Annotated in this window: 96 protein-coding genes and 2 pseudogenes (2 of these 98 cut by a window edge); 40 read left to right on the top strand and 58 right to left on the bottom strand. The window is 60.2% G+C overall.

The features are described from left to right. Window positions 1-452: pseudogene (locus ALP40_RS24435) on the top strand (REP-associated tyrosine transposase); it begins 6 nt to the left of the window's first position. 192 nt (window positions 453-644) lie between these two features. On the opposite strand, the gene ALP40_RS24430 reads toward ALP40_RS24435, so the two are convergent. From ALP40_RS24430 to ALP40_RS24420, 3 genes are all read right to left on the bottom strand, one after another. Next, the gene (locus ALP40_RS24430; protein ID WP_122210696.1) at window positions 645-1,160 is read right to left on the bottom strand and encodes a dermonecrotic toxin domain-containing protein; all 516 of its coding nucleotides are present in this window, start codon (window positions 1,158-1,160) and stop codon (window positions 645-647) included. 218 nt (window positions 1,161-1,378) lie between these two features. Beyond that, on the bottom strand, window positions 1,379-2,575 hold the full coding sequence (locus tag ALP40_RS24425; protein WP_122210695.1) for a class I SAM-dependent rRNA methyltransferase: 1,197 nt from the start codon (window positions 2,573-2,575) through the stop codon (window positions 1,379-1,381). A gap of 81 nt (window positions 2,576-2,656) precedes the next feature. Further along, complete coding sequence (locus tag ALP40_RS24420; RefSeq protein WP_122210694.1) at window positions 2,657-3,196, bottom strand: type 1 glutamine amidotransferase domain-containing protein; 540 nt, start codon at window positions 3,194-3,196, stop codon at window positions 2,657-2,659. A gap of 237 nt (window positions 3,197-3,433) precedes the next feature. Between ALP40_RS24420 and ALP40_RS24415 the strand changes: the two genes are divergently transcribed. The 3 genes from ALP40_RS24415 to ALP40_RS24405 all read left to right on the top strand — a co-directional run bounded on the left by ALP40_RS24415 (window position 3,434) and on the right by ALP40_RS24405 (window position 5,549). Continuing rightward, a complete protein-coding gene (locus ALP40_RS24415) occupies window positions 3,434-4,246 on the top strand; it encodes an HDOD domain-containing protein (RefSeq protein ID WP_181114588.1) in 813 nt (270 codons plus the stop codon). 45 nt (window positions 4,247-4,291) lie between these two features. Beyond that, a complete protein-coding gene (gene mutM, locus ALP40_RS24410) occupies window positions 4,292-5,104 on the top strand; it encodes a bifunctional DNA-formamidopyrimidine glycosylase/DNA-(apurinic or apyrimidinic site) lyase (protein ID WP_122210693.1) in 813 nt (270 codons plus the stop codon). Window positions 5,105-5,210: 106 nt separating this feature from the next. Beyond that, window positions 5,211-5,549 carry a multidrug transporter gene (locus ALP40_RS24405; RefSeq protein WP_122210692.1) on the top strand — a complete coding sequence of 113 codons (339 nt, stop codon included), beginning with the start codon at window positions 5,211-5,213 and terminating at the stop codon, window positions 5,547-5,549. 11 nt (window positions 5,550-5,560) lie between these two features. Here the strand turns inward: ALP40_RS24405 and ALP40_RS24400 are convergent, their stop codons facing one another. The 3 genes from ALP40_RS24400 to ALP40_RS24390 all read right to left on the bottom strand — a co-directional run bounded on the left by ALP40_RS24400 (window position 5,561) and on the right by ALP40_RS24390 (window position 7,989). Next, the gene (locus ALP40_RS24400; RefSeq protein WP_003316325.1) at window positions 5,561-5,812 is read right to left on the bottom strand and encodes a YfhL family 4Fe-4S dicluster ferredoxin; all 252 of its coding nucleotides are present in this window, start codon (window positions 5,810-5,812) and stop codon (window positions 5,561-5,563) included. 101 nt (window positions 5,813-5,913) lie between these two features. Next, window positions 5,914-6,393, bottom strand: coding sequence for a pantetheine-phosphate adenylyltransferase (gene coaD, locus ALP40_RS24395; RefSeq protein ID WP_003348749.1), 480 nt, complete (start codon window positions 6,391-6,393; stop codon window positions 5,914-5,916). A 168-nt stretch (window positions 6,394-6,561) separates the two neighbouring features. Beyond that, window positions 6,562-7,989: a coniferyl aldehyde dehydrogenase gene (locus ALP40_RS24390; protein ID WP_122210691.1), complete on the bottom strand. Its 1,428-nt coding sequence runs from the start codon at window positions 7,987-7,989 to the stop codon at window positions 6,562-6,564. A gap of 164 nt (window positions 7,990-8,153) precedes the next feature. On the opposite strand from ALP40_RS24390, the gene ALP40_RS24385 reads away from it, so the two are divergent. Both ALP40_RS24385 and ALP40_RS24380 read left to right on the top strand, forming a co-directional pair. After that, window positions 8,154-8,816 carry a TetR/AcrR family transcriptional regulator gene (locus tag ALP40_RS24385; protein WP_122210765.1) on the top strand — a complete coding sequence of 221 codons (663 nt, stop codon included), beginning with the start codon at window positions 8,154-8,156 and terminating at the stop codon, window positions 8,814-8,816. A 50-nt stretch (window positions 8,817-8,866) separates the two neighbouring features. Next, the gene (locus ALP40_RS24380) at window positions 8,867-9,724 is read left to right on the top strand and encodes a sulfurtransferase (RefSeq protein WP_122210690.1); all 858 of its coding nucleotides are present in this window, start codon (window positions 8,867-8,869) and stop codon (window positions 9,722-9,724) included. A 7-nt stretch (window positions 9,725-9,731) separates the two neighbouring features. Here ALP40_RS24380 and ALP40_RS24375 read toward each other — a convergent pair whose 3' ends face one another. The 4 genes from ALP40_RS24375 to ALP40_RS24360 all read right to left on the bottom strand — a co-directional run bounded on the left by ALP40_RS24375 (window position 9,732) and on the right by ALP40_RS24360 (window position 14,633). Continuing rightward, window positions 9,732-10,766, bottom strand: a complete 1,035-nt coding sequence (locus ALP40_RS24375) for a hydrolase (protein ID WP_122210689.1) — start codon at window positions 10,764-10,766, stop codon at window positions 9,732-9,734. A gap of 443 nt (window positions 10,767-11,209) precedes the next feature. After that, window positions 11,210-11,821 (bottom strand): 16S rRNA (guanine(966)-N(2))-methyltransferase RsmD, encoded by a 612-nt coding sequence (gene rsmD, locus ALP40_RS24370; protein WP_122210688.1) that lies wholly within the window; start codon window positions 11,819-11,821, stop codon window positions 11,210-11,212. Beyond that, window positions 11,821-13,284, bottom strand: a complete 1,464-nt coding sequence (locus tag ALP40_RS24365) for a pitrilysin family protein (RefSeq protein WP_122210687.1) — start codon at window positions 13,282-13,284, stop codon at window positions 11,821-11,823. Before ALP40_RS24365 ends, rsmD begins: the two co-directional genes overlap by 1 nt. After that, window positions 13,281-14,633 carry a pitrilysin family protein gene (locus ALP40_RS24360; protein WP_122210686.1) on the bottom strand — a complete coding sequence of 451 codons (1,353 nt, stop codon included), beginning with the start codon at window positions 14,631-14,633 and terminating at the stop codon, window positions 13,281-13,283. The genes ALP40_RS24365 and ALP40_RS24360 overlap by 4 nt, the downstream gene beginning before the upstream one ends. Before the next feature lie 256 nt (window positions 14,634-14,889). On the opposite strand from ALP40_RS24360, the gene ftsY reads away from it, so the two are divergent. From ftsY to rpoH, 4 genes are all read left to right on the top strand, one after another. Then, on the top strand, window positions 14,890-16,443 hold the full coding sequence (gene ftsY / locus ALP40_RS24355) for a signal recognition particle-docking protein FtsY (protein WP_122210685.1): 1,554 nt from the start codon (window positions 14,890-14,892) through the stop codon (window positions 16,441-16,443). Then, window positions 16,440-17,111 (top strand): cell division ATP-binding protein FtsE, encoded by a 672-nt coding sequence (gene ftsE / locus ALP40_RS24350; RefSeq protein WP_003411930.1) that lies wholly within the window; start codon window positions 16,440-16,442, stop codon window positions 17,109-17,111. Before ftsY ends, ftsE begins: the two co-directional genes overlap by 4 nt. Beyond that, window positions 17,108-18,142, top strand: coding sequence for a permease-like cell division protein FtsX (ftsX, locus tag ALP40_RS24345; protein ID WP_122210684.1), 1,035 nt, complete (start codon window positions 17,108-17,110; stop codon window positions 18,140-18,142). The genes ftsE and ftsX overlap by 4 nt, the downstream gene beginning before the upstream one ends. A 114-nt stretch (window positions 18,143-18,256) precedes the next feature. Next, window positions 18,257-19,111, top strand: coding sequence for an RNA polymerase sigma factor RpoH (rpoH, locus tag ALP40_RS24340; protein ID WP_004884403.1), 855 nt, complete (start codon window positions 18,257-18,259; stop codon window positions 19,109-19,111). Window positions 19,112-19,348: 237 nt separating this feature from the next. Here rpoH and mtgA read toward each other — a convergent pair whose 3' ends face one another. Then, window positions 19,349-20,059, bottom strand: a complete 711-nt coding sequence (mtgA, locus tag ALP40_RS24335) for a monofunctional biosynthetic peptidoglycan transglycosylase (protein ID WP_122210683.1) — start codon at window positions 20,057-20,059, stop codon at window positions 19,349-19,351. 81 nt (window positions 20,060-20,140) lie between these two features. On the opposite strand from mtgA, the gene ALP40_RS24330 reads away from it, so the two are divergent. The 4 genes from ALP40_RS24330 (at window position 20,141) to trmB (ending at window position 22,426) form a co-directional block, all read left to right on the top strand. After that, window positions 20,141-20,521 carry a DUF423 domain-containing protein gene (locus tag ALP40_RS24330; protein ID WP_122210682.1) on the top strand — a complete coding sequence of 127 codons (381 nt, stop codon included), beginning with the start codon at window positions 20,141-20,143 and terminating at the stop codon, window positions 20,519-20,521. 109 nt (window positions 20,522-20,630) lie between these two features. Beyond that, window positions 20,631-20,831, top strand: coding sequence for a sulfur carrier protein ThiS (gene thiS / locus ALP40_RS24325; RefSeq protein ID WP_024686366.1), 201 nt, complete (start codon window positions 20,631-20,633; stop codon window positions 20,829-20,831). A 55-nt stretch (window positions 20,832-20,886) separates the two neighbouring features. After that, complete coding sequence (locus tag ALP40_RS24320) at window positions 20,887-21,681, top strand: thiazole synthase (protein WP_024686365.1); 795 nt, start codon at window positions 20,887-20,889, stop codon at window positions 21,679-21,681. Between the two features lie 97 nt (window positions 21,682-21,778). After that, complete coding sequence (gene trmB / locus ALP40_RS24315) at window positions 21,779-22,426, top strand: tRNA (guanosine(46)-N7)-methyltransferase TrmB (RefSeq protein ID WP_219853759.1); 648 nt, start codon at window positions 21,779-21,781, stop codon at window positions 22,424-22,426. A 163-nt stretch (window positions 22,427-22,589) separates the two neighbouring features. On the opposite strand, the gene ALP40_RS24310 is transcribed toward trmB, so the two are convergent. From ALP40_RS24310 to ALP40_RS24270, 9 genes are all read right to left on the bottom strand, one after another. After that, window positions 22,590-22,913 carry a DUF3392 domain-containing protein gene (locus tag ALP40_RS24310; RefSeq protein ID WP_122210680.1) on the bottom strand — a complete coding sequence of 108 codons (324 nt, stop codon included), beginning with the start codon at window positions 22,911-22,913 and terminating at the stop codon, window positions 22,590-22,592. A 9-nt stretch (window positions 22,914-22,922) separates the two neighbouring features. Then, entirely contained in the window at window positions 22,923-24,137 is a 1,215-nt protein-coding gene (gene hemW / locus ALP40_RS24305; RefSeq protein WP_122210679.1) for a radical SAM family heme chaperone HemW, read from the bottom strand. Further along, window positions 24,134-24,730 (bottom strand): RdgB/HAM1 family non-canonical purine NTP pyrophosphatase, encoded by a 597-nt coding sequence (rdgB, locus tag ALP40_RS24300; RefSeq protein ID WP_183136083.1) that lies wholly within the window; start codon window positions 24,728-24,730, stop codon window positions 24,134-24,136. Before rdgB ends, hemW begins: the two co-directional genes overlap by 4 nt. Then, the gene (locus tag ALP40_RS24295; protein ID WP_122210678.1) at window positions 24,727-25,161 is read right to left on the bottom strand and encodes a DUF4426 domain-containing protein; all 435 of its coding nucleotides are present in this window, start codon (window positions 25,159-25,161) and stop codon (window positions 24,727-24,729) included. The genes rdgB and ALP40_RS24295 overlap by 4 nt, the downstream gene beginning before the upstream one ends. A gap of 24 nt (window positions 25,162-25,185) precedes the next feature. Then, a complete protein-coding gene (gene metW / locus ALP40_RS24290) occupies window positions 25,186-25,806 on the bottom strand; it encodes a methionine biosynthesis protein MetW (RefSeq protein ID WP_122210677.1) in 621 nt (206 codons plus the stop codon). 7 nt (window positions 25,807-25,813) lie between these two features. Further along, entirely contained in the window at window positions 25,814-26,953 is a 1,140-nt protein-coding gene (locus tag ALP40_RS24285) for a homoserine O-acetyltransferase (protein ID WP_122210676.1), read from the bottom strand. A gap of 238 nt (window positions 26,954-27,191) precedes the next feature. Then, entirely contained in the window at window positions 27,192-27,782 is a 591-nt protein-coding gene (locus tag ALP40_RS24280; protein ID WP_122210675.1) for a YggT family protein, read from the bottom strand. A 27-nt stretch (window positions 27,783-27,809) separates the two neighbouring features. Then, window positions 27,810-28,628, bottom strand: coding sequence for a pyrroline-5-carboxylate reductase (gene proC, locus ALP40_RS24275; protein ID WP_122210674.1), 819 nt, complete (start codon window positions 28,626-28,628; stop codon window positions 27,810-27,812). Window positions 28,629-28,650: 22 nt separating this feature from the next. Further along, window positions 28,651-29,337: a YggS family pyridoxal phosphate-dependent enzyme gene (locus ALP40_RS24270; RefSeq protein WP_122210673.1), complete on the bottom strand. Its 687-nt coding sequence runs from the start codon at window positions 29,335-29,337 to the stop codon at window positions 28,651-28,653. A 55-nt stretch (window positions 29,338-29,392) separates the two neighbouring features. Here ALP40_RS24270 and ALP40_RS24265 point away from each other — a divergent pair, with 55 nt between their 5' ends. Further along, complete coding sequence (locus tag ALP40_RS24265; RefSeq protein WP_122210672.1) at window positions 29,393-30,427, top strand: type IV pilus twitching motility protein PilT; 1,035 nt, start codon at window positions 29,393-29,395, stop codon at window positions 30,425-30,427. A gap of 67 nt (window positions 30,428-30,494) precedes the next feature. On the opposite strand, the gene ALP40_RS24260 is transcribed toward ALP40_RS24265, so the two are convergent. Beyond that, window positions 30,495-31,178: a C40 family peptidase gene (locus ALP40_RS24260; protein ID WP_122210671.1), complete on the bottom strand. Its 684-nt coding sequence runs from the start codon at window positions 31,176-31,178 to the stop codon at window positions 30,495-30,497. Window positions 31,179-31,428: 250 nt separating this feature from the next. Between ALP40_RS24260 and ALP40_RS24255 the strand changes: the two genes are divergently transcribed. After that, entirely contained in the window at window positions 31,429-31,833 is a 405-nt protein-coding gene (locus tag ALP40_RS24255; protein ID WP_122210670.1) for a TM2 domain-containing protein, read from the top strand. Between the two features lie 81 nt (window positions 31,834-31,914). Here the strand turns inward: ALP40_RS24255 and ALP40_RS24250 are convergent, their stop codons facing one another. The 7 genes from ALP40_RS24250 to gshB form a co-directional block, all read right to left on the bottom strand. Continuing rightward, window positions 31,915-33,186: a dihydroorotase gene (locus ALP40_RS24250; protein ID WP_122210669.1), complete on the bottom strand. Its 1,272-nt coding sequence runs from the start codon at window positions 33,184-33,186 to the stop codon at window positions 31,915-31,917. Next, a complete protein-coding gene (locus tag ALP40_RS24245; protein WP_122210668.1) occupies window positions 33,183-34,187 on the bottom strand; it encodes an aspartate carbamoyltransferase catalytic subunit in 1,005 nt (334 codons plus the stop codon). The genes ALP40_RS24250 and ALP40_RS24245 overlap by 4 nt, the downstream gene beginning before the upstream one ends. Window positions 34,188-34,199: 12 nt before the next feature. Beyond that, the gene (gene pyrR, locus ALP40_RS24240; RefSeq protein WP_122210667.1) at window positions 34,200-34,712 is read right to left on the bottom strand and encodes a bifunctional pyr operon transcriptional regulator/uracil phosphoribosyltransferase PyrR; all 513 of its coding nucleotides are present in this window, start codon (window positions 34,710-34,712) and stop codon (window positions 34,200-34,202) included. Window positions 34,713-34,809: 97 nt separating this feature from the next. Next, entirely contained in the window at window positions 34,810-35,250 is a 441-nt protein-coding gene (gene ruvX, locus ALP40_RS24235) for a Holliday junction resolvase RuvX (RefSeq protein ID WP_122210666.1), read from the bottom strand. Next, on the bottom strand, window positions 35,250-35,819 hold the full coding sequence (locus ALP40_RS24230) for a YqgE/AlgH family protein (protein WP_122210665.1): 570 nt from the start codon (window positions 35,817-35,819) through the stop codon (window positions 35,250-35,252). The genes ruvX and ALP40_RS24230 overlap by 1 nt, the downstream gene beginning before the upstream one ends. Before the next feature lie 76 nt (window positions 35,820-35,895). Next, window positions 35,896-36,798, bottom strand: a complete 903-nt coding sequence (locus tag ALP40_RS24225; RefSeq protein ID WP_122210664.1) for an energy transducer TonB — start codon at window positions 36,796-36,798, stop codon at window positions 35,896-35,898. 384 nt (window positions 36,799-37,182) lie between these two features. Then, the gene (gshB, locus tag ALP40_RS24220) at window positions 37,183-38,142 is read right to left on the bottom strand and encodes a glutathione synthase (RefSeq protein ID WP_122210663.1); all 960 of its coding nucleotides are present in this window, start codon (window positions 38,140-38,142) and stop codon (window positions 37,183-37,185) included. Window positions 38,143-38,386: 244 nt separating this feature from the next. On the opposite strand from gshB, the gene pilG reads away from it, so the two are divergent. The 6 genes from pilG to ALP40_RS24190 all read left to right on the top strand — a co-directional run bounded on the left by pilG (window position 38,387) and on the right by ALP40_RS24190 (window position 48,381). Continuing rightward, window positions 38,387-38,797 (top strand): twitching motility response regulator PilG, encoded by a 411-nt coding sequence (pilG, locus tag ALP40_RS24215; protein ID WP_122210662.1) that lies wholly within the window; start codon window positions 38,387-38,389, stop codon window positions 38,795-38,797. A 47-nt stretch (window positions 38,798-38,844) separates the two neighbouring features. Continuing rightward, window positions 38,845-39,210 carry a twitching motility response regulator PilH gene (gene pilH / locus ALP40_RS24210; RefSeq protein ID WP_004884368.1) on the top strand — a complete coding sequence of 122 codons (366 nt, stop codon included), beginning with the start codon at window positions 38,845-38,847 and terminating at the stop codon, window positions 39,208-39,210. A gap of 15 nt (window positions 39,211-39,225) precedes the next feature. Beyond that, window positions 39,226-39,765, top strand: coding sequence for a chemotaxis protein CheW (locus ALP40_RS24205; RefSeq protein WP_122210661.1), 540 nt, complete (start codon window positions 39,226-39,228; stop codon window positions 39,763-39,765). A 78-nt stretch (window positions 39,766-39,843) separates the two neighbouring features. Beyond that, window positions 39,844-41,886, top strand: a complete 2,043-nt coding sequence (locus tag ALP40_RS24200; protein WP_122210660.1) for a methyl-accepting chemotaxis protein — start codon at window positions 39,844-39,846, stop codon at window positions 41,884-41,886. A 47-nt stretch (window positions 41,887-41,933) separates the two neighbouring features. Further along, window positions 41,934-47,900 (top strand): Hpt domain-containing protein, encoded by a 5,967-nt coding sequence (locus tag ALP40_RS24195; RefSeq protein WP_122210659.1) that lies wholly within the window; start codon window positions 41,934-41,936, stop codon window positions 47,898-47,900. Continuing rightward, the gene (locus tag ALP40_RS24190; RefSeq protein ID WP_122210658.1) at window positions 47,893-48,381 is read left to right on the top strand and encodes a chemotaxis protein CheW; all 489 of its coding nucleotides are present in this window, start codon (window positions 47,893-47,895) and stop codon (window positions 48,379-48,381) included. The genes ALP40_RS24195 and ALP40_RS24190 overlap by 8 nt, the downstream gene beginning before the upstream one ends. A 126-nt stretch (window positions 48,382-48,507) precedes the next feature. Here ALP40_RS24190 and selO read toward each other — a convergent pair whose 3' ends face one another. The 5 genes from selO to ALP40_RS24165 all read right to left on the bottom strand — a co-directional run bounded on the left by selO (window position 48,508) and on the right by ALP40_RS24165 (window position 58,039). Next, window positions 48,508-49,971 carry a protein adenylyltransferase SelO gene (selO, locus tag ALP40_RS24185; RefSeq protein WP_122210657.1) on the bottom strand — a complete coding sequence of 488 codons (1,464 nt, stop codon included), beginning with the start codon at window positions 49,969-49,971 and terminating at the stop codon, window positions 48,508-48,510. A gap of 48 nt (window positions 49,972-50,019) precedes the next feature. Further along, a complete protein-coding gene (mscK, locus tag ALP40_RS24180; protein ID WP_122210656.1) occupies window positions 50,020-53,406 on the bottom strand; it encodes a mechanosensitive channel MscK in 3,387 nt (1,128 codons plus the stop codon). Window positions 53,407-53,444: 38 nt separating this feature from the next. Next, complete coding sequence (locus ALP40_RS24175; protein WP_122210655.1) at window positions 53,445-55,187, bottom strand: potassium/proton antiporter; 1,743 nt, start codon at window positions 55,185-55,187, stop codon at window positions 53,445-53,447. A 259-nt stretch (window positions 55,188-55,446) separates the two neighbouring features. Beyond that, a complete protein-coding gene (locus ALP40_RS24170; protein WP_122210654.1) occupies window positions 55,447-57,249 on the bottom strand; it encodes an acyl-CoA dehydrogenase in 1,803 nt (600 codons plus the stop codon). A 187-nt stretch (window positions 57,250-57,436) separates the two neighbouring features. Further along, window positions 57,437-58,039 carry a flavodoxin family protein gene (locus ALP40_RS24165; protein ID WP_122210653.1) on the bottom strand — a complete coding sequence of 201 codons (603 nt, stop codon included), beginning with the start codon at window positions 58,037-58,039 and terminating at the stop codon, window positions 57,437-57,439. A gap of 183 nt (window positions 58,040-58,222) precedes the next feature. Here ALP40_RS24165 and ALP40_RS24160 point away from each other — a divergent pair, with 183 nt between their 5' ends. Beyond that, a complete protein-coding gene (locus tag ALP40_RS24160) occupies window positions 58,223-59,131 on the top strand; it encodes a LysR family transcriptional regulator (RefSeq protein WP_122210652.1) in 909 nt (302 codons plus the stop codon). A gap of 48 nt (window positions 59,132-59,179) precedes the next feature. On the opposite strand, the gene putA is transcribed toward ALP40_RS24160, so the two are convergent. Then, a complete protein-coding gene (gene putA, locus ALP40_RS24155) occupies window positions 59,180-63,133 on the bottom strand; it encodes a trifunctional transcriptional regulator/proline dehydrogenase/L-glutamate gamma-semialdehyde dehydrogenase (RefSeq protein WP_122210651.1) in 3,954 nt (1,317 codons plus the stop codon). 444 nt (window positions 63,134-63,577) lie between these two features. On the opposite strand from putA, the gene putP reads away from it, so the two are divergent. Continuing rightward, the gene (gene putP, locus ALP40_RS24145; protein ID WP_122210649.1) at window positions 63,578-65,065 is read left to right on the top strand and encodes a sodium/proline symporter PutP; all 1,488 of its coding nucleotides are present in this window, start codon (window positions 63,578-63,580) and stop codon (window positions 65,063-65,065) included. A gap of 86 nt (window positions 65,066-65,151) precedes the next feature. Here putP and ALP40_RS24140 read toward each other — a convergent pair whose 3' ends face one another. Further along, window positions 65,152-65,823, bottom strand: a complete 672-nt coding sequence (locus ALP40_RS24140) for a polysaccharide lyase family 7 protein (protein ID WP_122210648.1) — start codon at window positions 65,821-65,823, stop codon at window positions 65,152-65,154. Window positions 65,824-66,140: 317 nt separating this feature from the next. Here ALP40_RS24140 and ALP40_RS24135 point away from each other — a divergent pair, with 317 nt between their 5' ends. The 3 genes from ALP40_RS24135 to ALP40_RS24125 are packed head-to-tail and all read left to right on the top strand — an operon-like array spanning window position 66,141 to window position 69,156. Beyond that, window positions 66,141-68,270, top strand: coding sequence for an EAL domain-containing protein (locus ALP40_RS24135; protein ID WP_122210647.1), 2,130 nt, complete (start codon window positions 66,141-66,143; stop codon window positions 68,268-68,270). A 41-nt stretch (window positions 68,271-68,311) separates the two neighbouring features. Next, a complete protein-coding gene (locus tag ALP40_RS24130; protein ID WP_122210646.1) occupies window positions 68,312-68,836 on the top strand; it encodes a YgjP-like metallopeptidase domain-containing protein in 525 nt (174 codons plus the stop codon). Window positions 68,837-68,859: 23 nt separating this feature from the next. Then, a complete protein-coding gene (locus ALP40_RS24125) occupies window positions 68,860-69,156 on the top strand; it encodes a helix-turn-helix domain-containing protein (protein WP_122210645.1) in 297 nt (98 codons plus the stop codon). 79 nt (window positions 69,157-69,235) lie between these two features. Here ALP40_RS24125 and ALP40_RS24120 read toward each other — a convergent pair whose 3' ends face one another. Continuing rightward, the gene (locus ALP40_RS24120; RefSeq protein WP_122210644.1) at window positions 69,236-69,694 is read right to left on the bottom strand and encodes a GNAT family N-acetyltransferase; all 459 of its coding nucleotides are present in this window, start codon (window positions 69,692-69,694) and stop codon (window positions 69,236-69,238) included. Window positions 69,695-70,148: 454 nt separating this feature from the next. Between ALP40_RS24120 and ALP40_RS24115 the strand changes: the two genes are divergently transcribed. Next, a complete protein-coding gene (locus ALP40_RS24115) occupies window positions 70,149-70,886 on the top strand; it encodes an ABC transporter substrate-binding protein (protein ID WP_122210643.1) in 738 nt (245 codons plus the stop codon). Here the strand turns inward: ALP40_RS24115 and yccS are convergent. The 13 genes from yccS to ALP40_RS24050 all read right to left on the bottom strand — a co-directional run bounded on the left by yccS (window position 70,867) and on the right by ALP40_RS24050 (window position 88,606). Further along, the gene (gene yccS, locus ALP40_RS24110; RefSeq protein ID WP_122210642.1) at window positions 70,867-73,065 is read right to left on the bottom strand and encodes a YccS family putative transporter; all 2,199 of its coding nucleotides are present in this window, start codon (window positions 73,063-73,065) and stop codon (window positions 70,867-70,869) included. The genes ALP40_RS24115 and yccS overlap by 20 nt on opposite strands. A gap of 114 nt (window positions 73,066-73,179) precedes the next feature. Then, on the bottom strand, window positions 73,180-74,358 hold the full coding sequence (locus ALP40_RS24105) for an NAD(P)/FAD-dependent oxidoreductase (protein ID WP_122210763.1): 1,179 nt from the start codon (window positions 74,356-74,358) through the stop codon (window positions 73,180-73,182). 116 nt (window positions 74,359-74,474) lie between these two features. Beyond that, window positions 74,475-75,854 (bottom strand): ATP-dependent RNA helicase DbpA, encoded by a 1,380-nt coding sequence (gene dbpA, locus ALP40_RS24100; RefSeq protein WP_122210641.1) that lies wholly within the window; start codon window positions 75,852-75,854, stop codon window positions 74,475-74,477. A 164-nt stretch (window positions 75,855-76,018) separates the two neighbouring features. Further along, entirely contained in the window at window positions 76,019-77,431 is a 1,413-nt protein-coding gene (mdtD, locus tag ALP40_RS24095) for a multidrug transporter subunit MdtD (RefSeq protein WP_122210640.1), read from the bottom strand. A gap of 10 nt (window positions 77,432-77,441) precedes the next feature. Continuing rightward, entirely contained in the window at window positions 77,442-78,767 is a 1,326-nt protein-coding gene (locus tag ALP40_RS24090) for a TldD/PmbA family protein (RefSeq protein WP_122210639.1), read from the bottom strand. After that, a complete protein-coding gene (locus ALP40_RS24085) occupies window positions 78,767-80,209 on the bottom strand; it encodes a TldD/PmbA family protein (RefSeq protein WP_122210638.1) in 1,443 nt (480 codons plus the stop codon). Before ALP40_RS24085 ends, ALP40_RS24090 begins: the two co-directional genes overlap by 1 nt. Window positions 80,210-80,692: 483 nt before the next feature. Continuing rightward, the gene (betA, locus tag ALP40_RS24080; RefSeq protein WP_122210637.1) at window positions 80,693-82,393 is read right to left on the bottom strand and encodes a choline dehydrogenase; all 1,701 of its coding nucleotides are present in this window, start codon (window positions 82,391-82,393) and stop codon (window positions 80,693-80,695) included. 169 nt (window positions 82,394-82,562) lie between these two features. Then, window positions 82,563-84,035: a betaine-aldehyde dehydrogenase gene (betB, locus tag ALP40_RS24075; RefSeq protein WP_122210636.1), complete on the bottom strand. Its 1,473-nt coding sequence runs from the start codon at window positions 84,033-84,035 to the stop codon at window positions 82,563-82,565. A 106-nt stretch (window positions 84,036-84,141) separates the two neighbouring features. After that, window positions 84,142-84,735, bottom strand: a complete 594-nt coding sequence (gene betI / locus ALP40_RS24070; RefSeq protein ID WP_122210635.1) for a transcriptional regulator BetI — start codon at window positions 84,733-84,735, stop codon at window positions 84,142-84,144. Between the two features lie 290 nt (window positions 84,736-85,025). Next, window positions 85,026-86,204 carry a choline ABC transporter ATP-binding protein gene (gene choV / locus ALP40_RS24065; RefSeq protein WP_122210634.1) on the bottom strand — a complete coding sequence of 393 codons (1,179 nt, stop codon included), beginning with the start codon at window positions 86,202-86,204 and terminating at the stop codon, window positions 85,026-85,028. Continuing rightward, a complete protein-coding gene (gene choW / locus ALP40_RS24060; protein ID WP_181114592.1) occupies window positions 86,201-87,049 on the bottom strand; it encodes a choline ABC transporter permease subunit in 849 nt (282 codons plus the stop codon). The genes choV and choW overlap by 4 nt, the downstream gene beginning before the upstream one ends. A gap of 64 nt (window positions 87,050-87,113) precedes the next feature. Beyond that, a complete protein-coding gene (locus tag ALP40_RS24055; RefSeq protein WP_122210632.1) occupies window positions 87,114-88,061 on the bottom strand; it encodes a choline ABC transporter substrate-binding protein in 948 nt (315 codons plus the stop codon). 215 nt (window positions 88,062-88,276) lie between these two features. Further along, window positions 88,277-88,606: a hypothetical protein gene (locus tag ALP40_RS24050; protein WP_122210631.1), complete on the bottom strand. Its 330-nt coding sequence runs from the start codon at window positions 88,604-88,606 to the stop codon at window positions 88,277-88,279. Window positions 88,607-88,972: 366 nt separating this feature from the next. On the opposite strand from ALP40_RS24050, the gene ALP40_RS24045 reads away from it, so the two are divergent. Next, a complete protein-coding gene (locus ALP40_RS24045; RefSeq protein WP_122210630.1) occupies window positions 88,973-90,076 on the top strand; it encodes a GlxA family transcriptional regulator in 1,104 nt (367 codons plus the stop codon). Window positions 90,077-90,220: 144 nt separating this feature from the next. Here ALP40_RS24045 and ALP40_RS26265 read toward each other — a convergent pair whose 3' ends face one another. Together ALP40_RS26265 and ALP40_RS26260 are read right to left on the bottom strand one after the other, a co-directional pair. Next, entirely contained in the window at window positions 90,221-91,084 is an 864-nt protein-coding gene (locus ALP40_RS26265; RefSeq protein ID WP_409077539.1) for a methyl-accepting chemotaxis protein, read from the bottom strand. After that, window positions 91,076-91,831: pseudogene (locus ALP40_RS26260) on the bottom strand (MCP four helix bundle domain-containing protein); the annotation flags it as partial. The gene ALP40_RS26265 and the pseudogene ALP40_RS26260, both read right to left, overlap by 9 nt. Before the next feature lie 433 nt (window positions 91,832-92,264). On the opposite strand from ALP40_RS26260, the gene ALP40_RS24035 reads away from it, so the two are divergent. Together ALP40_RS24035 and ALP40_RS24030 are read left to right on the top strand one after the other, a co-directional pair. After that, the gene (locus ALP40_RS24035) at window positions 92,265-92,498 is read left to right on the top strand and encodes a hypothetical protein (RefSeq protein WP_122210628.1); all 234 of its coding nucleotides are present in this window, start codon (window positions 92,265-92,267) and stop codon (window positions 92,496-92,498) included. After that, a complete protein-coding gene (locus ALP40_RS24030) occupies window positions 92,495-92,797 on the top strand; it encodes a cell division protein ZapA (protein WP_122210627.1) in 303 nt (100 codons plus the stop codon). Before ALP40_RS24035 ends, ALP40_RS24030 begins: the two co-directional genes overlap by 4 nt. A 173-nt stretch (window positions 92,798-92,970) precedes the next feature. Here the strand turns inward: ALP40_RS24030 and ALP40_RS24025 are convergent, their stop codons facing one another. Next, on the bottom strand, window positions 92,971-93,231 hold the full coding sequence (locus ALP40_RS24025; protein WP_122210626.1) for a hypothetical protein: 261 nt from the start codon (window positions 93,229-93,231) through the stop codon (window positions 92,971-92,973). Between the two features lie 106 nt (window positions 93,232-93,337). Beyond that, window positions 93,338-93,520, bottom strand: coding sequence for a DUF6124 family protein (locus tag ALP40_RS24020; RefSeq protein ID WP_236442890.1), 183 nt, complete (start codon window positions 93,518-93,520; stop codon window positions 93,338-93,340). Between the two features lie 427 nt (window positions 93,521-93,947). Here ALP40_RS24020 and ALP40_RS24015 point away from each other — a divergent pair, with 427 nt between their 5' ends. Further along, window positions 93,948-94,784: a 23S rRNA (adenine(2030)-N(6))-methyltransferase RlmJ gene (locus ALP40_RS24015; RefSeq protein ID WP_122210624.1), complete on the top strand. Its 837-nt coding sequence runs from the start codon at window positions 93,948-93,950 to the stop codon at window positions 94,782-94,784. Between the two features lie 239 nt (window positions 94,785-95,023). Here the strand turns inward: ALP40_RS24015 and msrA are convergent, their stop codons facing one another. From msrA to aceE, 4 genes are all read right to left on the bottom strand, one after another. Continuing rightward, window positions 95,024-95,671: a peptide-methionine (S)-S-oxide reductase MsrA gene (gene msrA / locus ALP40_RS24010; RefSeq protein ID WP_122210623.1), complete on the bottom strand. Its 648-nt coding sequence runs from the start codon at window positions 95,669-95,671 to the stop codon at window positions 95,024-95,026. 148 nt (window positions 95,672-95,819) lie between these two features. Then, on the bottom strand, window positions 95,820-98,513 hold the full coding sequence (locus ALP40_RS24005) for a GGDEF and EAL domain-containing protein (protein ID WP_122210622.1): 2,694 nt from the start codon (window positions 98,511-98,513) through the stop codon (window positions 95,820-95,822). A gap of 463 nt (window positions 98,514-98,976) precedes the next feature. Then, complete coding sequence (gene aceF / locus ALP40_RS24000; RefSeq protein ID WP_122210621.1) at window positions 98,977-100,620, bottom strand: dihydrolipoyllysine-residue acetyltransferase; 1,644 nt, start codon at window positions 100,618-100,620, stop codon at window positions 98,977-98,979. A 142-nt stretch (window positions 100,621-100,762) separates the two neighbouring features. Next, window positions 100,763-103,408, bottom strand: a complete 2,646-nt coding sequence (aceE, locus tag ALP40_RS23995; RefSeq protein WP_122210620.1) for a pyruvate dehydrogenase (acetyl-transferring), homodimeric type — start codon at window positions 103,406-103,408, stop codon at window positions 100,763-100,765. 383 nt (window positions 103,409-103,791) lie between these two features. On the opposite strand from aceE, the gene glnE reads away from it, so the two are divergent. The 8 genes from glnE to ALP40_RS23955 all read left to right on the top strand — a co-directional run bounded on the left by glnE (window position 103,792) and on the right by ALP40_RS23955 (window position 113,859). Next, on the top strand, window positions 103,792-106,746 hold the full coding sequence (gene glnE, locus ALP40_RS23990) for a bifunctional [glutamate--ammonia ligase]-adenylyl-L-tyrosine phosphorylase/[glutamate--ammonia-ligase] adenylyltransferase (RefSeq protein WP_122210619.1): 2,955 nt from the start codon (window positions 103,792-103,794) through the stop codon (window positions 106,744-106,746). 129 nt (window positions 106,747-106,875) lie between these two features. After that, on the top strand, window positions 106,876-107,910 hold the full coding sequence (gene waaF, locus ALP40_RS23985; protein ID WP_122210618.1) for a lipopolysaccharide heptosyltransferase II: 1,035 nt from the start codon (window positions 106,876-106,878) through the stop codon (window positions 107,908-107,910). Between the two features lie 2 nt (window positions 107,911-107,912). Continuing rightward, window positions 107,913-108,977, top strand: coding sequence for a lipopolysaccharide heptosyltransferase I (gene waaC, locus ALP40_RS23980; protein WP_122210617.1), 1,065 nt, complete (start codon window positions 107,913-107,915; stop codon window positions 108,975-108,977). Continuing rightward, window positions 108,977-110,098, top strand: coding sequence for a glycosyltransferase family 4 protein (locus ALP40_RS23975; protein WP_122210616.1), 1,122 nt, complete (start codon window positions 108,977-108,979; stop codon window positions 110,096-110,098). Before waaC ends, ALP40_RS23975 begins: the two co-directional genes overlap by 1 nt. Beyond that, complete coding sequence (gene rfaP, locus ALP40_RS23970; protein WP_122210615.1) at window positions 110,098-110,904, top strand: lipopolysaccharide core heptose(I) kinase RfaP; 807 nt, start codon at window positions 110,098-110,100, stop codon at window positions 110,902-110,904. Before ALP40_RS23975 ends, rfaP begins: the two co-directional genes overlap by 1 nt. Next, window positions 110,904-111,638, top strand: a complete 735-nt coding sequence (locus tag ALP40_RS23965) for a lipopolysaccharide kinase InaA family protein (protein ID WP_122210614.1) — start codon at window positions 110,904-110,906, stop codon at window positions 111,636-111,638. Before rfaP ends, ALP40_RS23965 begins: the two co-directional genes overlap by 1 nt. Then, entirely contained in the window at window positions 111,635-112,414 is a 780-nt protein-coding gene (locus ALP40_RS23960) for a lipopolysaccharide kinase InaA family protein (protein ID WP_122210613.1), read from the top strand. The genes ALP40_RS23965 and ALP40_RS23960 overlap by 4 nt, the downstream gene beginning before the upstream one ends. After that, window positions 112,414-113,859: a lipopolysaccharide kinase InaA family protein gene (locus ALP40_RS23955; protein WP_122210612.1), complete on the top strand. Its 1,446-nt coding sequence runs from the start codon at window positions 112,414-112,416 to the stop codon at window positions 113,857-113,859. The genes ALP40_RS23960 and ALP40_RS23955 overlap by 1 nt, the downstream gene beginning before the upstream one ends. Before the next feature lie 37 nt (window positions 113,860-113,896). Here the strand turns inward: ALP40_RS23955 and ALP40_RS23950 are convergent, their stop codons facing one another. Next, window positions 113,897-115,343, bottom strand: the 3' end of a protein-coding gene (locus ALP40_RS23950) for a membrane-targeted effector domain-containing toxin (protein WP_122210611.1). 4,616 nt of this gene lie beyond the right edge of the window; 1,447 of the gene's 6,063 nt are visible here — the last part of the coding sequence; its start codon lies off the right edge, out of view; the stop codon is at window positions 113,897-113,899.

The following is a 115,343-nucleotide window of genomic DNA, read 5'->3' as shown; positions in this document are numbered from 1 at the left end:
ACATCAGGCCGGAGTACGGATCTACGTAAAGGGCGTTTTTCAGAACGAGGACGGATTTATCTTTTGACCTCTGTCGTTCATGGGCGTCAGCCAATCTTTGTCGATTGGCAGTTGGGACGCCTGGTTGTTGCAGAGTTTCAACGAGCGGAACATGAGGCCTTGCGCATACGCTGGCCTGGGTTGTCATGCCAGATCATTTTCACTGGTTGATTGAGTTGAGGTCGGACAGCCTGGCAGTCTTGATGCGACGTGTTAAGGCGGGCAGCTCACGAGCGCTAATGGCGGCAGGAGGTGGTTCATCAAGGATTTGGCAGAAGGGATATCACGACAGAGCCATCAGGCGGGAGGAGGATGTATTGAAGGCTGCGCGATACATTGTGGCTAATCCACTTAGAGCAGGGCTGGTGGCTCAGGTGGGTGATTACCCGCTGTGGGACGCTATCTGGACTTAAGTTGGGTGTTAGAAGGTATTTCTGACACCGCGCGTTCATTCAGCAAACAGTGTAGGAGCGCGCTTGCCCTCGATACGTGCGTTCAGATAGCTCATCACTGGGCTGATTGACGCTATCGCGGGCAAGCGCGCTCCTACGGTTCTGTGTTTGCTGCGAAACAGTGCTTTTGTATCAGGCGTGTTGATGAGCAGATCAGCGGTTCACGATGGCCTGAATCTGATGCAGGTAGGTTTCGCCGGCAACTGGCTGAAGAACGAAGGCGTTGCTGCTCCAGGAGGAAGGCAGGCGGCTGATCTCTTCAAAGTAATCGGCAACGTATTCGCGTTGAACGTCGTTCACCAGATCAAGCATGTAGTCCAGACCACCCGGTTTGCCCAAGAACTCACCCAGCACCATACAGGTGCGATGCCAGTCGAAGTTCTCGTGGAAAATACGGTCCGTTGGCGCCTTGGGCTGCTCTGGCACATAAAGAATGTGCTGACCCTCGGGGCCACGGATGACGAACAGGCGGATGAGATTGACGCCGCCATGCAGCGGCATGACGAAACGGCCGACAGTGATGCCATCGTCATCGGAGGCGGCTGTTGCATTGGTGACGTGCTGGATCAAGTCTGCGCCTTCCGGGGACAGCAGGCCTTTGGACAGCTGGTCGGCAGCCATTTTATTGAGGTCGTTGCGAATGTAATCAACATCGTTGAAGTCAGTCATGATTTAAATCCATTTAAATTAAACAAAGTCCATTTTGAGTTGCTTGGGTCGTAATCCATTTACTGGCCAAGCGCTGACAAGGTATCAGTGGGCACAAACGAGAAGCGGTATGTATATATCGCGTGTGCGGGGAGCTGTATGGAAATGTTTACAGCGTCGATAGAGAGGGCGTTGAAAAAAGAGAGTCGGGCCGACGTGTTGCCGGCCCGATACGGTGATCAACTGTTCGGCAACAACCGGCAAGTGATGCTTTTGATGTAGCGTGTTTCGGCGATGGCCGGGTGTACCGGATGATCCGGGCCTTGGCCTCCACGCTCCAGCAATTGAATATTACGGTCCAAATGACGAGCACTGGTCAGCAGGATATTTTGCAGATCGTCTTCCGGCAGGTGCATCGAGCAGGATGCGCTGACCAGAATGCCGTCCTTGGAAAGCAGGCGCATGGCTTGCTCGTTCAGGCGGCGATAGGCACCTTCACCGTTTTTCATGTCCTTCTTGCGCTTGATGAATGCAGGCGGGTCGGCCACGATTACGTCGAAACGTTCTTCGCCAGCCTTCAATTCCTTGAGCGCTTCGAATACATCGCCTTCGATGCAGGTCATCTTCTCGGCAAAACCATTGAGCGCGGCGTTGCGCTCCACGCCGTCCAGAGCGAAGGACGAGGCGTCGACGCACGTCACATCACTTGCACCGAACGCCGCAGCCTGGATGCCCCAGCCGCCAATATAGCTGTACAGGTCCAGCACGCGTTTGCCTTTAACATACGGAGCCAGGCGCGCACGGTTCATGCGGTGGTCGTAGAACCAGCCAGTCTTCTGACCCGCCATGACCGGTGCCTCGAACTGCACGCCGTTTTCTTCGAGCGCGACCCATTCCGGAACGAGGCCGAACACGGTTTCAACGTAGCGGTTCAGACCTTCGGCATCGCGAGCGGCCGAGTCGTTCTTGAACAGGATGCCACTGGGCTTGAGCACCTGAACCAGCGCGGCGATAACGTCTTCTTTGTGGTGTTCCATTGTGGCCGAGGCCAGTTGCACCACGAGAATGTCACCGAAACGATCTACCACCAGGCCCGGCAGCAGGTCCGAATCGCCGTAGACCAGGCGATAGAACGGCTTGTCGAACAGGCGATCACGCAGCGACAGCGCCACGTTCAAGCGATGAACCAGCAGCGACTTATCCAGAGGCAGCTTGATGTCGCGCGACAGCAGGCGGGCGCAGATCAGGTTGTTCGGGCTCATGGCCACGATGCCTAGCGGTTTGCCGCCAGCGGCTTCCAGGATCGCCTGGTCGCCAGCTGCAAAGCCGTTGAGGGGGGTGGCGGCTACATCGATCTCGTTGCTGTAGACCCACAAGTGACCGGCGCGCAGGCGACGATCGGCGTTGGCTTTGAGGCGCAAGCTAGGCAGGGACATGACGTCGCTCCGGAAAAAAGAGCGGGATTATAGCGCGTCATCCCGGCTGCGCGCCGGGATGACGCGAATTAACACCACCGCTTACGCCGACAGTGCTTCGATCAACTTGCTATTGAAGGCCGGGATGTCGTCGGGCTGGCGGCTGCTGATCAGTTTGCCATCGGTGACCACTTCCTGATCGACCCAGTTTGCCCCAGCGTTGACCAGATCGTCTTTCAGGGTCTTGAAGCTGGTCATGGTCTTGCCTTTGACCAAGCCTGCGGAAATCAGCAACCAGCCACCGTGGCAGATGACCGCCAGCGGTTTGCCGGACGACGCGACATCCTTGACGATCTGCTGAGCATCGCTGTCCAGGCGGATCGTGTCAGAGTTCTGCACGCCGCCGGGCAGCACGACGCCGTCATAGTTGCTCGCGTTGGCGGATTTGAAGGTGCCGTCTACCCGGAAGTCGTCGGCAGGCTTGTCGTGATTCCAGCCTTTGACCTGGCCATCCTGGCTGGAAAGAATTTCTACGGTGGCGCCTGCTTGTTCCAATGCTTGCTTGGGGCCTGTCAATTCGACCTGCTCGAAACCATCGGTTACAAGAATTGCGATGCGTTTGCCATTCAGTGCGTTGGACATGGGGTCCTCCAGTCGTGTGCTCAACAGTGGCGCATTACTGGCCCTTGTGAGGCCGTGTATGCGGCGGTAACACAGAGTCCGAAGCTGGCTGTGCGGCAAAGTTCCGAGAAAATGAGCAACGAAGGTGATGGACCGTTGACCGATCAGGGGGCAGAATCTCGCTATGTCTTCGAGTACGTACCTATGCCTCCAGAGCTAACACCCGAGCAGATCCAGCAAGCGTTGCAAGGCATTAGCGTGCCTCCGCAGCCGCAGATCATGGTGGATCTGCAGATGGAGCAATACATGCCTGATCCCGATCTGGGCGCAATTGCGCGGCTGATCGCACAGGATCCGGGCCTGTCGGGCGCGCTGCTTAAAATCGTCAATTCGGCTCATTTCGGGCTCTCCAACAAGATCGCCTCGATCCAGAAGGCGGTGAACCTGCTGGGCAGCCGTACCGTCATCAACCTGATCAACGCGCAATCGATCAAGGGCGAGATGAGTGACGAAGCCATCGTCACGCTCAACCGCTTCTGGGACACCGCCCAGGACGTCGCCATGACCAGTCTGACGCTTGCCAAGCGAATTGGCTCGCAGGCGGTGGATGAGTCCTATGCGTTGGGCCTGTTCCACGACTGCGGTATTCCGCTCATGATCAAGCGTTTTCCGGACTACATGTCGGTGCTTGAGAGTGCGTACGCCAACGCAGGGCCTGAACGGCGGGTGGTCGACACAGAAAACGAGTCTTTCGACACCAACCATTCGGTGGTCGGTTATTACACCGCCAAATCCTGGCGTCTGCCCGATCATGTCACCGAGGCCATTGCCAATCACCACAACGCGCTGGCGATTTTCCAGGATGATTCGAGTCGCAACGCGCAGCTCAAAAACCTGCTGGCTCCGCTGAAAATGGCTGAACATATCTGTCAGTCCTATCGCGTGTTGGGCAATCAGGACGAGGACCATGAGTGGGAGAGCGTCGGTGGGCTGGTGCTGGACTATGTTGGGCTGTCCGAATATGACTTTGAATACCTGAGGGAAAGCATTCGCGAGCTGGGAGCACGCTGATTCCGAGTGCTCCCCGCGTTTCCTTTCTGCACGACCGAGTTATCCATGCCTGAATTACCAGAAGTCGAAACGACGCGACGTGGCATTGCGCCCCATCTCGAAGGTCAGCGCGTCAGCCGCGTGATCGTGCGTGACAGCCGTCTGCGCTGGCCCATCCCGGAAGACCTCGATGTCCGCCTGTCGGGGCAGCGTATCGTCCAGGTCAATCGCCGCGCCAAATACCTCCTGATCCAGGCCGAGGTCGGTACGCTGATCAGCCATCTGGGCATGTCGGGCAATTTACGCCTGGTCGAAGCCGGATTGCCTGCACTCAAGCACGAACATGTGGACATTGAGCTGGAATCGGGCCTCGCCTTGCGTTACACCGATCCGAGGCGCTTCGGGGCGATGCTCTGGAGTCTGGATCCGCACGCTCATGAGCTGCTGATTCGTTTGGGGCCCGAGCCGTTGACGGACCTGTTCGATGGCGAGCGACTGTACGAGCGGTCCCGAGGCAAGTCGATCGCGGTGAAGCCCTTCATCATGGACAACGCCGTGGTCGTCGGCGTGGGTAACATCTACGCGACCGAGGCGTTATTCGCCGCTGGTATCGATCCGCGCCGTGAAGCGAAAAGCATCTCACGAGCGCGTTATCTGAAGCTCGCCATCGAGATCAAGCGCATCCTGGCCTATGCCATCGAGCGCGGAGGCACCACGCTTCGTGACTTCATCGGCGGTGATGGCAAGCCTGGCTACTTCCAGCAGGAGCTATTTGTGTACGGCCGTGGCGAGCAGCCGTGCAAGGTGTGCGGCACGACGTTGCGCGAGATCAAGCTGGGCCAGCGTGCGAGTGTGTATTGCCCCAAGTGCCAGCGCTGAGCTTGGCCTGCGAGCACGCTTTTGAAACATCATGGCGACTTGCTTAACCCCCATCGCTGTTTATAGTGATGGGCATCACCTCACGCCACGCCTGAAGGACCACGCTATGAGCCCGTTTCGTATTCTTGCCGCCACGCTGGCGCTGTTCCTGGGTTTGCAGGCTGTGCCCGCCATTGCCGCGGACATTCCGGCAGGCAGTGGCGATCCGGTCTACACCATCCAGAATCCACCCGTGTTTGCAATGGTTGGCGATCTGCTGATCGCCCGGCCCTTGCTGATTGCCGCGACGGTGATTGGCGCAGGGCTGTTTGTCGTTGCTGCGCCATTTGCGGCAGCCGGTGGCAACTTCAAGGCAACAGCCAAGGCGCTGGTGGTCGACCCTGGCAAGTCGGCCTTCGTTCGGTGTCTGGGGTGTACGGGTGATGGGTACGGCAAGCAGGATTGACCCGCCAAGGCTCAAGCCTTGCTCGTGATGATCCGGTATTTGTCCATCAGCTGTTCCTTGCTCTCGACGTGGTTCTCATCCAGTGGAATGCAATCCACAGGGCAAACCTGCTGGCACTGAGGTTCGTCGTAGTGGCCCACGCATTCGGTACACAGGTTCGGATTGATCACGTAGATCTCTTCGCCTTGTGAAATCGCCTCGTTCGGGCACTCGGGTTCGCAGACGTCGCAATTGATGCAATCGTCGGTGATGATAAGGGACATGAAATGCTCCTGCCGCGGCCGACGCCGGGGCACATGAAAACCAATGCGGCGAATTGTGCCGCATTAGTCCTCAGGTTGCACCTGCACGTTCCAGCGATGTGCTATCGCTTGAAGCGCTCGGTCAGTGCCTGAGCGACAGCAGGATGCACGAACTTGGTGATATCGCCGCCCAACGCCGCGATTTCACGCACCAACGTCGACGAAATGAACGAATAGCGCTCGGACGGTGTGAGAAACAGGCTCTCGACATCCGGTGCCAGCTGGCGGTTCATGTTGGCCAACTGAAACTCATACTCGAAGTCCGACACTGCACGCAGGCCGCGCAGGAATACATTGGCATTCTGTTCCTTGGCGAAATGCGCCAGCAAGGTGGAGAAGCCGACGACTTCCACATTGGGCAAGTGTTTGGTGACCTCGCGGGCCAGCTCGACGCGCTGTTCCAAGGGAAACAGAGGGTTTTTCTTCGGGCTGGCGGCAACGGCAATGACCACTTGGTCGAACAGGCGTGAAGCACGTTCGACCAGATCTCCGTGGCCCTTGGTGATAGGGTCGAAGGTGCCTGGGTACAACACTCGGTTCATCGCGTCGTCCTGGTCGGAGTCCGTTGTGGGACTGGGATGGTATCGCAGCCTTTCCGATGGGCCAAGCCGCACAACAGCCACAAAAGGTCGTAATGCGCCGATTATCGGCCATCTTTCGCCCAAAACCCCCCGTTTTAAGGGCTGCTGATCGCTCTCAGTAAGACTGTGTCAGCGCAAAAAGAGTTTATAGACCCAACGCTGAAGCGCACGGCCGTATGGCGGATAAATCAGGCGGGCCGCATTGAATCGCTGCTTGCTGAACACGGCCTTGGCCTGGCTGAAGGTCAGAAAGCCTTCGCGCCCATGATAATTGCCCATTCCCGAGGGGCCGACGCCGCCGAAAGGCAAATCATCCTGAGCGGCGTGCATCAAGGTGTCGTTGATTGAAACGCCGCCCGAGTGGGTGCGTTCCAGCACCTGTTGCTGCTCGGCCTTGTTGTAGCCGAAGTAGTACAGGGCCAGCGGGCGGGGGCGATCATTGATGTAGGCATAGGCGTCCTCAATCCTCTGATAAGGCACGACAGGCAGCAGCGGCCCGAAAATCTCGTCCTGCATGACCAGCATGTCATCGTTCACATCAAGCAGCACACTGAACGGCATTCGTCTGCCCTGTCCTTGGTCGTAAAGGGCGACAAGCCTGGCGCCCTTGCTGACCGCGTCTTCCTGATAGTGGGTTAACCGGGCGAGCTGGCGCTGATTGATGATCGCGGTGTAGTCCGGGTTATCGATCAGCGTGGGATAAAAGCGTTTGACCGCCTGTCGGTAAGCGTCGACGAACCCGGCCAGGCGTTCCTTTGGCACCAACACGTAATCGGGTGCAATACAGGTCTGGCCTGCGTTGAGCGTCTTTCCGAAGGCGATGCGTTCGGCGGCGTCTTCGAGTGGCACATCATGGGAAACGATGGCAGGCGATTTGCCACCCAGTTCCAGCGTGACCGGTGTCAGGTTCTCGGCGGCCGCGCGCATGACGTGTTTGCCAATGCTGGTCGCGCCCGTGAACAGCAAATGATTGAACGGCAGGCGCGAGAAAGCCACGCCAACCTCCGCTTCGCCGAGCACCACGGTGATCAGCTCTTCTGGAAACGTCTCGGCGAACAGACGTTTGAGCAGCGCGCCTGTGGCCGGCGTCGATTCGCTGAGCTTGAGCATCACCCGATTACCCGCTGCCAGAGCTCCGGTCAGCGGGCCGATGGCCAAAAATAACGGGTAATTCCAGGGCACGATCACGCCAATGACGCCCAACGGCTGGTGGACGACCTTGGCCGATGCTGGCTGGAACACCAGGCCGACGCGTCGTGGCGAAGGCTTCATCCAGCGTTTGAGGTTCCGACGCGCATCGCGGATGCCCAGCAGGCTTGGCAACAACTCCGCCAGCAGCGTTTCATCGGCGCTGCGATGGCCAAAATCCTCATCTATGGCTTCGATCAGCGCCTGTCGGTTTTTGCTGATCAGATCGCCAAGGCTTTTAAGCCATTGCAGACGTTGTTCCAGCGACGGCATTGGGTGGGCGGCAAAGGCGGCCCGCTGCGTAGCGAAGGCTGCGGTCATGGACACGACAGTCTGTTCAGCCTGGTACACCTTGTGGTCCGTCAGCATGGTTTCTTCCGATGAGCAATTGGGTGGATTTTTAGAGTCATTGCTCTACGCAGTCAACATTTAGACGAGCGATAACGTGCGATCAGACCGCGTGATGTTCCTCGATGATGCGCTTGCGCTACTATCGCGAGCATCTCATAAGTATTCGAGTGGTTCAGACCCGCATGGCACCACGCACTAAAACCCGTGAACGCATCGTTCAGGTCAGTCTGGAACTGTTTAACCAGCAGGGCGAGCGCAACGTCACAACCAATCACATCGCTGCGCACATGGAAATATCGCCGGGTAACCTGTACTACCACTTCCCCAACAAGCAAGCGATCATCGCCGAGCTGTTCGGTGAATATGAAGCGCTGGTGAAGAGTTTTCTGGTACCCACGCAGGATCGTCTGCCCAGCATCGAAGACAAGCGTGATTTCTTTGTGGCGATCCTCGACGGCATGTGGCGCTACCGTTTCCTGCATCGCGACCTGGAACACCTCTTGGGTACCGACCCTGAGCTGGCGGCGCGCTACCGGTTGTTTTCCCAGCGCTGTCTGGTTCAGGCAATGGCGATTTACCGAGGCTTCATTGACGCAGGTATTCTGCAAATGAATGAATCGCAAATCGAATGGACCAGCCTCAATACCTGGATTGTCCTGACGTCCTGGGTACGCTTTTTGTGCACGGCACGGGAAAACTCGGGGCAATTGAGCGAAGAGGCGATTCGACGTGGCGTCTATCAGGTGCTTATGCTCGAATCAGGTTTCATCGCGCCTCAGGCCCGGGAGGCGTTCAATGCGTTGTGTCAGGCGTTCCACGCGCCATTGCATAAGGTGTTGGTATAACGGCGCAGCGAAGCACCCGATTACCCGGTTTTCTGTCACAGGAGAGTGTCATGTCCATCGCGCAACTGATTGGCCCTGAACAGCTGGCTGCACGGCAGCATGCGCCAGGGCTGGTGATTCTCGATTGTCGGTTTGCCTTGGAGGACCCGGATTACGGGCAACGCAATTACGCACAGGGCCACATCGAAGGCGCCTGGTTTGCCGATTTGAATCGCGACCTGAGCGCACCGGTCGTCAAGGGCAAGACGGGCCGCCATCCCCTGCCGGATGCCAGCCTTCTGGTGGAAAGACTTCAGGCTTGGGGTGTCTGCAACGACAGCGATATCGTGCTGTATGACGACGGACCCGGCATGTATGCCGCTCGCGCCTGGTGGTTGCTCGCCTGGCTGGGCAAGCGCGAGAACGTGTATTTGCTCGATGGTGGCCTCAAGGCCTGGCATGCGGCCGGGTTGCCGCTGAGCCTGGATGCACCGGGCGCTGAGCGAGGTGATTTCAGTGGCGAGCCTGATATGTCGCTGGTGCTCAGTGCCAGCCGTTTGCAGGGGCGCCTCGGTCGCCCGGAAATGACGCTGCTGGACGCTCGCGCCGAAGCCCGTTTTCGGGGTGAAGTAGAGCCGATCGATCCGGTGGCCGGGCATATTCCCGGTGCCCAGTGCGCGGCATTCAATGAAAATCTCGGCCCGGAAGGACGTTTTCTGCCGCCTGAACAGCTCAAGCAGCGTTTCGCCGAGAAGCTTCAGGGGCGACCACCGGAAAGTCTGGTCGCGTACTGCGGCTCCGGCGTGACCGCCTGCCACAACCTGTTTGCCTTGTGCCTGGCTGGCTATCCGTTGGGCACGTTGTACGCCGGGTCATGGAGCGAATGGATCACTGATCCTGCGCGTGAAATCGCCACAGGCGCAGGCTGATTCTGCGTCAGTTCAGGTAAGGATTGTCGCGTTCGTGGGCCGAGCTCAGCCACAAGGGGATCCGTCGCTCAAGATAATAGCCGGGATTGCGCAGCGAACCGTCGACGAACCCGACATGGCCGCCTTTGGCTTGCAGTTCGAATTCCGTGCAGGGCGATAACTCTTCCGGTTCCGGCAGGCTGTGAGGGAACACAAACGGGTCGTCGGCGGACTGGATAATCAACGATGGCGTCTGAATCTGGCCCAGGTAATAGCGGCTCGACGCCTTGCGGTAATAGTCCTGGGCATCGGTAAAGCCGTGCAGCGGTGCAGTCACGCGGCCATCGAAATCCCAGAAAGTGCGCATGTTTTCCAGCGAGCCCAGCGCCGCCAGCTCAGCCAGGCCTTCGCTGAGCCCTTCGTTCTGGAAGCGGTTCTGCTTGACGCGTATGTAGGCCAGCATCTCGCGCATGAAGTGACGCTGATAGACCTTGGAGAATCCTTGCCCGATACGGTTGGCGCATTCGTCCAGACGAAAAGGCACGGAGACGGCCACTGCGCCCAGCAACTGACTGTTCGCGCCTGACTCGCCCAAGTATTTGAGCAACACATTACCGCCCAGTGAGTAACCCGCCGCGTAGAGCGGTGCGAGCGGACGCAACGACCTTAAGTGTGCGATGACCTCGGCCAGGTCCTCGCTCGCGCCGGAATGGTAGCTGCGCGACAACAGGTTCGGCTCCCCGGAGCAGCCGCGCCAGTTCAACGCCACGCTGGCCCAGCCTTGCGCCGCCAACGCTTTTTGCAGACCGGCGACATAGGGTGAGTTCGACGACCCGGTCAGGCCGTGCAGCACCAGCACCAACGGCGCATCGACCTCATGCGGGCCATGCCAGTCCATATCGAGAAAGTCCCCGTCCGCCAGCCACATCCGTTCACGCGTACGTGCCAGCAACGTCCTCTTGCGCCACAACGGCCCCCACAGCGTCTGCAGGTGCGGATTGCCGAGACCGGATGCGGGAACGAAAGGCGTTACATGGAAACGTGAGGTAGGGCTGTTAGGCACGGTCTTGCTCGTCGATGAATTCAATGGCTGACAGCTCGTACGTTGCCACTAAGTGGGGCGGGATGTAAGAGGGGGCTGGCCGAGTGGTTCAGGCGGATCGTTCTCTACGCTGCGCGATCATCGTCATAGGCAAGTTTGGCTCCCGTAAAATCACGTTTCTCCAGCGGGCTACAGGTCGTTTGATAAAACCGGCACATGCGGTGAGTCAGATGCACTCAAGGGCCGGCGCGCCGCCCACCGCAGCCGTCGTAACCTGCGAAAGCTCCCACGCCCTGCGGGCTCGGCGTTTCTTCAGGCGTTGGGGAGGTGCCTGACACAACACAGCCTCGCAGCAAACACAGCGTGGGAGGCTGCTTGCCAGCGATGGCGTCGGTCTGGTTAATGAGATGGAGCATCAAAAACCGCATCGCTGGCGAGCCGCTTCTAAACGTGGATAGCCCTTTTCAGCGGGTTATAGGGGTGCCTGAATCCTCATCCCGCTGCCACAGCGCGTAGTAAACCTGCCCGGCCTTCTTCTCGCGATGCAGGCGCCAGGAGCCCGGCAAGCCGGTCGTCGAGGGAGGGGTTTCGCTTTCGGTGTAGATCCAGGCGTGGTCGGCCAGCCAGCCACGTGTTTCCAGCAGGTTGCAGGCCGAGGCCAGCAGGCCTTGATGGAAGGGCGGGTCCAGAAACACCACGTCGAACGGCGAGGCGGCGGCGGTTTCCAGGTGGCGCAGTGCGTCAGCCTGGGAAACCTGGCCGGTTGTGCAGTTCAGCGTGGCCAGGTTCTGGCGCAGGCTGGCGATGGCCGTGGCGTTGTTGTCCAGCGCCAGGCCCATGCTGGCACCGCGTGACAGCGCTTCGAAATACAGCGCGCCACTGCCGGTGAAAACATCCAGCACCCTGGCGCCCGCGATATGGGGCGCCAGCCAGTTGAACAGGGTTTCGCGCACCCGATCAGGCGTCGGGCGCAGGCCGGGTGCGTCTGGGAAGGTCAGTTTGCGACTGCCCCATTCGCCACCGATGATACGAAGCTGACCCAGGCCGTTATGGCCTTTCGGACGTGGATTGGCCATCAGTGCTCCGGGACCCCTACAGGTTGACGAGTGAGTTTGTCGGTTGGCGCGGGCAGTTCTTTCTGCGGCACGGTCGGGCCAACGGTCACGATAACCATCTTGTCGACGTTGAGGTGCTTTCCGATGGCCGCCTTGACTTGCTCGACCGTCACGCTCTGGGCGGCCGTCATGTAATCCTCAAGGTAGGTCAGCGGCAGGTCATAGAAACCGATGGCGCCTAACTGGCTGACGATTGCGGAGTTGCTGGCCGCAGTCAGCGGGAAGCTGCCGGTCAGTTCGCGTTTCACATCGTCCAGTTCCTTCTGGGTCGGACCGTTGGCAATAAAGTCGCGCACGATGTCCTGTACCAGCTTCAGCGTGTTATCACCCATTTCGGCGCGGGTTTGCAGATTGATCATGAACGGTCCCGGCACCTGCATGGCCGTGAAACCGGACGACACGCCATAGGTCAGGCCGCGCTTTTCGCGTACTTCAGTCATCAGCCGACTGCCGAAGCCACCGCCGCCCAGCACTGAATTGCCCACGGTCAGCGCCGCGTAATCCGGGTCGTTACGGGCAACGCCCAGCTGCGTCAGCATCAGCAGCGTCTGGTTGGAGGCGAACTCGATATGGGTAGTGCCAGCCTTCGGTTCGACCGGTTCGGCAACCTTCGCCAGCGCCGGGCCTTTAGGCAGCGAGGCCGATACCTGCGCGGCGATGGCTTGCGCCTCGTCTTTGGACATGTCGCCGACCAGCGCAATCACCGCGTTGCCAGCAGCATAACCCTTGGCATGAAACGCTTTGAGCTGCGCCAGTGTGATGGCGTTGATGCTTTTGGCATCTCCGTCGCTCGGATGAGCGTAGGGGTGATCGCCGTACAGCTTCTTGAACAGTTCCTTGCTACCGATGGCGCCAGGGTTTTGTTTTTGATACTCGAAGCTGGCGATCAACTGGTTCTTGATGCGGGCCAGCGAGTCGGTGGGAAAGGTCGGCTTGCCAACGACTTCGCTGAACAGTTTCAGGGCCGGTTCACGCTTGTCCGGCGCGCTCAGCGTGCGCAGCGAGGTCACTGCCATGTCGCGGTAGGAGCCGTTTTCAAACTCTGCGCCCAAGCCTTCGAAGCCTTGAGCGATGGCGCTGACGTCCTTGCCCTTGATGCCTTCATTGAGCATGGCGTTTGTCAGCAGGGCGATTCCCGGCGTCTTGTCATCCTGACTGCTGCCTGCGGCGAAGATCAGGCGCATGTCGATCATCGGCAGCTCGCGGGATTCCACGAACAGCACCTTGGCGCCCTCGGCGGTGTTCCAGGTCTGGATGTTCAAGGCACGGCGAGCTGGCGCCTTGCCGTCCAGCTCCTTGAGTGTTTGCAGGTTGCTGCCCAGTGGCTGTGCGGCAGTTTCATCCGCAAAAGCAGGCTGGACGATGAATGTACCGGCCAGGATCAGGCCAAGCAGCGCATGACGTGGAGCGTTGCGCTTGATCATTTGGCTTTCTCCTCAGGCAGAACGTGCGCGATGCTGAGGCGCTCGCGAGTGAAATAGGTGTTGGCGGCTTTCTGGATATCCTGTGGCGTGACGCTCTGCAGGGCCTCCAGTTCGCCGTCCATCAGCTTCCAGGACAGCCCGACGGTTTCCAGCTCGCCGATCATGGTGGCCTGGCTGGTGATCGAATCGCGCTCGTAGACGACGCCGGCAATGACTTGTGCCCGGACGCGTTCCAGTTCCTCGGCGGACGGCGCCTTGGTCTTCAGGTCATCCAGCAAACGCCAGATACCGGCCTCGGCGTCGGCCAGGGTTTTCTTCTTCTGGGCGTTGGGTGTGGCACTGATCAGAAACAGGCTGTCACCACGGGCAAAGGCGTCGTAGCGGGAGGACGCCGCTGACACCACTTCTTCGCCACGCTCCAGCCGCGCAGGAATGCGTGCGCTGTAGCCACCGTCGAGCAGCGCTGCAATCAGACGCAGGGCATTGACCGAGCGCTGGTCTTCAGCCGTCGCTACGCTGGGCACGTTGAAGCCGTAAAGCAGGCTCGGCAGTTGGGTTTTGACATGCAGGGTGATCTTGCGCTCGCCGGGTTCGGCCAGTTCAAGCGGTTTTTTAGACGGTGGTACGTCACGACGCGGGATCGGGCCGAAGAAACGTTCCGCCAGCGCCTTGACCTCATCCGGCTGCACATCGCCAACCACCACCAATGTGGCGTTATTCGGCGTGTACCAGGCCTCGTACCAATGGCGCAGTTCCTCGACCTTCATGCGTTCAAGGTCGGCCATCCAGCCAATGGTCGGAGTGTGATAGCCGCTGGCGGGGTAGGCCATTGCGTTGAAGCGTTCCAGCGCCTTGCCCATTGGCTTGTCATCGGTGCGCATGCGGCGCTCTTCCTTGATGACTTCGATCTCGCGGCTGAATTCGTCCGGCGGCAGTTTCAGGGTCGCCATGCGGTCGGCTTCCAACTCCAGCGCTACGCTCAGGCGGTCACGGGCCAGTACCTGGTAATAGGCGGTGTAGTCATTGCTGGTGAAAGCGTTTTCTTCAGCGCCCAGGTCGCGCAGGATCAGCGATGACTCGCCCGGGCCGGTCTTGCTGCTGCCTTTGAACATCATGTGCTCAAGGGCGTGGGACAGACCGGTCTGGCCCGGCGTCTCGTAGCTGGAGCCGACCTTGTACCAGATCTGAGAAACCACCACAGGCGCGCGATGGTCTTCGCGGACGATGACCTTCAGGCCATTGTCGAGCGTGAATTCATGAGTGGGTTGCGGATCGGCAGCCAAGGCTGTCAGCGGCAAACAAATTGCGCTGATCAACAGGCCTGCAGCACGGCGGGCTAGAACATTCATTCGTAGTTTGAACCTGTAGGGCGGCCTGCGTGAACTTAGCGTCGGCAGGCGCGGGGGTGTTAGGATACTGGTCCGTTTGCATGAGAAACAGCCTTCACTGGCCAAGTGCGAGTGAAAACTGTTCGAAACGAAGCTGAACGATACCCGTAGAAGGGGCTGCCCAGTGAACAAGCAGTCCTGAATGCAGTCTGTTTTGCATGTCAGAATTTTTCCGAGTCGCCTTTGGCGTCCCGCAACCTTGAGATAGCCGTCCTCCATGTTTGGTTCCAACGACGACAAGAAGACCCCAGCTGCGGCTGGAGAGAAGAAAGGCCTGTTCGGATGGCTGCGCAAAAAAACGCAGGACACCGAATCCACGCCGCCAGAATCAACCCCGGCACAGCCTGAGCCGGTCGTCGAATCGACGCCGCAGGTTGAGCCATCCATAGCCCCGCAATCGGCCCCGCAACCCGTTCCTCAGGCTGCTGATCCCGCACCTGCTGCCCAGCATGTGGAACCCGGCGAGCCGTCGCCAAAGCCTTGGTTAACGCTGCCGGTGGCTGAAGAATCGGTCGCGCTGATCGACGAGCTCGAGCCCCATGTCACGCCGCCGATTCCCGAGCAGCATCACGTGTCGGCTGCTCCTCAGTACCCGGTGGCACCTGCTTCAGAGCCTCAGCCTCAGGCAACACCGCAGCTTGCCGCCGATGTCGCGCCGATCAGCGTCCCTGAACCGGTGCTGCTTGAGCCGGTGCCTGCTCCTGTTCGTGAGCCTGTGATCGAACCTGTTGCCGCGCAGCCAGTAACTCAGCCTGTTCAGCCTTCGATCCAGCCGCCGGCCGAGCCTGTTCAGGCGCTCGCGCCAGTCGCCGCTCCGGCTCAGGAACCTGAAAGCAGCAAGGTCGGTTTCTTTGCCCGCCTCAAGCAAGGCCTGTCGAAGACCAGCGCCAGTATTGGCGAAGGTATGGCGAGCCTGTTTCTGGGCAAGAAGGCCATCGACGATGACCTGCTCGAAGAAATCGAAACCCGGTTGCTGACCGCCGACGTCGGCGTCGAAGCCACATCGGTGATCATCCAGAGCCTGACCCAAAAAGTCGCCCGCAAACAGTTGACCGACGCCCAGGCGCTCTACACCTCGTTGCAAGGTGAGCTGGCTGCAATGCTCAAACCCGTCGAGCAGCCACTGGTCATCAAGGCCGAACACAAGCCGTTCGTGATTCTGGTCGTCGGCGTCAACGGCGCTGGCAAGACCACCACCATCGGCAAGCTGGCCAAGAAGCTTCAGCTTGAAGGCAAGAAAGTCATGCTGGCTGCAGGCGATACCTTCCGCGCGGCCGCTGTCGAGCAGTTGCAGGTCTGGGGCGAGCGCAACAAGATTCCGGTCATTGCCCAGCACACGGGCGCGGATTCGGCTTCGGTCATCTTCGACGCCGTTCAGGCCGCCAAGGCTCGTGGCATCGACGTCTTGATCGCCGACACCGCCGGTCGCCTTCACACCAAAGACAACCTGATGGAAGAACTGAAAAAGGTGCGCCGCGTGATCGGCAAGCTGGACGCAGACGCTCCGCATGAGGTCCTGTTGGTGCTGGATGCAGGCACCGGCCAGAATGCGATCAACCAGGCCAAGCAGTTCAACCAGACGGTCACCTTGACCGGCCTTGCGCTCACTAAACTCGATGGCACGGCCAAGGGCGGCGTGATCTTCGCGCTGGCCAAGCAGTTCGGCCTGCCAATCCGTTATATCGGTGTGGGCGAGGGCATTGACGACTTGCGCACCTTCGAAGCCGAACCCTTTGTCCAGGCTCTGTTCGCGGAGCGGGAGCGTCCATGATTCGTTTCGAGCAGGTCGGTAAGCGCTACCCGAATGGACATGTCGGGTTGCATGAACTGAGCTTTCGAGTCCGTCGCGGCGAGTTTCTGTTCGTCACCGGGCATTCCGGTGCGGGCAAGAGCACGTTGCTGCGCCTGTTGCTGGCGATGGAGCGCCCGACAACCGGCAAACTGATGCTGGCCGGTCAGGACCTGGGGCAGATCAGCAACGCGCAGATCCCTTTTCTGCGTCGCCAGATTGGCGTCGTGTTCCAGAATCATCAGCTGTTGTTCGACCGCACGGTGTTTAACAACATCGCGCTGCCTTTGCAGATTCTCGGGCTGTCCAAGCCTGAAATCGCCAAGCGCGTCGATTCGGCACTGGATCGTGTGGCGCTGTCCGACAAGGCCGAGCTTTACCCCGGTGATCTGTCGACCGGGCAACAGCAGCGCGTCGGTATTGCGCGCGCCATCGTTCACCGCCCTGCCTTGCTGCTGGCGGATGAGCCCACCGGTAACCTCGATCCACGATTGGCAGCGGAAATCATGGGTGTGTTCGAAGACATCAACCGACTCGGCACCAGCGTGTTGATCGCCAGTCACGACTTGGCGCTGATTGCCCGCATGCGCCACCGCATGCTGACCCTGCAACGCGGTCGCCTGATCGGCGACGGGGAGGCTGGGGTATGAGTGCTACACGCAGCCCAAAGGTTTCGGAGCGCGTAGCGCCCAAAGCAGCGGACCCGACTCCGCAGAAACAGAAGAAAAAGCGTCAGGACCATGACGATGACGGCCCTGACTTCAGCGCGCTGCTCTCTGCCTGGCTCGAGAGTCACCGCTCAAGTCTGGTCGACAGCTTGCGTCGCTTGGGCAAACAGCCGATTGGCAGCTTCTTTACTTGCCTGGTAATGGCCATTGCCCTGAGTTTGCCAATGGGCTTGTCGTTGCTGTTAAGTAACGTCGAGCGCCTGGGTGGTTCGTGGCAGCGTGCAGCACAGATTTCGATCTACCTGAATCTGGATGCCAGCACGGCCGATGGCACTCGGATGCGCGACGAAATCAAGGCAATGCCCGGTGTAGCCGATGCCGAATACATCAGCAGCGAACAGGCGTTGGGCGAGTTCCAGCAGCAATCCGGTTTGGGTGAAGCCCTTAAGGAACTGCCTGAAAATCCGCTGCCCGGCGTCGTACTGGTGACACCTGACGAGGTCGACAAGCCTGCGCTGGAAGCCTTGCGTTCCCGTCTTGCCGAACTGCCCAAAGTGCAGCAGGCCCAGCTCGACCTGGTTTGGGTTGAACGATTGGCGGCCATTCTCAAGCTGGGCGACCGGTTCGTGTTTGGCTTGACGGTTCTGCTGGTCTCGGCTTTGCTATTAGTCATTGGTAACACGATACGTCTGCACATCGAGAACCGTCGCACCGAGATCGAGGTGATCAAGCTGGTGGGCGGTACTGACAGCTATGTGCGCAGGCCCTTCCTTTATATGGGTGCGCTGTACGGTTTTGGCGCCGGGATCCTGTCCTGGGGCGTACTGGCCTACGGCCTGAACTGGCTGAACGGCGCGGTCATCGGCTTGGCAGGTCTTTATGGAAGTGACTTTGCGCTCACCGGTGTACCGATGGGCGATGGATTTTCGCTCTTGCTTGGAGCGGTATTGTTAGGGTATATCGGTGCTTGGATTGCGGTCGCTCGCCACTTGCGTGAGCTGGCGCCACGGTAAAGGCTAAATTGTTTCACCAGATTGGCTTCTGAAAATCAAGGAACTTGTCTCGCGGTTCCAAGTCAATCTGGCAGTGCTGAACTGCACATTTATGTGCGCTGGAGGTTTTTTCGTATGACCAATTCTTTGCAACCTGCTTATGCCTTAGTCCCGGGTGCGAACCTTGAGGCTTACGTGCATACGGTCAACAGCATTCCATTGCTGACGCCTGAGCAGGAGCGTGAACTGGCTGAGAGTCTCTACTATGAGCAGGATTTGGGGGCGGCTCGGCAGATGGTTCTCGCCCACCTGCGTTTTGTCGTGCACATCGCACGTAGCTATTCGGGTTACGGTCTGGCTCAGGCTGACCTGATCCAGGAAGGTAACGTCGGTCTGATGAAGGCCGTGAAGCGTTTCAACCCTGAAATGGGTGTTCGTCTGGTGTCGTTCGCCGTGCACTGGATCAAGGCTGAAATTCACGAGTTCATTCTGCGCAACTGGCGCATCGTGAAAGTCGCCACGACCAAAGCGCAGCGCAAGTTGTTCTTCAACCTGCGCAGCCAGAAGAAGCGTCTGGCCTGGCTGAACAATGACGAAGTGCATCGCGTCGCTGAAAGCCTGGGTGTGGAGCCTCGTGAAGTGCGGGAGATGGAAAGCCGCCTGACGGGCCACGACATGGCCTTCGACCCGGCAGCCGAAGCTGACGACGACAGCGCATTCCAGTCGCCCGCCAACTACCTGGAAGATCACCGCTACGACCCGGCGCGTCAGTTGGAAGATTCCGACTGGACCGACAATTCCACCGCCAATCTGCATCAGGCGCTGGACGTGCTGGACGAACGCAGCCGCGACATCCTCTACCAGCGTTGGCTGGCAGAAGAAAAAGCCACGCTGCACGACTTGGCGCAGAAGTACAACGTCTCCGCCGAGCGTATTCGTCAACTGGAAAAGAGCGCCATGAACAAGCTCAAGACGTCGATAGCGGCGTAACGTAGCCCGGTAACGCAAAACGCCCCGATTTGATCGGGGCGTTTTTGTTTGGGCCGTTCACTGGTCTGTCAAAGGCAATCAACTCTAATCGTGTCGATCACAAACCATAACCTGCTGAAACCGGTGGGCTTTGGTGGGAGCGAGCTTGCTCGCGAAGAGTTCCTCTAAACGGCCAAACCTCTTTTGGAGGTACTGGTATTGATCAGACAACCGTCTTGAGCAAGCTCACGCTTTTCATCAAAACCGACGGCTGTGATTCAAATTCGCCAGATACTCATCCCCACCCAGTTGGCGCATTTGCTGGCGGATCCAGCCGGCGCGGCGAGAGACATAGCTACTGGGGTGGCCAGCGCTCCATTCCCGCGGGTTGGGCAGGACGGCGGCGAGGTAGCTGGCTTGCTGGACCGTCAGGGCGCTCGCGTTGACGCGGAAATGATGTTGCGCGGCGGCCTGTGCGCCGAACACGCCTTCGTCCCACTCGACGCTGTTGAGGTAGACCTCAAGGATGCGTTCCTTGGACCACAGCACCTCGATCAGCATGGTGAACCAGGCTTCCAGCCCTTTGCGCAGGTAACTGCGGCCGGACCACAGGAACAGGTTTTTCGAAACTTGCTGGCTCAGGGTGCTGGCGCCGCGGATCGAGCCGCCTCGTTCGTTGTGCAGAATCGCGGCCTGGATCGCGTCGACATCGAAGCCCCAGTGTTCGGCGAACTTCTGGTCTTCGCCCGCAATGACGGCGATTTTCAGATTGTCGGAGATTTTGTCCCACGGCTGCCAGTCGCGCTGCAGGTCGATCGGTTGGCCATCGAACCAGGATTCGACCTTGCGCTCGACCATCAGCGCCGTACCCGGCGGCGGTATCCAGCGAAAGACGATAACCAGAATGACGCTGCCGGCAGCGAACCACAGCAGGGCTTTGAGGAGGCGACGAAAGAGAGACTGCAGCATAGAGATGGCTTGGCCGAACCCGTTGAGCGGGCCATTATACAGACCGTGCGCCTTCGGACGATTTTTCCACTGGAGTTCCTGATGCTTCGTAGCTTTTTAATGCTGGCCGCCTTCTTCGGTTTCACAGGGGTGGCGCTCGGTGCCTTTGCCGCTCATGGCCTGAAAGGCCGCCTGACTGCCGAGTACCTGGCGACCTTCCAGACCGGCGTGCTGTATCAGCTGGTGCATGCGCTCGCACTGCTCGGCGTGGCGTTGTTGGCGACCCAGGTGCCCGGTCGGCTGGTGACTTGGGCCGGCGTTTCGTTTGCGATCGGCATTGTGTTGTTTTCCGGAAGCCTCTACGCGCTGACCCTGACTGGCATCGGCAAATTGGGGATTATCACCCCGTTTGGTGGTCTGGCGTTTTTGTTCGGCTGGTCAATTCTGGGGCTGGCAGCCTGGCGACTGGGTTCTGCACCCTGAACCGCGGTTAAACCCCAGCGCTGCTTGAGACGAATGGCGCGGCTTTGATTTGGTCATACCGGCTGATCGGGCTAGAATGCTGGCCCCCTAAAATGATGGCTGCTCTCGCATGCACATTCAGTTGAACGGTGAGTCCTTTGAATTGCCCGACGGTGCGACCGTCGCGGCGCTGCTGACCCGTCTGGAACTTGCCGGACGTCGCGTTGCAGTGGAATTGAATCTGGATATCGTGCCGCGCAGCCAGCACGAAACCACTGCCCTGTCCGAAGGGGATCAGGTCGAAGTGGTTCATGCCATCGGCGGCGGCTAGTTCGCGGCCCTGAACGGCGATGCCCCCCTAATCTGCAAGTTGAAGAGGATTTCCGATGAGCAATGTTCGCAGCGACAAGCCCTTCGTTCTGGCCGGTCGGACCTTTGAGTCGCGCCTGCTGGTAGGCACTGGTAAATACGTGGACATGGAGCAGACCCGCCTGGCCATCGAAGCCTCGGGTGCCGAGATCGTCACCGTTGCCGTGCGTCGTACCAACCTGGGTCAGAACCCGGGCGAGCCGAACCTGCTGGACGTGCTGCCGCCGGATCGCTACACCATTCTGCCGAACACCGCTGGCTGCTTCGATGCCGTTGAGGCCGTACGCACTTGCCGCCTGTCCCGCGAGCTGCTTGACGGCCGCAACCTTGTGAAGCTTGAAGTACTGGCTGACCAGAAGACGCTGTTTCCCAACGTGATCGAAACCCTCAAAGCCGCAGAAGTGCTGGTCAAGGACGGTTTTGACGTGATGGTTTACACCAGCGATGATCCGATCATTGCTCGCCAACTGGCCGAAATCGGCTGCATCGCCATCATGCCGCTGGCCGGTCTGATCGGCAGCGGTCTTGGGATCTGCAACCCGTACAACCTGCAGATCATCCTGGAAGAAACCAAGGTGCCGGTGTTGGTCGATGCCGGTGTGGGGACGGCCTCCGATGCCACCATTGCGATGGAATTGGGCTGCGAGGCCGTGTTGATGAACTCCGCCATCGCCCACGCCCAGCAGCCGATCATGATGGCTGAAGCCATGAAACACGCTGTAATTGCCGGTCGTCTGGCGTACCTCGCCGGACGCATGCCACGAAAACTCTATGCCAGCGCATCTTCGCCGCTGGATGGCCTGATCAAGTAAGAGCCCGTTGATGACTGATTCGCACGTTCCGCACCCAGAGTCGCCTGCTACCGAAGAAGGCGAAGAGCGCCAGCACCGCCGCATCAAGAGTTTCGTGATGCGTGCCGGCCGCATGACCGAAGGCCAGCAGCGCGGTCTGGATCAGGGGCGCCCGCAGTTCGGCCTGTCTCTGACCGACGCCCCTGTCGATTTCGATCAGGTCTTCGGTCGCTCTGCGCCGCGCACGCTGGAAATCGGCTTTGGCATGGGGCATTCGTTGCTGGAAATGGCGGCGGCTGCGCCCGAGCAGGACTTCATCGGTGTTGAAGTGCATTACCCAGGTGTTGGCGCATTGCTCAATGGCGTGCTGACTCAGGGCCTGACCAATGTGCGGGTCTACGACTGCGACGCCATCGAAGTGCTGAACCGCTGCATCGCGGACAGCAGCCTGGATCGCCTGATGCTGTTCTTCCCGGACCCGTGGCACAAGAGCCGTCACCACAAGCGCCGCATCGTGCAGCCCGAGTTCGCGGCCTTGGTGCGCAGCAAGCTGAAGACCGGCGGCGTGTTCCACATGGCGACCGACTGGGGGCCTTACGCCGAGTACATGCTGGAAGTCATGAGCGTTGCGCCAGGCTTTCGCAATCAGGCCGAAGATAACCAGTACGTGCCGCGCCCGCCCGAACGCCCGATCACCAAGTTCGAGCGCCGTGGCGAACGTCTTGGGCATGGGGTGTGGGATTTGAAGTTCGAAAAGGTCGATTAACCGCTCGAAGCGGACGCGCAGCGTCCTGAGAGGCGTTACCACGCTGGAGCGTGGGAACGATCAGCCTGAAGTTGACGATCGTGCCCATGCTTCGCGTGGGCATGCAGCCCGTGACGCTCTGCGTCACGTCTCCAGGCGGACGTGGAGCGCTGGAGCGATCCAGTCACTTCCTGTCTGCAACTACCCCGATCAGCACCAGCACCACCAACAGCACCGGCGCTAGGCTGTAGTTGTTGAACTGGCTCAGGCCACGCACGACCCAAGGGGTGGCATAGATCAGCGCCAGGCCGCTGCCGACGGTGCACAGCAGCGCCATGATCGGGATGCGCAAGGCGCCTGCCATGCTGCCCACACGCTGTTCCAGCCAGCCCTTCACATCCGAGCCGAACAGCACCAGCAGGCAGCCCACCAGCGCCAGGGCGATTTCTGAAAGGTTGCTGCGACTCCAGCGTGACACGGTGGCGAGCAGATCGAGTATGAGATCCATGCAGGGTCCTTAGATCAGAAAGTATTGCAACAAGTCATTGAGGAAAAGCTGGCCTTGGGGCGTCGCTGCCAAGCGTGTCGGATCGGTCTGCAATAGACCGCGCTGCTCCGCCTGTTTGCGAGCGGTGGCCAGTGAGTCGACGCTTAGACCCGTTCTTTCCCGAAATAATGCAGCGTCCACACCCTTTGTGAGTCGCAGGGCGTTCATCAGGAATTCGAACGGTAATTCATCCAGCGGAAGCAGCTTCATGCCCGCCTGAAACGGCTTGTTTGGGTTCAGATAATCCTTGGGCAGCCGCGTTTTCCAAGTTCGGACAATACGCCCGTCCGGATGGCTCAGCTTGCCGTGAGCGCCAGCGCCGATGCCGATGAAATCGCCAAACGCCCAGTAATTGAGGTTATGCCGCGCCGGTTTGCCAGGCTGTGCATAGGCCGACACTTCGTATTGCGCGTAGCCGCTGTCGGCAAGCAGTTGCTGACCGGCTTCCTGAATGTCCCAGAGGATATCGTCTTCGGGCAGGACTGGCGGCTGATTCCAGAACACCGTGTTGGGCTCCAGCGTCAGTTGGTACCAGGACAAGTGCGTCGGCTTCAGCGCGATGGCTTGGCGCAGATCGGCCAGCGCTTCGTCCTGCGACTGATCCGGCAGGCCGTGCATCAGGTCCAGGTTGAAATTGTCGAAGCCGGCCTGACGCGCCATGTCTGCGGCGCGGATCGCTTCATCGCCGTTGTGAATCCTGCCCAGCGCCTCAAGCTTGGATGCCTGGAAGCTCTGGATGCCAATAGAAAGCCGGTTGATGCCCAGCCCGCGGTAGGCACTGAACTTGGCCTGTTCGAAGGTCCCGGGGTTGGCCTCCAGCGTAATTTCGATGTCGCTGGCGAAACGAACGCGCTGTTCCACGCCCTGCAACAGGCGGCCCAACGCATCGGCGCTGAACAGGCTGGGCGTGCCGCCGCCGAAGAAGATCGATTGCAGCTCGCGGCCATAGACATGTGGCAAATCCTGATCCAGATCGGCCAGCAGCGCGTCGACGTATTCCTGCTCCGGTAGCACCGGGCTCGCCGTGTGGGAGTTGAAGTCGCAGTACGGGCATTTGCGCACGCACCACGGGATGTGGATATACAGCGACAGTGGCGGCAGGTGTGGTAGCGCAGGGCGCGGACCTTCGGACGAGAAACCGGTCTCGCCCAGGAACAGGGGCTGCGCAGGCGGATCGTGGATCATTTCAAGCCCAGGCGTTGGCGCAGCAGCACCATCGCGCGCGCACGGTGGCTGATCTGGTTTTTCTCGACAGGGCCCAGTTCGGCGCTGGAGCAATCGCGCTCGGGCACCCAGAACAGCGGGTCGTAGCCAAAGCCGTGTTCGCCGCTGGCTGCGTGCAGGATGCGCCCGTGCCACAGGCCTTCGCACAGAATCGGCAGCGGGTCATCGGCATGGCGCACCAGCGCCAGCACGCACACGAACTGCGCGCCACGTTGCTCGTCGGGTACGTCCTTCAATGCCTCCAGCAGCTTGGCGTTGTTGGCGGCGTCGCCTTTGCCGTCGGCGTAACGTGCCGAATAGATGCCCGGCGCGCCGCCCAGAAAGTCCACAGCCAGCCCCGAGTCATCCGCCAAGGCAGGCAGGCCGGACAAGCGCGACGCGTTGCGGGCTTTGAGGATGGCGTTCTCGACGAATGACAGGCCGGTTTCTTCGGGCTCGATCTGGCTGAATTCGCCCACCGAGCGCAGGGTGACGCTGTCGCCGAGCATGGCCTGGAGTTCTTTGAGCTTGCCAGCGTTGTGGCTGGCCAGTACGAGTTGGCTAAGGTTCATCATTGGCCCGGAAAGAGTTCCTGGTTAAAACTGAAACGGTGAGTAGTGCCGCCCGTCTGGACGGTAATGTCGAAAATTCTGACTTCCTGTTGCGGCACAGGATACTGCGCCACGTAGCTGACGGCGCCATATTCGGTGACCGGCTTGAACGCCAGTGGCAGCGAGCCGTTGGCCAGGTCCTTGATCGTCCCGCTGACCTGCGCTATCTGCGTCTTGCCGCTGCGGATCACCGACACGTTGATGACCCCCTGTTGCTTGCTGCGGATCAGCTCGGCGCTTCTGGCGATGTCCGGTTGCAACACGGTCGAGTTGAAGGTGTTGTAGTGAACCGTGACGTCGCCAAACGTTTCCTGACGATTGCCCTTGATGGCGTCCGCCGCCAGTGCAGGCAGGCTCAGGCTGGCGATCAGCAGAGACAGCATCAGGCGGCGCATGTGGCTTTCCTCGAAAACGCAGCGTTACACGGCGATCTTGTGGTCCGTCAGCCCTGGGCTGGTGACGCGGTAGATGCCGATTTCACCCAACAGATTAGGCCATAGCTTGCTGGCCCACCCGTGGCGATGCTGCTGGTCGACAGCCAGGCGGTCGAGTACCTGCGCATCGCGCTCGCGGCACAACTCTTCGAAATCGCCGAAGGTGCAGAAATGGATGTTGGGTGTGTTGTACCAGGTGTACGGCAGGAACTCGGAAACCGGCATGCGGCCTTTGCTCGCCAGATACCAACGGCAGCGCCAGTGGCCGAAGTTCGGAAAGGTGATGATGCACTGCCGTCCGACCCGCAGCATTTCGTCCAGAATCCGGTCGGGGTAATGCACAGCTTGCAGTGCCTGGGTCATGACCACGATGTCGAAACTGTTGCTGGCAAAGTTGCCCAGGCCTTTGTCCAGGTCCTGTTCGATGACATTGATGCCCTTGGCGACACACTGGGCGATGTTGTCCGCGTCGTTTTCCAGGCCGTAGCCGGTCACTTGCTTGTTATCACGCAGCCAGGTCAGCAACTCGCCATCACCGCAACCCAGGTCGAGCACGCGGCTGCCAGCGGGAATCCATTCCTGGATGATTTCCAGATCGGCTCTCATGACATCCTCACAGCGAAATTCGATTCATGTAATTACTGAAAGCCTGCAGGTAGCGCGGGATCGGAATCAGGAAGGCATCGTGCCCCTGAGGTGCATCGATTTCCAGGTAGCAGACGTCCTTGCGGGCGGCCATCAATGCGTCCACCAGTTCGCGGGAGCGGGCTGGCGAGAAGCGCCAGTCAGTGGTGAAAGACATCACGCAGAACCTGGCGGTGGCGTTGGCGAAAGTCTTGGCCAGATCGTCGTTGAAGTTGGCGGCCGGGTCGAAGTAGTCCAGCGCCTTGGTCATCAACAGGTAGGTATTGGCGTCAAAACGCCCGGAAAACTCCTCGCCCTGATAGCGCAGGTAGCTCTCGACCTGAAACTCGACACTGTGGAAGTCATAATTGAGTTTTTCGCTCTTCAGGCCGCGGCCGAATTTCTCCCCCATCGAGTCATCGGACAGATAGGTGATGTGCCCGACCATGCGCGCCAGCATCAGGCCGCGCTTGGGGATCACGCCGCGCTCCTGAAACGAGCCGCCGTGGAATTCGGGGTCCGTGAGAATGGCCTGACGTGCGACTTCGTTGAAGGCGATGTTCTGTGCCGACAGCTTGGGGGCCGAGGCGATTGCCAGGCAGTGACGCACGCGCTCCGGGTAGCTGATGGTCCATTGCAACGCCTGCATGCCCCCCAGGCTGCCGCCGATGACCGCTGCCCATTGGGCAATGCCCAGCACGTCCGCCAGTCGGGCCTGGCTGTTGACCCAGTCTTCTACGGTCACCACCGGGAAGTTGGCGCCGAAGGGCTTGCCGGTTTCCGGATCGATGCTGCTGGGGCCGGTCGAGCCGTTGCAGCCGCCCAGGTTGTTCAGGCTGACGACGAAGAATTTATGAGTGTCGATGGGCTTGCCGGGGCCGATGCAACTGTCCCACCAGCCGGGCTTGCGATCATCGGCACTGTGAAAGCCGGCTGCATGATGATGCCCGGACAGCGCGTGACAGATCAGCACGGCGTTGCTGGCCGTGGCGTTGAGTTGACCGTAGGTTTCGTAAATCAGGTCGTAGGCTGGCAGCGAACGTCCACACGCCAGCGCCAGAGGCTCGCTGAAATGGGCCAGTTGCGGTGTGACCAGACCGACAGAATCGTGGGGGAAGACCGTGGGCATCGACCCTGCTCTCGCTTGAATGAGGCGTAAGTCTAAAGACCGTGGGGTGTAGCGGCAATAAGGGAATATTCGTCAGGCTGGCCGGGATTATGCCTTCGCGGACAAGTCCGCTCCCACGGCCCGGTGTTTGCTGAGCGACAGTGCCACGCCGAAGACGTGGTGAGGCCTTCCACCTGAAGATGTATTCCAGCGGCAGAGCATGCCCACGCAGCGCATGGGCACGATCATGGTCTATGGATTACATCAACAAACGCAGCACTTCTGGCATGCCGCTCATAGCTGCCAGGTTGTTGATGACCAGCATGTCCAGCAGCTTGAGCACCAAAAAGGCCAGAATCGGCGAAATGTCGAGTCCGCCCAGGTTCGGTACGATTTTGCGGAACGGTGCCAGTGCAGGTTCGCAAATCTGGTTGACCAGTTCTGCGCCAGGGTTGTGGCTACCCGGTGCGACCCACGACAGGATGACGCTGATGATCAGGGCGAAGAAGAAAATCTTCAGGAACAGCGCCGTCACGCTGATGATCGACCAAAGCAACAAGTGCAGCGGGTCACCCGTGGTGCCGAACATCAACAGCAGCGTCAGCGCCATCAGAATCATCTGCACGATGATCGCCAGCACCAGCGATGACATGTCCAGCCCGAAAACGCTGGGGATGATGCGTCGCAGCGGCTTGAGCAGTGGCTGAGTGGCCTTGACGATGAACTGGCTCAGCGGGTTATAGAAATTGGCGCGCACCAGTTGCAGCACGAAGCGCAACAGGATGATCAGCAGGTACAGACTGCCGAGCGTTTGCAGGACGTAAATTGCAGCGGTGTTCAATCCGATCATCAATGTGCTCCGAAAAGGACCAGGAAATTATTTGCCCAATTGCTCAGCCAGTTCGGCTGCGCGGTGGTCGGCGGCGGTCAGCGCGGTTTGCACCAGTGCTTCGAAACCGCCTGCCTGAAATGCCTTGATGGCCGCTTCCGTGGTCCCGCCCGGCGAGGCGACACGACGACGCAACTCACCTGCATCCACATCACTGCCAGTGGCGATCAACGCCGAGCCCAGTGCGGTTTGCAGGGTAAGTTTTTTAGCGATGTCTTCCGGCAGGCCAAGCTTCACACCTGCTGCGGTCATTGCTTCCATCATCAGGAAGAAATACGCAGGGCCGCTGCCGGACACAGCTGTCACGGCGTCCATGTGCTTTTCCTGCTCGACCCATACTGCAATCCCGACAGCCGACAGCAATTGCTCTGCCTGCTCGCGCTGGGTGGCGGTGACTTTTTCGGTGGCATACAGACCGCTGGCACCTTGGCGCAGCAGCGAAGGGGTATTGGGCATGCAGCGCACGACCGGCTGATCGCCCAGCCAGGTGGTGAGGCTGGCGCAGGTGATGCCCGCAGCGACCGATACAATCAGTTGATGGGCTTCAAGGCTTGGCTTCAGGGCCTGGCATACCGATTTCATCATCTGCGGCTTGACCGCCAGCACCACCACATCGGCGTTCCTGACCGCCTCGGCGTTGTCGGCAAATACGCTGATGCCATGCTCATTGGCAATACGTTCGCGGGTTTCGGCACCCGGCGCGCTGGCGCAGATCAGGCTGGCATCCACACCTTGGGCGCGCAATCCGCCGATCAGGCTGGCGGCCATGTTTCCGGCGCCGATGAAGGCAATACGGGTCTTGCTCATGAATGGGTTCCTTGTATGGAAGTTATGGCTTGCCGTAGTCGCGGGCACCAAAGAGAGCCGTACCAATCCGTACCCAGGTTGCGCCTTGTGCGATGGCGGCTTCCAGGTCGTGGCTCATGCCCATCGAAAGGGTATCGAGTGGCACGTTCAGTTCATCCTGTAGCGTGCGCACGGCGGCGAAAGCGGCCTCTTGCTCGGTCTTGTCCTCGGTCGGCTCGGGAATCGCCATCAGGCCGCGCAGTCTAAGGCGCGGCAAGTCGCTGATGGCGGCCGCCAGCGCAGGCAGGTCTTCTGGAGTGCAGCCGGATTTGCTGGCTTCGCCACTGACATTGACCTGAATGCAGATATTGAGCGGTTCAAGGTTCTCAGGCCGTTGCTCGGACAGGCGTTGGGCGATTTTCAGGCGATCCACGGAATGTACCCAGTCGAAGTGTTCGGCGATTGCGCGCGTCTTGTTCGATTGAATGGGGCCAATGAAGTGCCAGCACAAGGGCAGGTCGGCCAACTCGGCCTGTTTACCCAGCGCTTCCTGCAAATAGTTTTCGCCAAAATCCCGCAAACCGGCCGCGTAGGCTTCTCGCAACGCGCTGGAAGGCTTGGTTTTGCTGACCGCCAGCAGGCCGACCGAAGCCGGATCGCGCTGTACCGCGAGAGATGCTGTACGAATTCGTTGTTCGAGCGTTGAAATGTTCGCTGCTATCGTGGACATTGATTTGCGCCAGCAGGGCTAAAGTCTGCGGCATTCTATGTGATTGAGGAGCTGTATGGATATTACCGAGCTGCTGGCCTTCAGTGCCAAACAGGGCGCGTCGGACTTGCACCTCTCTGCGGGCCTGCCTCCGATGATCCGTGTCGACGGCGACGTGCGGCGAATCAACCTGCCCCCGCTTGACGCCAAAGAAGTCAAAGCGCTGATCTACGACATCATGAATGACAAGCAGCGGCAGGACTTCGAGGAGGATCTGGAGACTGACTTTTCATTTGAGGTGCCGGGTGTGGCGCGGTTTCGTGTCAACGCGTTCAACCAGAATCGCGGCGCCGGTGCCGTGTTCCGAACCATCCCGTCCCGAATTCTGAGCATGGAAGATCTGGGCATGGGCAGTGTGTTTCGCAAGATTACAGACGTGCCCCGCGGCCTGATTCTGGTCACAGGTCCCACTGGCTCGGGCAAATCGACCACGCTGGCGGCGATGATCGACTACCTCAACTGCAACAAGCACCACCACATCCTGACCATTGAAGACCCTATCGAATTCGTTCACGAGTCCAAGAAGTGCCTGGTCAACCAACGTGAAGTGCATCGCGACACACTGGGCTTCTCGGAAGCCTTGCGCTCGGCCCTGCGTGAAGACCCGGATGTGATCCTGGTGGGCGAGCTGCGCGACCTTGAAACGATTCGTCTGGCGCTGACAGCCGCTGAAACCGGTCACCTTGTATTTGGCACCCTGCACACCACGTCGGCCGCCAAGACCATCGACCGGGTGGTGGATGTATTCCCGGCCCAAGAAAAATCCATGATCCGCTCGATGCTGTCCGAGTCATTGCATGCGGTGGTTTCGCAGTCATTGCTCAAGAAAGTAGGCGGCGGGCGCGTTGCGGCCCACGAGATCATGATGGGCACGCCGGCAATCCGGAACCTGATTCGTGAAGACAAGGTGGCGCAGATGTATTCCGCGATCCAGACCGGAGGCTCGGTGGGCATGCAGACGCTGGACATGTGTCTGGCTGATCTGGTCAAGAAAGGGCTGATTACACGCGAGAGCGCTCGTGAACGGGCCAAGGTGCCCGACAACTTCTAATGATGACGCGAGGGTAGGGGTGACGAAGGCCTGCGCTCAGGCAGGCCTTTGGGAGGATCAGCGCAGATCAGCGTTGCACGACCCGCATCTGGTTCGTCTGCTTGGGCAGTACGCGCTTGGCGATCTTGTAGTGGCTGTTCCAGTACGGCTTGTTCAGCGTGTCGACGGTAACGGCTTTGCCTCGACGCGGTGCATGAACGAATTTGCCTTCGCCCAGATAGATTGCCACGTGGTTCACGTTGCGGCTCTTGATGTTAAAGAACAGCAGGTCGCCCGGTTTCAGGTCTTTACGATCAACCGTCTGGCCGTGGCCTTGAGCCATCGCGTTCGAGGTGCGAGGCAGATCGACTTCACGCACGTCGCTGTAGGCGTACTTCACCAGCCCACTGCAATCCAGGCCTTTGCCCGGTGTTGTACCGCCCCAGCGGTAGGGTGTGCCAACCGTCTGCAGCGCACGTTTCACAACGGCGTTGCCCTGTTTGGCATTGCCTGCAGCCAGCGTCTTGGCGCTTGCAGCCTTGGCGGAATTCTTTCGCGAAACCGGCGTCTGAACGGCGCGGGCGTTTCGCGTTGCTTGAGGGATGGCGGTGGCTTCCTGAGGCGCATTGCGCGTAGCGATCACGGGCGTAAGGTGATTTTTTGCGGTGTAACCCGAGAAGCTCGCAGGAAGCTGTTGCTCACGATTGGTGGCGTGGGCGGCCAGTGGCATAAATAGGCAAATGGTTAGCCATGTCTTGAAAAAAGGACGCATTCGGCAGGGCTCATAGTGGTCAGCGCGCAACTTTATAACAGCTTTTTTGAAAATCCTGACCCCATTTGTCGAGTGAGTCACAGTGGCATCATTGCAAAATGAGCGACAGACTCTTTCCTTTTTCACAGTAATTCCTTTGGCGACAAGGGTTTGACGGTGTAGAAGAGGGTCGGATGCCATACGTCGGAAGACGACATCGAAGTCACAAAAATGTTATCTATTTTTTTCTATCGGCTCAACGAGGATACAAATGAACGCCTATCGGTCCGACACGCACAGCAAGGTCATGGGGTATCTGTTGTGGATTCTGGGGTTTTTGGGCGCGCACCGTTTCTACTACGGCAAGCCCGTGACCGGGACCCTCTGGTTCTTCACATTCGGTCTGTTTGGCATCGGTTGGCTGATCGACCTGTTTTTGATCCCGTCAATGGATCGCGAGGCTGACCTGCGCTTCACACCCGGCTCCACCGACTACAGCCTGGCGTGGATTCTGCTCACCTTCCTCGGCTTCTTCGGCGTGCATCGCATGTACATGGGCAAATGGATCACCGGGATCATCTACCTGTTCACAGGCGGATTGTTCCTGATCGGCATCCTGTATGACTTCTGGACACTGAATAATCAGATCTCGGTGGAGAATGCACGACGCGGTTGATAACTGGAGGCCATGCCGCCCGTGACGCTCTGCGTCACTTAGCGGCTGTACGCGAATCGTGGCCATGATGCAGTAGGCACTTCAACAGCTAAAACTGATCCGCCCATCCACCAGCGTATAACGCACCGAACTCGGCAGGCAGTGGCCGATGAAGGGGCAGTTTTCGCCTTTGGACAGCCAGGTTTCGCCCGCCAGGGTTGAAGCCGCTGGATCGAACAGGACGATGTCAGCAGGCGCTCCGGCGCTCAGTTTGCCGGCAGGCAGGCGCAGGGCAGTTGCGGGGCCGCTGCTCAGGCGGGCGATGAGGGTGGGCAAGTCCAGCAGGCCATCTTCTACCAGTGTCATCGCCAACGGCAGCAACAGCTCGACGCTGCTGATGCCCGGTTCGGTTGCACCGAATGGCGCGAGCTTGGCATCACGCTCGTGGGGCTGGTGGTGGCTGGAGATGGCTTGAATCACCCCGGATTTGACCGCTTCACGCAGCCCGTCACGGTCTGCGCGGGTGCGCAGCGGCGGCTGGACGTGGTACAGGCTGGAGAAATCGATCAGCGCCTCGTCCGTCAGGATCAATTGATACAGCGCCACGTCCGCCGTCACCGGCAGTCCACGGGCTTGCGCCTGAGCGATCAGGGCAGCGCCGCGCGCACTGGTCAACTGGCTGAAGTGCGCACGCACGCCACTTTGCTCGACCAGCAGCAAGTCGCGGGCAAGGGCAACGGTTTCAGCGGTTTCCGGGATGCCGGCCAGCCCGAGGAAACTGGCCGTCGGGCCTTCATGGGCCAGACCGCCTTCAGCCAGGTCGCGATCCTGCGAATTGAAAATCACCGTCAGGTCGAAGGTGGCTGCGTATTCCAGCGCCCGGCACAGCGTGCGCGTGTTGTTGAAGCTACTCAGCCCGTTGCCAAACGCAACGCAGCCTGCATCGCGCAGGGCGATCAGCTCAGCCAGTTGTTCGCCGTCCAGGCCCTTGCTCAGCGCGCCTATCGGAAACACTTTGCTGAAGCCGGCTTCGCGGGCACGGTCCAGGATCAGTTCGGCGACTGCCGAGGTGTCCAGTACCGGTTTGGTGCGCGGTGGGCAGCATAGGCTGGTCACGCCGCCTGCGGTGGCTGCACGGGTTTCGCTGGCGATGCTGCCTTTGCGGCTGTAACCCGGCTCGCAGAGGGAAACGTTAAGGTCGACCAGGCCGGGCGCGGCCACAAGGCCGGTGGCGTCGATGGTCTGTGTCGCTTCGAACCCGACCGGGGCCGCGCCGATTGCCAGAATCTTGCAGGCATCAATGTGCAGGTCGGTTAGGGTGTCCAGGCCGGTGGCCGGGTCGATGACGCGAGCGCCGAGAATACTGAGCTTCACAGGGCGTTCTCCTGCTCGAACTGTCGTTGTGCGGTTTGTCCGCTCATGGCCATCGATAGCACCGCCATACGCACCGCGATGCCGTAGGTCACTTGATTGAGAATCACCGAATGAGCGCCGTCGGCCACTGCCGACTCGATTTCTACGCCTCGGTTGATCGGTCCGGGGTGCATGACGATGGCGTCGGGTTTCGCGACGGCAAGACGCGCAGTGGTGAGGCCGAACAGGCGATAGAACTCGCCTTCGCTGGGCAGCAGGCCGCCGGTCATGCGTTCACGTTGCAGGCGCAGCATGATGACCACGTCCACGTCCTTCAATCCCTCGTTCAGGTCGGTGTAGACCTTGACGCCGTATTGCTCGATACCGACCGGCAACAGGGTTTTCGGTCCGATCACGCGGATGTCCGGGCAGCCCAGTGCCTTGAGCGCCAACATGTTGGAGCGCGCCACGCGGGAGTGAAGGATGTCGCCGACGATGGCGACCGACAGGTTCTCGAAACCGCCCTTGTGACGACGGATCGTCAGCATGTCGAGCATGCCCTGCGTCGGGTGGGCGTGACGGCCGTCGCCGCCGTTAATGATCGCCACCTCCGGGCACACATGCTCGGCAATGAAGTGCGCGGCACCTGAATCAGCGTGGCGAACGACGAACATGTCGGCGGCCATCGCCTCAAGGTTGCGCAGGGTGTCGAACAGCGTCTCGCCTTTGCTGGTGGACGAGGTGGAGACGTTCAGCGTGATCACGTCGGCCGACAAACGCTGGGCCGCCAGTTCGAATGTGGTCCGTGTGCGGGTCGAGTTCTCGAAGAACACATTGCACACCGTCTTGCCACGTAACAACGGGACTTTCTTCACCGCCCGGGTGCCGACTTCGAGAAACGAGTCGGCGGTGTCGAGAATTTCGGTGAGCAGCTCGCGAGGCAAGCCGTCCAGAGACAGGAAATGGCGCAGCTGGCCCTGATGGTTGAGCTGCAGCGGGCGCTTGGCGTCGAGAGGCGTCATCGCAAAGGACTCTTAAAGGGCGGTTGAGAGGTCTTGAAGTTCGAGTGCAAGAGGCTCGGGGCCGGACAGCTTGATGCGTTCCTGCGGTGCCAGAGACAACGTCGCGCCGACCACATTGGGGCGGATCGGCAGTTCGCCAGCCTCCAGATCCAGCAGGCAGACCAGGGTGACACTGGCCGGGCGACCATAGTCGAACAGCTCGTTGAGTGCTGCGCGAATGGTGCGCCCGCTCATCAATACGTCATCGATCAGCACCAGGTGCTGGCCTTCGATCTCGAACGGCAGCTCGGACGGGCGCACTTGTGGGTGCAGGCCGTTCTGGCTGAAGTCGTCGCGGTAGAAGGAAACGTCCAGCGTGCCGAGCGGGGAAGGGTTATCCAGCGCTTTGAGCAGCGCCTGCGCGACCCACACGCCGCCGGTGCGGATGCCGATGAAACGAGGGTCGCTGATGCCGCGCTTGCTCAGGTGAGCGTTCAGGTCAGTGGCCATCTGACGAATCAGTTCGGCGGGGTTGGGCAGGCTCATGGTTGCTCCTTGGGGCTCGGGCAGCGGCCGTCAGTGCGGCGTCGCTCAAGCGTAAACGTGGAATCCGGGTATCTCGAAGCGGTGCGGACGCAAACAGTCACGCGTTCAACAGCTCGGGGTTCGCATCGAGCCAGCCTTGCAGCAAGAGCGCCGCGGCAATGGCATCGACCGGGTTGTCGCGGTAGCTGCCTTTCTGGCCGCCGCGGGCCATGCGCTCGCCCTTGGCTTCGAACGTGGTCAGTCGCTCGTCGTGGGTATAGACCGCCACACCGAAGCGGCCATTGAGCTTGCGCGAGAACTTTTCCGCCAGGTCGCTCATGTTGCTGCGCGTGCCGTCCATGTTCAGCGGCAGACCAACCACGATGGCGTCGGGTTGCCATTCCTTGATCAGTGCCTGGACCTTGTCCCAATCCGGGATGCCGTTCTGCGCTTTCAGCGTACACAGTTCACGGGCCTGGCCGGTGATGGCCTGGCCGACCGCAACGCCGATCTGTTTGGTGCCGAAATCAAAGCCCAGCAGCAGGCGCAATGCAGCCATCAGGCGTGCCCCGCTTGGGTAGAAAGAAGACTGAGGTTGATGCCCAGCCGTGCGGCTGCAGCATCAAGGCGTTGCTCGCTGTCTACCTCGAACAGAATGGTCGGGTCGAACGAGCAGGTCAGCCAGGCATTGGCGGCCATTTCGGCATCCAGTTGGCCTGCGTCCCAGCCAGCATAGCCCAGGGTGATCACATTTTGATCAGGCCCGTAGCCGTCGGCGATGGAAAACAGCACATCCTGAGACGTGGACAGCGAGATGCCCCCCAGATCGACCGTTGCCTGGAACACCTGACCGCTTGGGTGCAGGACGAAGCCGCGATCGGTTTGCACGGGGCCACCGGAATGAATGGGAATGTGCTGGCAACGAGCCGGTGCAGGAAGCTCCGGTCGCAGTTGTTCGAGCACATCGGCCAGGGTCAGGCTTTGCGGGCGGTTGATCACCAGCCCCATTGCGCCATTGGCGTTGTGCTCGACGATGTAGGTCAAGGTCTGCGAGAAGTTCTCGTCGTGCATGTGCGGCATGGCGATCAAGAACTGATGCTTGAGGTAACTCGGAGAGACTTTTTTCATGAGCCCTAGTGTGGCGTTGAGCCGCGTGCCTGACAACTATCAGTTATAGGTGTAACAGCAGGTTCTGCCGAAAGAATCAGTTGCTTGAAAGCTTGTCCCCACGGGCGAATTTCCACGTACGAATGATCTCAAGCCTGTCGATGTCTGCCAGATCGCCGGTGAACGGCGCAAATGGTGCTGCCAGACGCACGATTCGCTGTGCTGCCTGATCCAGCAGAGGTTGCCCGGAAGATTCAAGCACCAGCACTTCGTAGAGCGAGCCATCGCGGTTGATCGAGACCAGCAACCGCAGGTTTCCATAAATCTGTTTGCGGCGGGCCTCTTCCGGGTAGTTCAGGTTGCCGACCCGTTCCACCTTCTTGCGCCAGTCGTCCTTGTACCAGGCGCCCTTGTCGCGCATGGTCGAGGCGGCGTTCAAGCGATGGATCTTCGGACGTTTGGCGTACAACTGCTGCTCGGCGGACAGCTCGGCTTCGAGGCTGGCAATTTCGTTGGTCAACTCAGCGCTGTCGAACGAGGGCGCGGCCTTTGCGGTCGGCTCCGGTTTGACTTCCTCGCGTTTGGCGACGGTTTTCTGAGGGCTCGGTGCGGTCGTGGCCACGGCGGTTTTCGGTGCTTCCTGCTTGACCACCGGTTTGCTGGCTGGCGGCGGAGTCACCTTATTGACCTTGGTGTCCTGATATGGCGCGATTTCAGTGGTCTTGAGCGTCTCGGCCTTGTCCAGTGTTCCGCTGCCCTGCTGGTTGTCCTGGGCAAGGAAATCAGCCTGCCTGGGCTTCTCTTCGCTCTTGAAGGTGGCGAGGGTGATTTCCAGCGTTTGGGAAATCTGCTCAGGCTTCACATAGGTAAAGCCCACGCCAAGGATAATCGCCAGATGGATCAGCGCAGCGATCATCATGGTGAAACCCAGCCGGTCGGCCGGACGCACGCCTACGTTTGCGAGTTCCAGCGCAAGGTCGTTTCTGGCCATCGATGTCATGGGCGGTTCAGCATCTCGTCAGCCTGCATGTCAAAGTCCGTGTCGTGTTACAGGTGGCGCATGATAACGCAATGTCGCGTGGAGCTCTGGTCTGGATCGGACGAAGGGACGTTCAGTGCCCGCTAGGCCCGGCAGCCCTCGATTTGGTAGGCCCCGCCACATCTGCGACGAAGCGCTGTCGCTGAGCAAACACGGGGCGTCGTGGGAGCGGACTTGTCCGCGAATGCAGTGTTTCAGCCATCGCATATGCGTCGGATGTACCGGCCTTTTCGCGGACAAGCGGAACGCCGCCCGGTCCGCTCCCACCAAGTTTACCGTGCGACAGCGCTACGTTGACGTAGTGGCGTTCCGCAGTCCTGAGTCATTTCAACGTAAACCCGACAATCAGGCAGCGCGCGCCTGCAGCTTCTTCTCAATAGCGTCCATCAACAGGCCGCCAATGTCGGTGCCGAACGCGTTGTCGATTTCGCGGATGCAGGTCGGGCTGGTGACGTTGATTTCGGTCAGGTGCTCGCCGATGACGTCCAGGCCCACAAACAGCAGACCTTTTTCACGCAGGGTCGGGCCGATCTGTTCAGCGATCCAGCGGTCCTTGTCACTCAGTGGGCGCGCTTCACCGCGACCGCCAGCCGCCAGGTTGCCCCGGGTTTCACCTGCGGCCGGAATACGCGCCAGGCAGTATGGAACGGGCTCGCCGTCGACCATCAGAATGCGCTTGTCGCCATCCTTGATCGCAGGCAGATACCCCTGCGCCATGATCTGCTGGGTGCCGTGAGCGGTGAGGGTTTCCAGAATCACCGACAGGTTGGGATCGCCCGCACGGTGGCGGAAGATCGACGCACCGCCCATGCCGTCCAGCGGCTTGAGGATCACGTCGCCATGCTGCTCGGCGAACTCACGGATGATATCGGCGCGGCGGCTGACCAGTGTCGGCGGTGTGCATTGCGGGAACAGCGTAGCGAACAGCTTTTCGTTGCAGTCACGCAGGCTTTGCGGCTTGTTGACCACCAGCACGCCCGCACGCTCGGCCTGCTCCAGCAGGTAGGTGGCGTAGACGAATTCCATGTCGAACGGGGGATCCTTGCGCATCAGGATCACGTCCAGATCGTCCAGGCCTGCGTCGACCTCGGCCTGAAACTCGAACCATTTGCCCGGATCGGCGAACACCTTGAGCGGCTTCATCCGCGCACGCGCCTGACCTGCATTCTGGTACAGGTCTTTCTGCTCCATATAGAACAGCTCCCAACCGCGCGCCTGTGCAGCCAGCAGCATGGCCAGTGAGCTATCCTTTTTATAGGAGATGCGCTCAATGGGGTCCATGACAATCCCTAGGCGAACGCTCATGGGCAATATCCTCTGATCGATAAGGGCCGATTCGGCCGTGAAATAGGCGTCAGGGTGGCGCTCCACGTGCTCCCGGTCAAGGGGCAGGCACGTGGCCGCGCACTTTATGGATTGAGCCGGGAGAGTGTGCTAAAAAGGCTCGGCATCCGGCCCACGGTCCTTGCGGATCAGTGAAGCCATACCATCAGGCTCCCAGTGCTTTGCAGAACGCGCAAATATTCGCTGCGGCGATGGAAGAGCAGATATGGAACAGCACCCCACAGCCTTGAAAGTCATGGTCATCGACGACTCGAAGACCATTCGCCGAACCGCCGAAACGCTGCTGAGAAACGTCGGTTGTGAAGTCATTACGGCCATTGACGGTTTCGATGCGCTGGCCAAGATTGCCGATAACCACCCACGCATCATATTCGTCGATATCATGATGCCGCGTCTGGATGGTTATCAGACCTGCGCCCTGATCAAGAACAACCGTGCGTTCAAGTCCACGCCTGTCATCATGCTGTCCTCCAAGGACGGGCTGTTCGACAAGGCCAAGGGACGGATCGTCGGGTCTGATCAGTTTTTGACCAAGCCTTTCAACAAGGAAGAACTGCTCAGCGCGATCAAGGCTCATGTGCCGAGCTTCGTTGCAGTAGAACAACACATACCGTGACGCCCGCGCCCACTGACCGCGTGCTCGCAACCTGACGGGGAACACCCATGGCTCGAATATTGATCGTCGATGACTCGCCGACTGAAATGTACAAACTCACCGGCATGCTGGAAAAGCACGGCCATGAAGTGTTGAAGGCTGAAAACGGCGCAGACGGCGTGGCCCTGGCTCGTCAGGAAAAGCCCGACGCGGTGCTGATGGACATCGTGATGCCGGGCCTCAACGGCTTTCAGGCAACCCGCCAACTGACCAAGGACGCTGACACCGCCATGATCCCGGTGATCATGATCACCACCAAGGATCAGGAAACCGACAAGGTCTGGGGCAAACGTCAGGGCGCGCGTGATTACCTGACCAAGCCGGTCGATGAAGACACCCTGATGAAAACCCTGAACGCGGTGCTGGCCGGCTGATTGCCGGAATTCGTCATGGCCGAGCCACGTACAGCCTTTGAAATGCTTCTGGATATCGATCGGCGTTGCCGGTCGCTGGCGGCAGGTCTGCCGTTGCAAGAAGCCCATCAGCAGGACTGGGTCGGTATTGGTTTCAGAATGGGCGAGCAGCGTTTTGTGGCGCCCATTGGCGAGATTGCCGAAATCCTGCATGAGCCACGGCATGCTGCCCTGCATGGGGTAAAGCCCTGGGTCGTGGGCATTGCCAATCTGCGCGGTCGCTTGTTGCCGCTCACCGACCTGTGTGGATTCTTCGGCCAGGACTTGTCACCTGTGCGCAAGCAGCGTCGTGTACTGGTGGTTGAACATCAGGATGCCTTCGCCGGTCTGCTGGTGGATGAAGTCTTCGGCATGCAGCATTTCAGTCAGTTGAGCCTGATTCCCGAAGCACAGGGCACGCCGGATCCACGCCTCGTGCCGTTTCTGCGCGGGCAGTTCATCCGTGAGCAGGCCTGGCTGGTGTTCAGCCCGTGGGCGCTGGTGCAATCTGAAGAGTTCGTGGATGTCGCGTTCTAGCTGTTCGCGGTGACCCGGTATTGGTGGGTCTGTTTTGTGTCACGAATCGACGTTGGTCCAGGCGGGGGCCTGATTTAAATGAGTAAGACAGGCAGGTCACTGGAAGGCGCACGCAGCCGTACACAGATTGTTGTGCTGTTCTTCGCGCTCATCGTTTTCATCATGTTGCTGTTCGCCAACTTCGCCTACCTCAATACTCAGTCGAATTACGACAAGCAGTACATTGGGCACGCCGGAGAGCTGCGCGTGCTCTCCCAGCGTATCGCGAAAAACGCCACCGAGGCGGCTTCGGGCAAGGCCCAGGCCTTCAAGCTGCTGGCTGATGCACGTAACGACTTCGATTTGCGCTGGGGTTACCTGAGAAAGGGCGACCCTACGACCAGCCTGCCAGCCGCGCCGTCGTCGATACGCGACGAGCTGCGCAATGTGCAGAACGATTGGGAAGCGCTGCGCAAAAACACCGATGTGATCCTGGCCAGCGAGCAGACTGTATTGTCCCTGCATCAAGTGGCCGCGACCCTTGCCGAGACCATTCCACAGTTGCAGGCCGAGTACGAAAAGGTCGTCGAAATCCTTCTGCAAAGCAAAGCACCCGCCACTCAGGTCGTGGTTGCCCAGCGTCAGGCGCTGCTGGCCGAGCGTATTCTGGGGTCGGTCAACACAGTGCTGGCCGGTGACGAAACGGCCGTGCAAGCCGCTGACGCCTTTGGCCGCGACGCCAGCCAGTTCGGGCGTGTGCTAAACGGCATGCTGGAAGGTAACGCGACCCTGCGCATCGCTCAGGTCGAAGACCGCGACGCGCGTGCGCGTCTGGCCGAGATTTCCGAGCTGTTCGAATTTGTGTCGGGCTCGGTGGACGAAATTCTCGAAACCTCGCCCGAGCTGTACCGGGTGCGTGAAGCCTCCGGCAATATTTTCAACACCTCGCAGACCCTGCTGGACGAGACGTCAGTGCTGGCCAACAGCCTGGAAAACCTCGCCAACCGGCGCACGGTCAACACCGTGGGCGGTTACGTGTTGGGCCTATTGGCGTTGATGTCGATCATCCTGATCGCGCTGGTGATGGTCCGCGAAACCAACCGTCAGTTGCGGGAAACCGCTCAGAAGAGCGAGCGTAATCAGAACGCGATCATGCGTCTGCTCGACGAGATCGAAAACCTGGCCGATGGCGACCTGACTGTCACGGCGTCAGTCACCGAGGACTTTACGGGCGCGATTGCCGACTCCATCAATTACTCCATCGACCAGCTGCGCGAGCTGGTGGTCACCATCAACCTCACGGCCGAGCAGGTCGCCACTGCCGTCGCCGAAACCCAGGCCACCGCCATGCAGTTGTCGGCGGCCTCCCGGCATCAGGCATTACAGATCAGCGCAGCATCAACGGCCATCAACGACATGGCCGCGTCCATCGATCAGGTATCGGCCAATGCCTCGGAATCTTCTTCGGTGGCAGAACGTTCGGTGACCATCGCCAACAAGGGCAACGAGGTGGTACACAACACCATTCGAGGCATGGACAACATTCGCGAGCAGATTCAGGACACGTCCAAACGTATCAAGAGGCTGGGCGAGTCTTCTCAGGAAATTGGCGATATTGTCAGCCTGATCGATGACATTGCCGATCAGACCAACATCCTGGCCCTCAATGCGGCGATCCAGGCGTCTATGGCAGGTGATGCAGGACGCGGCTTCGCAGTGGTAGCCGACGAAGTGCAGCGCCTGGCCGAGCGCTCGTCGTCGGCCACCAAGCAGATTGAAACGCTGGTCAGGGCCATTCAGAACGACACCAACGAGGCGGTCATCTCTATGGAGCAGACCACCAGCGAAGTGGTACGCGGCGCACGGCTGGCGCAGGATGCCGGGGTGGCGCTCGAGGAAATCGAAGGGGTGTCCAGGGTGCTGGCCGAACTGATCGAAAGTATCACCGATGCCGCCCGGCAACAGGCCGAATCGGCCGGACAGATTTCCCAGACCATGAGCGTCATTCAGCAGACCACCTCGCAAACCACCTCAGGCACTTCGGCAACTGCCGAGAGTATTGGCAATCTGGCCAAGATGGCCAGCGAGATGCGTCGCTCCGTATCGGGTTTCGCCTTGCCGCCATCGAAAAAAATCGGATGATGTTCACTCAATGAACGATCTGGATCGGGTAAAGAGCGGTATGCGTCATGGCTGATCGTCACGATTACGTGGCTCTGGAGTGGCTCAAGGGCGAGATCGCCGAGACGCTTATCCAGGCACGTCACGCGCTGGACGAATTCATTGTGGATCCCGCGAACACAGCGGCGATGGCCGAGTGCCTGAACCTTGTGCATCAGGTGCATGGCAGCCTGCAGATGATTGAGTTCTACGGCGCAGCGCTGCTGGCCGAGGAAATCGAGCAATTGGTACTGGCTGTGCAACAGAACCGCGTCAGTCATCCGGCTGAATCCGAACAGCTGCTGATCCAGGCCATGACTCAATTGCCGGTGTACCTGGAGCGCATTCATTCGGCGCGCCGTGATTTGCCATTGGTGGTCCTGCCGCTGCTCAATGATTTGCGCAGCGCCCGGGGCGAAACCCTGCTGTCGGAAACCAGCCTGTTCGCGCCGCAACTGGTCGTGGTGCCGGCGCTGGACGAGGAAGAGCTGGCCCGGCGCAACACACCTGATCTGCCCACGCTGTTGCGCAAATTGCGCCAGACTTTACAGGCCGCGCTCGCCGGTCTGATGCGTGAGCAGGGCGTCAAGACGCAGCTTGGCTACATGGCCAAGGTATTTGCCCGCCTTGAACAGCTTTGCGAGGACGCGCCACTGGGGCCGCTCTGGCGGATCGCCACGGCGCTGGTCGAAACCATGCTCAACGGCAACTTCGCCAACAGCCCGGCCCTGCGTAGCCTGCTCAAGGATGCCGACAAGGAACTCAAGCGTCTGGCCGAGCAGGGCATCGAAGGCATCAACCAGCCCGCGCCCGAAGAACTGCTGAAAAGCCTGCTGTTCTACATCGCCAAATCCGACAGCCTTGCGCCAAAGATGCTCGATCTGAAAGACCAGTACGCGCTGGCCGATGCACTGCCCGGCAACGACGTGGTCAACGAAGAACGGGCGCGAATGGCCGGGCCCGACCGCGATGCCATGCGCTCGGTCATTGTGGCCCTGTGCGAAGGGTTGGTGCGGATCAAGGAGCGGCTGGATGTGTTCGTGCGCGGCGACCGCCAACACGTCAGCGAACTCAACGCCTTGCTGCCGCCGCTGCGGCAGATCGCCGATACCCTGGCGGTGCTCGGTTTCGGTCAGCCCCGCAAGGTGATCATCGATCAGCTTTCGGTGGTGCAGGGCATGGCGCACGGTCAGCGCGAACCCAGCGACGCGGCGCTGATGGATGTTGCGGGTGCTTTGCTGTACGTCGAATCGACGCTGGCTGGCATGGCCGGTAATACCGAGCAGGCCAGCCGCGAAGACAGCCGCTTGCCGACAACAGATCTGACCCAGATTCATCAACTCGTGATTCGCGAGGCACGTGTTGTGCTGCAGCAGGCCAAGGACGTGATTCTGGATTACATCGATGGCGAATGGGACCGTCAGCGCCTTGATCCGCTGTGCGCGCTGCTGGTGCAGGTGCGCGGCGCTCTGGCGATGATCCCGCTGGCCCGGGCGGCCAGTTTGCTGGCGGCGTGCAACGAATACATTCAGGAGCACCTGCTGGTGGACGAAACGCGTCCCGGCTGGGTTCAGCTCGACTGCCTGGCCGACACCATCACCGGCGTCGAGTATTACCTGGAGCGCATGGGGGAGGACCATGCGGCGCCGGGCGATCAGATTCTCGACATGGCGCAAGAAAGCCTGGCCCGACTGGGCTACACGCCTGCGCCGGATACGCTGGAAGTGCCGCTGCTCGACGAGGTCATCACCCAGGACGAGCTACTTGCGCTGGACGATCGCAAAGCGCTGGTCAGCCCGACGCAGACCATCGCGCAGGTGCTGGCCAGGCCGGTATCAGCCGTCAACCCGCCCGCCCGTAACGCACCAACCAGCCTGCTGCCGCCGCCTTCCGGCGAAGAGGCGGTGGACGGTGAGCTGTGTGAAGTCTTTCTGGAAGAAGCCGAAGAAGTGCTGGACGCCCTGCGCGAATACCTGCCTCGCTGGTTGGGTTCGCTGGACAGTCAGGGGCAGTGGGACGTTGCGGCGCTCACCGAAGTGCGGCGGGCGTTTCACACGCTCAAGGGCAGTGGGCGGATGGTCCGGGCGCTGATTCTCAGCGAACTGGCCTGGTCGGTGGAAAACCTGCTCAACCGGGTGCTGGAAGGCGATGTGCTGCCGGCGCTCGACGTCCAACAGTTGATGGCCGACGTGCTGGCGCTGCTGCCAGCAGTCATCAAGGATTTCGCCGAAGGCGCCCAGCGCCAGCGAAACGATGTGGACCTGCTGGCCGCTCGCGCGCATGCGCTGGCCAGTGGTCTGGAGCCGCCTTCGTTGCCTATACCGCCTGAAGGGGCTGACGTTGAAGTCATCGATCCGCAGTTGTTGGAGATATTCCGCCAAGAGGCGCTTGGGCATTTGGGCACACTGAGTCGCTTTCTTGAAACCGCCGAACAGTCGCCTTCGCCATCGATCGGCGACAGCCTGCTGCGTGCTTTGCACACACTCAAAGGCAGCGCACACATGGCCGGCGTACTGCCGATTGCCGAACTGTCCAGCCCGTTGGATCAACTGGTGCGTGAGTACAAGGCCAACCTGATCGCCATCGGCCCGCCAGAAATCCGCTTGCTGCGCAGCGCCGAACCGCTGTTGCGCAAAGGGCTCGATCAACTGGACAGCCAACCGCTGGCATCGATTCCGGGTGCGCCTGCGTTGATCGAAGCTGCGTATTCACTGCTCAACGACCGGCTCACAGCCGCCTTGCGCGAGTCGGACAACGGCCTTCGGATCAAGCGCAATCCCCAGTTGATCGCCAGCTTTCTCGCCGAAGGCATGGACATCGTGCTGGATGCGGAAAACCTGCTGCGTCGCTGGCGCGAACACCCTGGCGAGCGGCAGGAACTCAGTGCGCTGCTCGATGAGCTGACCACGCTGGGGCACGGTGCGCATCTGGCTGATCTGCCGCAGGTCGATGAGCTGTGCGAAGCCTTGCTTGACCTGTATGGCGCGGTCGAAGAAAGCAGTCTGGCGGTGAGCGAGCGTTTCTTCGATGACGCCGAGCAGGCCCATGAAGCCTTGATCAATATGCTGGATCAGGTCGCCGCAGGGCAGGATGTCGACCCGCGTCCCGAATGCGTCAGAGCGCTGCACGAACTGCTTGATCAGGCGCTTGATCCCTCAGCGACCGGGCTGGTCAAGAGCGATGGCCATCACACATTGACGGTTACCGAACTCAATGCCGCCACCGAGCAGTTGGCAAGTCAGGCCCTGCAGCCCGAAGTCGCCAGCCTTGACGACGAAATCGTCGAGATCTTTCTCGAAGAGGCCGTCGACATCCTCGACAGTGCCGGTCAGGCGTTGCAGCGCTGGTTGGACGAGCCGGAAAACCCACTGCCGCTGTCGTCGCTGCAACGCGATCTGCACACGCTGAAAGGCGGGGCGCGGATGGCTGAGGTCGCCGAAGTGGGGGATTTGGCTCATGAGCTGGAAAACCTCTACGAAGGCCTGATCGACCGGCGTTTCAGCCACTCGCCGCAGTTGGGCGACCTGTTGCTCAAGAGCCATGATGAACTGGCGATCATGCTGGAACAGTTGTTCAGACAAGAGGCGCTCAACGACCCGGCACCCTTGATCGACGCCCTGATTCGCTGTCGTCGCGAAGAGCATCGGGAGTCCGAGCCTGCTGCGCCGGTCGAGCCGATTGAAGAGCCGCCGGAACGCGATACCGAGCTGCTTGAGATTTTCCTCGAAGAAGGATTCGACCTGCTCGACAGCTCTGGAGCGGCCTTGGCACGCTGGCAGGCTGATCCGCAGAACACCCTGGAAGTCGAAAACCTGCTGCGCGATCTGCACACGCTCAAGGGTGGCGCGCGTATGGTTGAAATCGCCCCCATCGGCGATCTGGCCCATGAGTTGGAAACCCTCTATGAAGGGCTCTCCACCGGCACGATGCAGCCAGACCCGCTGATGATGAGCTTGCTGCAAAGTGGCCATGACGTGCTGGCCGATATGCTCGACGCCGTGCGCACCGAAAAGCCGCTGCCCGACGCGACCCTGTTGATCGAGAGCATGCAGGGCCTCGTGGGGCAGGAACCGACGCCGCGCGTGCCGCTTGCCGCTACACCTGAGCCGGAACCGGCAATCCCTCTAGCGCCGGCTGGCGAGGCGGAATCCGAGCGCAACGTACCGGAAACGATCAAGGTCCCGGCCGAACAGCTGGAGAATCTGGTCAACCTGGCGGGTGAAACGTCGATATTTCGGGGGCGCATCGAGCAGCAGATGCTCGACGCTCAGGTTGCGCTGATCGAGATGGAAACGACCATCGAGCGGATGCGCGATCAGTTGCGCCGTCTGGACATGGAAACCCAGGGCCGCATCCTCAGTCGCGAGCAGGTGCAGGCCGAGCGCTTGGGCTACGAAGAATTCGACCCGCTGGAAATGGACCGCCACTCTCAGTTGCAGCAGTTGTCCCGGGCGCTGTTCGAGTCGGCATCCGACCTGATGGACCTCAAGGAAACCCTCGGTGCCCGTACCCGTGACGCCGAGATGCTGTTGTCGCAGCAGGCTCGGGTCAACACCCAGTTGCAGGAAGGGCTGATGCGTACGCGCATGGTGCCTTTCGAGCGCATGGTCCCGCGATTACGACGTGTGGTGCGGCAGGTGGCGACCCAGCTGGACAAGAAAGTCCAGTTCGAGGTCGCCAATGCCGACGGCGAAATGGACCGTAATGTGCTGGAACGTATGGTCGCGCCCCTTGAACACATGTTGCGCAACGCCGTCGATCACGGCCTTGAAAGCACTGAAAGACGCCTGGCTGCCGGCAAGCCCGAACAGGGGTTGATCAACCTGGAGCTGATGCACGAGGGCGGCGATATTGTGATCGAACTCAGTGACGACGGGTCGGGCGTCGATCTGGCGGCCGTTCGGCGCAAGGCGATAAAACGCGGCATGATCCATCCCGACGCCGATCTGGCCGATCACGAGATTCTGCCGTTTATCTTGCAGGCCGGTTTTTCCACGACCGACATCATCACCCAGATTTCCGGGCGCGGTGTGGGCATGGATGTGGTGCACGCCGAGGTCAAGCAACTGGGCGGCTCGATGGTGATCGACTCGGTGCCGGGCAAGGGCACACGTTTCAGGATCCGCCTGCCGTTTTCGGTATCGGTCAACCGTGCGCTGATGGTCACCTGTGGCGAGGAGCAGTACGCCGTTCCGCTCAACACCGTCGATGGTATCGTCCGGGTTCTGCCGAACGAGCTGGCCGGGTACTACCAGACGAGCCCGCCGCGCTATCAATACGGCGGACGCAGTTACGAGCTGCGCTACCTCGGTGAATTGATCGACAACAGCCCGCCACGGCTGATCGGCCAACTGGAGCCGTTGCCGGTCCTGCTCGTGCATTTGCAGGATCAATGGGTGGCGGTGCAGGTCGATGCACTGGCAGGTTCTCGGGAAATCGTGGTCAAGAACCTCGGCGCTCAGTTCGCCAGGGTTCAGGGCATTTCCGGGGCGACCATCCTAGGCGATGGTCGCGTGGTACTGATTCTCGACCTGATGGCGCAGATTCGTGCGTTGCAGGGGCGTCTGCGCAGACCGATGGTTGACGGGCCTGCACCTGCGTTCAACGAGGCCGAGCACGTCAGGCCGTTGCTGGTCATGGTGGTGGATGATTCGGTCACGGTGCGCAAAGTCACCGGCCGTTTGCTGGAGCGCCACGGCATGCATGTCTTGACCGCCAAGGACGGTGTGGACGCTATGGCCCTGCTTCAGGAGCACACCCCGGACATCATGCTGCTGGACATTGAAATGCCGCGCATGGATGGTTTTGAGGTTGCCAGCCATATCCGTCATGACGAACAGCTCAAGGACTTGCCGATCATCATGATCACATCCCGCTCTGGTCAGAAACACCGCGACCGGGCGATGGCCATCGGCGTCAATGACTACCTGAGCAAGCCGTATCAAGAAAGTGTGTTACTGGACAGCATCGCCCACTGGAGTCAGGTCAATGTCTGAAAGCACGTTCCAGACCAGCCGAATGACCAGCCTGACCGGACTGTTGCTGCCGTTGAGCGACCGTCACCTGCTGCTGCCCAATATCGCAGTGGCAGAATTGATCGACTATCAGGATTGCAGCGCCGAACCCGGCGCGCCTGAATGGTACTTGGGGCTGATCAGCTGGCGCGAACTCAGCTTGCCGCTGCTCAGCTTCGAAGCCGCCTGCGGCGGACGCACCCGAGTCGGCGGCCGTGCGCGCATCGTGGTGCTCAATGCCCTCGGCGCACGTAACGACATCAGGTTCATTGCCCTGCTGACCCAAGGCATTCCACGGTCTTGCAAAGTCGACAGCCAGTTGAGCTACGTCGATGTGCCACTGACCGAGCTGGAACTGGCTGCGGTGCAGGTCGGCGAAACGGTCGCCCGCATTCCCGACCTGGAAGGGCTGGAACAATGGCTGGTCGACGCAGGCCTGGCCAACCCCTCCGAGCGCGGCTGAATCGAGCCGTGGTAAAGCCCGTGGGAGCGAGCTGGCTCGCGAAGGCTATGTTCCTGACGCCGCATTCTTAGCGGATGAACTGGCCTATTCGCGAGCAAGCTCACTCCCACAGCGCCGCGTGCGCGATCACGACGAACAACTGATCTCCAGATGCTTGCCCCAATCCGGTGGGCGCTGGGCGTAGCGGTCCATGTCGGGTTGTTCGGTGAAGGGGTTGCAGAGGACTTCGTGCAGGCGGCGGACTTCTTCGTAGTCGCCTTGTTCGGCTGCCTTGATCGCGTTTTGCGCCAGGTAGTTACGCAGGATGTAGAGCGGATTGACGGCGTGCATGCGCGCTTTGCGTTCGTCTTCCGTGCTGTTGCCCTCTTGTGCGATGCGCGCCAGGTAAGTCTCGCCCCAAGCGTCAAAACCCTTGATATCAACGAAGTCGTCACGCAGGACGCGCAGCGCGTCGGCTGCCGGTGCATCGCCCAGGCGACGGAAGAACAGGGTGTAATCGACGCCGCTGTTCTGCATCAGTTGCAGCAGGCGGCTGACCAACGTGTCGTCCTGCTCGTCTGCTTGTGTCAGGCCCAAGCGGCGGCGCATCAGGTCCAGGTAATGCGCCTGATACAGCGGCAGGAACAACCCGATGGTTTCGCGCAATGCGTCCACGCTGATGAACGGTGTCAGGGCTTGGGCCAGCGCGCTGAGGTTCCACTGTGCGATCGGCACTTGATTGCTGAAGGAGTAGCGGCCTTCGTGATCGGAATGATTGCAGATGAAGTGCTGGTCGAAATCGTCCAGGAAGGCGAATGGACCAAAGTCGAAGGTGATGCCCAAGATCGACATGTTGTCGGTGTTCATCACACCATGACAGAAGCCATACGCTTGCCACTTGGCGATCAGTTCGGCGTTGCGCTCGACGATTTCCCGGAACATCGCCAGATACGGCTCGGCCTGTTCCTGGCAATGCGGGTAGTGGAGAGTCAGTACGTGCTCGGCCAGTTGCTTCAACTGCTCCGGCTGTTTGGTGTAATAAAAGTATTCGAGGCTGCCGAAGCGCACATGGCTCTCGGCCAGACGCAGAACGGTCGCGGCGCGCTCTTCGGTTTCCCGCCAGACCGGTGTGCTGGAGCCGATGACGCAGGCGGCTCGGCTGCTCGGGATGTTCAAGGCATGCAGCGCCTCGGAGGCCAGGAACTCGCGGATCGAGGAGCGCAGCACTGCGCGCCCGTCCCCCATCCGCGAATACGGCGTCTGCCCGGCGCCTTTCAGGTGCAGGTCCCAATGCTCGCCTGCCTCGTTGTAGACCTCGCCCAGCAACAGGCCACGGCCATCGCCCAGGCGCGGATTGTAGGAGCCGAACTGATGGCCGGAGTACACCATTGCCCGTGGCTCGGCTTCGGACCAGAGCTTGTGTCCGCCAAAAATTTCCGCAAACAGGGGCAGGTCCGCTTGCGCCGGGTCGAGGTCCAGCAAGGCCAGCGCGGCTTTGCTGGCCACCACGAGGCGAGGCTCGGCGATAGGTTCAGGCAGGACCGAAGTGGAGAACGCATCGCCCAGACGGGCGAAGCGGTTGTCGAAGACGAGTTCGTCGAGGGCTTTCACAGGCCATCTCCAGCAAAATGTGAGGGCATTCTGCTGGGGTTGACTCCATCAGTCGAGCCTGAGTTCAGGCGGCTCGGGTGCGTCCTTCGTAGCCGGTGCCACTTTGGTGTTGACCGGTGGTGTGGCCTTCTCGGTCGGCAGCAGGGTCTTTTCCTCCGACTCCACGGGCACCATCTTGTATTCCTTGCCCTGGGTGTTCTTGAGGTAGATCTCCATCTGGCGGAACGAGATGTTGATCTTCTGCTTCTTGAACTCGCGGTTGATGAACCGGTTGATCTCGTCCAGAACAGGGTTGCGGTCGCCCAGGTCGCGGACGTGCATGCGCAGTTCGTGGTCCAGCGTGCTTTCGCCGAAGTTCAGGAAGTAGACGATCGGTTCCGGCTCTTTCAGCACCCGTGGGTTTTCGCGGGCCGCTTGCAGCAGCAGCTCGCGCACAAGCTCCAGATCCGAGCCGTAGTCCACACCGAGCTTCAGGGTCACGCGGGTGATGGTGTCGGTCAGCGACCAGTTGATGAGCTGGCCGGTGATGAACGTCTTGTTCGGGACGATGATGTCCTTGCGGTCGAAGTCGGTGATGGTGGTGGCACGAATGCGGATCTTGCTGACCGTACCCGACAGGTTGCCGATGGTAATGGTGTCGCCGATCCGTACCGGACGTTCGAACAGGATCATGATGCCGGAGATGAAGTTGGCGAAGATCTCCTGCATACCGAAGCCAAGTCCGACCGACAGCGCTGCCACCAGCCACTGCAACTTGTCCCAGCTCACGCCCAGGGTCGAGAGGGTGGTGACGAAACCGATCCCGGCGATGGCGTAGGAAAGCAGAGTCGTCGTGGCATAGGCACTGCCTTGGGCCAGGTTCAGGCGTGACAGCACCAGCACTTCCAGAAGGCCCGGCAGGTTGCCCGCCAGCACGAAGGTAATGCCGATGATGACCACCGCACCGATGAAGTCGCCCAGGCTGATCGGCACCATGCTCATGTTTGCGCCAGTGCCGCTGGTGTATTCGTAAAGCGTGATGTTGTCCAGGTACGCGAATACGGTGATCAGATCGGCCCAGACCAGATACAGCGCGCCGATGAATCCGCCCAACAAGGCCAGACGTATCAGACGCAGCGATTGCTGGTTGACCTGTTCGATGTCCAGTTTCGGCTCTTCGACCGGTATATCGCTGTCGCCGTTGTCACGCGCTGCCTGGCGTTTGGCCAGGGCTCGCTGGTAGGCCAGACGACGCGCTGCCACGCCCAGACCACGCACGAAAGTCGCTTCGACCACCAGCCAGAGCATCAGCAGGTAAAGCGTGTCGATCAGCCGATCGCTGAGCTTGAGCGCGGTGTAGTAATAGCCGAAGCACACCGCTACGAAGAGGGCGATGGGCAGTGCGGTGAAGGCGATACCTACGGCTTTGCGGAACAACGATGCATTGTGATGGGTCGGGCTTGATACCAGCAAGCGGCCCAGCAGCCAGGCCATCAACGCGTAGCAGGTCAGCACTACACCGATGCCCAGCACGTCGTCTGCCAGCGCGGCAGGCTGGTGCTCGGCCACGGCCACAACGGCGACCAGTGCCAGCACCACCAGACCCAAACGACGGACCCAGCCGCGCAGGAATTCGACCTGCGCCGTTTCCCAGCGGAAATGCAGCTGAGCAACGCCCGAAGGGGCCAGTACGCGATACGCGGTATAGAACACCAGCCATGCGAGCGCAATCTGCAACAGCGCCTCGCCGAGGTTGGCGTTTTGTCCGCGGGCATCGATCTGTAGCGCATAGCCGCACAGGGCCAGGCCCAAGGCGACCGGCATGGCCAGCAATACGTTGATCAGCAGGGCGAGCGGCGTCTTCCATTGGCTGTCGCGCTTGAAGTGGCCGATGTCGGCATGCAGGCGGTTCAGGCGCTGATAAAGCGCCTTGCGCCGCCACGTCAGCACACCGATCAACAACAGCAGGGGCAAGAACAGCAAGGGGCGCTGAGTCAGGCCGTCCGACAGCTCGCTAAGGCTGGATGTCCAGGGCAGGGTGGCGACCTGTTTTTGCAGGCGCGGCCAGATGTTCTGGAACCACTCGATGTCCAGCGGCTTATTGCTTGGGATCCAGAACATCTGTTCATCCAGCGTCGAGCGCAGGCCCATCGCCGTGCTGGTCAGCTGTTTCTGGTTCAGTTGCAGGGTGATGGATTCGTTGAGCAGCGCACTGAGCTCACGGTTCAGGCGTTCCAGCAGATCGCTGCGTGTGATCGCCAGATCCAGCAACGTACGGCGCAACTGCGGCGTCACGTTTTCCGGTGTCTGCGTGGCGAGCAGTTTTTCGACATAGGCCGTAGGCGTGCTCATCTGCTCGCGTTGCTGGTTGATCTCGAACTGATACAGGCGAATGTTGGCGATTTCGTCCGCCAGGCCCTTGTCCAGTTCCAGATGCGGCAACGACTGCTTCTGTTTGTAGAGAATCTTGGACAGCAACAGGCTGCCGCTGAGAACGTTGATTTGCTCGCTCAGGGCCTGATCGGTCTGTGTCAGGTTGTCGAGTTGCTGCTTGGTCTTGAGGTTCTGCTGCGTCAGTTCGTTGAGGCGGTCGGTGCCGCGCAGCAGGTAGTCGGAGAGTTGCAGGTTGTACGCGCTTTCGGTCGCCAGCAGGCTGCTACCCCCGGATTTCTGGGCTTCAAGGGACAGATCAGCCACGGTTTTCTGCGACTGGGCGCGGCGTTTGTCGTTGATCAGGGTTTGCAGGTCCTGAATTTCCTGCTCCTGACGCGCAACCTTCTCAGTGAGCAAGTCGTGCTGGCTATTGCCCAGGTCCTGCAGCTGGCTATTGCCCGCCAACTCCTGACGGCGCAGCAGGTTAAGTGAGTTGATCGACGCCAGTTCGGCGTTGAGCAGGTTGCGCTGGTCGGCGCTGAGGGACTTGCCGTTGTCCTTGCCCAGTTTAAGGGTCGCATTGATCTGCTGAATACGGTTCTGATTGGCGCTGATTTCCGCCTGGGCACGCTCGGGACGTGTCTGGGCGGTGATGCTCAGGCTGTTGGCGTCATTGAGTTCTTTCTGCAAATCGCTCTGCTGGGTGCTGCGCTGGCTGAGCATCTGCTCAAGCTGCGGCACGTCCAGGCCGCCGTAGCGCTGTGCCACTGAAACGATCTTGCTTTCCTTCAGACGGCTCAGCTCGCGCTGATTTTCGACCGTCTGCTTGGGCGCCTGGTTGAGTTGCTGTTTGAGCGCGGTCAGCTTCTGCTCGCTATCCTGCTTGCTGGCCAGAAACCCCAGGGTTTGCTCCAGCACCTGCTGCAACGCTTTCTGATCGGCGTCCGGCAGTTTTCGGTCGGCGATCTTGTCGAGACTCTGCTGCACGGCCTCGCGGGTGGGCGGGTCGGCAGCAAGGGCAGGAAATGTGGAAAGACAAAGCGTAAACAGTGCGGCAGCACAAAGAGAGCGCAGGGAAAACATAGACACCGGTCGCGTGATGGTACGTGTGGGTTGGCAGTTTAAAGGAACAATCCGGGGCCCGGGCGGCTTCCTTCGGGGAATTTGACGCCCACCTTCTGGATCTTGTTCCCGTCCATGACGGCAACTGTCCAAATAGTTCCATTCCATTCGATCTGGTCACCCACGATCGGCTCACCGCGATTTTTCTGCACAATGAACTGACTGAGCGGTATGCCGGGATCGATACCGTCGAGTTTCAAGCCGTAAAGCGCCGCCACATCACCCAGTTTCGCGTCGCCTTCAAGCACGAAATCACCGAAGAAACGCAGGTCCAGACCGCGTTGCGGGGCCTGGCTGAACAGTTTGCCCAGCGCGGGCAAGTCGTGTTCGTGGCCGATCACGCACAGCAGATCGCCGACTTCCAGCGTGGTACTGCCAGACGGGTGAAGCAATTGCTGGCCACGGAACAGGGCAGCGATACGTGTGCCCTCAGGCATTTTCAACTCGCGCAACGCCGCACCGATGCACCATTTTTCTGCACCCAGGCGGTACACGAACAGCTCCCACTCGCTGGTGACATGCACTTCGAGGGCTGCACGGGAAATCGGTGCGGGATCAGGCGGAACCGTCACTTTAAGCAGTTTGGCCATCCACGGCAGGCTGGTGCCTTGCAGGAGCAGGGAAACCAGCACGATGAAGAACGCGAGATTGAAGTACAGCTGCGCATGGGGCAGGCCGGCCATCAGCGGGAACACCGCCAGAATGATGGGGACTGCGCCGCGCAGGCCGACCCAGGCGATGAACGCCTTTTCACGACCGTGGAACGTCTTGAACGGCAGCAGGCCGACCATCACCGACAGCGGTCGTGCGACAAGAATCATCCACAGCGCCAGACCCAGTGCCGGGATGGCGATGGGCAGCAGGTCGTGCGGCGTGACCAGCAGGCCCAGCACCAGGAACATGCCGATCTGTGCCAGCCAGGCCATGCCGTCGAGCATGTGCAGAATGCCATGACGGCTGCGGATCGGGCGGTTGCCCAGCACCAGACCGCACAGGTAGACCGCCAGAAAGCCGCTGCCGTGGATCGCGTTGGTCAAGGCGAAGATCGCCAAGCCCCCGGCGATCACCAGAATCGGATACAGGCCGGCCGCCAGATTGATGCGATTGACCAATTGCAGCATGATCCAGCCGCCGCCCAGGCCGATCACTGCGCCGATGCCGAACTCCTGAATCAAATGCCCCAGCAAGCCCCAGTGCAGGCCGGTCTGGCCGCTGGCGAGCATGCCGATCAGGGTCACGGTCAGAAACACCGCCATCGGGTCGTTGCTGCCGGACTCGATTTCCAGCGTGGCCGTGACCCGCTCGTTCAGGCCCTTGCCGCCTAGCAGTGAGAACACCGCCGCAGCGTCGGTCGAGCCGACGATGGCGCCGATGAGCAGGCCCTGAATCAGGGTCAGGTTGAACAGCCAGGCCGCGACCATGCCGGTCAGCACGGTGGTGATCAGCACTCCCACCGTGGCCAGCGACAAGGCGGGCCAGAGCGCCACCCGGAAACTTGCGACCCGGGTTCGCAGACCGCCGTCGAGCAGAATCACCGCCAGAGCCAGGTTGCCGACCAGATAGGCCGTTGCGTAGTTGTCGAAAATGATACCGCCGCCATCCACACCCGCCACCATGCCCACCGCGAGGATGATCACCAGAATCGGAATGCCGAGGCGTGAGGAAAGGGAGCTGACCAGGATGCTCGCCGTTACCAGCAACGCGCCGATCAGGAACAGGCTGTTGATGGTGGTGGCATCCAAGGGCGGTACTCCATAGAAAACGAATCAAAAACGAAGAGGGCGAAAACTGACCATGCAGTCCGCGTGCCAAGGGATTTAACCCGTTGAATTGGCTGACTGTCAAAGCAATGTCCTGCCGGGTGCAGGAAAAATACGCAACACGGGGGATGTGACGCCACGTGCGCCGTTCAGAGCACAGCGAATTGCCGGCCACGTTGGTCGGAGAGAAATGGCCTGTCAGAGTGGCCTCGAACGCTACGCAGGAGGCCATGCACAGGAGCTAGAACCAGGTTTGCTGCATGGACAGGCACGCATCGTCCCGACGTTCGAGAATTGCCAGTTCGTGATGGCAGCCCGGTACTTCCCAGGTCAGGAAATAACGCGCGGCCTGCAGTTTGCCCCTGTAGAAGTCGACATCGGCCGCGTTGCCTTTGCTCAAGCCCTCTTCGGCACGAATCGCCTGTTCCAGCCAGCGCCAGCCGATCACGGTATGACCGAATGCCTTGAGGTATAGCGCCGAGTTGGCCAGCGCGACGTTGACGTTGCCTTGCGCAAGATCGGTCAGCAGCCCGACCGTCACGCTTTGCAAGGCCGCCACCAGATGCTGCAGCGGTTGACGCAGGTGATCGAGCTGGCTGAACGCACTGGCGCGTTGCGCGGTATCGGCGATCAGCCTGACCAATTGCTTCAGGCCGGCACCGCCGTTTTGCGCCAGCTTGCGGCCCAGCAGGTCCAGCGACTGGATGCCGTGGGTGCCTTCGTGGATCGGGTTCAGACGATTGTCTCGGTAGTGCTGCTCGACCGGATATTCGCGTGTATAACCGTGACCGCCAAGGATCTGGATCGCCAGCTCGTTGGCCTTCAGGCAAAACTCCGATGGCCAGGATTTGACGATGGGTGTCAGCAGGTCCAGTAACTCATGGGCCTGCTGGCGAACCTGTTCTGTTTCACCGGTCTGCGCGTCGTCGAACAGGCGAGCGGCATACAGTCCGAGATCGAAAGCGCCTTCCACGTAGGCTTTCTGGGTCAGTAGCATGCGCCGCACGTCGGTGTGCTGGATGATCGGAACCGGAGCGCTGTCCGGGCTCTTATTGTCCGGCAGACGACCTTGCGGGCGTTCGCGGGCGTAATCGAGCGAATACAGATAGCCCGCGTAGCCGAGCATGACTGCACCCATCCCGACACCGATGCGTGCCTCGTTCATCATCTGGAACATGTAACTCAGGCCGTGGTGGGGTTTGCCGACCAGATACGCCACGCATTCGCCGTTATCGCCGAAGTTGAGCGCTGTGGAAGTCGTGCCTTTCCAGCCCATCTTGTGGAAAAGCCCGGCCAGCACGACATCGTTGCGCTTGCCTGAGGTGCCGTCCTCATTGACCAGAAATTTGGGCACGATGAACAGCGAGATGCCTTTGACGCCAGCCGGAGCATCCGGCAGTTTGGCCAGCACCATATGCACGATGTTTTCCGACAGCGCGTGATCGCCGCCAGAGATGAAAATCTTGTTGCCGCGCAGCCGATAGGTGCCGTCCGCCGCCGGTTCGGCGCGGGTACGAATATCGGAAAGGGACGAGCCCGCGTGGGGCTCGGTCAACGCCATCGTGCCGAAGAAACGGCCCTCGATCATTGGTTGCAGAAAGCGCTGCTTCTGTTCGCCGCTGCCGAAGCTTTCGATCAGGTTCGCCGCACCCATCGTCAGAAACGGATAGGCCGTGGTCCCGGCATTGGCAGCTTGGAAGTGAGCGAAGCAGGCTTGCGACAACAGGGTGGGCAACTGCATGCCGCCTGCTTCGAAGTCGCGTGCAGCGTTGAGAAAGCCTGCTTCCAGAAACGCATCGACCGCAGGCTTGACCTCGGGAATCAGCACAGCGGCGCCGTTTTCATAGCGCGGCTCGTTTTCGTCAGCCTTACGGTTGTGTGGCGCAAAGTACTTCTCTGCGATGGTCCGCGCCGTGCCGATCGCCGCGTCGAACGTCTCACGCGTGTGCTCGGCAAAGCGCTCGCGACGGGTCAGGGCTTCGGCATCCAGCACTTCATACAGCTCGAAAGCCAGATTACGGGAACTGAGCAGCGACTCGGACATGGCGACGCACCTTTGCTGAAGATCGCTCCAGTCTAGGCGGGCAAACGGGGTGGGGGTAGCAAGATTGATGCGGGTGATGAAGGGCAGTGGGCAGTGGGTATCGTGGCGATACCCACGTGTTCAACGGCGTGGGCTGCGCAGCAGGCGCTGGCTCGGCGAAGGCCCTGTGGGAGGCCCCCACAATTAGTCAGAAGTTGAACGAGGCGGCCTGCTCGTCAGCGAAGAGCAGTCGGCCTGCTATTTCAGCAACTCGGGCTCCGTAGAGGCGTGCGGTTTCCAGATCGCCCGGAGACATTTCTTCAGGCGTCGCGTCGGCGGGCGTCTGTGCCATCGGGCCGATGAACGAGCCCATGCGGTTGAGATCATCTCGCTGCGACGCCTTGGTATTGGCCGACTTCATCCCCACGCCGACCCAGACGCCACGATGCTGTGCGGCGAGCAGGGTGAAATATTGCAGCGTTGACAACTTGTCTCCGTTGATGCTCGCGCTATTGGTAAATCCGCCGAAGACTTTGTCTTTCCACAGATCCTCAAACCAGGGTTTGGACGACGCATCCGCAAACTTCTTGAACTGCCAGCTTGGTCCGCCCATGTAGGTGGGGGAGCCAAGAATGATGTAGTGCGCTTTCTTGATGTCTGCCCATGCCTGTTCTGGCAATTCACCTTCGGCGTCTATGGGCAGCAGGCTCGCTTTTGCGCCCTGTGCTACAGCCTCGGCCATACGCGTGGTGTGCCCATAGCCCGAGTGGAAAACAACAACACCTTTCAAGCCGGAGGAAACAATGCTCATGATAAAACCCTCACTGTCGGATGGACTCACTGGTTCTGATTGCGCCGCAATGGGTCTTCGCTGCGGGATCGCAGAAGCGGGCGGCTCGGCCTGAATGCCGTAGCCAGGACTGTGACTATGGACGGTTGTATATTTGCTATAAAGTATGCCAATCGAAACTGATAGTTGTCTTTTGGTATAACAATGCACGACCTTGAATCCCTGACGATTTTTGTCCGTATTGCCGAGATGGCCAGCTTTACCCATGCTGCGCAGAGCCTTGGTATCCAGAAAGGGCGGGCATCCAATGTCGTACGTCGTCTTGAAGCTACGATGGGTACGAGGCTGCTTCACCGCTCGACACGCGCCGTGCAGTTGACTGAGGACGGGCGTGCGTTTTACGTGCGAGCACAGGCGTTGCTCGCCGACGCCGAAGAGTTGGGGTCGATGTTCGCGGGAAGTGAGGCACCATTGCGGGGTCGATTACGCGTTGATTTGCCCACCGAACTCGCCCGAACGACCCTCATGCAGGCGCTGCCTTCTTTCATGTCTCGCCATCCTGAAGTCCAGCTGGAAATATCGAGTACTGACCGGCGTATCGATCTTGTGCTGGAGGGCATGGACTGTGCCGTGCGTGTGGGTGAGATCGTCGACGAGACGCTGGTTGCGCGGCGACTGGGGATTTTGCGCATGGTCAACGTGGCAAGCCCAGCCTATCTGCAACGTCATGGTGTGCCCCACACGCTGGACGACCTGGTTACCCAGGGTCATCGAATGATTCATTACACGCCCACACTGGGCAGTCGGCCTTTCGGCTGGGAATACCCCAAGGATGGTGGTTACGCCACGCTGGAGCTTGCCGGCGCGCTCAGCGTCAACAGTGTGCAGACCTATCATGCGGCGGGTTTGGCGGGTATCGGGCTTATACAGGCGGGTTTATCCAGCCTCAGCGGTCATCTTGCCAAGGGTGAATTGATTGAGGTGCTTGCTGATCTGCGTCCAGAGCCATTGCCGGTTTCGGTGGTGGTCGCTCACCGGCAGAATATGTCACGCAGGGTGCGAGCTTTTGTGGAGTGGCTGGAAGAAGTGCTGGAGCCTTATCTGGATCACTGAATGGAGCAAGGGCATGCTCGATTAACCGAGACATGCCCCTGTGTTTGATCAGCCGATCGTCATCAAACTCGCATTACCCCCTGCCGCTGCGGTGTTGACGCTCAATGCGCGTTCGATCACCAGGCGCTCCAGCGGGATGTTGGTTTCGCCGTGAGACAGGCCGTTGACACCGATGATTGCGCCGCTGCGTTGGGCGATCTGCTGGCAAATGGCGCGCAGTTGATCCGAATCGCCATGATGCAGCACCGCATCGATGGCCACCTCGTCCTTGGTCCAGTCGGCAACCAGCCTGATGCGTGCCTGTACCTCTTTCGGCAGACGTGTGCGCAGCGGTTTGCTGATGTTGGTTTCAGGCCAGACAGCGGAGCTGCCCACTGCCAGTACGGCAGCCAGTTGTGTCAGCAGGTCGGCTTCATCGTCTGCCAGGCACAGCACGTGTTCACGTGGCAGGATGGCGTAGCTGTTGCGCTCGCCGGTCGGGCCCGCCAATTGACGGGTGATGCCGCTTTGCGACTGCTCGGCATACTGGCTGCACAAGACGTCCAGTGGTGCGTTCTGATGGCTGGTCGCCCAAGCTTTGAGCGCCTGCAACGGCTTGCTCATGGCTTCACGCAGGCGCACATCCGGTGCCGATACGGCATCGCCCCGAACGAACGACTTTTCGATGGCGTCCTGTGGACGGGTCGAGAGCAGACGGTACAGGTACAGCGGACCACCGGCTTTCGGACCTGTACCGGACAGGCCTTCGCCGCCGAACGGCTGGACGCCCACCACAGCACCGACGATGTTGCGGTTCACGTAGACGTTACCGGCATGAACGTTGTCGATCACCTTGGCGATGGTTTCGTCGATACGCGTGTGCACGCCCAGTGTCAGGCCATAACCGGAGGCATTGATCTGAGCGATCAACTGGTCCAGTTCCTTGCGCTTGTAACGGACCACGTGCAGCACGGGGCCAAAGATCTCGCGTTGCAATTCATCGAAGCTTTCCAGCTCGATCAGGGTCGGCATCACGTAGGTGCCGCGCTTGAGTTCGGCGTTGTCGGCGATGGCCACCTGATACACGGTGCGGCCTTTATCACGCATGGCCTGGATGTGTTTTTCGATGCCCGACTTGGCTTCGGCGTCGATGACCGGGCCGATGTCCACAGACAGACGCTCCGGGTTGCCCAGGCGGTTTTCAGCCATCGCTCCTTTGAGCATTTCGATGACGCGATCGGCGGAGTCTTCCTGCAGACACAGCACGCGCAGTGCCGAGCAACGTTGACCGGCACTGTCGAAGGCCGACGATACGACATCGATCACCACCTGTTCGGTCAGTGCCGATGAGTCGACGATCATGGCGTTCTGGCCGCCCGTCTCGGCGATCAGCGGAACCGGACGGCCCTGCGAGTCGAGTCGACCGGCCACGTTGCGTTGCAGCAGACGCGCCACTTCGGTGGAGCCGGTGAACATCACGCCTTTGACGCGCTCATCGCCGACCAGACCGGCACCGACGGTTTCGCCGCGCCCCGGCAGCAGTTGCACCACACCTTCAGGGATGCCAGCCTCCAGCAGCAAGCGCACGGCCTGAGCGGCGATCAGCGGCGTCTGCTCGGCAGGCTTGGCCAGGACCGGATTACCCGCAGCCAGCGCAGCAGCGACCTGACCACTGAAAATCGCCAGTGGGAAGTTCCACGGGCTGATGCAGACCACCGGACCCAGCGGGCGGTGTGCGTCGTTGGTGAAATCGTTGCGGGCCTGCACCGCGTAGTAGCGCAGGAAATCTACGGCTTCGCGCACTTCGGCAATGGCGTTGGCGAAGGTCTTGCCGGCTTCTCGGACCAGCAGGCCCATCAACGGTTGAATCTCGCCTTCCATCAAGTCGGCGGCGCGCTCCAGGATGGCAGCCCGCTCGGCGGGCGGCGTGGCCTGCCAGATCGGGCCTGCGCTCAAGGCACACTGGATGGCGTTGTCGACGTCCTGCACGGTGGCTTCCTGCACATGGCCGACCACATCACGGCTATCCGACGGGTTCAGTGCGGCGGTCGCCACGCCTTCACTGGCTGGGCAACCCAGCATCGGAGCCGCTTTCCAGTCGTTGTGCGCCGTGGCCAGCAGAGCCGAAGACAGCGACGCCAGACGGTGTTCGTTGGCCATGTCGATGCCGCTGGAGTTGGCGCGTTCGCTGCCATACAGATCGCGTGGCAGCGGGATGCGCGGGTGCGGCAGGCCAAAACCGCCTTCCTGGGTGGCCATGCGCTCGATCTGGTTGACCGGATCGGCCACCAATTCCTGAATGGAGATGGTGTGGTCGGCAATACGGTTGACGAACGAGGTGTTGGCACCGTTTTCCAGCAGGCGGCGCACCAGATAGGCCAGCAGCGTTTCATGGGTGCCGACCGGCGCGTACACGCGGCACGGACGGTTCAGCTTGCCATCAGCGACCTTGCCTACAACTTGCTCGTACAGCGGTTCGCCCATGCCGTGCAGGCACTGGAATTCATACTGTCCGGGGTAGTAGTTCTGACCGGCGATCTGGTAGATGGCCGCCAGGGTGTGCGCGTTGTGCGTGGCAAATTGCGGGTAGATGACTTCCGGTGCCGCCAACAGTTTGCGGGCACAGGCGATGTAGGACACGTCGGTGTACACCTTGCGGGTATAGACCGGGTAGCCTTCCAGGCCTTCGACCTGGGCGCGCTTGATCTCGCTGTCCCAGTACGCGCCTTTTACCAGACGGATCATCAGGCGGTGGCGGCTGCGACGGGCCAGATCGATCACGTAGTCGATCACGTACGGGCAGCGTTTCTGGTAAGCCTGGATCACGAAGCCGATGCCGTTCCAGCCGGTCAGTTGCGGCTCGAAACACAGGCGCTCCAACAGGTCCAGCGACAGCTCCAGGCGGTCGGCTTCTTCGGCGTCGATGTTCAAACCGATGTCGTATTGTTTGGCCAGCAGGGTCAGCGACAGCAGGCGCGGGTATAGCTCTTCCATCACGCGTTCGTACTGGGCACGGCTGTAGCGCGGGTGCAGCGCCGACAATTTGATGGAGATGCCCGGACCTTCATAAATGCCACGGCCATGAGACGCTTTGCCAATGGAGTGGATCGCCTGCTCGTAGGACGCCAGGTATTTCTGCGCGTCGTGCTCGGTCAGTGCGGCTTCACCGAGCATGTCGTAGGAGTAACGGAAGCCTTTGGCTTCAAAGCGGCTGGCGTTGGCCAGTGCTTCACCGATGGTTTCGCCAGTGACGAACTGCTCGCCCATCAAGCGCATCGCCATGTCCACGCCTTTGCGGATCATGGGTTCGCCGCTCTTGCCGATGATGCGGCTCAGCGATGAAGTCAGGCCTGCTTCGTTGTGTGTGGCAACCAGCTTGCCGGTCAACAGCAGGCCCCACGTGGCGGCGTTGACGAACAGCGACGGGCTATTGCCCAGGTGCGGCTGCCAGTTGCCGTTGCTTATCTTGTCGCGAATCAGTGCGTCGCGAGTGCCTTTGTCCGGAATACGCAGCAGCGCTTCGGCCAGGCACATGAGCGCGACGCCTTCTTGGGACGACAGCGAAAACTCCTGCAGCAGGCCTTGAACGATACCGGCCCGGCCGCCAGCGCTCTTCTGGTTGCGCAATTTCTCGGCGATGGAGGCGGCCAGCTTGTTGGCGGCTTCGGCCATTGGCACCGGCAGGCGTGCCTGTTCCAGCAGCATCGGCACCACTTCAGGCTCAGGGCGGCGGTACGCGGACGTAATGGCGGCGCGCAGCACGGACTGCGGCTGGATGCTTTCGGCGAAGTCGAGGAAGCATTGCAGCCCGGCATCGTCTGCCAGGTCGCCGCGGTCGTCAGTGTCCTTGCTCGTCGAACCGTTGAGCTCCAGCAGGGTTGCACCACTCTCCAGCTTTTCCAGGTAATTGAAGATGGCCTGCTTGATCAACCAGTGCGGGGTACGGTCGATGGAGTGGGCGGCTGCTTTCAATCGCTCGCGGGTCGGGTCGTCCAGCTTGACGCCCAGAGTGGTGGTGGCCATGTATTGTCCTCATTGTCGCCACTGCGGGTGTGGCTTTGGCTTTGACGCAGATTAGCCTCGCATCGGGATAAGGTGCAACCGGGTGCAACCTTTTTTTCAGGATATTTCATGACAATTTTTAGCTTTGTCATGGAAAACAGCGAGTTGCCGTTTCAGGGGACATTTTTATTTGAGTGATCGCCGTCATCTGCCCCAAAATAGGGCGTCAGACGCCAGAAAACTGGTTTTTTGGAATGGGTGCAACTTGTCGATTGAAAGTGGTTGCACCTTGTTCAACTTGTTTAATAGGATTCGGTCCACGGTACAACCGTAGTCATCGATTGTTCGCTCCATGAAGCAATCAGTCAGCGCGGTGTCGGGTGAAAAGGCTTGGGTGGGCTGGGTTTCAGTGTCATCCCCCTTGGTCATCGGGTGCCCAATAAAAACAATGCCAAGGCAGAACTCATGAGTGTCAGCAACCCAACCTTGATCACGTTTGTGATCTATATCGCGGCAATGGTCCTTATCGGGCTGATGGCCTATCGCTCCACCAATAACCTTTCGGATTACATTCTGGGCGGGCGCAGTCTGGGCAGTGTCGTGACGGCGCTTTCGGCCGGTGCTTCAGACATGAGCGGCTGGCTGTTGATGGGTCTGCCGGGCGCTATCTACATGTCGGGATTGTCCGAGAGCTGGATCGCCATCGGGCTGATCATCGGTGCCTACCTGAACTGGCTGTTCGTGGCCGGTCGCCTGCGGGTGCAGACCGAACACAACGGTGATGCGCTGACCCTGCCTGATTATTTCAGCAGCCGCTTCGAAGACAACAGCGGGCTGCTGCGTATCATCTCGGCCGTGGTGATTCTGGTGTTCTTCACTATCTACTGCGCATCGGGCATCGTTGCAGGCGCGCGCCTGTTCGAAAGCACCTTCGGCATGTCCTACGAAACCGCCCTGTGGGCCGGTGCGGCGGCGACGATTGCCTACACCTTCGTCGGCGGTTTTCTGGCCGTGAGCTGGACCGATACCGTACAAGCCACGCTGATGATCTTCGCGCTGATCCTGACGCCCATCATCGTGCTGCTCGCAACCGGTGGTGTGGACACGACCTTCCTGGCTATCGAAGCGAAGGATCCGACCAGCTTCGACATGTTCAAGAACACCACCTTTATCGGCATCATCTCGTTGATGGCGTGGGGCCTGGGCTATTTCGGCCAGCCGCACATCCTGGCGCGCTTCATGGCAGCCGACTCGGTCAAGTCGATTACCAATGCCCGTCGTATCTCGATGGCCTGGATGATCCTGTGCCTGGGCGGGACGGTTGCCGTGGGTTTCTTCGGCATCGCCTACTTCTCTGCCAACCCTGATGTGGCAGGTCCCGTGACCGAAAACCCTGAGCGGGTGTTCATCGAACTGGCCAAACTGCTGTTCAATCCCTGGGTTGCGGGCGTGTTGTTGTCGGCGATTCTCGCCGCCGTCATGAGTACGCTGAGCTGCCAGCTGCTGGTGTGTTCCAGTGCGCTGACCGAAGACTTCTATAAAGCCTACCTGCGCAAAGGCGCTTCGCAGTTGGAGCTGGTGTGGGTCGGTCGTGCGATGGTGCTGCTGATTGCGGTGATCTCCATCCTGCTGGCGTCCAACCCGGAAAACCGTGTGTTGGGTCTGGTGAGCTACGCGTGGGCAGGCTTCGGCGCTGCGTTCGGTCCGGTGGTGCTGATTTCGGTGCTGTGGAAAGGCATGACCCGCAACGGCGCGCTGGCCGGTGTGATCGTCGGCGCCGTTACCGTGGTGCTCTGGAAGCAGTTCAGCACGATGGGGCTGTATGAAATCATTCCCGGCTTTATCTTCGCCAGCATTGCCATCGTGGTCTTCAGCCTGATCGGTAAAGGCGCCTCGGCTTCTATGCAGGCGCGCTTCCTGGCTGCCGAGAAGGATTTCCAGGCCAACCGCTGATAGCGAACGCTTCAGCGTTCTGCAAAAAGAAACGGCCCGTACTCTGAGGAGTGCGGGCCGTTTTCGTTTGTGGCGAGGCGTATCGTTCAGGTTCTGTCGTGATCGATATCCAGGTTATAGAACGTAGCCTTGCCACCTTCGTTGCTGAAACCGTTGTGGTCCTGAACGTAGACCCCCGCCTTGAAATACAGCGGCTTGTCGCGCCAGCTCGCGCTGATCTGCTTGCTCCAGTCGACATCCCGCGCGCTGACGCTCAGTTTGCCGCTGCGGCTGAGGTGGATGACGTAGTTGAACTTTTCATTGAGCGGTACGCCTTCGGCGATCTTGTAGACCTTGCTTTCGTCATCGTCGAAGCGTGTGCGCACCTTGGCCACGATGTCGCCCGCCTTGTCGGCTTCCTTGTACTGATACTCGACCTTGAGCATTGGCTCGGTGCTTTCATAAGCATGGATCTGGCCAATGACGACTTTGCCGGAGGACGGAACTTGGTTGACCTCCAGTTTGGCGTTCAAAAAGTTGTCGGCGTCGGGGTACATCCAGTTACGCAACGTGCCATCGGGCCAGGTTTCCCGAAACTCGCTGCGCGGGTATTTGGCGTTGTCTGTCTTGGTGCCGGTGACCGGAGCCCAAAAGAAAATGGATTTGGAACCCGATCCAAAGTATTTGCTGTCATAACCCTTTACCAATTGAGCTGTCTCAATGGTTCTGGGCGGAACATCCACCGGAATGCTGAGTTGCCACGGTGCAAGATCTATCATTTTTGGTCCATCCAGAATAGGAATGCTTGCCTGCGGGAGGCCTCTAGTCAGAGGGTTTCAGCGTGGCTTTATACGGGTTGTAGGACAATTTGTTAATCCAAAATTGTCAGTCGGATGACGTCAAAGTGCTGTCACTTTTCCTACAGGCCTCTGTATGTAGGGGCTGTAGGGAATGACCGTTAGTCGGGTAGGTCGATGTTTAGTGATGGCAAACAGCTGGCTTGCTTCTGCTTTTCCCAAGACGCAGCTAGAGTTGATTTCATACGTATGACGGTCTTCCTGAGTTTCAGGCGTCGTGCCACAGATAGAGAAGCAGCATGGAATGCGCGCAATTCGGGCCAGCAGACGGCTCTTCAGTGTTACTGGTTGTAGATGACTATCCAGAAAATCTGGTAACGATGTGCGCTGTCCTGCAAAGGACTGACTGGCGCATCGTCACGGCCAGTTCGGGAATCGAGGCCCTGACCATCCTGCTGGAGCAGGAAGTGGATCTGGTTCTGCTGGATGTGCAGATGCCCGGCATGGACGGTTTCGAGGTGGCCCGCCTCATGCGCGGCAGCCAGCGTACGCGCCTGACACCGATCATTTTTCTGACCGCCAACGAGCAGACCAAAGACGCGGTCCAGAAGGGCTATGCCAGCGGCGCGACCGATTACCTGTTCAAGCCCTTCGACCCCAATATCCTTAAGCCCAAGGTCCAGACACTTCTGGAGCAGCAACGCAATCGACGTGCGTTGCAAGCACTGTCCCAAGAACTGGAAACGGCTCGCGCGTTCAACGCCTCGGTGCTGGCCAACGTTGCCGAAGGCATCCTGGTGGTGGACGAAAACGGCGTGATCAGCTTCGCCAATCCTGCGATCTGCTTTTTGCTCAACGCCACCGTCGAACAGTTGTGTGGCACGCGGGTGCTGGATTATGTCCAAGAGCCCCACGCGGGCAGTTGGCTGAACTCGGGCTTCTATAAACACTATCGCAGGGCAGATACTTACCGCGTTCACGACGCCATTCTGCGCACGCCCCAAGGCCGTCAATTGCCGGTTGCGCTGTCGTGTGCGGCCTTGCCCGTCGAGCAGAAGGCGATGGTGCTGACCGTCCTCGACATGTCGGTGGTGCGTGACCTGTATCAGCAACTGGAGAAGCAGGCGGTTACTGACGCGCTCACCGGGCTGCTCAATCGGCGCGGTTTCTACCAGGCCGTCGAGGGCGTGCTGGGCCGCAACGATCAGGTCGGCAAATACCTGGTGGTGCTGTACATGGACCTGGACGGCTTCAAGCAGATCAACGACGCGCTGGGCCATGATGCGGGCGATCAGGTGTTGATTTGGGTGGCCGAGCAGCTCAAGGAGAGCATGCGCCCTTATGACATTCTGGCGCGCATCGGCGGCGATGAATTCACCGTGGTCATCGACGGGCTCGATTACCCCGAGCAGGCGGCCAAGATCGCTGAAAAGTTGATCGAGCGTGTTTCGGGTCGTCGGCATGTCGACGGCGTGGAGGTCAGTCTGGGGGCGAGCGTGGGGATTTCCACCTACCCCGATTGTGGTGCCAACCTCGATGGGCTGCTGCGTGCAGCGGACATCGCCATGTACGAGGCCAAACGGGCCGGACGTCAGCAATACCGGTTCTACGACCAGAACATGAACGGGCGTGCCCGGTCGCGGTTAATGCTGGAAGAAAGCGTGCGCACGGCCATCGACGGCAAGGATTTTTCGGTGGTGTACCAGCCTCAGGTTCATGTGGCGGATGGCAGGCTGCGGGGGTTCGAGGCACTGTTGCGCTGGCAGCATCCCGCCGTCGGCGACGTACCGCCTGCGTTATTCATCCCGTTGCTGGAAGAAACCCGATTGATCAACAGGCTGGGTAGCTGGATCTTCGACCAGGGGGCTGAGCAGCGTCAGGTCTGGAGTGGCGTATTCGCGTCCGATGTGGTTCTAAGCGTGTGTGTCAGCCCGACGCAATTCTGTATGCCCAATCTGGTGTCCGAACTCAAGCGGGCAATGGACCGTTTCGACCTGAAACCGGGCCAGTTGGAAGTCGAGATTACTGAAAGCGCTCTGGTACACAACCTCACTCACAGCCACAAGCAACTGGGGCTGTTGCATGACATCGGCGTGCGGGTTGCGCTGGATGACTTCGGGACCGGCGAGTGCTCGCTGTCGCACCTGCGAAACCTGCAATTGGACACCTTGAAGCTCGACAGGCATTTCGTGGCCAATATTCTGGGAGCGCCACGGGAGGCTGCGCTGGCGCGCAGCATCATCGACCTGTCCCGCAACCTCGACATGCTGATCATTGCTGAGGGTGTCGAGACGCAGGAGCAATACCAGTGGCTGGCCGACAGTGGTTGTCAGGTGGTACAGGGCTTTTTCATTGCCCACCCGATGCTGGCGGATGAAGTGCTGCACTTCCCGAGTCAGTTTGAGTTGCCAGGCTTGAAACGGGGCTGAGTGCTGTAGAATGGCGTCTTTTCAGCCTGCGCCCCAACTTCATGACTGCGTCCAGCCAAGCTCCGCTCAAATACCTGCAGGCCTATCCCCAGGCCCTTCAGGATCAGGTGCGCCAACTGATCGCTCAGGGGCGGCTTGCCGATTACCTTCAGCAACGCTACCCCGCACGTCATCAGGTGCAGAGCGATAAGGCCTTGTATGCCTATGCGCTGGCCCTGAAGCAGGATCATCTGCGCAACGCGCCCAGTATCGACAAGGTGCTATTCGATAATCGTCTTGACCTGACCCATCGTGCGCTTGGCTTGCACACTAAAATTTCACGGGTGCAGGGCGGCAAGCTCAAGGCCAAGAACGAGATTCGTGTGGCGTCGCTGTTCAAGGAGGCGCCACCGGAGTTTCTGCAGATGATTGTGGTGCATGAGCTGGCGCATTTCCGCGAGTCCGATCACAACAAAGCGTTCTACAAGCTGTGTGAGCACATGCTGCCCGGCTACCACCAGTTGGAGTTCGACTTGCGCATTTATTTGACGTACCGCGAGCTGTCCGCCGCCGGATCGATCACCTGAATCACCCACTGAAGGACACCCCGATGGAAGTCAGCAAGACCAAAAGCAGCTTCTACCGCAGGCTGTATGTGGCGTACCTGATCGACTGTAAACTCGCCAGCAGCGTACCGGAGCTGGAGAAAGTGACAGGCATGCCACGCCGCACCGCCCAAGACACTATTGCCGCGCTTGCCGATCTCGACATCGTCTGCGAATTCGAGCAACAAGAAGGTGCCCGCAACCATGCCGGGCATTACCGGATCATTGACTGGGGCGCTATCGACCGGGACTGGATCACCCATCACCTGGCTTCGGTCAAGGCCGTTTTGGGGTATCCGTGATGGTTCCCACGCTCTGCTGGTAACGCTGCTCAGGCCGCTCCGCGTGCGCTCTTGCAGTCGGCGCGCAGCGTGAGTGTCCTCACTCCAGATCCCGGCGCATGCCGATGTGGGGGATGTCGTCTTCCAGGTAGACCTCGCCCACAGCATTGAAACCGTAGCGGCTGTAATAGCCTTGAAGGTGCGCCTGCGCGGACAGGTAGATCGGCTGATCGGGCCATTTGCGCTCGGCGTGCTCTAGGGCCTGGCTCATCAGTTCGTGGCCAATGCCCCTGCTGCGAATCGACGGTGCGGTCACCACGCGGCCGATGGTCACATCACCGCCTTGCTGGATGGGGTCAAGCAAGCGCAGGTAAGCGACCAGTTGGTCGTCCTGCCACGCCATCAAGTGGCAGGTGTCACCTGTCAGGTCCTGACCATCCACGTCCAGGTACACACATTGCTGTTCCACCACGAACACCTCGGCGCGCAGCTTCAGCACGGCGTAAAGCTGCTCGATGTTCAGCTCGGTGTGATGTTTGCAGATCCATTTGATAGACATGTTGCCGACTCGCAGAGAAACCAGAAGCGAAGTCTAAACGCATCTGGCGTCATTCCCAATAAACGCTGATGCGATAGGGGCATCGCAGGCTGTTACGGCGCATTTACCTTGTCCCTACGCGCTCGTAGTCCGGCAAGCTCACTTTTCTGGAGTTTCGCAAAAAACACGCGTGAAAACGTCTTTCGCACCCAAGGTTTTCCCGCCAGACGCAGTGCGCCACGCAGCCATGCCAAGCCCTTGGGCGTGTAGTGATGGCGAGCGTCGCAACAGCCGTTACCTGCGTCACCGGCGAATGTGCACGAGCCCCCAGGCGTGGAAACACGACCGGCTGCATCCCGTTGACTTGTTGAACCGGCGTTTTGGGTCTTCAATAAGGCTTAAAGCCATCGTTATGAAAGGCGACTTCGGTGTCGTCAGCATCGCACCGGCACGCGGTCCTCTCAGGAACCAAAGCATGTCGTACCTGCTTCGAGCCTTAGGGTTTCTGGTGTTTCTGTCGATGGCGCACGCCAGCGCTGCGGAAAAATTGCGTCTGGTCGCTGATCCCTGGCCACCCTTCACTGACGCCCTGCTGACCAATGGCGGGCTTGCCACCGATATCGTCAGCACTGCGCTGAAGCGTGCCGGTTATACCGTCGAGTACGCACAAGTGCCGTGGGCCAGAGCGCTGCTGGGCCTGAGCGAAGGTCGTCATGACGTGCTGGTGGATGCCTGGTTCAGTGAAGAGAGGACCCTGATCGGCCAGTTTTCCAAGCCTTATCTGGTCAATCGCATTCGTCTGCTCAAGCGCAAGGACTCACCCATCGCGGCCCAGACCCAGAAACAGTTGCATGCCTACGTGATCGCCGTTGTGCGCGGTTACGCCTATGCGCCTGAATTCGACAACGACACGTCAATGCAGAAAGTGCCGGTGCAGAATTTTTCAGCGGCGCTGCGCATGCTGGCCGCCGAGCGGGTGGACCTGACGCTGGAGGATGAATATGTCGCGCGTTACAAACTCAACCTCGAGTCAGAAGAGATTCGCGACCGCGTGGAATTGCTCCCTGGATCGCTCAGCGAGAATGGCCTGCATATTCTGGTCAGCCTGAAGCACCCAAGGCATGCCGATATCGTCGAAAGCTTCGACCGCGAAATTGCCGCCATGAAGGCAGATGGCAGTTACGACGAGCTGTTCAGACGGCATGGTCTTTGACGACATCGGGTGTCTTGATCAAGTGCGCGGCGAGGGTGCGTAACGGCGACAGTTGTCGGCAGATCAGTGCCAGTTGGGTCTGGACCAGTCGCTGGCTTTCATCCATCTCTTCGGGTATCTGCTCAAGCTGCGCCGCCAAGGCTTCTTCTTCATCGCTCTGTACGGCAACGTTCTGCTTTTCAGCGAGGCCACTGGCGATTTCGTCGATACTGGCGGCCAGCCGCGCACCTGCGCCGTCGATCAAGTGCTCATGGACATCGGTTGGCAGTTGCGTGTCACGGTGCGCGCCCAGACCGGACAGGTAACTCAGCAGCGTGTGTGACAGCACAAGAAAGCGGAATCCGACGTCCGCTTCCTTACGAAAATGCCCCGGCTCCATGAGCATGTTCGCCAGCGTGGTCGACAACGCCGCGTCAGCGTTGTGCGCGTTGCGTCGGGCCAGTCGGTACGCCAGATCGTCACTCTTGCCCTTGGCGTATTGCTGCATGATTTGCCGCAAATAGATGCTGTTGCAGGTCAGCGTGTTGGCCAGCACCTTGTTCAAGCGCCGCCCTTGCCAGTCCGGCAGGAACAGGAACACCGCAAGGCCTGCGATCAGGCTACCCAACAGCGTATCGAACAGCCTTGGGAGGAACAGCCCGTAACCATCGCCCACCTGATTGAAGCAGAACAGCACCATCACCGTGATCGCCGCAGTCGACAGCGTGTAGCGGGTTGTGCGGTTGACGAAAAACACGACGCCGGCCAGCACGGCGCACATCGATTGCAGAATCGGACTGGTGACCAGATCGAACAGTACCCAGCCGACGGTCAGCCCGATGGCCGTGCCGATGATCCGCTGGCCGAGCTTGCGTCGCGTCGCGCCGTAGCTCGGCTGGCAGACGAATACCGTGGTCAGGATGATCCAGTAGCCCTGCGACGGGTGAATCAGATGCACCATCGCATAGCCGATCGTCAGGGCCAGCGGCAGGCGCAGTGCGTGACGAAACAGCAGTGAAGTCGGCGTCATCTGCAAACGCAGCCGTGTCCACACGTCCTTGAGGTTGCGCGGCGAGCGGTCCAGCAGACTGCTGTCAGTGGCGTCTGCCACGGCATCCGGGTTGCTGGCGTCGCTGATCAGACGATCCAGCGTGGAGAGGTTGGCGGCCAGGGCGCGTAACGAACGCAATAGCCCGCGCCACGCCGGGTTGCTCTGAATGCGCAGGTGTTCGAGAGAGGCGTGCAGGTCTTCCATTGCCTCGGCGAAGCTTGGGTCGTAAACGAACGGCTGGCGCAACTGGATGGATTCAGAGAGTACCTGACACGCCACGCCCTGCTGACGCAGCAGGCGTTGGCAGCGGAACAGCACGTCACTGTGGAAAAACGCGTCGGTTAGCGAGTTGTAGGGGTAGTGCGACGAGCTGGCGCGCTCGTGGATGTCTTGCGCGATGAAATACAGTTTCAGATAACGACTGACTTTCGAACCCGGCCGTCCGCTGCCGACCCGGTGCAGAATGATCTCCTTGGTCGCATTCAGCGCCGCGACCACTTTGCCGTTCTGCTGCGCCAGCTCAAGGCGACGGGCTTCCACGTTCAGGGTGCGAATCGGCTCGAACAACGTCGACTTGAGTTTCAGGTACTGACCCAGTTCGCGGAACAGCCGCGCCAGCGCCTGCTGCACCGGCTGGTTGGAAAACAGCATCTGCCACACGACGGACAGCAGGCCGTACCACGCGGCACCCGCCACCAGCAGCATCGGCTCATGCCAGAAATCCAACACCTCACCGCCGCGCTGGTCCACGCCTATCATGGTGTAGACCGAGAGAATCAGCGTGCCATAGGCAATCGCGCCGTAGCGCTCGCCCAGCGCACCGAGCATCGTCAGGCAAAAGCTGGCCAGCGCCAGTGAGCAGACGAACAGCCAGGGGTAGGGAAACAGTAATTCGACGGCAAGGGCGGCGATGCTGAAGCACACCAGCGTCACGGCCAGCGCGTTGAGGCGGCCTTGCCAGCTGTCGTCGGTTTCGGCCAGAGCGCTGGCGATAATCCCCAGAAACAGCGGGATCAGCAGGGCCATCTCGTTTTGATACCAACACAGCGCCATGCTGCCGGTCAGGGCAATGAAGACTCGAACGCTATAGCTGAATTTATCCAGCGCCCACAAACGGCGGAAGGTGTGACGAAGCGATTTCGATGCCATGAATAAGCTGACGGCCTTGTGCTCAATTAATCGATCCTGCAGGAGGATATGTACAGACCAAACGCCCGGCTGTACATCCGACTCGCAAAATTTATACCGGCATTCAGTAGCAGGTCACACGTATTGGGCCGCAGCGTAGGCCGATGCCCATGCCCATTGGAAATTGAAGCCGCCCAGATGCCCGCTCACGTCCAGCACTTCGCCGACAAAATACAGGCCGGGCGACTTCAGCGATTCCATCGTCTTGGAAGACACCTCACGTGTGTCGATCCCACCCAGCGTGACCTCGGCCGTGCGGTAACCTTCGGTGCCCGCCGGAATGACCTGCCAGCTCGCCAGTTTATCGGCGATGTCGGCCAATTCAGCGTGGGTGTACTGCTTCATCGGTTTGGAAACGAACCAGTGCTCGGCGATCAGGTTAGCCATCTTCTTGGTGAAGATCTCACCCAGCAGTGTTTTCAACTCACTGTTGGGGCGTTCGGCCTGTTGTTGCGAAAGCCAGGCGGGCACGTCGTGATCGGGCAACAGGTTGATTTCAACGGTATCGCCAGGCTGCCAGAACGAGGAAATCTGCAAAATGGCCGGGCCGCTGAGGCCACGGTGGGTGAACAGGATGTTCTCGCGGAAGTAAGTGTCGTTGCAGCTCACCAGACAATCCACCGAAGTGCCCGAGAGTTCGGTACACAGCGTCTTGAGCTGATCGGTGATGGTGAACGGCACAAGGCCTGCGCGCGTCGGCAGCAAGGTGTGGCCGAACTGTTTGCCGACCTGATAACCAAACCCGGTTGCGCCCAGTGTCGGAATCGACAGCCCGCCGGTGGCGATCACCAGGGATTGGCAATCCAGCGTGCCGAGCGTGGTGTGCAGCCGGTAGCCCGAATCGGTCTTGTCAATCTGCTGCACGGAGGTGTCCATGTGCAGGCTGGCACCGGCCTGACGGCACTCCTCCAGCAGCATCTCCAGAATGTCGCTGGACTTGTTGTCACAGAACAGCTGCCCGAGTTTTTTCTCGTGATACGGCACGCCGTGTTTGGCGACCATCTCGATGAAATCCCATTGGGTGTAGCGCGCCAGTGCGGACTTGCAGAAGTGCTCGTTCTGCGAAAGGAAATTGGCAGGCTCGGTGTACATATTGGTGAAGTTGCAGCGTCCGCCACCCGACATGAGAATCTTCTTGCCGGGTTTGTTGGCGTGATCGATCAGCATCACCTTGCGCCCGCGACTGGCAGCGGTAAACGCACACATCAAACCTGCGGCGCCAGCGCCAATGATTACAACGTCAGTAACGGGCACAGCATGGTCCTCGGGAATCGCCTGCATGGACGCTGCGCGTCCGCTTCTGGAGGTGACGCAGAGCGTCACGGGCTGCATGCCCACGCCGGGGCGTGGGCACGATCACTCTCGGTGGTTTACAAAATCCGCACGCGCAGCGACTTGCCTTTGATCTTGCCGTTGTTCAAGCGCTCAAGCGCCTGTTTGGCCATGCTGCGCTCGACCGCCACGTAGGCCTGGAAGTCGAAGATCGCGATCTTGCCGACGTGCGTGCCCGGAATACCGGCTTCGCCCGTCAGCGCGCCGAGAATGTCGCCCGGACGCAGTTTGTCCTTGCGGCCCGAACCGATGCACAGCGTCGTCATGGCGGGCAGCAGTTTGCCGCCTTCCTTGATGCTCAACTGGTCGTATTGCTGCCAGTTCAACGGTGCTTTCTGCAGCTCTTCAATGGCACGGGCGCGCTGGCTTTCCGACGGTGCGACCAGGCTGACGGCGATGCCTTTCTCGCCTGCACGGCCGGTACGGCCGACGCGGTGGATGTGGATTTCCGAATCGCGTGCCAGCTCGACGTTGATCACCATGTCCAGTGCGTCGATGTCCAGACCGCGTGCGGCCACGTCGGTGGCGACCAGCACCGAGGTGCTGCGGTTGGCGAACATTGCCAGCACCTGATCACGGTCGCGCTGTTCCAGATCGCCATGCAGGCCGACGGCGGACATGCCTTTGGCGGTCAGGTGATCGACGACTTCCTGGACCTGCTGCTTGGTGAAGCAGAACGCGACGCAAGAAGTCGGGCGGAAATGGCCCAGCACCTTGACCACGGCTTCCAGACGCTGCTCTGGGGAAATCTCATAGAAAATCTGCTCGATCTGGCTGTCGGCGTGCAGCGCTTCGACCTTGACGGTCTGCGGATCGCGCATGAACTTCGACGACAGTTGCTTGATGCCGACCGGGTAGGTGGCCGAAAACAGCAGGGTCTGACGGCGCTGCGGGGTCTGTTCGATGATGTCGGCGATGGCGTCGTAGAAGCCCATGTCCAGCATGCGGTCTGCTTCATCGAGGATCAGGGTGTTCAGGCCGTCCAGCACCAGCGAGCCTTTGCGCAAGTGCTGCTGAATGCGGCCCGGCGTACCGACGATGATGTGCGCGCCGTGCTCCAGCGAACCGATCTGCGGGCCGAACGACACGCCGCCACACAGGGTCAGGACCTTGATGTTGTCTTCCGAACGGGCCAGACGACGGATTTCCTTGGCCACCTGATCGGCCAACTCGCGGGTCGGGCACATGACCAGTGCCTGGCAGCCGAAGAAGCGCGGGTTGATCGGGTTCAGCAGCCCGATGCCGAAGGCGGCGGTCTTGCCGCTGCCTGTTTTGGCCTGAGCGATCAGGTCCATGCCCTTGAGAATCACCGGCAGGCTCTGCGCCTGAATCGGTGTCATTTCGGCATAACCAAGCGACTCCAGGTTAGCCAGCATGGCAGCAGACAGGGGCAGAGTATTGAAAGCGGTGTTTGTCACGACGATGGACCTGCAAAACAAAAATGTCGCGCAGTGTATCAGGTCCGGGGATAGGCTCAGATGGCGATGTCGATAAATGGCTGATCGGCGTGCTGATCAGTGCTCGGTGATGATCGTTCCCACGGTCGGAAACGTGTCCGATGCCGGACGAGGCGCGGATCCACTCATGCCACCTTCTTGCGCCCCTCGCCCGCAGGCAGTTGCAGAAAGATCCCCGCGGCGAACATCGCCAGTATGCCGACGCTCAGGAAGGTCATCTGGAATGCGCCCAGTACATTGCTCACCTCGCCTGTCGCCACCTCGTCACTGAAGCCACCCAGCAACGCTGCGGCACTGGCCACCCCAAGGCTCAGCGACAGTTGCGCCACCACGGACAACAGGCTGTTGCCGCTGGCGGCGCTGGCGTCGTCGAGGTCGATCAGCGTTACGGTGTTCATAGCGGTGAACTGCAATGAGTTGACCGCTCCCAACAACCCCAGATGCACCAGCAAAACCCAGTACGGCGTTTGCCCGTCGACCAGTGCCAGGCTGGCCAGCAAAATGCCCAGCAACAGCGTGTTGCCGGTCAGGATAGTGCGATAGCCCATGTGCTCGATGAGCCAGCGCGCCACGGTCTTGGCGAAGATCCCGGCAGCGGCGAGTGGCAGCATGCTCATGCCAGCCTGGGACGGCGAGTAGCCCAGCGCGACCTGTAGCAGCAACGGCACCAGAAACGGCAGGGCGCCGCTGCCCAGTCGAGCGAACAGGTTGCCCATGATGCCGACCGCAAAGGTGCGGGTGCGGAACAGCGACGGTGCGAACAAGGGCGCGTCGATATGCCCGGCCCGCAGCCAGTAGGCCGCCAGGCAGCCCATGCCGGCGAACAGCAGCAACACCACGCGCATGTGCGGCAGGTGCAGCTCGCCCAGGCCTTCCATCGCGATGGTGATCAGCACCATTGCTGCGCCGAACAGCACGAAGCCAACCCCATCGAACCGTGTTCGTCCGCCTCCGGGAATGTCCGGGATGAAGTGCTTGACCGCGTAGCAGCCCAGAATCCCGACCGGAATGTTCAACAGAAAGATCCAGTGCCAGCTCAGGTACTCGACCATCCAGCCACCCATCGTCGGACCGAGCAGTGGACCCACCAGCCCCGGTACGGTGATGAACCCCATGATCCGCACCAGCTCCGAGCGCGGGTACACGCGCAGCACGATCAGCCGCCCGATGGGCACCATCAGCGCGCCGCCCAGCCCTTGAATCACCCGTGCCCCGACCAGCATGCCCAGCGAGTTGGACAGCGCACACAGCAGCGAGCCGAAACTGAACAGCAGAATGGCGCTGAAGAAGATCCGCTTGATGCCGAATCGGTCCGCAATCCAGCCCGAGGCCGGGATCAGCAGTGCGATGGTCAACATGTAGGCGATGACCACCGATTGCATGCGCAGCGGGTCTTCGGCGAGCGATTCGGCCATCGACGGCAAGGCGGTGTTGAGGATCGTGCCGTCCAGGCTTTGCATGAAGAAGGCGATGGCAATGACCCACGGCATCCAGCGCAGGGTCTTGTCGTCCAGTACGTGCGTGGCAGAGTTGCTCATAAGCTCCTTGCTATAACGTGAGGGTCAGTCGGCTGATCAAAGCACCCGGCAATTGAATGGAGCCTGTCTGGCGTTGGCTGTAAGTGCTCGATTGCAGAATGAGTTCTCGCTCGCGGGTCAGGTCTTCAAGGGCACTGCCCAACAAGCTGTAGGCACTGTCGTCGAAGCGCATGGTGCTGACGGGCGCGACGATCTTGCCGTCTTCGACCCAGAACGTGGCGAAACGGGTCATGCCGGTCAGACGAGCGGCAGGCCGGTCCGAGAAGTTCAAATACCAGAGGTTGCTGATGTACAGACCGGTGCCGAGCTTCTGCAACACCTGATCCAGTTCCAGCGAACCCCCTGCAATGTCCAGCGCGCTGGGCCACTCGCCGTAATCCGCGCCATTGGCCTGCAGGTCGTATTCAGCGGCGCTGCTGGAGTCCACCAGTCGTTCGCCTGCTTTGCCCGCCGCGATCAGCGCCAGATCCTTGCGCGGATAACCTTCACGGGAGAACGCCGGAGACAGCGAGCCGCTAACGTTCTCGTCAACGCTGACCAACGCGCTGAAGTGCGTGTCGCCGTTGTACAGCCGCTGCAACGGGCTGTGTTTGCTGGCAATGGCCTGAGCGGAAAACCCGCCCCAACTCAGCATGCCGATGATTTCATCCAGCGCCGCCGGTGCCAGATAGGCGCGGTACTGACCGGGTTCAAGGGTGTGTAGCGGGCGACCGAGATAGGCCAGTTGCTCACGGGCCTGCTCGAAGCGGCGTGTGAACGCCTCGTTGTCCCAGGCGTGACCGGCGTAGTTGGCTTTGACCGCCTGGCCGTTTTCGTGAAACAGGCTCCAGTCGAAGTTGAAGCTGTTGGCCTGATGCCAGCCCTGCGCGCCCCAGGAACTGGCGAAGCCTCGATAAAGAGGGCCAGAGGCATAGAAACCGACCAGATCCAGCCCGTGCGCCAGTTCGCCGATCCGCTCGACGACCTGGCCGCTGTCCGGCAGCGGGCTTTCCTGAACGTTGTTGCTTTGCCAAGGCTGCGTATTGGGCAGCAGATACGGGTCCTTTGACAGCAACGGCAGGGTTTGGCGCAACTGCTGCAAGGCATCGGTCATACGCTGCGTGTCGGTGTCCATGTCGCCGGAAAGGGTCAGTTCCAGGTTCGCGTGGCGGCCGTCATCAATCAGCTTCAGGTTCAGAATGGCTTGCTGCACCTGACCGGCCTGACGCACCTGGCCGTGATTGAAGCGAATGAAGTCCGACGCCTCGGCGTCATACGCCAGCGTGAACTGTTCGCTGGGGCCAATGGCTGCCTTGAGCGCGGCGACCAATGCCTCGAATTGCTGTTGATGAGACATCAGGCGTCACCTCCAAACACATCGACGTTGCTAAAGACACACGCTGGCGTCGCGTGGCCGACCCGGATTGCCTGATTGGGTTCGCCTTTGCCGCAGTTGGGCGTGCCCAGCACTCTGAACGTGCTGGCATCGCCGACTGCGCTAAGGCTTTTCCAGAAACGGGCTGATATCGAGCGGTAGTTGGGATTCTTGACCACGCCTTTCAGTTCGCCGTTTTCGATCAGTTGGCCCCACTCGCAGCCGAACTGGAACTTGTTGCGGGCATCGTCGATGGACCACGAACGGTTGTTAGACATCAGAATGCCGCGCTCAATGCCACCTATCAGACTGGCCATCGATTGGTCACCCGGCTCGATGTTCAGGTTGGCCATGCGGTCGATGGGCGGGCGGTTCCAGCTGCAAGCGCGGCTGTTGGCAACACCGTCCAGGCCGCTGCGGTATTGCGACAGCGCACCGCCAAGCGGGCGTTGCAGCAGGCCGTCTTTGATCAGGAACTGCTTGCTGGCTGCCGTGCCATCGTCGTCGTGTGCGTAGCTGGCCAGTTGCTCGGGGATGTCTGGATCGAAGGTAACGTTGAGCAGGCTGGAGCCGTACTGCAGGGTGCCGAAGTCCGACATTTTGACGAAACTGGTGCCCGCGTAATTGCGCTCGTCACCCAGAATCCGGTCCAGCTCCAACGGGTGCCCGATGGCTTCATGGATCTGCAGCACCATCTGGTCAGGCATCACCAGCAGGTCGCGTGGGCCGGACGGTGTGTTGGGGGCCAGAATCAACTGCATCGCCTCATCGGCGACCTTGGTGGCTGAGCCGATCAAGCCGCAACTGCTCAGCACTTCTACACCGCCCTGCTGACCAAAATTATGGCCACCCAGGCTGCGGGTCTGACTGTCGGCTCCGTCGTAGGCCGTGACGCTCATGCCAGGAAACACAAAGCGCTGCGCCTGACGCAGTTCGGCACCAGCGGTATTGAAGTAGATCTGCTCGACCGTCTCCAGCCCCAGCGTTGCCTGCCAGTTGACCAGCCGTTCGTCTTTCGGAACCGACGTGGATTCGGTCATCAACAGGCCGATGCAATCGCTCAGCGGCGGGAAGGCCTGGTTGAAGTTCGGCGAGAAATAATCGGCCCTGGCCGTGGAAACCGGGTGGGCAGTCAGGTCCAGCAACGCGTGGGGTGCCAGACGCCGGGCCATCGCCTCTGCCTGCTGGAGAGCAGCCTGCAAGCCGTTCTGGGACAGGTCATTGGTCGCGGCATAGGCTTCGACGCCATTGAGGCGCACCGTCAGCATCGCGCCTTCATCCTTAAACAGCGACGGCGGTTCGGCGACGTTCTTGCGCACGCTCAGACGCTGGCCGTTTTGCCGGACATAACGTATGGAAAAGAATTGCGCATCACTCGTGAGGGCAGCAAACCGCTGCTTGAGCTGAGCGGAAAAATCGAACATGCAGACAAGCTCCTTCTTGAGGGCGGTCGGTAAAGTCCGGACGGCCTTGTGGGCCGATTGCCTTGAAGACGGAGATTAACCCGAGGACGGGCGCGCTGCACCCGTTAGGTTGAGATAGACGCTTACGTGACCCGAAAGGACGCTCTGCGCCAGCTTCCGAGTGGGACGCGGAACGTCCCAGGCTGCATGCCCACGCGGAGCGCTCGTCTTTATACATAAGTCCTCATGGAGGAATACGATGCCTGAACGTGGGAGCGGACTTGTCCGCGAATGCTATGTTTCAGACGCTGCATCTTCGTCGGATGTACCCGCTTTCGCGGACAAGCGGAGCGCCGCCCGGTCCGCTCCCTAGGCCGAAATCGTGGCCGTTCCAGAGGCTAATCGCGACTTGTGTATAACGAGCGCTCTGCGTGGTAACGCCTGTCAGGATGCTCTGCGTCCGCTCTTGAGTGGAGCGCAGAGCATCGGCGCGATCATGCTCAATTACGCCTGATGGCTGATCTCACGCAACGGCTTGCCACGCGCTGGCTTGTCGCCGGCCACGAAGTAGTCCGCCGTGCTGCGCGGCAGGGGCTGGCGGCCGCGGATCTTGTCGGCGATTTTCTCGGCGATCATGATCGTTGGCGCGTTCAGGTTGCCGGTGGTGATGATCGGCATGATCGAGGCATCCACCACACGCAGGCTTTGCATGCCATGCACACGGCCCTGTCCATCGACCACGGCCATCTCATCGGTGCCCATCTTGCAGGAACACGACGGATGATAGGCCGTCTCGGCATGTTCACGCACGAACTGGTCCAGCGCCTCATCCGACTGCACATCAATGCCCGGGCTGATTTCTCGGCCACGGTACGGATCCAGCGCAGGCTGCTGCATGATTTCACGGGTCAGGCGGATGCCGTCGCGGAACTCCTGCCAGTCCTGCTCGGAGGCCATGTAATTGAACAGGATGCTCGGGTACTCGCGCGGGTTCTTGGACTTGACGTGTACGCGACCACGGCTTGGCGAGCGCATCGAACCGACGTGAGCCTGGAAACCATGCTCCTGCACGCCCTTGGTTCCGTTGTAGTTAATCGCGACCGGCAGGAAGTGGTACTGAATGTTTGGCCACTCGAACGCTTCGCTCGAACGAATGAAACCACCCGCTTCAAACTGGTTGCTGGCACCGATACCGGTGCCGAGGAACATCCACTCTGCACCAATCGCAGGCTGGTTCCACCACATCAGGGACGGGTAGAGCGACACAGGCTGTGTGCAGGCATATTGAAGGTACATCTCCAGGTGGTCCTGAAGGTTCTGGCCGACGCCTGGCAGGTCATGCACCACTGGAATGTCCAGCTTGTTCAGGAGTTCGGCAGGACCGACGCCGGAGCGTTGCAGGATCTGCGGCGAAGCAATCGCGCCGCCGCACAGCAGGACTTCCTTACGGGCACGGGCTTCGATGCGGGTATCGTTGTCGCCTACCAGATATGCCACGCCGACGGCACGTTTGCCTTCGAACAGAATGCGGTCGGTCAGGGCGTGAGTGACGATGGTCAGCGTCGAGCGTTTTTTCGCTTCATCCAGGTAACCGCGCGCAGTGCTGGCGCGACGGCCTTTAGGCGTCACGGTGCGGTCCATTGGACCGAAACCTTCCTGCTGATAACCATTCAGGTCGTCAGTGCGCGGATAACCGGCCTGCACCCCGGCTTCGACCATCGCGTGGAACAGCGGATTGTTACCGGCTTTCGGTGTGGTCACGCTGACCGGACCTTCACCGCCGTGATAATCGTCGGCGCCGATGTCGCGGGTTTCGGCCTTGCGGAAGTACGGCAGGCAATCCAGGTAGCTCCAGTCTTCCAGACCTGGCTCTTTCGCCCAGCCGTCATAGTCCATCGCGTTGCCACGGATGTAGCACATGCCGTTGATCAGCGACGAGCCACCCAGGCCCTTGCCACGACCGCATTCCATGCGGCGGTTGTTCATGTGCGGCTCAGGCTCGGTCTCGTACGCCCAGTTGTAGCGGCGGCCTTGCAGCGGAAACGCCAGTGCGGCAGGCATCTGGGTACGGAAGTCCAGACGATAGTCCGGGCCACCTGCTTCCAGCAGCAGAACGGTGACGCCTTCGTCTTCGGTCAGACGGGCTGCCAAGGTGTTACCGGCCGAACCGGCACCAATGATGATGTAATCGAATTCCTGGGACATAAATGCGCCCTCTTCAAGGTAGGTGGGGCAAATGCAAATCAGCGCGGGTCGGGTAGCGGATGACTCGACCCCTAGCACCCCATGCTAGTGCGCTACTTGAGGCGGGCCCTTTCACGAGCCAGCAGGCTCGCGAAGGCCTCGCCTCAGACGAAATTCAACTCAACGAACCTCAGAAAACCGAGGCGTAATCACCCAGCTCGATCTGTACCGACTTGATCCGGGTGTACTGGGCCAGCGAACTGATGCCGTTTTCACGACCCACGCCCGACTGCTTGTAACCGCCAACCGGCATTTGCGCCGCCGACTCGCCCCAAGCGTTGATCCAGCAGATACCGGCTTCCAGCAAATGAATCACGCGGTGGGCGCGGTTCAGGTCGCGGGTCACGATGCCAGCGGCCAAGCCAAAATCGGTATCGTTGGCGCGACGCACCACTTCGTCTTCGGTGTCGTAGCCGAGGATGCTCATCACCGGGCCGAAGATCTCTTCGCGCACGATGGTCATTTCGTCGGTGCAATCGGTGAATACCGTCGGCGCGACATACGCGCCCTTGGCGAAGTCACCGCCAGTCAGTCGCTCGCCGCCACACAGCAGGCGTGCGCCCTGTTCCTTGCCCTTGGCGATGTAGCCCAGCACGCTTTCCATGTGCTCGAAACTGACCAACGGGCCGAAGTTGATGTTTTCGTCTTCCGGGTTACCGGCACGAATACGCTTCACGCGCTCAAGGATCTTGGCTTCAAACTCGGCCTTCAGTGCGTTTGGCACAAACACGCGGGTGCCGTTGGTGCAGACCTGACCCGAGCTGTAGAAGTTGGCCATCATCGCAATGTCGGCGGCGCGATCCAGATCGGCGTCGTCGAACACGATCAGCGGCGACTTGCCGCCCAGCTCCATCGTCACTTCCTTGAGCGAAGAGCTCGAAGCGCTGGCCATGACTTTCTTGCCGGTATCGGTGCCGCCGGTGAAGGAGACTTTCTCGATGCGCGGGTGCTCGGTGATCCAGGTGCCAACTTCACGGCCACTGCCCGTCAGCACGTTGAACACGCCATCCGGCACGCCCGCTTCGGTGTAGATTTCGGCCAGTTTCAGTGTGGTCAGCGACGTGACTTCACTTGGTTTGAAGATCATCGCGTTGCCTGCCGCCAGCGCCGGTGCGGATTTCCACAGGGCGATCTGGATCGGGTAGTTCCACGCGCCGATCCCGGCAACGACGCCCAGTGGCTCGCGGCGGGTGTAGACGAACGAGGAGTCACGCAGCGGGATCTGTTCACCTTCGATGGCGGGCACAAGGCCTGCGTAGTACTCCAGCACATCAGCGCCGGTCACGATGTCCACATAGCGGGTTTCGGAGATAGCCTTGCCCGTGTCCAGGGTTTCCAGCGCGGCCAGTTCATCGTTGCGCTCGCGCAGGATGTCCACGGCACGACGCAGGATGCGCGAACGCTCCACGGCAGTCATGGCAGCCCAGATTTTCTGGCCTTTTTCAGCCGCGACCACGGCGCGCTCGACATCTTCCTGGGTGGCGCGCTGGATCTTGGCCAGTACTTCGCCGTTCGCCGGGTTGATGGAGTCAAAGGTCTCGGTGCTGCTGGCATCGACATAGCCGCCGCCGATGTAAAGTTTCTGCAATTCAAAACGGGCCATAAAGTCCTCGCAAATTCAGTGGGGGAGGCGATGACTGATTTCAGTGTGCCGGAAACATCGGGCAACACGGTGATTCAGTCGGTCGGTGATGGCGCTTCGTAAGCACTCAGTTCGCCGATTTCGCCAGTTGAAAGTCCATGTATTCGTAAGCGATCCGTTGCGCTTGCTCGGTGTCGAATGCATCGCCTGACAACGCGCCTCTCAGCCACAACCCATCTATCAGGGCTGCAAGCCCGCGGGCCGCGTTGCGTGCTTGTTCCGGCGGCAATGCGCGGCGGAACTGACAGCACAGGTTCGAGTACAGGCGATGATCATTGATGCGCTGCAAACGGTGCAGCGACGGGTGATGCATGCTGGTTGCCCAGAAGGCGAGCCAGGTTTTCATGGCCGGGCCGTTGACCTGGCTAGCGTCGAAGTTGCCTTCGATGATCACTTGCAGATGCGCACGTGGGCTGTCGTCGGTCAGGGCCTGGCGGCGATCTCTGACGGTCTGGATCAGTGCGTTCATCAGATGGCGCATGGTGGCTGCGATCAGGCCGTTCTTGTCCTGAAAGTAGTGACTGATGATGCCGTTCGACACACCCGCAAGACGGGCGATCAACGCAATGCTGGCGTCGCCCATGCCAACCTGATCGACCGCGGTAAGCGTGGCCTGGATCAACTGTTGGCGGCGGATGGGTTGCATACCGACCTTTGGCATAAACGCGATTCTCCCGAGTGGCTGAAGTGATCGTTATACCGAAATGGCTGGCACAGTCTAAAGATTTTTGATTGAACGATCAATCAATAAAAAATAGCGGACGTTCGAAAACTCTTCTGAAATTGGATGGGGAAGCTTGGATTTCTGGAAGGAACTGAGGCTGTGGGAGCGAGCTCGCTCGCGAAAAACCATGCATCAGGCGAAAAGTCCCGACTGGATTCACTGGCCTCTTCGCGAGCAAGCTCGCTCCCACAGATTCTCTGTTTACTGCGCGCCGGCTATACGCTCCTTCAACCGTGATTCTTGCCCAGCAATGCGTGATACAGCTCGGTATCACCCAGAATGCCGACGACCTGGTCGCCATCCTGAAGCACCAGTTTGTTACCGGTCTGGTAGCGGATTTGCAAGGCGTCGCGCATGCCGATGTTGGAGTGCACGAGGGTCGGGCGGCGGTCGAGGGTGTTGACGTCCTGACCAGGTGTCCAGTTTTGCAGGTCCAGCGAGTCGGTGCCCTGGCGTGCGCTTTTGATGACATTGCCGTCGGCCAGGTCCAGCCAGGAATCGCCACCCGGGTCCAGGCACAGCGAGCCATTCACCCGGGTGCATTGATCGACCGTGCGCATCAGGCTGCGGCCGCACAGCACATTCAGCGGGTTGGTATGAGCGACAAACGTGCGCACGTATTCATCCGCCGGGTTGAGCACGATCTGCTCTGGCACGCTGTATTGAACGATGCGACCGTCTTTCATGATCGCGATGCGGCTGCCCAGTTTCAGCGCCTCATCCAGGTCATGGCTGACGAACACGATGGTCTTGCTCAGCTTGCTTTGCAGTGCCAACAGCTCATCTTGCAGGCCTTGGCGGATCAACGGGTCAAGCGCCGAGAACGGTTCGTCCATCAGCAGGATGTCGGCGTCCATCGCCAATGCGCGGGCCAGGCCCACACGCTGCTGCATACCGCCGGAAAGTTCGTCCGGTTTCTTGTTGCGCCACTGCGTCAGGCCGACCAGTTCGAGCTTCTCGTCCACCAGCTTGCGCCGTTCCTTTTCAGGACGACCCTGCATTTCGAGGCCGAAACTGATGTTTTCGCGCACGGTCAGCCAAGGCATCAGGGCGAACTTCTGGAAGACCATCGCAATACGCTTGGTGCGCATCATTTTCAGTTCTGCCGCTGTGCAGTTGGCGATGTTGATCTGCGAGCCTTCATGCTCGACGAACAGCGAGCCGCGGCTCACGGTGTTGAGCCCGTTGATGCAGCGCAGCAGGCTGGATTTGCCGGAGCCGGACAGGCCCATCAAGACGCAGATTTCGCCTTTCTCGATTTCCAGGGTGGCGTTTTCCACGCCCACGATCTGCCCGGTTTTCTTGAGGATCTGGTCACGCGTCAGGCCTTCATCCAGCAGCTTGAGGGCCTCACGCGGATCCTTGGAGAAGATGACGTCTACCTTGTCGAATTTGATGATACTCATGCGTCGGACCCTACCTTGGCTTCGGGTTGCTTGCAGATGCGGTCGAGCATGATGGCCAACAATACGATTGCCAGGCCTGCTTCGAAGCCCAGTGCGATATCAGCGGTGTTCAATGCATTGACCACAGGTTTGCCCAAGCCGTCGGCACCGACCAGCGCGGCGATCACCACCATCGACAACGACAGCATGATGCACTGGGTGATACCGGCCGCGATGCTTGGCATGGCGTAGGGCAGTTCGATTCGTGTCAGCAGCTGGCGGCGTGAAGAACCGAAGGCCTTGCCCGCGTCGAGCAGTTCCTGGGGCACGTCGCGGATGCCCAGGTAGGTCAGGCGAATCGGCGCGGCGATGGCGAACACCACCGTCGAAATCAGACCGGGCACCACGCCCAGGCCGAACAGCGTCAGGGTCGGAATCAGATAAACGAAAGTGGGCACCGTCTGCATCAGATCGAGCAGCGGGCGGATGACCGTGTAGAACATCGGTTTATGCGCGGCAATGATGCCCAGCGGCACGCCGATCACGACACAGACCATCGTGGCGAACAGCACTTGCGCCAGGGTCTCCATCGTTTCCTGCCAGTAATGCAGGTTCAGGATCAGCAGGAACGAGAGGATGACGAACACCGTCAAGCCCCATTTGCGCTGGATGAAGTGCGCGAGGGCGGCGATGAGGCCGATCAGTACCAGCGGGTTGAACCAGGTGAGGGCGAAGGTCAGCCCGTGGATCATCATTTCCAGTGTCGAGGCAATCGCATCGAAGTAGTCGGCGCCATTTTGCGTCAACCAGTCGACGAACGCGGCGATGTACTCGCCCAAAGGGATTTTATGATCAGTCAGCATGATAGTGATTGTCCGCTTGCGGGAGAAAGTGAGGACTGCAGGCGGGTCGAGCCCGCCTGCAGTCGGCTTACTGGGTCAGCTTGGCTTTGGCTGCGTCCAACCCCGGTTTGCCGTCAACAGTGGTCACACCCGCGAGCCAGGTATCGAGCACTTGAGGGTTCTTCTTCAGCCACGCCTTGGCAGCGGCATCCGGCTTCATCTTGTCTTCCAGCACGTTACCCATCAGCGTGCTTTCCATGTCCAGGGTGAACGACAGGTTCTTGAGCAACTGGCCTACGTTGCTGCATTCCTGGGTATAGCCCTTGCGCGTGTTGGTGTAGATGGTTGCCTGGCCGTAGTTGGGGCCGAAGAACTCGTCGCCACCGGTCAGGTACTTCATCTTGAAGCGCTTGTTCATCGGGTGCGGTTCCCAGCCCAGGAACACCACGTCGGTGTCGCGACGGGTCGCACGGTCAACCTGCGACAGCATGCCGGCTTCGCTGGACTCGACCACTTTGAAACCTGCGTCTTTCAGGCCGAAAGCGTTCTTGTCGATCATGCTCTGGATCAGACGATTGCCGTCGTTGCCCGGCTCGATGCCGTAGATCTTGCCGCCCAGTTCCTTCTTGAACTTGGCAATGTCGGAAAAATCTTTCAGGCCCTTGTTGTAGAGCGCTTCCGGTACGGCGAGGGTGTACTTGGCGTTTTCCAGGTTGGCTCGAACGGTTTCGACGGTGCCTGCTTCGCGATAGGCCTTGATGTCGTTTTCCATCGTCGGCATCCAATTTCCCAGGAACACGTCCATGTTCTTGCCATCCGCCAGCGACTTGTAGGTCACGGGAACGGAAATCATGGTGGTTTTGGTCTTGTAGCCGAGGGATTCGAGTACAGCGCTGGTGACGGCGGTGGTCACGGTGATGTCGGTCCAGCCGACATCGGAGAAGTTCACGGTATGACAGGCTTCTGGTTCAGCGGCCTGTGCCAGCACCGGTAAACAGAGCGTGGCGGCCAACAGCAACGGTTTGGAACCTTTCATGGGTGGACTCCTTTAAGTTTCTTCTTGGTCACCTGCCCGGCCTCAGAAGAGGCGAGCACTGACGCGACTTATGGGTTGGCTATGCATTTCGCGAAGCCCCAACACTGCGCCCGGCGATCGAGGTGAGGCCGATCATGTAACAGGGGAAATCAAACGCATACTGGGGGCGTCGTATCCAGTACAGGAGGAGTCGCATCCAGTGTGCGCAAGGTCGCTTACAGATTTATTCCATCGTGCAAGCGCACTTCTGCAGGGTGGAGCCGCCAGAAAACGGCCAAAAACGTTTGCTGGTCGCGCGGCTCGAAGCCTTTGGCGCTGGTCGGTATGAGCGTGTCGGTGCCAGGCGTCGAGCGCGTGCGCAATGGCTCATGCTGCGGGCAATGCGGCTCCAGCGTAGCAGAGCCGGAGGCAGGCTCTCGGTCCTGGAAAGCCTCGTCACTCACTCGTTTGATGGCGAGCAGCGCGTCCGCGAAAGCGGTCTTTTTGAGGGGGTTAACCGAGGTTAGTTCCGGAGTGGAGGGGGCATTGCCGTTTTTAGACGTCAATCGCCTGCTCGATTTTTGAACACCTCGCTTCCCGACCGCCACCTTTTAGCGCGTGAGCGAGCGATGGCCAATGGCTCTGTCCCCTGTGCTTTGAGTAGCACTTCCCACGTGCCCTGTTTCTGTGTATTTCCTTCAGGTGCTACCGAATTGCTCATCCCGCGTGGCCATGACGGGCCTCACGGTCGCAAACAGACAGGTACGTCGCGACCGGGCAGACGCATCGCGACGTCGTTTTCAGGGGTTATTGAATACCTGATCAAGTTCAGGCATGGGATTTGCGATGTCTTTGCAAAGCCCGGTATTGATGAGGGCCATAACAAGAGCCTCGCCTGAAGCCGACCCCGCCACGTGAAAGGAGATAGTGTGATGACATCGTTCAATCAAGGGACTCAACCCCAGAACCGCGCCCCGCAATCCATCGGTTTTCTGCTGCTGGATAACTTCACACTGATCTCCCTCGCTTCGGCGGTAGAACCCCTGCGTATGGCCAATCAGCTGTCGGGCCGTGAGCTGTATCGATGGACCACGCTGAGTCTGGACGGTGGCCAGGTCTGGGCCAGCGACGGCCTGCAGATCACCCCGGACGCTGCGATGCAGCAAGCGCCGGTCATGGACACGGTTATCGTCTGTGGCGGTGTCGGCATTCAGCGTACCGTGACTCGCGAACACGTGAGCTGGCTGCAAAGTCAGGCGCGTCAGTCCCGTCGTCTGGGCGCGGTGTGTACGGGCAGTTGGGCGCTGGCCTGTGCCGGTCTGCTGGACGGTTTCGATTGCAGCGTGCACTGGGAATGCCTGGCTTCCATGCAGGAAGCCTTCCCTCGGGTGGCGATGAGCACGCGCCTGTTCACCCTGGACCGCAACCGTTTCACCAGCTCCGGCGGCACTGCGCCGCTGGACATGATGCTGCACTTGATCAGCCGTGATCATGGCCGCGAACTGTCGGCGGCGATTTCCGAGATGTTTGTCTACGAGCGCATTCGCAACGAGCAGGATCATCAGCGCGTGCCGCTCAAACACATGCTGGGCACCAATCAGCCCAAGCTTCAGGAGATCGTGGCGCTGATGGAGGCCAATCTCGAAGAGCCCATCGACCTCGACGAACTGGCCGTCTACGTTGCGGTTTCCCGCCGGCAGCTGGAGCGGTTGTTCCAGAAATACCTGCACTGCTCGCCGTCGCGCTATTACCTCAAACTGCGCCTGATCCGGGCCAGGCAATTGCTCAAGCAGACGCCCATGTCGATCATTGAAGTGGCGTCGGTCTGCGGCTTTGTTTCCACGCCGCACTTTTCCAAGTGCTACCGCGAATACTTCGGCATCCCGCCGCGCGACGAGCGCGTAGGCTCCAACACAGCACAGCAAGTCGCCATGATGCCGATCCCGCAGGCAATGGTACTGGCACCGCTGTCAGGGCCGATGTCGGCACTGAGCCAGGCGCGCAATGAATCGACATTTGCGAGTGTCAGGCTGTAGAACGCCGATCAGACGCAAGACCTGACGCAGAGCGTCCTGAGCGGCATACCCACGCAGAGCATAGCAACGATCATCTTGAGCACGCCGCCCGTGACGCTCTGCGTCACATTCCCTAGTGGACGCAGGGCGTTGGCAGGGCGTTGATTAAAGGCTGAACCGCCCAACCATGCTGTTCAAGTCGACCGCCAGGCGCGACAGCTCGGTGCTGGCTGCGCTGGTCTGGTTGGCGCCGGTGGTGGACTGGGCGGACAGGTCGCGGATGTTGACCAGGTTGCGGTCCACTTCACGCGCCACTTGTGCCTGTTCTTCCGCCGCACTGGCGATCACCAGATTGCGCTCGTTGATCTCTTCCACCGCGCTGTTGATGGTGTCCAGCGCAAGGCCCGCGCCTTTGGCAATGCTCAAGGTCGATTCGGCGCGCTCGGTGCTGTTTCGCATCGAGCTGACCGCTTGCTCCGTACCGCCCTGAATGCTGCCGATCATGCGTTCGATTTCGCTGGTCGACTGTTGGGTGCGATGGGCGAGGGCGCGAACCTCATCAGCCACTACTGCAAACCCACGGCCGGCTTCACCCGCACGCGCAGCCTCGATGGCAGCGTTCAGCGCCAGCAGGTTGGTCTGATCTGCCAAGCCTCGAATCACGTCCAGCACCTTGCCGATGTCGCGGGATTCATTGGCCAGATTGCCGATCAGCTCTGCGGTTTCCTTCACATCGCCGCTCATGCGCTCAATGGCATTGACCGTTTCCAATACCAGATCGCGTCCGTCGCCTGCCGAAGCGGTGGCGTTGCGTGACGCTTCGGAGGTGCTGGTCGCGTTGCGCGCCACTTCTTCCACTGCGCTGGTCATCTCGTTGACCGCCGTGGCGGCCTGCTCGATTTCGTCGTTCTGCTGCACCAGTCCGCGTGCGCTTTCGTCGGTCACCGCGTTCAGCTCTTCGGCGGCAGACGCCAGCTGTGTGGCCGAGCCGGAAATACGCTGCAGGGTATCGCGCAGCTTGTCCTGCATGGTTTTCATCGCTTGCAGCAGACGACCGGCCTCATCGGTGCCGTCCACGTTGATCGGCTGCGTCAGGTTGCCTTGGGCAATGGTTTCGGCGGCAGTCAATGCAGCTGCTATGGGCGTGGTGATGCTTTTGATCAGCATCCAGGCGAACACGAGGGTCAGCAGCGTGGCGGCTATCAACAAACCGATGACCCTGTTGAACGCCGACTCGTACTCTTCGGCTGCCTGCTTCTTCACCTGCATCAATTGCGCGGTGTTGATGTCGACGAGCTTGATCAGTACGGCGTTCATCTGGTCAGAGTTACTGAGCATGTCTTTGTTAAGCAGGTCCTGCAGCTCATCAACCTTGTTGGCAAGCGTCAGGGTTTTCATGCGCGATTCAAGATCACGGTACTGCCCGAGCAATTGGACGTACTGGTTGTAAAGCGCTCGCTCATTCGGGTCGCTGATCAGCTTCTCGTAAATGGCCTGGGCATCGTTGATCTGCTTGTTGCGCATGGCCAGCAATTCGATGGTCTTTTGCTGAATCTCCGGCTCGCGATTGACCAGCAGGCGGTAGGACAAAACCCGCAGACGGATACTGACTTCCGCAAAGCGATCCAGGCTTTTGATGCTAGGCACGTTATTGTCGGCGAGCACTTCGGTCGCGCCGCGAATCTTGCTCATCTGCGACAGGGCGACAACACCGAGGATCAGCATCAGCGCGCCGATCATGGCAAACCCAAGAAAGGCGCGCGGGGCGATATTCATATTGCGAAGGGACATAGATGGCTTCCAGAGTCAGAGTGCGCATTCCATGCGACAGAAACAAAACGTAACGTGAGTGGGGGCCTATCGGTCAGATGTCTGAACACTTGAGCGCTGTGTTCCAATCCGCGCCGCCCGTTTCATGACGTTTTTTTCACGCTGACGGTTTTACAGTCGCAACGCCTTGAAAATACTGACTGCCGGGGCTTCTGGCCCACAGAGTGGTGCCCTGCGGCTGTGCGTTTTTGTCGCAGGCGGGAACGGTCTGACGAACAGCCGGAACAAGGCCTCATTATCGTAGTCACAAGGCCCCCATGCGTTCCGTTATCGACGTGTCCATGACGTAAGACGCCCGCGCCCAAGGGCCTGGACGCTGGCATGCGCAGTGACTTTTCTTTATCGTGTGCGCCCGTTGAAATTTGCTTGAGTAATCAAAATGTTGGAAGCCTCCCTAAGCCAGTTGGAACACCTTGTCGGTGACCTGGTACACCAGAACCAGAACCTGCAGGAAACGAACGCCCAGCTCACCGCAGAGTTGGCAAAAGTCAGGGACGAAAACGACAGTTTGCAGCTGAGTCTGATGGAACAGGAAGAAAAGCAGGGCAGCACCGCCGCCCGTATTCAGGCACTGGTTGATCGGGCAACCAGCGCCAGCGCTGTCGGCGCATGAGCTTCGACCGAGACGGGGTGACCGTCCTTTCGATCCTGGGCAATCAATACTCGGTAAAAGCCCCGGAAGGCGAGGACGTCAAACTCCTCCAGGCCGCCGCCATGCTCAACGCCTCGCTGGCCGATACCAAACGCAAATACCCGACCCTCATCGGCGACCGCCTGCTCGTGCTGGCCGCGCTGAACCTGTGCTCCCAACAGATCGACCTGAAAGACAAGCACAAGGGCGAGCTGGCGCGGTATGAAGATCAAGTCAGTGCGACGGTTGAAGTGATTGCCAAGACGCTTTCGCAGGGTTGAGGGCTGGCTCGCCGCAGACACGGGACCTTGGGGAGCGGCTTGCAGGATAGCGTCAGTTCAGTCACTTGCCTGTGGCCTGGACCACCGCTTCGCCGGCGAGCCGCCTCCCACACGATGACGTTTCGTCAGTAGGGTCCGTGTTGTGTGAGGACGCGCTCCGCGTCACACCCGATTCAGCCCTGACTCTGTCTGTATGCCGCCAATGCAGGCAGCAGTTGCTGGTCTATGGCTTGGCGCACGGCAGGGAGGATGGTGGCGCTGCCGGTCAGGAGTTGTTCGACCAGACGCCGAAGTGCGGTGGCGCGCTCTGCGTTGAGGCCGCGCACCACGTGGGCGCAGGCCTGTTCGGCTGTGGCGCCGCCGGGCATCTCGAAGCCTAGCGCCCTGAATTGGCCAATCAGGTCTTCTTGATCAATCAGGTCCGCGTGCATCATGGCGTGTCTTTCCTTGTTCGAATGTGCCTCGATTCTGGTAGCAGCCTTACGCTCGGGCAACCCTATTGTCTCGCCAATGGCCGGATTGGCTAAGAGCGTGTCGTTTTCAGTGGGTGGACAGGCTGTCCAGCGTCTGGTCCACCATGACCTTGGCCATTTCGGCCAGGTGCATGATCGTCAACGTAAGGTCGCGCTGGGCGCCGCTCATGCTGTCGCTGAATTCATAGGCGCTGGTCACTGCGCAGCGCAGCAGGTCGCTGGCGTGCATGAGCGCGTCTTCATGGCTCATGGTGGGATTGGCTCGGAAGGCGGGTGGATCGGGGACGATTTTTAGCATGTGATGTATCTCCTGAAACTCTCATAGAAGACCATCACCTTCGGCTACTAAACGAGGGTGGTGATCATGCGCAGGTAGTAGCCCGGTCCAGGAACCCGGTGCATCCGAAGATGCCCCACGCACGACCACCATAAAATGCAGGCCGTAAAAAAGCGCCTTGCACAAGGTGGCGCATTGCGCCTGGAGAACGAGGGCTACTACTCCTCATCGCTGAATTTGCAGCGACCGGCGCAGAGTAGTGACCAGGATCGACAGGCACAAGGGCTCGGGAGTTTCTCGGAAACGTCCTGCAAAGGAAAGGGACAGATCCCGCAAATACGTTACAAATTCTTGTTCACCGCTCAGTTTTGCTAAACTGCGCAGCCTTCCAGGAGCTGCCATGAATTACCGTCACGCCTACCACGCTGGCAACCACGCCGACGTGTTCAAACACATCGCACTGACTCGCTTGATCGCCCTCATGGCGCGCAAGGAGCAGCCGTTCGCCTATCTCGACACCCACGCAGGCCTTGGGCTGTACGACCTGAAAGGCGATCAGGCCACCCGTACCGGCGAATGGCTGGAAGGCATTGGCCGTTTGTGGGACGCGTCAGACGTGCCTGCTTTAGCTGCCGATTACCTGCAAGTGCTGCACGACATGAACCCGGAGGGTGAACTGCGCTACTACCCCGGCTCCCCCGAGCTGGCCCGTCGCCTGACCCGTGAACGCGAGCGTGTACTGCTTAATGAGAAGCACCCCGAAGACGGCCGTCTGCTCAAAGAAAACATGAAGGGTGATCGTCGCGTCGCCGTTCACCTGGGCGAAGGCTGGCATGTGCCGCGTGCATTGCTGCCGGTTGCCGAGAAGCGTGCGGTGATGCTCATCGATCCACCCTTCGAGCAGCTCGATGAAATGAAGCGCTGCGCCGTGGCGCTGAAGGAAACCATTGGACGCATGCGCCAGACAGTGGCGGCGATCTGGTATCCGATCAAGGACCCGCGCCTGCTCAGACGCTTCTATCAGGACCTCGCTGAAACCGGCGCGCCCAAGCTGCTGCGCGTCGAACTGTACGTCCATCCGCTGGACACACCGGCCAGCCTGAACGGCTCCGGCCTGGCCATCGCCAACCCGCCGTGGGGGCTTGAAGAAGAACTGCGCGAGCTGATGCCCTACCTGGCCGACAAACTGGGTCAGACACAGGGCGGCTGGAAGATGGATTGGTTGATTGCGGAGTGATGGAGTGCGCAATGATTGATCGTTACCACGCTCCAGCGTGGTAACGCCTCTCGGGACGCTCCGCGTCCGGGGACACGGTTAGAAGGGGTATATAAGGATGTGACGCGCAGCGTCACGGGATGCGTGCCCACGCGGAGCGTCGGCACGATCACCCACTGCATAGCCGTCAGATGTACCAGCCTTTTCGCGGACAGGTCCGCTCCACCGGTATGCAGTCAGGGCACGATCAGTACCTGGCCTCAAGCCGGCAGACAAACCCCGGTGCCGCCCAGGCCGCAATAGCCCTGCGGATTCTTCGCCAGGTACTGCTGGTGATACGCCTCGGCGAAGAACACTGTCGGCGCCTCTTCGATTTCAGTAGTGATCCCGCCCAGCCCGGCCTTGCTCAGTTCAGCCTGAAACGCTTCGGCGCTGGCTTTGGCGGCGTCGAGTTGTTCAGGCATCGTGCAGTAGATCACCGAGCGGTATTGCGTGCCGATGTCGTTGCCTTGGCGCATGCCCTGAGTCGGGTTATGGGCTTCCCAGAACACTTTGAGCAGCGACTCATAGCTGATTTTCTCGGGCTCGTAGACAACCAGCACCACTTCGGTGTGGCCTGTCAGGCCGGAGCAGACTTCTTCGTAGGTCGGGTTCGGCGTGAAGCCGCCCGCATAGCCTACGGCCGTGCTCACCACACCTTCCTGTTGCCACAGGCGGCGTTCGGCGCCCCAGAAGCAACCCATGCCGAAGATGGCGAATTCCACATTGTTGGAGAACGGCCCCAACAGTGGGTTGCCGTTGACGTAATGGGTTTCCGGGAGCGCCATTGGGGTTTCACGACCCGGCAGTGCTTGTTCGGCGGTAGGCAGTACGTTTTTATTCACTAGAATTTCCGAGCGCAAAGTCATGAACCATATCCTCTCGTTTAGAGACAGGCAGCAGGGGCCAGGACGGATGAATACAAGTACATAGGTCCCGTTACACGCAGAAACAAGAGCTGCCGTGTAAAAACAGACCGACAGTGTGCCCGACAGTGAAGGGCTCAGGAAGGGGTGGTCAGGCGGACGGTCGGCGCGGGTAACGTTGCAGTTTCTGGATTAGCTCTTCGCCGGGGATGGGCTTGTCGAACAGATAACCCTGTCCGACGTCGCAGCGGTGGCGGCGCAGGAAGGCCAATTGAGCTGCGGTTTCAATGCCCTCGGCCACGACCTTGAGCTTGAGGTTGTGCGCCATTGCAATGACCGCCGAGGTGATTTCCATGTCGTCTTCATCATCCGGAATGTCGCGGATGAAGCTGCGATCGATCTTGATCACATCGATGGGAAATTTTTTCAAATAGCTGAACGACGAGTATCCGGTGCCGAAGTCGTCCATCGCCAGCGACAGGCCGAGCTTTTTCAGCGAGTCCAACTGCTGGCGTGTGTCCTCGGTGGCTTCCAGCAACAGGCCTTCGGTCAGCTCCAGTTCCAGCAGCGACGGGTCGAGCGCTTCCTCTTTGAGGATCGAGGCAATCGAGGACACCAGGTCCGGGTCGGAGAACTGTTTGGGCGAGACGTTGATGGCCACCTGAAGATTGCCGAAACCGGCGGCGGTCAGGTCCTTGCTCATGCGGCAAGACTGGCGAGCCACCCATTTGCCGATCGGGATGATCAGGCCGGTTTCTTCCGCCACGCTGATGAACTGGTCAGGACGAATCATGCCCTTCTCGGGGTGATTCCAGCGCAGCAACGCTTCCATACCGATCAAGCGGCCCGTCAGCAGGCAGAGTTTGGGCTGATAGAAGACTTCCAGCTCGTTTTGCGTCAGGGCGCGACGCAGGTTGTTCTCCACGAACAGCTTATAGCTGGCCTCGGCGTTCAGCGCTTCGGTGAACACTTGTACCTGATGCTTGCCGTTGGCCTTGGCCTTGTGCAGCGCCAGACCTGCGTTCTTCATCAGGGTTTGCGGGTCGCGTCCGTGCAGAGGCGCACAGGCGAGCCCGACGGAGCCGGTGACGCTGATCAACTGGTTATCGACGAACATCGGCTTGTCCAGCGTCGCCAGTACCTGGCTGGCGATGGCCTGGCCTGCCTCCTGATCGGTGTGGTCGAGCAGGACCGCGAACTCGTTACTGGCAAAACGCGCCAGGACGTCAGTCGGGCTCAACGTGTTGCGCAGGCGGCGTGCGAGGCTGATCAGCAGCTTGTCGCCGGTCTGGTGGCCCAGGCTGTCGTTGATGCGCTTGAAGTTGTCGATGTCGACCAACAGCAGGCTCATGGGCGTGTCGGTGTCACGGCCGAAACGCTCATCCAGGTTGCGAATGAACGCGGGTCGATTGCCCAGATTGGTCAGGTTGTCGGTGTAGGCAAGGCGCTCGATTCGCTGTTGCGCGAGCTTGCTTTGCGTAATGTCTTCGTAGATGCCTATGTAATGCGTCAGCTCCCGGTTGTCGCCGTAGACTTTGGAGATCGACAATTGGCTCCAGTACGGTTCCAGGTTCTTGCGACGGCTCTTGAACTCGCCCTGCCAACTGTTGCTCGTGGTCAGGCTGGAATTGGCTTCCAGTAACAGCTCGTTGAGATTCTCCAGCGCCGGCAGCTCCGACAGCTTGCGGCCAGCCACTTCTTCGGAGCTGTACTGAGTGATGGCCGTGAAGCTTGGGTTGACGTACTCGACCACGCCGTCGCAATTGACCAGCAGAAAAGCGTTGGCGCTTTGCTCGACCGCGCGCTGAAACAAGTGCAGCGCATTGGTCGCGGCGCGTCGGTTGAGGTTGTTGATGACCTGCGCGAACTGGTCGGCCAGCTCGCCGGCGAAGGCGATCTCGTCGGACTGCCATTCGCGTGTGGCGCCGGTCTGCTCCAGGCACAGCACGCCCACCACCTGGCCATCGATGCGAATGCTCGCGTCGAGAATGGCGTTGACCTGCATCGGGTAGAGGATTTCGGCCATCTCCCGGGTGCGAGGATCGGACTGGGCGTTGGCCGCGTCAATGGCTCGGCTGGTGTGCAGCGCCTGCAAGTAGTTGGGGTAGGGGCTGATATCGACGATTGAGCGAGGCTTATAACTGCCCGTTTCACGGCAATAATCGGCAATCGGCTCCAGGCACGTGTCGTTGAGGTTCCAGATGCAGACGCGATCGACGTCATAGATGTCGCAGGCGCTTTTGGTGATCAGCTCTGCGGCTTCCAGCAAGGTGTTGGTGGTCGTGTAGCGGTGGCGCGTCAGGCGCAGGATCAGGTCCTGCTGGGCGCGTACACGCTCCAGATGCGCGTACTGGTCACGCTGGGCGCGCTGGTTGAGCTCCAGCGCGATTTGCAGGCGCGAGTTGCGTGTTTCAAGGTCGCTGTCGACTGGCGGCTCGTCTTCTGCGAGCGAGGCTTCGACGATGAGCAGGTAACCGCGCAGAAGGTGACGATTGTGCTGCTTGTAGGCTTCGCCGATTTCCAGCAGGGCGAGCGGGCCTTTGGGGGTGTGCAGCGTGTAGCGAATCGAATAATTGTTGGACGTGGCCAGTTGCAGCTGCACCTCGTCGTGCAACTGATAGCGCGCTTCAGGCTCCATCAGGCTGGCGTAGGGTGATCCAATCAGGGCGCAGAGATCCACGGCAGACAGGCCGAACTGTTTTTCACAGTTAGCGTCGAGGTACAACAGCGCCCAATTGGCTTCATTAAGCCGCTCGAAACGCAGCATGCCCAGGCGCGAAGGCACGGGCAATTGCGTCACTACCTCGGCTGCGGATCTACCGGCAGCATCGGTCTGGCTCTTCATCAACAAATTCGCTTCCGGAATACTGATTGCGTTGGGCCAAAGGCCTGCATACGCGTATGGCAAGGTTGCATCATGCAGGTCAGGCTTACAAGAGACTGCGGTGGCTTAGTGCTATAAAAGTGTCGGCCGCAAGGGCCAGATCTTCAGCGCAGGTGGTCGGATAGGCGAAACGATTCAGTTTTGAGGGGTAAAAGGCCTGCCTTTAGAGGGGAATAGTCGCGCATAAGGCAGCCGATAGCTCGTGAAACTAATCGGTTAAACGTGCAGACGTTAGCGTTTCGCGTCATCTTGCGACGGGACGCACGATCATCATGGTCAGGCGGCCAGTGAGGCGCTGCTTCATATCGACGGTCACGAACCAGCAGGCAAAAAAAAGCCCCGCTTGAAGGCGGGGTTGAGGTTCGAGCGTGGCAGCTCGTAAACACGTGCGGCAAGGCCCGCCGTGAGGCGGGCCTGCTCGGGCTTACAGCAGGATTGTGCGGATGTCCGCCAGCAATTCGCTCAAGCGCTTGGTGAAGCGGGCAGCGGCCGCGCCGTTGATCACGCGGTGATCGTAAGACAGCGACAGAGGCAGCATCAGTTTTGGCTGGAAGGCTTTACCGTCCCAGACAGGCTGGATGGTGGCCTTGGAAACACCCAGGATCGCCACTTCCGGCGCGTTGACGATTGGCGTGAAGCCAGTGCCGCCAATGTGACCGAGGCTGGAGATGGTGAAGCAGGCGCCTTGCATGTCGTTGGCGGTCAGCTTCTTGGTACGGGCCTTTTCAGCCAGTGCAGCAGCTTCGGCAGCCAGTTGCAGCAGGCTCTTCTGATCGACGTCGCGGATGACCGGGACCAGCAGGCCGTCCGGGGTGTCCACGGCAAAGCCGATGTGCACGTACTTCTTGCGGATCACCGCCTTGCCGCTAGGTGCCAGCGAGGCGTTGAAGTCCGGCAGTTCCTTGAGCAGGTGTGCGCAGGACTTGAGCAACAAAGGCAGCACGGTCAGCTTGACGCCAGCCTTCTCGGCAGCGCCTTTCTGCGCGACGCGGAAAGCTTCCAGTTCGGTGATGTCGGCCTGGTCGAATTGCGTGACGTGCGGGATGTTCAGCCAGCTGCGGTGCAGACCGGTTGCGCCCAGTTGCATCAGGCGTGTCATCGGCACTTCTTCGATTTCGCCGAAACGGCTGAAGTCGACTTCCGGGATCGGCTGGATGCCCATGCCGCCGCTTGCGCCGCCAGCTGGTGCTTGCTTGGCCTTCTGCATCATGGCCTTGACGTAAGCCTGAACGTCTTCCTTCAGCACTCGGCCGTGTGGGCCGGAGGCGCTGACCGCGTTCAGCTCGACGCCGAATTCGCGGGCCAGTTGACGCACCGCCGGGCCTGCGTGGACCTTGGCGCCGTCTTTGGCCGGAGCAGCCGGTGCTGGCGCGGCGTCTGCCTTGGGAGCAGGTGCTGCGGCCGGAGCCGGTGCGGCTTCAGTCTTGGCCGGTGCTGCCGCCGGTGCGCTGGCTGCCGGAGCAGGGGCTGCGGCCGGTGCTGCGCCTTCGACTTTCAGCTTGAGGATCAGGTCGCCGGTGCCGACTTCCTGGTCCAGCTTGACTTCGATGCTTTCGACCACGCCCGCTGCCGGAGAGGGAATCTCCATGCTGGCCTTGTCGGATTCCAGGGTGATCAGTGATTGATCGGCCTGGATGCTGTCGCCGACCTTGACCATCAGTTCGATGATCTTGGCCTTGCCCGACGAACCGATGTCCGGCACGTGGATGTCCTGAACCGAAGCGGCAGCGGCAGGCGCTGGTGCGGCGGCTGGTGCAGGTGCGGCTTCAGCCGGTTTTTCGGCAGCAGCCGGGGCAGCAGCAGGCGCGGCCTCGGCCGGCGCGGCAGCAGCCTCGCCTTCGATTTCCAGCTCGAACAACTCGTCGCCTTCTTTCAGGCGGTCGCCCAGCTTGACCTTCATGGCCTTGATCACGCCCGCCTTGGGAGCAGGGATTTCCATGCTTGCCTTGTCGGACTCAAGCGTCAGAACGCTCTGGTCGGCTTCGATGCGATCACCGACCTTGACCATCAATTCAATGACTTCACCTTCACCGTTGCCGATGTCGGGTACGCGAATTAGCTCACTCACTCTGTATCTCCTTGGGAGAACCTGTTCACTCACGAATACGCTGGTTCAGTTACAACGAAACAGCCTTGGATGCTCATTTACGCTGGGTAAATTCCGCATCCTCGGCTGTTCACGCTCTGATCAGCGCTCTTGAAGCAGACTCTTAGCAGTCCAGTGGATTGCGTTTTTCTGGATCGATGCCGAACCTGGAAATGGCTTCAGCCACCACTTTAGGTTCGATATCGCCGCGATCAGCCAAGGCTTCCAGGGCTGCCAGCACAACGAAGTGACGGTCGACTTCGAAGAAGTGACGCAGCTTCTTGCGGCTGTCGCTACGGCCGAAACCGTCGGTGCCCAGGACTTTGTATTCCTTGGTTGGAACCCACTGACGAATCTGGTCAGCGAACAGCTTCATGTAGTCGGTCGATGCGATGACCGGACCCTTGCGACCGTTCAGGCACTGCTCGACGTAGCTCAGTTCAGGCTTCTGGCCTGGGTGCAGGCGGTTGTTGCGCTCTACCGCCAGACCGTCGCGACGCAGTTCGTTGAAGCTGGTAACGCTCCAGACGTCGGCGCCGATGTTGAACTCGTCACGCAGGATCTTCGCCGCTTCGCGAACTTCACGCAGGATGGTGCCCGAGCCCAGCAACTGGACGTGGTGCGCCGCTTCCTTGGTGTCTTCTTCGAGCAGGTACATGCCCTTGATGATGCCGTCTTCCACACCGGCCGGCATGGCAGGCTGGGTGTAGGACTCGTTCATCACGGTCAGGTAGTAGAAAACGTCCTGTTGTTCTTCGAACATCAGGCGCATGCCTTCGCGAATGATCACCGCCAGCTCATAGCCGTAGGTCGGGTCGAAGGTGCGGCAGTTCGGGATGGTCGACGCCAGGATGTGGCTATGACCGTCTTCGTGCTGCAGGCCTTCGCCGTTCAGTGTGGTACGACCGGCGGTGCCGCCGACCAGGAAGCCACGGGTGCGGCTGTCGCCAGCGGCCCACGCCAGGTCGCCGATACGCTGGAAACCGAACATCGAGTAGAAGATGTAGAACGGAATCATCGGCTGGTTGTGGCTGCTGTACGACGTACCGGCAGCGATGAAGGAGGACATGGCGCCCGCTTCGTTGATGCCTTCCTCCAAAATCTGGCCCTTCTTGTCCTCGCGGTAGAACATCACCTGCTCTTTATCGACTGGCTCGTAGAGCTGGCCGACGGAGGAGTAGATGCCCAGTTGGCGGAACATGCCTTCCATACCGAAGGTACGGGCTTCGTCCGGGATGATCGGAACGATGCGCTGGCCGATTTCCTTGTCCTTGACCAGTTGGGTCAGGATGCGCACGAATGCCATCGTGGTGGAGATTTCGCGGTCGCCCGAACCGTCAAGGATCGCCTTGAGGGTTTCCAGCGGCGGCGTCGGCAGGTTGAAGCTCTGTGCGCGACGCTGTGGCACGAAACCGCCCAGTGCGGCACGGCGCTCGCTCAGGTAGCGGGCTTCGGCGCTGCCTTCTTCCGGCTTGTAGAACGGCAGGGCTTCCAGTTCGGAGTCCTTGACCGGGATGTCGAAGCGGTCACGGAAGTGACGCAGGCTGTCGACGTCGACCTTCTTGGTGTTGTGCGCAGTGTTTTTCGCTTCACCGGCGCCGGTGCCATAACCCTTGATGGTCTTGGCCAGAACCACGGTCGGTTGACCCTTGTGGTTGACGGCTTCGTGGTACGCGGCATAGACCTTGTACGGGTCATGACCACCACGGTTGAGTTTCCAGATCTCGTCGTCGGACAGGTCGGCAACCATCGCCTTGAGTTCAGGCGAGTTGAAGAAGTGCTCACGGACGAACGCGCCGTCCTTGGCCTTGTAGTTCTGGTATTCGCCGTCGATGACTTCGTCCATACGACGCTGCAGGATACCGTCGACGTCCTTGGCCAGCAGTGGGTCCCAGAAACGGCCCCAGATGACTTTGGTGACGTTCCACTGAGCACCACGGAACACGCCTTCCAGTTCCTGGATGATCTTGGCGTTGCCGCGAACCGGACCGTCCAGACGCTGCAGGTTGCAGTTCACGACGAAGATCAGGTTGTCCAGCTTCTCGCGACCGGCCAGGGCGATGGCGCCCAGGGATTCCGGCTCGTCGGTCTCGCCGTCGCCCAGGAAGCACCAGACTTTCTGCTTGCCTTCCGGGATGAAGCCGCGGTGTTCCAGGTACTTCATGAAGCGTGCCTGGTAGATCGCCTGGATCGGACCAAGGCCCATTGATACCGTTGGGAACTGCCAGAAATCTTTCATCAGCCACGGGTGTGGATAAGACGACAGGCCATTGCCATCGACTTCCTGACGGAAATTGTTCATCTGCTCTTCGGTGATGCGACCTTCCATGAACGCACGGGCGTAAACGCCTGGCGATGCGTGACCCTGGAAGTAGATCAGGTCGCCGCCGTGTTCTTCGGTCGGGGCCTGGAAGAAGTAGTTGAAGCCAATGTCATACAGTGTGGCACTGGAGGCGAAGCTCGAAATGTGACCGCCCAGATCCGGGTCGTTCAGGTTGGTTTTAACAACCATCGCCAGAGCGTTCCAGCGCACCAGGGAGCGAATGCGGCGTTCCATGAACAGGTCGCCAGGCATGCGTGCTTCGTGGGTGACAGGGATCGTGTTGCGGTAAGGCGTGGTGATGGCGTAAGGCAACTGCGAACCACTGCGGGTGGCGAGTTCGCCCAGACGGGTCATCAGGTAATGAGCACGGTCTTCGCCTTCTTTGTCGAGAACCGATTCCAGGGCGTCCAGCCATTCCTGGGTTTCGACGGGATCGAGGTCTTGCATGGCTTGCTCCAGGGCGGAAAGGCTTCCAGAATCGGTTGCCTGAGTTTGCGACTGGCCTTGTGGGCAGACGACATAAATTCTTGGATTACCGGAGGGTTGGCCCGGCGGCGTGTAGTTTTACTACAAATCGACGACTATTTCAGCCCTCCGAGTAACTGAACCAGTAGTAAAACTACAGAGAAGCGACCTAATCGCTCCTGTTGTGTTGTGAGATAAAACGCTACTGTTGATGGGTGTTGAATGTGCTGTGGTAAAAAGTCGGGATTTTATGCTTCTAAAACGATTTTTCCAGCAATTTATAACCTTTGTTCGACAAGCGGCGGTGATGGATGAATCTCGCAGTCATGGCAAGTAGCCTTTCACTCGCCGATCAAGGATAGACCATGAGCCTACCTTCACTGGCCGATTTTCCGGCCATTCTGCTGCCACTGATTACCCGTGCACAACAGACCTTTCGTACAGCTCTGGCTGAACTTTCACCCGAAGCACTGGCCTCTTTCGACGCCTGGCCCGAGTCGCGTCGCCAAGCGTTCGACCGGGTCTGCGCCGCCAGCGATTTCGTGACCGAGCAGGTGTGCCGCGATCCCGGCATGCTGCTGGAGATGGCGGATTCGGGCGCACTGGAGCGTAGCTTCTCTGCTGGCCAGTTGCGCGGGCAAATCGCCGAGGCGTTGAGCACCTCGACCACCGACGACGAGTTGGGGCGTAATCTACGTCGCCAACGCATGCGTCAGCAAGTGCGGATTATCTGGCGCGACCTGACACGTCAGGCGGATTTGATCGAGACCTGCCGTGACCTGTCGGACATGGCCGATGGCTGCATCGACCTGGCTTACCAGTGGCTGTATGAACGCCACTGCCAGCAATTCGGTACGCCAACCGGGCGGCGTACTGGCCTGCCGCAGCACATGGTGATCCTGGGCATGGGCAAGCTGGGCGCGGTCGAGCTGAACCTGTCTTCGGACATCGATCTGATCTTCGGCTACCCGGAAGGCGGCGAAACGGTCGGTATTAAGCGTCCCCTCGACAATCAGGAATTCTTCATTCGTCTGGGCCAGCGGCTGATCAAGGCGCTGGACCCGGTGACGGTCGACGGTTTCGTGTTCCGCGTCGACATGCGCCTGCGGCCTTACGGTTCATCCGGGGCGCTGGTGCTCAGCTTCAATGCGCTGGAGCAGTATTACCAGGATCAGGGCCGCGACTGGGAGCGTTACGCGATGATCAAGGCCCGCGTGGTGGGCGGCGATCAGAAGGCGGGCGCCGAATTGCTGGCCATGCTGCGTCCGTTTGTCTATCGCCGTTACTTGGACTTCTCCGCCATCGAAGCGCTGCGCACCATGAAGCAGTTGATTCAGCAGGAAGTGAAGCGCAAAGGCATGGCCGAGAACATCAAACTGGGCGCAGGCGGGATTCGTGAAGTCGAGTTCATCGCCCAGGCGTTCCAGTTGATTCACGGTGGTCGCGACCTGAGCCTGCAGCAGCGCCCGCTGTTCAAGGTACTCAAGACGCTGGAGGGGCAGGGTTATCTGCCCGGCGCGGTCACTGAAGAGCTGCGCGAGGGCTACGAGTTTCTGCGCTACACCGAGCATGCGATTCAGGCGATTGCCGACCGCCAGACGCAGATGCTGCCCGACAACGAACAGGATCAGGCCCGCATCGCATTGATGATGGGCTTTGCCGACTGGGCGAGTTTCCACGAGCAACTGATGTACTGGCGCGGGCGGGTGTCCTGGCATTTCAGGCAGGTCATCGCCGACCCTGATACCGATCCCGATGATGAGCCGGAAGATGAAGAGGTCGTTGTCGGCGGCGAGTGGCTGCCGCTGTGGGAGGAATCTCAGGATGAGGAAGCGGCAAGTCGCCAGCTTTCCCAGGCCGGGTTCGTCAATTCGGAAGCGGCCATCAAGCATCTGGCCAACCTGCGCAGCAGCCCGCACCTGCGTTCGATGCAGCGTCTTAGTCGCGAGCGCCTGGATGCATTCATTCCACGCCTGCTGGCTCAGGCGGTCGAACACAGCAAGCCGGATCTGGTGCTTGAACGCGTGCTGCCGCTGGTGGAAGCGGTGGCGCGGCGTTCGGCCTATCTGGTGCTGCTCACCGAAAACCCCGATGCGTTGCGCCGCTTGCTGACGCTGTGCGCGGCCAGCCCGTGGATCGCTGAACAGATTGCCCGCTTCCCGTTGCTGCTCGATGAGCTGCTCAATGAAGGGCGCCTGTTCAACCCGCCACTGGCGCCGGAATTGGCAGCTGAACTGCGCGAGCGCTTGATCCGCATTCCTGAGGATGACCTTGAGCAGCAGATGGAGGCCCTGCGGCACTTCAAACTGGCCCACAGCCTGCGCGTGGCGGCGTCCGAGATTACCGGCAGCCTGCCGTTGATGAAGGTCAGCGATTACCTGACCTGGCTGGCCGAGGCGATTCTTGAGCAAGTGCTGGCGCTGGCCTGGCGGCACAGCGTGGCGCGGCATGGCACCCCGTCTCGTGCGGACGGGACATTGTGCGATCCGGGCTTTGTGATCGTCGGCTACGGCAAAGTGGGCGGCATCGAGCTGGGACATGGGTCGGACCTTGACCTGGTGTTCATCCATGATGGCGACCCGCAAGCCGAAACCGATGGCGCCAAGCCGATAGACAGCGCGCAGTTCTTTACCCGGCTGGGGCAGCGGATCATTCACCTGCTCACCACCCAGACCAACTCCGGTCAGTTGTATGACGTGGACATGCGTTTGCGTCCATCGGGTGCGTCGGGGCTACTGGTCAGCTCGCTCGGTGCATTCGCTCGCTATCAGGACAAGGAAGCCTGGACCTGGGAACACCAGGCGCTGGTGCGCGCGCGCGTGCTGACCGGCAGCCCCGACGTGGGCCGCGAGGTCGAGCGGGTGCGGGCCGAGGTGCTGGGGCGCGAGCGTGATCTGGACAAGCTGCGCGCCGAAGTCAGCGAGATGCGCGCCAAGATGCGGGACAACCTTGGCAGCCGTCTGACAGCGGCCGGCAGGGCGGCCAATGCGTTCGAGTCCTCCATGCCGTTCGACCTCAAGCAGGACGCCGGTGGTATCGTCGATATCGAATTTATGGTGCAATACGCGGCCTTGGCGTGGTCCAGAGAGCATCCGGGGCTGCTGCAATACACCGATAACATTCGTATTCTTGAAGGGCTGGAAGAGGCCGGGTTGTTGCCCGACGCCGATGCCAGCCTGTTGCGCGAAGCCTACAAGGCGTACCGCTCGGCGGCGCATCGGCAGGCTCTGCAGAAGCAGGCAGGTGTAGTCAGCGGCGATCAGTTCCATTGCGAGCGGCGTGAGGTGATGCGGATCTGGGCGCAGATGGGGTTGAGCTGAGTCGGCGGCGACCCTGTCTGTTTCAGGTAACACTCTATAAAGCTATGACAGGGAGGCGACAGGTTGTGTGGGCATGTCACGCAGTCTGATCGGCCTCCCTGATCGTTTCCGATCGTTTTTGGATGAAGCATGAATATTCTGATCGTTGGGCCTAGCTGGGTCGGTGACATGGTAATGGCGCAAACGCTGTTCCAGTGCCTGAAACAGCGTCATCCCGAGTGCCAGATCGACGTACTGGCGCCCGAATGGAGTCGTCCGTTGCTGGAACGCATGCCTGAAGTGCGCGCTGCGCTGAGCTTTCCGCTCGGCCACGGTGCCCTTGATCTGGCAACGCGCCGACGCATCGGCAAGTCGCTGGCGGGCCAGTACGATCAGGCCATTTTGCTGCCCAATTCGCTCAAGTCCGCGCTGGTGCCGTTCTTTGCCGGCATCAAAAAACGCACCGGTTGGCGTGGCGAGTTTCGCTACGGCCTGCTCAACGATGTGCGCACCCTCGACAAAGAGCGTTACCCGTTGATGATCGAGCGCTTCATGGCCCTGGCTTACGACAAGGATGCCGAACTGCCGCGCCCGTATCCCAAGCCCAGTCTGCAGATCGATCCTGCGACCCGCGATGCGGCGCTCGCCAAGTTCGGCCTGACCCTGGACCGCCCGGTGCTGGCGCTGTGTCCGGGAGCCGAGTTCGGCGAATCCAAGCGCTGGCCTGCCGAGCATTACGCTCAGGTCGCCGATGCCCGCATCCGCGAAGGCTGGCAGGTCTGGTTGTTTGGTTCGCAGAAGGATCATCCGGTCGGCGAAACCATCCGCCAGAACCTGATTCCCGGTCTGCGCGAAGAGTCCGTCAATCTCAGTGGCCAGACCTCGCTGGCCGAAGCCATCGATCTGTTGTCCTGCGCCGATTCGGTGGTGTCCAACGACTCGGGCCTGATGCACGTGGCAGCGGCGCTTAATCGCCCGCTGGTGGCCGTGTATGGCTCGACGTCGCCGGGGTTTACGCCGCCTTTGGCCGATGAGGTCGAGATTGTCCAGTTAGGTATCGAGTGCAGTCCGTGCTTCGACCGTACGTGCCGTTTCGGCCATTACAACTGCATGCGTCTGCTTGAAGCGGGCGTCGTGATCCAGGCGTTGGGTCGTCTGGACAGCACTCCGGTAGAGGTTGTCTGATTTTGCGGGTACTGCTGATCAAGACCTCTTCGCTCGGCGATGTGATCCACGCCTTGCCTGCACTGACCGACGCGGCCCGTGCGGTGCCCGGCATTCGCTTCGACTGGGTAGTGGAAGAGGGTTTTGCCGAGATTCCGGCCTGGCACCCGGCGGTCGACACCGTGATTCCGGTGGCCATCCGCCGTTGGCGCAAGAACCTGTGGCAGACCGTCAGAAACGGCGAGTGGCGCGGGTTCAAGGCTCGTTTGCGCGAGCAGCGTTATGACCTTGTGATCGACGCGCAAGGGTTGTTCAAAAGCGCCTGGCTGACTCGCTATGTCGATGCGCCGGTAGCCGGGCTGGACCGTGATTCGGCCCGCGAGCCGATTGCCAGTCGTTTCTACGATCAGGCGTTTGCGGTGGCGCGTGGGCAGCATGCAGTCGAGCGTTTGCGGCAGTTGTTCGCCCAGGCACTGGGCTACAGCGTGCCTGCCGGGATCGGGGATTACGGGCTGAATAAACTGACAGCGCAGGGTGAAGCGCCTCAAGCGCCATTCGTTTTGTTTCTACATGGCACCACTTGGGACACCAAACACTGGCCCGAGCTGTACTGGCGACAGTTGGCTGAACGAATGGCGGCTCGCGGCCTGCACGTGCGCCTGCCGTGGGGCAACCCGACCGAGAAGGCCCGCGCCGAGCGCATTGCCGATGGCCTGGATACGGCGCACGTGTTGCCCAAGCTGAATCTGGCGGGCGTGGCCCGGGTATTGGCACAGGCTCAAGCCTGTGTGGCAGTGGACACCGGTATTGGTCATCTGGCCGCAGCGCTGGATGTGCCGACCGTGTCGCTGTTCGGGCCCACCAATCCGGTGCTGACCGGGGCCTACGGTAAATCGCAGGTGCATCTGGCCGCCGACTACCCGAGCTGCGCGCCATGCCTGCAAAAGAAATGCACCTACCAGCCGACCGCTGACGATCAGCGCCGGTTTGACCTGAAACGCGAGTGGCCACTGTGCTTCACTCGCTTGAATCCCGAGCGAGTGGCGAGCCAATTGGGCGCGCTGTTGCTGGCAAAGGAACCTGGCTGATGCAACTGGCTTTCGTGCTGTACAAATACTTTCCGTTCGGCGGACTGCAACGTGACTTCATGCGTATCGCGCTGGAATGCCAGAAACGTGGCCATCAGATCCGCGTCTACACCCTGATCTGGGAAGGCGATGTGCCGCCTGGCTTCGAGGTGCTGGTCGCACCGGTCAAGGCATTCTTCAATCATCGCCGCAATGAAAAGCTCACCGCGTGGATGGAAGCGGACCTGGCCACGCGTCCGGTTGATCGGTTGATCGGTTTCAACAAGATGCCGGGTCTGGACGTTTACTACGCCGCCGATGGCTGTTTCGAAGACAAGGCGCAAAACCTGCGCAGCCCGCTTTATCGCAAATGGGGCCGCTATCGCCATTTCGCCGATTACGAGCGGGCTGTATTTGCCAGGGACGCCAAGACCCAGGTCCTGATGATTTCCGAAGTGCAGCAGCCGCTGTTCATCAAACATTACGACACGCCGCTGCCGCGTTTCCACCTGCTGCCGCCCGGTATTTCCCCGGATCGACGTGCGCCGCCTGAAGCGCCGCAGATTCGTTCAGGTTTTCGTGAAGAGTTCAGTTTGGCCGACGATGACCTGTTATTGGTGCAGATCGGCTCAGGTTTCAAGACAAAGGGCGTGGATCGCAGCCTCAAAGCGTTGGCCGCATTGCCCGCCGAGCTGAAGAAGCGCACGCGGCTGTTTATAATCGGTCAGGACGACCCCAAAGTATTCCAACTGCAGAGCGCTGCATTGGGGCTGGGTGATCAGGTGACCTTCATGAAGGGTCGCAGTGACATTCCACGTTTCCTCATGGGCGCTGATGTTCTGATTCATCCGGCCTACAACGAAAACACCGGCACCGTGCTGCTTGAAGCGCTGGTGGCGGGGTTGCCCGTTCTGGTGAGCGCGGTGTGCGGCTATGCCCATTACATCGCCGAAGCCGACTGCGGTCTGGTACTGGATGAGCCGTTCGAGCAGGCGCAGCTCAATCGTTATCTGGCAGACATGCTCAAGGACGATGCAGCGCGCAGAAACTGGAGCCGAAACGGCCTGGCGTTCGCCGACACGGCGGACCTGTACAGCATGCCGCAACACGCTGCTGATGTGATTCTGGCGGAGCACTATTGATGAAGCTGTTCCTTGCTGAACCGTTCAAGAGCCTGTGGGCCGGGCGCGATGCGTTCGACGAGGTCGAGGCCTTGAGCGGTGAGGTGTATCGCGAACTCGAAGGCCGCCGGACACTGCGCACCGAAGTCGACGGACGCGGCTATTTCGTGAAGATCCACCGGGGGATCGGCTGGGGCGAAATTGCCAAGAACCTGGTCACGGCCAAGTTGCCGGTACTGGGCGCAGGCAAAGAGTGGGACGCCATCGAGCGGTTGCATGAAGTCGGTGTGCCGACCATGACTGCCGTGGCGTATGGCGAACGTGGCAACAATCCCGCCGCGCAACATTCGTTCATCGTTACCGAGGAACTGGCACCGACCACCAGCCTTGAAGACGTCAGCATCAACTGGCGCAACGAGCCGCCCGAACCGCGCCTCAAGCGGGCCTACATCGCCGAGGTTGCGCGACTGGTGGGGATGATGCACCGCGCCGGGGTCAATCACCGCGACTGCTACATCTGCCATTTTCTGCTGCACACCGACAAACCGGTCACGGCTGACGACTTCAAACTGTCGGTCATCGACCTGCATCGCGCCCAGACCCGCCGGGCAATCACCCCTCGCTGGCGCAACAAGGACCTGGCGGCGCTGTATTTCTCGGCGCTGGACATCGGCCTGACCCGTCGCGACAAGCTTCGTTTTCTCAAGGGCTACTTTCAGAAGCCGTTGCGGGAAATACTGATCAAGGAAGCGAAGCTGCTTGGCTGGCTCGACAAGAAGGCCGACAAGCTTTATCAGCGCAAATTGCGATACGGGGATGCGCTCTGATGGCGGGCTGGAACCTGGAGCCCGAGTACGCGTTTCTGGCCGAAGACTTCGGAAATCTGGATGCCGTGTTCGCCTTGCAGGGCGAGCGCCTGACCCGAGACCCGCTCTCCGAAGTGGTGCGGGTCGAGCGCGCCGGGGTCAATTATTACGTCAAGCGCTACGTGGGTGCCGGTAAGGGCCTGCGCCGTTATCTGGGCCGTCCCAGGGTCAAATCCGAGTGGCAGAACCTCAAGCGTTTCGCCAAGTGGGGCATCCCCACCGCTGAAGTCGTGGCGTGGGGGCTTGAGCGCAACGGCGCTGCCTACGACCGTGGCGCGTTGATCACCCGCGAACTGCCCAGCACCGAAGACTTGTCAGCCTTGGCGCTGCGCAAGGATCCACTGCTGTCCGACAGGCAGTGGGTCGATGGCATCAGCCGCCAATTGGCGTCTTACACGCGGATCATGCATGACCACCACTTCACCCATAACGACTTGAAGTGGCGCAACCTGCTGGTGGACGATGAGGCCAGACTGTTCTTCATCGATTGCCCCAACGGTGCCTTCTGGTGGAGCTTCATGCTGCGTTACCGGATCACCAAGGATCTGGCGTGCCTGGACAAAGTCGCCAAGTACCACCTGTCCGCCACTCAGCGGCTGCGCTTCTACCTGCAATATCGCCAGCGAGCGCGTTTGAACGCTTCCGACAAGAAGCGCATCCGGCATGTCGTCAGCTTTTTCGAGGGGCGCGAATGAGCGTTTTTATTGCCAGTGCCGATCAGCCGTTGCTGGAACGCCACGGTCTTACTGACTTCGAGTCGCTGTGGAACATTCAGCTGGATGCGGTCGATGAGCCCAACACCGGGCGTGGAGGCTGGAGCAGCGTGTTCCGTCTGGATCTGGACGGCCAGGGTTTCTACCTCAAGCGCCAGAGCAATTACCTGACCCACACCTTGCATCACCCGTTTGGCGAGCCTTCGTTCTCCCGCGAATTCCGTAACATCAGCCGTTACCGGAAGCTGGGCATCCCGGCGTTGCAGGCATCGTTTTACGGCGAAAGCCGCGTTAACGGTGAGCGGCGAGCGATCCTGATGACCCGGGCGCTGGATGGCTGGACGGATCTGGACGAGGTATTGCAGAGCTGGACGGACCTGGCGCCAGGCCCGCGCAAGGCCATACTTCATGCATGCGGCCAACTGGCGCGCACGCTGCACGGGGCGGGACAGATTCACGGTTGCTTCTATCCCAAGCATATTTTTCTGCAGGCCGGGCAAGAAGGCTATCAGGCGCAACTGATCGACCTGGAAAAAACCCGGCCGGTGATTTTTGGCAAGCGTGATCGAGTCAAGGATCTGGAGCCGTTGTTAAGGCGTGCGCGGATGTGGACAGATGCCGAGCAGCGCGAGCTCCTGGCGGCCTACCTGCAAGCCAGCCCCGACAGCGTACAGGTCGACGCCTGGAACGTGCGCTTGGGACAGCGAGGCCGACACAAGCGTGACCTTCAACACCGTGACCACAAAGAGACCCGCTGATGCGTTTGTCTGACCTCAAGAACGCCGGGCGCAAACCCGAGCTGCCCATGAGCCTGACCCTGGCCGATGCCGCTGGCAACGCCGAACTGCAACTGCTGACCTTGCTGCGCGTGCTGCCCGGTCAGCGCTACGTGGGCGCGGGTGTCTGGCGCGGTCGCACGGTGCTTGCCAAACTGCTGGTCGGCAACAAGGCCGCCCGGCATTTTCAGCGCGAACTGAGCGGCGTGCGTTTGTTGGCCGAGCAGGGCGTGACCACGCCGCTGCTGCTGGCGGACGGATTACAGGAAGGTGAGGGCGGCTGGCTGTTGTTCGAGTTTCTTGAGCATGCGCCAAGCCTTGGCGATGCCTGGAATGCCGTACAGCACGAGTCGCCCTTGACCGATGAGCAGCAAAGCGTGCTCGGTGAGGCACTGTCTTCCATTGCCCTGCTGCATGGTAAAGGCCTGTGGCAGGAAGACCTGCATCTGGACAACCTGCTGCGCCATGACGGCAAGCTGTACATGATCGACGGCGCTGGCATTCGTGCCGAGCAGGCCGGGCAGCCGTTGTCTCGGCAGAAAGTGCTGGAAAATCTGGGCGTATTCTTTGCCCAGCTGCCGCGTGCGTTCGAGCCGTTCACCGAAGAATTGCTGGTGCATTACCTGTTGAGCAACGCCGAGCATGGCTTGCCGATGGAAGCGCTGCAAAAGCAGATCGACAAGATCCGCAATTGGCGTCTAAAGGACTTTCTCGACAAGACCGGGCGCGATTGCAGCCTGTTCAGCGTCAAGGACAGCGCCTCGGTGTTTCAGGCGATTCGTCGCGAAGAAGAGGCCGCGATGCTGCCTGTCCTGGATCAGGCCGACGCCTTGCTGGATCAGGGGCATCTCTACAAGACCGGCGGCGCAGCCAGTGTCGGACGGGTCGGGGCCAAGGGGCGTGCGCTGGTGATCAAGCGCTACAACATCAAAAATTTCAGTCACTGGCTCAAGCGTTTCTGGCGTCCCAGTCGGGCCTGGCATTCATGGCGCGAAGCCAACCGACTGGCGTTTCTGGGGATCGCCACGCCCAAGCCTCTGGCTGTTCGGGAAGAGCGCGTGCTGGGCTTGCGCAGCAAGGCGTATTTGGTGACCGAATTCCTGCCGGGGCCGGACATCATCGAACGCTTTGCGCCCTATGTCGAAACCGGCGATGCCCCCGAGGCCGAGCTGCAAGCCCTCGACAGGCTGTTCAAGCAACTGATCCGCGAGCGCATCAGTCACGGTGACTTCAAAGGCCACAACGTGTTCTGGCACGAAGACCGCTGGGCGTTGATCGATCTGGACGCCATGCAGCAACACAGTTCGCAGGCATCGTTCGCGGCAGCATTTGCCCGCGACCGGGCGCGTTTCATGCGCAACTGGCCAGCGCAAAGCGCGCTGCACCAGTTGCTGGAGCAGCGCCTGCCGAAGGTTGCCGGCGACTGAGCCTGTATGCCCGGCACGCTGTGTGCCGGGTACGGCGTCACGCCACCCGTGTGAGGTTCAGCTCTTCCAGACCTGTCACCAGTGCATCCATATCGTCGAAGGGCCTGAGGTGTATGCCCGCCCAGCCCGAGCGCTCCAGGTACAGCTTGCCCTCGGCGTTGATCAGTACGGGCGTTCGGTGAATACCCATGTCGCGTGAGCGGTGGACGATGGTTTGCAAATGGCCTTCTCCCTGTTCCACTAGAAACATCCCCGGTCTGGCGAGTTGTTGTTCAACCGGCAATGGTCGCGGCGGTCGCACGGCATTGGGGGAGCGTGCCACTTCCAGGTCGACGCGATAATCACCTTTGATGTGGACCTGGTCGTTGGACAGGCCGACATTGACCCATCCGCCCGCGTCCACGGTCACGCCAGTCGACTGGCCGGGTGCAGCATCGACGACCCGCAGACCGATTCCGCCTTGCAGCTCGGCAATGCCCGGCACGATGTGCTGATAAGTGTTGGAATGGCTGTTGCCCACCAGCGCGATCCAGGGGTGTGATCCCATGACATCCTGATGCTTGCGCATCGTGCGTGACGCGAAATAGCTCATCATGTCCTGCCGCGCAGTGGCACCGCCTTCGTCCATGCCTTTGAGGTGATAGCTGGTGGAGCAGTCAATGGCGCGAACCTCCACGCCTTGTTCGCGCGCTTTGATCACCAGTTGTTCGAAGGTGTAGACCTTGTCCGGGTCGGTTCGATGACCTCGGTCCAGGGTTTTCAGGTCGTGCAGCAAGGTCTTGCTCATCTGGCCTGTTTCGAAGAAACGGTCCAGATCGGCTTGGTGCAGGTCGGTCAGCAGGTGTTCCATATAGAGCGTCTTGACGTTCTGTCGGGAGAGCAGCGGCAGGTTGTCGATGATCAGCTTCTTGCTGGCGACCGAGAAATGCGACTCACCGATCACCACGCCATTGGTGTGTCGGTAAAGGGTTTCGAGCAGTTCGGACATACCGACACGGGGCGCGATGTCTGGCAGCGAAGGGCGGTCGGGCAGCGGCGCTTCACGAATGCTCCGGGCATCTTGCAGCAGCGTTCGACGTTTCAGCGCGAAGATTTCTCGCACGCTCTCCAGCGCCTCATCCTCGAAGAAGTAGTTGGGATCGAGTCCTTTGCTTTCGAAGTTGGCCAGCCTGTGTACCGTTTCCAGGGTGGGCAGGGGCATTTCATAGGTGCCATCGCGCAGAGACTGCTGGATCGCGGTCATCGGGCCGTTGGCGGTCCAGTCCTCGGGCTCGATGCGCAGCCATGTTCCTGCGTCATCACGCACAAAGCCATAGGCACCTGCCCATCGTTCGCCATCGTCCAGGCCCTGCGGCCGGCCCAGTTCCCTGAGCAGCAACGTGTCTATCGGGGTGCTTGGAGGTAGAGGGGCCTGCTCGACGATTCGTGTCGGATCGGACAGCGCGATGGTGAAATCGCAGCGGGTCACAGCCTTGTCGCCCGGC

This window comes from Pseudomonas viridiflava, assembly GCF_003702045.1.
In the GTDB taxonomy this organism is placed as follows: Bacteria; Pseudomonadota; Gammaproteobacteria; order Pseudomonadales; family Pseudomonadaceae; genus Aquipseudomonas; species Aquipseudomonas viridiflava_C.
This window is presented reverse-complemented; position numbering and strand designations above follow the sequence as displayed.

Coding starts and splice junctions, on each gene's coding strand:
- ALP40_RS24430 (WP_122210696.1), bottom strand. CDS start 1,160: ATGACTGACTTCAACGATGTTGATTACATTCGCAACGACCTCAATAAA.
- ALP40_RS24425 (WP_122210695.1), bottom strand. CDS start 2,575: ATGTCCCTGCCTAGCTTGCGCCTCAAAGCCAACGCCGATCGTCGCCTG.
- ALP40_RS24420 (WP_122210694.1), bottom strand. CDS start 3,196: ATGTCCAACGCACTGAATGGCAAACGCATCGCAATTCTTGTAACCGAT.
- mutM (WP_122210693.1), top strand. CDS start 4,292: ATGCCTGAATTACCAGAAGTCGAAACGACGCGACGTGGCATTGCGCCC.
- ALP40_RS24405 (WP_122210692.1), top strand. CDS start 5,211: ATGAGCCCGTTTCGTATTCTTGCCGCCACGCTGGCGCTGTTCCTGGGT.
- ALP40_RS24400 (WP_003316325.1), bottom strand. CDS start 5,812: ATGTCCCTTATCATCACCGACGATTGCATCAATTGCGACGTCTGCGAA.
- coaD (WP_003348749.1), bottom strand. CDS start 6,393: ATGAACCGAGTGTTGTACCCAGGCACCTTCGACCCTATCACCAAGGGC.
- ALP40_RS24390 (WP_122210691.1), bottom strand. CDS start 7,989: ATGCTGACGGACCACAAGGTGTACCAGGCTGAACAGACTGTCGTGTCC.
- ALP40_RS24385 (WP_122210765.1), top strand. CDS start 8,154: ATGGCACCACGCACTAAAACCCGTGAACGCATCGTTCAGGTCAGTCTG.
- ALP40_RS24380 (WP_122210690.1), top strand. CDS start 8,867: ATGTCCATCGCGCAACTGATTGGCCCTGAACAGCTGGCTGCACGGCAG.
- rsmD (WP_122210688.1), bottom strand. CDS start 11,821: ATGGCCAATCCACGTCCGAAAGGCCATAACGGCCTGGGTCAGCTTCGT.
- ALP40_RS24365 (WP_122210687.1), bottom strand. CDS start 13,284: ATGATCAAGCGCAACGCTCCACGTCATGCGCTGCTTGGCCTGATCCTG.
- ALP40_RS24360 (WP_122210686.1), bottom strand. CDS start 14,633: ATGAATGTTCTAGCCCGCCGTGCTGCAGGCCTGTTGATCAGCGCAATT.
- ftsY (WP_122210685.1), top strand. CDS start 14,890: ATGTTTGGTTCCAACGACGACAAGAAGACCCCAGCTGCGGCTGGAGAG.
- ftsE (WP_003411930.1), top strand. CDS start 16,440: ATGATTCGTTTCGAGCAGGTCGGTAAGCGCTACCCGAATGGACATGTC.
- ftsX (WP_122210684.1), top strand. CDS start 17,108: ATGAGTGCTACACGCAGCCCAAAGGTTTCGGAGCGCGTAGCGCCCAAA.
- rpoH (WP_004884403.1), top strand. CDS start 18,257: ATGACCAATTCTTTGCAACCTGCTTATGCCTTAGTCCCGGGTGCGAAC.
- mtgA (WP_122210683.1), bottom strand. CDS start 20,059: ATGCTGCAGTCTCTCTTTCGTCGCCTCCTCAAAGCCCTGCTGTGGTTC.
- ALP40_RS24330 (WP_122210682.1), top strand. CDS start 20,141: ATGCTTCGTAGCTTTTTAATGCTGGCCGCCTTCTTCGGTTTCACAGGG.
- thiS (WP_024686366.1), top strand. CDS start 20,631: ATGCACATTCAGTTGAACGGTGAGTCCTTTGAATTGCCCGACGGTGCG.
- ALP40_RS24320 (WP_024686365.1), top strand. CDS start 20,887: ATGAGCAATGTTCGCAGCGACAAGCCCTTCGTTCTGGCCGGTCGGACC.
- trmB (WP_219853759.1), top strand. CDS start 21,779: ATGCGTGCCGGCCGCATGACCGAAGGCCAGCAGCGCGGTCTGGATCAG.
- ALP40_RS24310 (WP_122210680.1), bottom strand. CDS start 22,913: ATGGATCTCATACTCGATCTGCTCGCCACCGTGTCACGCTGGAGTCGC.
- hemW (WP_122210679.1), bottom strand. CDS start 24,137: ATGATCCACGATCCGCCTGCGCAGCCCCTGTTCCTGGGCGAGACCGGT.
- rdgB (WP_183136083.1), bottom strand. CDS start 24,730: ATGATGAACCTTAGCCAACTCGTACTGGCCAGCCACAACGCTGGCAAG.
- ALP40_RS24295 (WP_122210678.1), bottom strand. CDS start 25,161: ATGCGCCGCCTGATGCTGTCTCTGCTGATCGCCAGCCTGAGCCTGCCT.
- metW (WP_122210677.1), bottom strand. CDS start 25,806: ATGAGAGCCGATCTGGAAATCATCCAGGAATGGATTCCCGCTGGCAGC.
- ALP40_RS24285 (WP_122210676.1), bottom strand. CDS start 26,953: ATGCCCACGGTCTTCCCCCACGATTCTGTCGGTCTGGTCACACCGCAA.
- ALP40_RS24280 (WP_122210675.1), bottom strand. CDS start 27,782: ATGATCGGATTGAACACCGCTGCAATTTACGTCCTGCAAACGCTCGGC.
- proC (WP_122210674.1), bottom strand. CDS start 28,628: ATGAGCAAGACCCGTATTGCCTTCATCGGCGCCGGAAACATGGCCGCC.
- ALP40_RS24270 (WP_122210673.1), bottom strand. CDS start 29,337: ATGTCCACGATAGCAGCGAACATTTCAACGCTCGAACAACGAATTCGT.
- ALP40_RS24265 (WP_122210672.1), top strand. CDS start 29,393: ATGGATATTACCGAGCTGCTGGCCTTCAGTGCCAAACAGGGCGCGTCG.
- ALP40_RS24260 (WP_122210671.1), bottom strand. CDS start 31,178: ATGCGTCCTTTTTTCAAGACATGGCTAACCATTTGCCTATTTATGCCA.
- ALP40_RS24255 (WP_122210670.1), top strand. CDS start 31,429: ATGAACGCCTATCGGTCCGACACGCACAGCAAGGTCATGGGGTATCTG.
- ALP40_RS24245 (WP_122210668.1), bottom strand. CDS start 34,187: ATGACGCCTCTCGACGCCAAGCGCCCGCTGCAGCTCAACCATCAGGGC.
- pyrR (WP_122210667.1), bottom strand. CDS start 34,712: ATGAGCCTGCCCAACCCCGCCGAACTGATTCGTCAGATGGCCACTGAC.
- ruvX (WP_122210666.1), bottom strand. CDS start 35,250: ATGGCTGCATTGCGCCTGCTGCTGGGCTTTGATTTCGGCACCAAACAG.
- ALP40_RS24230 (WP_122210665.1), bottom strand. CDS start 35,819: ATGAAAAAAGTCTCTCCGAGTTACCTCAAGCATCAGTTCTTGATCGCC.
- ALP40_RS24225 (WP_122210664.1), bottom strand. CDS start 36,798: ATGACATCGATGGCCAGAAACGACCTTGCGCTGGAACTCGCAAACGTA.
- gshB (WP_122210663.1), bottom strand. CDS start 38,142: ATGAGCGTTCGCCTAGGGATTGTCATGGACCCCATTGAGCGCATCTCC.
- pilG (WP_122210662.1), top strand. CDS start 38,387: ATGGAACAGCACCCCACAGCCTTGAAAGTCATGGTCATCGACGACTCG.
- pilH (WP_004884368.1), top strand. CDS start 38,845: ATGGCTCGAATATTGATCGTCGATGACTCGCCGACTGAAATGTACAAA.
- ALP40_RS24205 (WP_122210661.1), top strand. CDS start 39,226: ATGGCCGAGCCACGTACAGCCTTTGAAATGCTTCTGGATATCGATCGG.
- ALP40_RS24200 (WP_122210660.1), top strand. CDS start 39,844: ATGAGTAAGACAGGCAGGTCACTGGAAGGCGCACGCAGCCGTACACAG.
- ALP40_RS24195 (WP_122210659.1), top strand. CDS start 41,934: ATGGCTGATCGTCACGATTACGTGGCTCTGGAGTGGCTCAAGGGCGAG.
- ALP40_RS24190 (WP_122210658.1), top strand. CDS start 47,893: ATGTCTGAAAGCACGTTCCAGACCAGCCGAATGACCAGCCTGACCGGA.
- mscK (WP_122210656.1), bottom strand. CDS start 53,406: ATGTTTTCCCTGCGCTCTCTTTGTGCTGCCGCACTGTTTACGCTTTGT.
- ALP40_RS24170 (WP_122210654.1), bottom strand. CDS start 57,249: ATGTCCGAGTCGCTGCTCAGTTCCCGTAATCTGGCTTTCGAGCTGTAT.
- ALP40_RS24165 (WP_122210653.1), bottom strand. CDS start 58,039: ATGAGCATTGTTTCCTCCGGCTTGAAAGGTGTTGTTGTTTTCCACTCG.
- ALP40_RS24160 (WP_122210652.1), top strand. CDS start 58,223: ATGCACGACCTTGAATCCCTGACGATTTTTGTCCGTATTGCCGAGATG.
- putA (WP_122210651.1), bottom strand. CDS start 63,133: ATGGCCACCACCACTCTGGGCGTCAAGCTGGACGACCCGACCCGCGAG.
- putP (WP_122210649.1), top strand. CDS start 63,578: ATGAGTGTCAGCAACCCAACCTTGATCACGTTTGTGATCTATATCGCG.
- ALP40_RS24140 (WP_122210648.1), bottom strand. CDS start 65,823: ATGATAGATCTTGCACCGTGGCAACTCAGCATTCCGGTGGATGTTCCG.
- ALP40_RS24135 (WP_122210647.1), top strand. CDS start 66,141: ATGGAATGCGCGCAATTCGGGCCAGCAGACGGCTCTTCAGTGTTACTG.
- ALP40_RS24130 (WP_122210646.1), top strand. CDS start 68,312: ATGACTGCGTCCAGCCAAGCTCCGCTCAAATACCTGCAGGCCTATCCC.
- ALP40_RS24125 (WP_122210645.1), top strand. CDS start 68,860: ATGGAAGTCAGCAAGACCAAAAGCAGCTTCTACCGCAGGCTGTATGTG.
- ALP40_RS24120 (WP_122210644.1), bottom strand. CDS start 69,694: ATGTCTATCAAATGGATCTGCAAACATCACACCGAGCTGAACATCGAG.
- ALP40_RS24115 (WP_122210643.1), top strand. CDS start 70,149: ATGTCGTACCTGCTTCGAGCCTTAGGGTTTCTGGTGTTTCTGTCGATG.
- yccS (WP_122210642.1), bottom strand. CDS start 73,065: ATGGCATCGAAATCGCTTCGTCACACCTTCCGCCGTTTGTGGGCGCTG.
- mdtD (WP_122210640.1), bottom strand. CDS start 77,431: ATGAGCAACTCTGCCACGCACGTACTGGACGACAAGACCCTGCGCTGG.
- ALP40_RS24090 (WP_122210639.1), bottom strand. CDS start 78,767: ATGTCTCATCAACAGCAATTCGAGGCATTGGTCGCCGCGCTCAAGGCA.
- ALP40_RS24085 (WP_122210638.1), bottom strand. CDS start 80,209: ATGTTCGATTTTTCCGCTCAGCTCAAGCAGCGGTTTGCTGCCCTCACG.
- betA (WP_122210637.1), bottom strand. CDS start 82,393: ATGTCCCAGGAATTCGATTACATCATCATTGGTGCCGGTTCGGCCGGT.
- betB (WP_122210636.1), bottom strand. CDS start 84,035: ATGGCCCGTTTTGAATTGCAGAAACTTTACATCGGCGGCGGCTATGTC.
- betI (WP_122210635.1), bottom strand. CDS start 84,735: ATGCCAAAGGTCGGTATGCAACCCATCCGCCGCCAACAGTTGATCCAG.
- choV (WP_122210634.1), bottom strand. CDS start 86,204: ATGAGTATCATCAAATTCGACAAGGTAGACGTCATCTTCTCCAAGGAT.
- ALP40_RS24055 (WP_122210632.1), bottom strand. CDS start 88,061: ATGAAAGGTTCCAAACCGTTGCTGTTGGCCGCCACGCTCTGTTTACCG.
- ALP40_RS24045 (WP_122210630.1), top strand. CDS start 88,973: ATGACATCGTTCAATCAAGGGACTCAACCCCAGAACCGCGCCCCGCAA.
- ALP40_RS26265 (WP_409077539.1), bottom strand. CDS start 91,084: ATGCAGGACAAGCTGCGCGATACCCTGCAGCGTATTTCCGGCTCGGCC.
- ALP40_RS24035 (WP_122210628.1), top strand. CDS start 92,265: ATGTTGGAAGCCTCCCTAAGCCAGTTGGAACACCTTGTCGGTGACCTG.
- ALP40_RS24030 (WP_122210627.1), top strand. CDS start 92,495: ATGAGCTTCGACCGAGACGGGGTGACCGTCCTTTCGATCCTGGGCAAT.
- ALP40_RS24025 (WP_122210626.1), bottom strand. CDS start 93,231: ATGATGCACGCGGACCTGATTGATCAAGAAGACCTGATTGGCCAATTC.
- ALP40_RS24020 (WP_236442890.1), bottom strand. CDS start 93,520: ATGAGCCATGAAGACGCGCTCATGCACGCCAGCGACCTGCTGCGCTGC.
- ALP40_RS24015 (WP_122210624.1), top strand. CDS start 93,948: ATGAATTACCGTCACGCCTACCACGCTGGCAACCACGCCGACGTGTTC.
- msrA (WP_122210623.1), bottom strand. CDS start 95,671: ATGACTTTGCGCTCGGAAATTCTAGTGAATAAAAACGTACTGCCTACC.
- ALP40_RS24005 (WP_122210622.1), bottom strand. CDS start 98,513: ATGAAGAGCCAGACCGATGCTGCCGGTAGATCCGCAGCCGAGGTAGTG.
- aceE (WP_122210620.1), bottom strand. CDS start 103,408: ATGCAAGACCTCGATCCCGTCGAAACCCAGGAATGGCTGGACGCCCTG.
- glnE (WP_122210619.1), top strand. CDS start 103,792: ATGAGCCTACCTTCACTGGCCGATTTTCCGGCCATTCTGCTGCCACTG.
- waaF (WP_122210618.1), top strand. CDS start 106,876: ATGAATATTCTGATCGTTGGGCCTAGCTGGGTCGGTGACATGGTAATG.
- ALP40_RS23975 (WP_122210616.1), top strand. CDS start 108,977: ATGCAACTGGCTTTCGTGCTGTACAAATACTTTCCGTTCGGCGGACTG.
- rfaP (WP_122210615.1), top strand. CDS start 110,098: ATGAAGCTGTTCCTTGCTGAACCGTTCAAGAGCCTGTGGGCCGGGCGC.
- ALP40_RS23965 (WP_122210614.1), top strand. CDS start 110,904: ATGGCGGGCTGGAACCTGGAGCCCGAGTACGCGTTTCTGGCCGAAGAC.
- ALP40_RS23960 (WP_122210613.1), top strand. CDS start 111,635: ATGAGCGTTTTTATTGCCAGTGCCGATCAGCCGTTGCTGGAACGCCAC.
- ALP40_RS23955 (WP_122210612.1), top strand. CDS start 112,414: ATGCGTTTGTCTGACCTCAAGAACGCCGGGCGCAAACCCGAGCTGCCC.